The sequence below is a fragment of the Streptomyces capitiformicae genome (assembly GCF_002214185.1).
Taxonomy (GTDB): domain Bacteria; phylum Actinomycetota; class Actinomycetes; order Streptomycetales; family Streptomycetaceae; genus Streptomyces; species Streptomyces capitiformicae.
Genome location: NZ_CP022161.1, coordinates 805,272 through 914,523, shown reverse-complemented (window position 1 = coordinate 914,523; position 109,252 = coordinate 805,272). Strand labels below are relative to the sequence as shown.

The 109,252-nt window shown below is 69.2% G+C and carries 132 protein-coding genes and 5 pseudogenes (2 of these 137 only partly in view); 33 read left to right on the top strand and 104 right to left on the bottom strand.

Annotated elements, in window-relative coordinates; translation table 11 throughout:
* From CES90_RS04160 to CES90_RS04150, 3 genes are all read left to right on the top strand, one after another.
* On the top strand, positions 1-322 hold the 3' portion of the coding sequence (locus CES90_RS04160) for a peroxidase family protein (protein ID WP_189782972.1). 2,549 nt of this gene lie to the left of the window's left edge; 322 of the gene's 2,871 nt are visible here — the last part of the coding sequence; its start codon lies off the left edge, out of view; the stop codon is at positions 320-322.
* Positions 323-384: 62 nt separating this feature from the next.
* Positions 385-1,869, top strand: a complete 1,485-nt coding sequence (locus CES90_RS04155; protein ID WP_189782973.1) for a hypothetical protein — start codon at positions 385-387, stop codon at positions 1,867-1,869.
* A 49-nt stretch (positions 1,870-1,918) separates the two neighbouring features.
* The gene (locus CES90_RS04150; RefSeq protein ID WP_189782974.1) at positions 1,919-3,361 is read left to right on the top strand and encodes a pentapeptide repeat-containing protein; all 1,443 of its coding nucleotides are present in this window, start codon (positions 1,919-1,921) and stop codon (positions 3,359-3,361) included.
* Between the two features lie 6 nt (positions 3,362-3,367).
* On the opposite strand, the gene CES90_RS04145 is transcribed toward CES90_RS04150, so the two are convergent.
* Both CES90_RS04145 and CES90_RS04140 read right to left on the bottom strand, forming a co-directional pair.
* Positions 3,368-5,158 (bottom strand): bifunctional sugar phosphate isomerase/epimerase/4-hydroxyphenylpyruvate dioxygenase family protein, encoded by a 1,791-nt coding sequence (locus tag CES90_RS04145; RefSeq protein WP_189783186.1) that lies wholly within the window; start codon positions 5,156-5,158, stop codon positions 3,368-3,370.
* A 193-nt stretch (positions 5,159-5,351) separates the two neighbouring features.
* Positions 5,352-6,227 carry a shikimate dehydrogenase gene (locus CES90_RS04140; protein ID WP_189782975.1) on the bottom strand — a complete coding sequence of 292 codons (876 nt, stop codon included), beginning with the start codon at positions 6,225-6,227 and terminating at the stop codon, positions 5,352-5,354.
* A gap of 130 nt (positions 6,228-6,357) precedes the next feature.
* Here CES90_RS04140 and CES90_RS04135 point away from each other — a divergent pair, with 130 nt between their 5' ends.
* The 6 genes from CES90_RS04135 (at position 6,358) to CES90_RS04110 (ending at position 9,742) form a co-directional block, all read left to right on the top strand.
* Positions 6,358-7,023 carry a TetR/AcrR family transcriptional regulator gene (locus tag CES90_RS04135; RefSeq protein ID WP_189782976.1) on the top strand — a complete coding sequence of 222 codons (666 nt, stop codon included), beginning with the start codon at positions 6,358-6,360 and terminating at the stop codon, positions 7,021-7,023.
* 191 nt (positions 7,024-7,214) lie between these two features.
* Positions 7,215-7,352, top strand: a complete 138-nt coding sequence (locus tag CES90_RS04130) for a hypothetical protein (RefSeq protein WP_189783202.1) — start codon at positions 7,215-7,217, stop codon at positions 7,350-7,352.
* 483 nt (positions 7,353-7,835) lie between these two features.
* Positions 7,836-8,456 carry a GntR family transcriptional regulator gene (locus CES90_RS04125; protein ID WP_189782977.1) on the top strand — a complete coding sequence of 207 codons (621 nt, stop codon included), beginning with the start codon at positions 7,836-7,838 and terminating at the stop codon, positions 8,454-8,456.
* A 586-nt stretch (positions 8,457-9,042) separates the two neighbouring features.
* Positions 9,043-9,291, top strand: coding sequence for a winged helix-turn-helix domain-containing protein (locus CES90_RS04120; RefSeq protein WP_189782978.1), 249 nt, complete (start codon positions 9,043-9,045; stop codon positions 9,289-9,291).
* A 30-nt stretch (positions 9,292-9,321) separates the two neighbouring features.
* Positions 9,322-9,516, top strand: coding sequence for a hypothetical protein (locus CES90_RS04115; protein WP_189782979.1), 195 nt, complete (start codon positions 9,322-9,324; stop codon positions 9,514-9,516).
* 22 nt (positions 9,517-9,538) lie between these two features.
* Complete coding sequence (locus CES90_RS04110; RefSeq protein WP_189782980.1) at positions 9,539-9,742, top strand: hypothetical protein; 204 nt, start codon at positions 9,539-9,541, stop codon at positions 9,740-9,742.
* 673 nt (positions 9,743-10,415) lie between these two features.
* On the opposite strand, the gene CES90_RS04105 is transcribed toward CES90_RS04110, so the two are convergent.
* Entirely contained in the window at positions 10,416-11,240 is an 825-nt protein-coding gene (locus CES90_RS04105; protein ID WP_229913804.1) for a recombinase family protein, read from the bottom strand.
* 66 nt (positions 11,241-11,306) lie between these two features.
* Here CES90_RS04105 and CES90_RS04100 point away from each other — a divergent pair, with 66 nt between their 5' ends.
* Entirely contained in the window at positions 11,307-11,567 is a 261-nt protein-coding gene (locus CES90_RS04100) for a hypothetical protein (protein ID WP_189782981.1), read from the top strand.
* Between the two features lie 61 nt (positions 11,568-11,628).
* Here CES90_RS04100 and CES90_RS04095 read toward each other — a convergent pair whose 3' ends face one another.
* The 48 genes from CES90_RS04095 to CES90_RS03855 form a co-directional block, all read right to left on the bottom strand.
* A complete protein-coding gene (locus CES90_RS04095) occupies positions 11,629-11,790 on the bottom strand; it encodes a hypothetical protein (RefSeq protein WP_189782982.1) in 162 nt (53 codons plus the stop codon).
* 707 nt (positions 11,791-12,497) lie between these two features.
* Positions 12,498-12,785 carry a hypothetical protein gene (locus tag CES90_RS04085; RefSeq protein WP_189782984.1) on the bottom strand — a complete coding sequence of 96 codons (288 nt, stop codon included), beginning with the start codon at positions 12,783-12,785 and terminating at the stop codon, positions 12,498-12,500.
* A gap of 37 nt (positions 12,786-12,822) precedes the next feature.
* Positions 12,823-13,206, bottom strand: coding sequence for a hypothetical protein (locus CES90_RS04080; protein WP_189782985.1), 384 nt, complete (start codon positions 13,204-13,206; stop codon positions 12,823-12,825).
* Between the two features lie 26 nt (positions 13,207-13,232).
* Positions 13,233-14,144 carry an N-acetylmuramoyl-L-alanine amidase gene (locus CES90_RS04075; RefSeq protein WP_189782986.1) on the bottom strand — a complete coding sequence of 304 codons (912 nt, stop codon included), beginning with the start codon at positions 14,142-14,144 and terminating at the stop codon, positions 13,233-13,235.
* 52 nt (positions 14,145-14,196) lie between these two features.
* Positions 14,197-15,279 (bottom strand): sialidase family protein, encoded by a 1,083-nt coding sequence (locus CES90_RS04070; protein ID WP_189782987.1) that lies wholly within the window; start codon positions 15,277-15,279, stop codon positions 14,197-14,199.
* A gap of 17 nt (positions 15,280-15,296) precedes the next feature.
* On the bottom strand, positions 15,297-15,890 hold the full coding sequence (locus CES90_RS04065; RefSeq protein WP_189782988.1) for a hypothetical protein: 594 nt from the start codon (positions 15,888-15,890) through the stop codon (positions 15,297-15,299).
* Positions 15,890-16,339: a hypothetical protein gene (locus CES90_RS04060; RefSeq protein ID WP_189782989.1), complete on the bottom strand. Its 450-nt coding sequence runs from the start codon at positions 16,337-16,339 to the stop codon at positions 15,890-15,892. The genes CES90_RS04065 and CES90_RS04060 overlap by 1 nt, the downstream gene beginning before the upstream one ends.
* The gene (locus tag CES90_RS04055) at positions 16,340-18,652 is read right to left on the bottom strand and encodes a phage head spike fiber domain-containing protein (RefSeq protein ID WP_189782990.1); all 2,313 of its coding nucleotides are present in this window, start codon (positions 18,650-18,652) and stop codon (positions 16,340-16,342) included. It abuts the gene before it with no gap.
* A gap of 16 nt (positions 18,653-18,668) precedes the next feature.
* On the bottom strand, positions 18,669-21,815 hold the full coding sequence (locus CES90_RS04050) for a hypothetical protein (RefSeq protein WP_189782991.1): 3,147 nt from the start codon (positions 21,813-21,815) through the stop codon (positions 18,669-18,671).
* A 130-nt stretch (positions 21,816-21,945) separates the two neighbouring features.
* Positions 21,946-22,410, bottom strand: coding sequence for a hypothetical protein (locus CES90_RS04045; RefSeq protein ID WP_189782992.1), 465 nt, complete (start codon positions 22,408-22,410; stop codon positions 21,946-21,948).
* 8 nt (positions 22,411-22,418) lie between these two features.
* Positions 22,419-22,925: a hypothetical protein gene (locus tag CES90_RS04040; protein WP_189782993.1), complete on the bottom strand. Its 507-nt coding sequence runs from the start codon at positions 22,923-22,925 to the stop codon at positions 22,419-22,421.
* Positions 22,926-22,934: 9 nt separating this feature from the next.
* Positions 22,935-23,921 carry a phage tail tube protein gene (locus CES90_RS04035; RefSeq protein WP_189782994.1) on the bottom strand — a complete coding sequence of 329 codons (987 nt, stop codon included), beginning with the start codon at positions 23,919-23,921 and terminating at the stop codon, positions 22,935-22,937.
* Positions 23,921-24,145 (bottom strand): hypothetical protein, encoded by a 225-nt coding sequence (locus CES90_RS04030; protein ID WP_189782995.1) that lies wholly within the window; start codon positions 24,143-24,145, stop codon positions 23,921-23,923. Before CES90_RS04030 ends, CES90_RS04035 begins: the two co-directional genes overlap by 1 nt.
* A gap of 64 nt (positions 24,146-24,209) precedes the next feature.
* Entirely contained in the window at positions 24,210-24,674 is a 465-nt protein-coding gene (locus CES90_RS04025; RefSeq protein WP_189782996.1) for a hypothetical protein, read from the bottom strand.
* On the bottom strand, positions 24,675-25,514 hold the full coding sequence (locus tag CES90_RS04020) for a phage gp6-like head-tail connector protein (protein ID WP_189782997.1): 840 nt from the start codon (positions 25,512-25,514) through the stop codon (positions 24,675-24,677). It abuts the gene before it with no gap.
* Between the two features lie 11 nt (positions 25,515-25,525).
* A complete protein-coding gene (locus CES90_RS04015; protein WP_189782998.1) occupies positions 25,526-25,939 on the bottom strand; it encodes a hypothetical protein in 414 nt (137 codons plus the stop codon).
* Positions 25,936-26,256, bottom strand: coding sequence for a hypothetical protein (locus CES90_RS04010; protein WP_189782999.1), 321 nt, complete (start codon positions 26,254-26,256; stop codon positions 25,936-25,938). The genes CES90_RS04015 and CES90_RS04010 overlap by 4 nt, the downstream gene beginning before the upstream one ends.
* Before the next feature lie 74 nt (positions 26,257-26,330).
* The gene (locus CES90_RS04005; protein ID WP_189783000.1) at positions 26,331-27,803 is read right to left on the bottom strand and encodes a phage major capsid protein; all 1,473 of its coding nucleotides are present in this window, start codon (positions 27,801-27,803) and stop codon (positions 26,331-26,333) included.
* Entirely contained in the window at positions 27,803-28,804 is a 1,002-nt protein-coding gene (locus CES90_RS04000; protein WP_189783001.1) for an HK97 family phage prohead protease, read from the bottom strand. The genes CES90_RS04005 and CES90_RS04000 overlap by 1 nt, the downstream gene beginning before the upstream one ends.
* Positions 28,804-30,042: a phage portal protein gene (locus CES90_RS03995; protein ID WP_229913805.1), complete on the bottom strand. Its 1,239-nt coding sequence runs from the start codon at positions 30,040-30,042 to the stop codon at positions 28,804-28,806. Before CES90_RS03995 ends, CES90_RS04000 begins: the two co-directional genes overlap by 1 nt.
* Before the next feature lie 301 nt (positions 30,043-30,343).
* Positions 30,344-31,849, bottom strand: coding sequence for a terminase (locus CES90_RS03990; RefSeq protein WP_189783002.1), 1,506 nt, complete (start codon positions 31,847-31,849; stop codon positions 30,344-30,346).
* Positions 31,809-32,057, bottom strand: a complete 249-nt coding sequence (locus CES90_RS03985; protein WP_189783003.1) for a hypothetical protein — start codon at positions 32,055-32,057, stop codon at positions 31,809-31,811. Before CES90_RS03985 ends, CES90_RS03990 begins: the two co-directional genes overlap by 41 nt.
* Before the next feature lie 484 nt (positions 32,058-32,541).
* Positions 32,542-32,982 carry a hypothetical protein gene (locus tag CES90_RS03980; protein WP_189783004.1) on the bottom strand — a complete coding sequence of 147 codons (441 nt, stop codon included), beginning with the start codon at positions 32,980-32,982 and terminating at the stop codon, positions 32,542-32,544.
* Between the two features lie 214 nt (positions 32,983-33,196).
* Positions 33,197-33,448 (bottom strand): hypothetical protein, encoded by a 252-nt coding sequence (locus tag CES90_RS03975; RefSeq protein WP_189783005.1) that lies wholly within the window; start codon positions 33,446-33,448, stop codon positions 33,197-33,199.
* 2 nt (positions 33,449-33,450) lie between these two features.
* Positions 33,451-33,741 (bottom strand): HNH endonuclease family protein, encoded by a 291-nt coding sequence (locus CES90_RS03970; RefSeq protein ID WP_189783006.1) that lies wholly within the window; start codon positions 33,739-33,741, stop codon positions 33,451-33,453.
* 14 nt (positions 33,742-33,755) lie between these two features.
* Positions 33,756-34,268 carry a hypothetical protein gene (locus CES90_RS03965; protein ID WP_189783007.1) on the bottom strand — a complete coding sequence of 171 codons (513 nt, stop codon included), beginning with the start codon at positions 34,266-34,268 and terminating at the stop codon, positions 33,756-33,758.
* Positions 34,269-34,431: 163 nt separating this feature from the next.
* A complete protein-coding gene (locus CES90_RS03960; protein WP_189783008.1) occupies positions 34,432-34,689 on the bottom strand; it encodes a DUF7352 domain-containing protein in 258 nt (85 codons plus the stop codon).
* A 15-nt stretch (positions 34,690-34,704) separates the two neighbouring features.
* Positions 34,705-35,007, bottom strand: coding sequence for a hypothetical protein (locus CES90_RS03955; protein WP_189783009.1), 303 nt, complete (start codon positions 35,005-35,007; stop codon positions 34,705-34,707).
* A 140-nt stretch (positions 35,008-35,147) separates the two neighbouring features.
* On the bottom strand, positions 35,148-35,420 hold the full coding sequence (locus tag CES90_RS03950) for a hypothetical protein (RefSeq protein WP_189783010.1): 273 nt from the start codon (positions 35,418-35,420) through the stop codon (positions 35,148-35,150).
* Complete coding sequence (locus CES90_RS03945; RefSeq protein ID WP_189783011.1) at positions 35,420-35,632, bottom strand: hypothetical protein; 213 nt, start codon at positions 35,630-35,632, stop codon at positions 35,420-35,422. The genes CES90_RS03950 and CES90_RS03945 overlap by 1 nt, the downstream gene beginning before the upstream one ends.
* A 10-nt stretch (positions 35,633-35,642) precedes the next feature.
* Positions 35,643-35,870 carry a hypothetical protein gene (locus tag CES90_RS03940; RefSeq protein ID WP_189783012.1) on the bottom strand — a complete coding sequence of 76 codons (228 nt, stop codon included), beginning with the start codon at positions 35,868-35,870 and terminating at the stop codon, positions 35,643-35,645.
* Positions 35,871-35,872: 2 nt separating this feature from the next.
* Entirely contained in the window at positions 35,873-36,175 is a 303-nt protein-coding gene (locus CES90_RS03935; RefSeq protein ID WP_189783013.1) for a DUF7739 domain-containing protein, read from the bottom strand.
* Between the two features lie 2 nt (positions 36,176-36,177).
* Positions 36,178-36,387 (bottom strand): hypothetical protein, encoded by a 210-nt coding sequence (locus CES90_RS03930; protein ID WP_189783014.1) that lies wholly within the window; start codon positions 36,385-36,387, stop codon positions 36,178-36,180.
* 3 nt (positions 36,388-36,390) lie between these two features.
* Entirely contained in the window at positions 36,391-36,621 is a 231-nt protein-coding gene (locus CES90_RS03925; RefSeq protein WP_189783015.1) for a hypothetical protein, read from the bottom strand.
* An 8-nt stretch (positions 36,622-36,629) separates the two neighbouring features.
* The gene (locus CES90_RS03920) at positions 36,630-37,106 is read right to left on the bottom strand and encodes a DUF6197 family protein (RefSeq protein ID WP_189783016.1); all 477 of its coding nucleotides are present in this window, start codon (positions 37,104-37,106) and stop codon (positions 36,630-36,632) included.
* Entirely contained in the window at positions 37,103-37,288 is a 186-nt protein-coding gene (locus CES90_RS03915) for a hypothetical protein (RefSeq protein WP_189783017.1), read from the bottom strand. The genes CES90_RS03920 and CES90_RS03915 overlap by 4 nt, the downstream gene beginning before the upstream one ends.
* Positions 37,289-37,377: 89 nt before the next feature.
* Positions 37,378-37,551, bottom strand: a complete 174-nt coding sequence (locus CES90_RS03910; protein WP_189783018.1) for a hypothetical protein — start codon at positions 37,549-37,551, stop codon at positions 37,378-37,380.
* A gap of 35 nt (positions 37,552-37,586) precedes the next feature.
* Positions 37,587-37,763: a hypothetical protein gene (locus CES90_RS03905; protein ID WP_189783019.1), complete on the bottom strand. Its 177-nt coding sequence runs from the start codon at positions 37,761-37,763 to the stop codon at positions 37,587-37,589.
* 21 nt (positions 37,764-37,784) lie between these two features.
* Positions 37,785-38,186 (bottom strand): hypothetical protein, encoded by a 402-nt coding sequence (locus CES90_RS03900; RefSeq protein WP_189783020.1) that lies wholly within the window; start codon positions 38,184-38,186, stop codon positions 37,785-37,787.
* A gap of 200 nt (positions 38,187-38,386) precedes the next feature.
* On the bottom strand, positions 38,387-40,585 hold the full coding sequence (locus tag CES90_RS03895; protein ID WP_189783021.1) for a hypothetical protein: 2,199 nt from the start codon (positions 40,583-40,585) through the stop codon (positions 38,387-38,389).
* A 57-nt stretch (positions 40,586-40,642) separates the two neighbouring features.
* Positions 40,643-41,122, bottom strand: coding sequence for a hypothetical protein (locus CES90_RS03890; RefSeq protein WP_189783022.1), 480 nt, complete (start codon positions 41,120-41,122; stop codon positions 40,643-40,645).
* A gap of 23 nt (positions 41,123-41,145) precedes the next feature.
* Complete coding sequence (locus tag CES90_RS03885; RefSeq protein WP_189783023.1) at positions 41,146-42,528, bottom strand: hypothetical protein; 1,383 nt, start codon at positions 42,526-42,528, stop codon at positions 41,146-41,148.
* 96 nt (positions 42,529-42,624) lie between these two features.
* Positions 42,625-42,873 (bottom strand): hypothetical protein, encoded by a 249-nt coding sequence (locus CES90_RS03880; protein WP_189783024.1) that lies wholly within the window; start codon positions 42,871-42,873, stop codon positions 42,625-42,627.
* An 86-nt stretch (positions 42,874-42,959) separates the two neighbouring features.
* Positions 42,960-43,199, bottom strand: a complete 240-nt coding sequence (locus CES90_RS03875) for a hypothetical protein (RefSeq protein ID WP_189783025.1) — start codon at positions 43,197-43,199, stop codon at positions 42,960-42,962.
* Between the two features lie 223 nt (positions 43,200-43,422).
* On the bottom strand, positions 43,423-43,560 hold the full coding sequence (locus tag CES90_RS03870; RefSeq protein ID WP_189783026.1) for a hypothetical protein: 138 nt from the start codon (positions 43,558-43,560) through the stop codon (positions 43,423-43,425).
* 163 nt (positions 43,561-43,723) lie between these two features.
* Positions 43,724-44,074: a hypothetical protein gene (locus tag CES90_RS03865; RefSeq protein WP_189783027.1), complete on the bottom strand. Its 351-nt coding sequence runs from the start codon at positions 44,072-44,074 to the stop codon at positions 43,724-43,726.
* Entirely contained in the window at positions 44,071-44,484 is a 414-nt protein-coding gene (locus tag CES90_RS03860) for a hypothetical protein (protein ID WP_189783028.1), read from the bottom strand. The genes CES90_RS03865 and CES90_RS03860 overlap by 4 nt, the downstream gene beginning before the upstream one ends.
* Positions 44,481-44,957, bottom strand: a complete 477-nt coding sequence (locus CES90_RS03855) for a DUF6907 domain-containing protein (RefSeq protein ID WP_189783029.1) — start codon at positions 44,955-44,957, stop codon at positions 44,481-44,483. The genes CES90_RS03860 and CES90_RS03855 overlap by 4 nt, the downstream gene beginning before the upstream one ends.
* A 233-nt stretch (positions 44,958-45,190) precedes the next feature.
* Between CES90_RS03855 and CES90_RS03850 the strand changes: the two genes are divergently transcribed.
* Positions 45,191-45,436, top strand: coding sequence for a hypothetical protein (locus tag CES90_RS03850; protein ID WP_189783030.1), 246 nt, complete (start codon positions 45,191-45,193; stop codon positions 45,434-45,436).
* Between the two features lie 122 nt (positions 45,437-45,558).
* The gene (locus CES90_RS03845; RefSeq protein ID WP_189783031.1) at positions 45,559-46,320 is read left to right on the top strand and encodes a helix-turn-helix domain-containing protein; all 762 of its coding nucleotides are present in this window, start codon (positions 45,559-45,561) and stop codon (positions 46,318-46,320) included.
* 54 nt (positions 46,321-46,374) lie between these two features.
* On the opposite strand, the gene CES90_RS03840 is transcribed toward CES90_RS03845, so the two are convergent.
* The 31 genes from CES90_RS03840 to CES90_RS03690 form a co-directional block, all read right to left on the bottom strand.
* Positions 46,375-46,704, bottom strand: a complete 330-nt coding sequence (locus CES90_RS03840; protein WP_189783032.1) for a GIY-YIG nuclease family protein — start codon at positions 46,702-46,704, stop codon at positions 46,375-46,377.
* An 879-nt stretch (positions 46,705-47,583) separates the two neighbouring features.
* Entirely contained in the window at positions 47,584-48,237 is a 654-nt protein-coding gene (locus CES90_RS03835; RefSeq protein WP_189783033.1) for a hypothetical protein, read from the bottom strand.
* A 200-nt stretch (positions 48,238-48,437) separates the two neighbouring features.
* The gene (locus CES90_RS03830) at positions 48,438-50,003 is read right to left on the bottom strand and encodes a nucleotide exchange factor GrpE (RefSeq protein ID WP_189783034.1); all 1,566 of its coding nucleotides are present in this window, start codon (positions 50,001-50,003) and stop codon (positions 48,438-48,440) included.
* Between the two features lie 9 nt (positions 50,004-50,012).
* Positions 50,013-50,315 carry a hypothetical protein gene (locus CES90_RS03825; protein WP_189783035.1) on the bottom strand — a complete coding sequence of 101 codons (303 nt, stop codon included), beginning with the start codon at positions 50,313-50,315 and terminating at the stop codon, positions 50,013-50,015.
* Complete coding sequence (locus CES90_RS03820) at positions 50,312-50,980, bottom strand: hypothetical protein (protein ID WP_189783036.1); 669 nt, start codon at positions 50,978-50,980, stop codon at positions 50,312-50,314. Before CES90_RS03820 ends, CES90_RS03825 begins: the two co-directional genes overlap by 4 nt.
* Positions 50,981-51,069: 89 nt before the next feature.
* Positions 51,070-51,543: a hypothetical protein gene (locus CES90_RS03815; RefSeq protein WP_189783037.1), complete on the bottom strand. Its 474-nt coding sequence runs from the start codon at positions 51,541-51,543 to the stop codon at positions 51,070-51,072.
* Between the two features lie 76 nt (positions 51,544-51,619).
* Positions 51,620-51,982, bottom strand: coding sequence for a hypothetical protein (locus CES90_RS03810; RefSeq protein ID WP_189783038.1), 363 nt, complete (start codon positions 51,980-51,982; stop codon positions 51,620-51,622).
* Between the two features lie 62 nt (positions 51,983-52,044).
* Positions 52,045-52,866, bottom strand: coding sequence for a DNA adenine methylase (locus CES90_RS03805; RefSeq protein WP_189783039.1), 822 nt, complete (start codon positions 52,864-52,866; stop codon positions 52,045-52,047).
* 65 nt (positions 52,867-52,931) lie between these two features.
* On the bottom strand, positions 52,932-53,435 hold the full coding sequence (locus CES90_RS03800) for an HNH endonuclease signature motif containing protein (protein WP_189783040.1): 504 nt from the start codon (positions 53,433-53,435) through the stop codon (positions 52,932-52,934).
* Positions 53,436-53,506: 71 nt separating this feature from the next.
* Entirely contained in the window at positions 53,507-53,728 is a 222-nt protein-coding gene (locus CES90_RS03795; RefSeq protein ID WP_189783041.1) for a hypothetical protein, read from the bottom strand.
* A 61-nt stretch (positions 53,729-53,789) separates the two neighbouring features.
* Complete coding sequence (locus CES90_RS03790) at positions 53,790-54,458, bottom strand: PDDEXK family nuclease (protein WP_189783042.1); 669 nt, start codon at positions 54,456-54,458, stop codon at positions 53,790-53,792.
* Positions 54,455-55,810, bottom strand: a complete 1,356-nt coding sequence (locus CES90_RS03785; RefSeq protein ID WP_189783043.1) for a replicative DNA helicase — start codon at positions 55,808-55,810, stop codon at positions 54,455-54,457. Before CES90_RS03785 ends, CES90_RS03790 begins: the two co-directional genes overlap by 4 nt.
* Before the next feature lie 12 nt (positions 55,811-55,822).
* Positions 55,823-56,860: a hypothetical protein gene (locus CES90_RS03780; RefSeq protein WP_189783044.1), complete on the bottom strand. Its 1,038-nt coding sequence runs from the start codon at positions 56,858-56,860 to the stop codon at positions 55,823-55,825.
* An 89-nt stretch (positions 56,861-56,949) separates the two neighbouring features.
* Positions 56,950-58,743, bottom strand: a complete 1,794-nt coding sequence (locus CES90_RS03775; protein ID WP_189783045.1) for a DNA cytosine methyltransferase — start codon at positions 58,741-58,743, stop codon at positions 56,950-56,952.
* On the bottom strand, positions 58,743-58,997 hold the full coding sequence (locus tag CES90_RS03770; protein ID WP_208921401.1) for a WhiB family transcriptional regulator: 255 nt from the start codon (positions 58,995-58,997) through the stop codon (positions 58,743-58,745). Before CES90_RS03770 ends, CES90_RS03775 begins: the two co-directional genes overlap by 1 nt.
* Complete coding sequence (locus CES90_RS03765) at positions 58,994-59,839, bottom strand: hypothetical protein (RefSeq protein ID WP_189783046.1); 846 nt, start codon at positions 59,837-59,839, stop codon at positions 58,994-58,996. The genes CES90_RS03770 and CES90_RS03765 overlap by 4 nt, the downstream gene beginning before the upstream one ends.
* The gene (locus tag CES90_RS03760; protein WP_189783047.1) at positions 59,836-60,018 is read right to left on the bottom strand and encodes a hypothetical protein; all 183 of its coding nucleotides are present in this window, start codon (positions 60,016-60,018) and stop codon (positions 59,836-59,838) included. The genes CES90_RS03765 and CES90_RS03760 overlap by 4 nt, the downstream gene beginning before the upstream one ends.
* Positions 60,015-60,362: a hypothetical protein gene (locus tag CES90_RS03755; protein WP_189783048.1), complete on the bottom strand. Its 348-nt coding sequence runs from the start codon at positions 60,360-60,362 to the stop codon at positions 60,015-60,017. The genes CES90_RS03760 and CES90_RS03755 overlap by 4 nt, the downstream gene beginning before the upstream one ends.
* Complete coding sequence (locus CES90_RS03750) at positions 60,359-60,697, bottom strand: hypothetical protein (RefSeq protein ID WP_189783049.1); 339 nt, start codon at positions 60,695-60,697, stop codon at positions 60,359-60,361. The genes CES90_RS03755 and CES90_RS03750 overlap by 4 nt, the downstream gene beginning before the upstream one ends.
* A 70-nt stretch (positions 60,698-60,767) precedes the next feature.
* Positions 60,768-61,571, bottom strand: a complete 804-nt coding sequence (locus CES90_RS03745; protein WP_189783050.1) for a recombinase RecT — start codon at positions 61,569-61,571, stop codon at positions 60,768-60,770.
* Positions 61,568-62,545, bottom strand: a complete 978-nt coding sequence (locus tag CES90_RS03740; RefSeq protein ID WP_189783051.1) for a YqaJ viral recombinase family nuclease — start codon at positions 62,543-62,545, stop codon at positions 61,568-61,570. Before CES90_RS03740 ends, CES90_RS03745 begins: the two co-directional genes overlap by 4 nt.
* Entirely contained in the window at positions 62,542-62,796 is a 255-nt protein-coding gene (locus CES90_RS03735) for a hypothetical protein (RefSeq protein ID WP_189783052.1), read from the bottom strand. The genes CES90_RS03740 and CES90_RS03735 overlap by 4 nt, the downstream gene beginning before the upstream one ends.
* 138 nt (positions 62,797-62,934) lie before the next feature.
* The gene (locus CES90_RS03730; protein WP_189783053.1) at positions 62,935-63,357 is read right to left on the bottom strand and encodes a hypothetical protein; all 423 of its coding nucleotides are present in this window, start codon (positions 63,355-63,357) and stop codon (positions 62,935-62,937) included.
* Positions 63,354-63,512 (bottom strand): hypothetical protein, encoded by a 159-nt coding sequence (locus tag CES90_RS03725; RefSeq protein WP_189783054.1) that lies wholly within the window; start codon positions 63,510-63,512, stop codon positions 63,354-63,356. The genes CES90_RS03730 and CES90_RS03725 overlap by 4 nt, the downstream gene beginning before the upstream one ends.
* A complete protein-coding gene (locus CES90_RS03720) occupies positions 63,509-64,549 on the bottom strand; it encodes a DUF5131 family protein (RefSeq protein WP_189783055.1) in 1,041 nt (346 codons plus the stop codon). The genes CES90_RS03725 and CES90_RS03720 overlap by 4 nt, the downstream gene beginning before the upstream one ends.
* The gene (locus CES90_RS03715) at positions 64,546-64,902 is read right to left on the bottom strand and encodes a hypothetical protein (protein WP_189783056.1); all 357 of its coding nucleotides are present in this window, start codon (positions 64,900-64,902) and stop codon (positions 64,546-64,548) included. The genes CES90_RS03720 and CES90_RS03715 overlap by 4 nt, the downstream gene beginning before the upstream one ends.
* Positions 64,899-65,126, bottom strand: a complete 228-nt coding sequence (locus tag CES90_RS03710) for a hypothetical protein (RefSeq protein WP_189783057.1) — start codon at positions 65,124-65,126, stop codon at positions 64,899-64,901. Before CES90_RS03710 ends, CES90_RS03715 begins: the two co-directional genes overlap by 4 nt.
* Complete coding sequence (locus tag CES90_RS03705) at positions 65,123-65,716, bottom strand: hypothetical protein (protein WP_189783058.1); 594 nt, start codon at positions 65,714-65,716, stop codon at positions 65,123-65,125. The genes CES90_RS03710 and CES90_RS03705 overlap by 4 nt, the downstream gene beginning before the upstream one ends.
* On the bottom strand, positions 65,713-66,063 hold the full coding sequence (locus CES90_RS03700) for a hypothetical protein (RefSeq protein ID WP_189783059.1): 351 nt from the start codon (positions 66,061-66,063) through the stop codon (positions 65,713-65,715). Before CES90_RS03700 ends, CES90_RS03705 begins: the two co-directional genes overlap by 4 nt.
* Before the next feature lie 103 nt (positions 66,064-66,166).
* Positions 66,167-66,436, bottom strand: coding sequence for a helix-turn-helix domain-containing protein (locus tag CES90_RS03695; RefSeq protein ID WP_189783060.1), 270 nt, complete (start codon positions 66,434-66,436; stop codon positions 66,167-66,169).
* Position 66,437: 1 nt separating this feature from the next.
* Positions 66,438-66,683: a helix-turn-helix domain-containing protein gene (locus tag CES90_RS03690; RefSeq protein ID WP_189783061.1), complete on the bottom strand. Its 246-nt coding sequence runs from the start codon at positions 66,681-66,683 to the stop codon at positions 66,438-66,440.
* 176 nt (positions 66,684-66,859) lie between these two features.
* On the opposite strand from CES90_RS03690, the gene CES90_RS03685 reads away from it, so the two are divergent.
* From CES90_RS03685 to CES90_RS03670, 4 genes are all read left to right on the top strand, one after another.
* Complete coding sequence (locus CES90_RS03685; RefSeq protein ID WP_189783062.1) at positions 66,860-67,294, top strand: hypothetical protein; 435 nt, start codon at positions 66,860-66,862, stop codon at positions 67,292-67,294.
* Positions 67,295-67,454: 160 nt separating this feature from the next.
* Positions 67,455-67,658, top strand: coding sequence for a hypothetical protein (locus tag CES90_RS03680; RefSeq protein WP_189783063.1), 204 nt, complete (start codon positions 67,455-67,457; stop codon positions 67,656-67,658).
* An 80-nt stretch (positions 67,659-67,738) separates the two neighbouring features.
* Positions 67,739-69,025, top strand: coding sequence for a tyrosine-type recombinase/integrase (locus CES90_RS03675; RefSeq protein ID WP_189783064.1), 1,287 nt, complete (start codon positions 67,739-67,741; stop codon positions 69,023-69,025).
* Positions 69,026-69,088: 63 nt separating this feature from the next.
* Positions 69,089-70,375 carry an MFS transporter gene (locus CES90_RS03670; protein ID WP_229913806.1) on the top strand — a complete coding sequence of 429 codons (1,287 nt, stop codon included), beginning with the start codon at positions 69,089-69,091 and terminating at the stop codon, positions 70,373-70,375.
* 366 nt (positions 70,376-70,741) lie between these two features.
* Here CES90_RS03670 and CES90_RS03665 read toward each other — a convergent pair whose 3' ends face one another.
* The 4 genes and pseudogenes from CES90_RS03665 to CES90_RS03650 all read right to left on the bottom strand — a co-directional run.
* The gene (locus CES90_RS03665; protein ID WP_189783065.1) at positions 70,742-71,581 is read right to left on the bottom strand and encodes a transposase family protein; all 840 of its coding nucleotides are present in this window, start codon (positions 71,579-71,581) and stop codon (positions 70,742-70,744) included.
* A gap of 52 nt (positions 71,582-71,633) precedes the next feature.
* Positions 71,634-71,801, bottom strand: a complete 168-nt coding sequence (locus CES90_RS03660; RefSeq protein ID WP_229913807.1) for a hypothetical protein — start codon at positions 71,799-71,801, stop codon at positions 71,634-71,636.
* A 474-nt stretch (positions 71,802-72,275) separates the two neighbouring features.
* Positions 72,276-73,385, bottom strand: a pseudogene (locus CES90_RS03655) (IS1380 family transposase); the annotation flags it as partial.
* 125 nt (positions 73,386-73,510) lie between these two features.
* A pseudogene (locus CES90_RS03650) lies at positions 73,511-73,672 on the bottom strand (DNA-binding response regulator); the annotation flags it as partial.
* Positions 73,673-73,896: 224 nt separating this feature from the next.
* Here CES90_RS03650 and CES90_RS49275 point away from each other — a divergent pair.
* A pseudogene (locus tag CES90_RS49275) lies at positions 73,897-74,022 on the top strand (IS30 family transposase); the annotation flags it as partial.
* Between the two features lie 85 nt (positions 74,023-74,107).
* Here CES90_RS49275 and CES90_RS03645 read toward each other — a convergent pair.
* The 3 genes and pseudogenes from CES90_RS03645 to CES90_RS03635 all read right to left on the bottom strand — a co-directional run.
* Complete coding sequence (locus CES90_RS03645) at positions 74,108-75,160, bottom strand: S1 family peptidase (protein WP_189783066.1); 1,053 nt, start codon at positions 75,158-75,160, stop codon at positions 74,108-74,110.
* A 62-nt stretch (positions 75,161-75,222) separates the two neighbouring features.
* Complete coding sequence (locus CES90_RS03640; RefSeq protein ID WP_229913808.1) at positions 75,223-76,125, bottom strand: SGNH/GDSL hydrolase family protein; 903 nt, start codon at positions 76,123-76,125, stop codon at positions 75,223-75,225.
* A gap of 267 nt (positions 76,126-76,392) precedes the next feature.
* A pseudogene (locus CES90_RS03635) lies at positions 76,393-77,314 on the bottom strand (IS1380 family transposase); the annotation flags it as partial.
* Between the two features lie 369 nt (positions 77,315-77,683).
* Here CES90_RS03635 and CES90_RS03630 point away from each other — a divergent pair.
* From CES90_RS03630 to CES90_RS03595, 10 genes are all read left to right on the top strand, one after another.
* Positions 77,684-78,139 carry a hypothetical protein gene (locus tag CES90_RS03630; protein ID WP_189783067.1) on the top strand — a complete coding sequence of 152 codons (456 nt, stop codon included), beginning with the start codon at positions 77,684-77,686 and terminating at the stop codon, positions 78,137-78,139.
* A 123-nt stretch (positions 78,140-78,262) separates the two neighbouring features.
* Complete coding sequence (locus CES90_RS03625; RefSeq protein WP_189783068.1) at positions 78,263-79,294, top strand: hypothetical protein; 1,032 nt, start codon at positions 78,263-78,265, stop codon at positions 79,292-79,294.
* Positions 79,295-79,359: 65 nt separating this feature from the next.
* A complete protein-coding gene (locus CES90_RS49270) occupies positions 79,360-79,668 on the top strand; it encodes a hypothetical protein (protein ID WP_229913809.1) in 309 nt (102 codons plus the stop codon).
* A gap of 26 nt (positions 79,669-79,694) precedes the next feature.
* Positions 79,695-79,832, top strand: coding sequence for a transposase family protein (locus CES90_RS49265; RefSeq protein ID WP_229913810.1), 138 nt, complete (start codon positions 79,695-79,697; stop codon positions 79,830-79,832).
* Positions 79,833-80,192, top strand: coding sequence for a transposase family protein (locus tag CES90_RS49260; RefSeq protein ID WP_332836425.1), 360 nt, complete (start codon positions 79,833-79,835; stop codon positions 80,190-80,192).
* Positions 80,193-80,230: 38 nt separating this feature from the next.
* Positions 80,231-81,568, top strand: a complete 1,338-nt coding sequence (locus tag CES90_RS03615) for a hypothetical protein (protein ID WP_208921400.1) — start codon at positions 80,231-80,233, stop codon at positions 81,566-81,568.
* On the top strand, positions 81,526-81,825 hold the full coding sequence (locus CES90_RS03610) for a hypothetical protein (protein ID WP_189783070.1): 300 nt from the start codon (positions 81,526-81,528) through the stop codon (positions 81,823-81,825). Before CES90_RS03615 ends, CES90_RS03610 begins: the two co-directional genes overlap by 43 nt.
* Before the next feature lie 80 nt (positions 81,826-81,905).
* Positions 81,906-82,484, top strand: a complete 579-nt coding sequence (locus CES90_RS03605) for a TetR/AcrR family transcriptional regulator (RefSeq protein WP_189783071.1) — start codon at positions 81,906-81,908, stop codon at positions 82,482-82,484.
* Positions 82,481-83,905: an MFS transporter gene (locus tag CES90_RS03600; RefSeq protein WP_189783072.1), complete on the top strand. Its 1,425-nt coding sequence runs from the start codon at positions 82,481-82,483 to the stop codon at positions 83,903-83,905. Before CES90_RS03605 ends, CES90_RS03600 begins: the two co-directional genes overlap by 4 nt.
* 35 nt (positions 83,906-83,940) lie before the next feature.
* A complete protein-coding gene (locus tag CES90_RS03595) occupies positions 83,941-85,167 on the top strand; it encodes a serine hydrolase domain-containing protein (RefSeq protein WP_189783073.1) in 1,227 nt (408 codons plus the stop codon).
* Between the two features lie 273 nt (positions 85,168-85,440).
* Here CES90_RS03595 and CES90_RS03590 read toward each other — a convergent pair whose 3' ends face one another.
* The 4 genes from CES90_RS03590 to ribA form a co-directional block, all read right to left on the bottom strand.
* Positions 85,441-86,592, bottom strand: a complete 1,152-nt coding sequence (locus CES90_RS03590) for a saccharopine dehydrogenase family protein (RefSeq protein ID WP_189783074.1) — start codon at positions 86,590-86,592, stop codon at positions 85,441-85,443.
* Positions 86,585-87,640: a saccharopine dehydrogenase gene (locus tag CES90_RS03585; RefSeq protein ID WP_189783075.1), complete on the bottom strand. Its 1,056-nt coding sequence runs from the start codon at positions 87,638-87,640 to the stop codon at positions 86,585-86,587. Before CES90_RS03585 ends, CES90_RS03590 begins: the two co-directional genes overlap by 8 nt.
* A complete protein-coding gene (locus CES90_RS03580; protein WP_189783076.1) occupies positions 87,637-88,782 on the bottom strand; it encodes an NAD(P)/FAD-dependent oxidoreductase in 1,146 nt (381 codons plus the stop codon). The genes CES90_RS03585 and CES90_RS03580 overlap by 4 nt, the downstream gene beginning before the upstream one ends.
* 195 nt (positions 88,783-88,977) lie before the next feature.
* Positions 88,978-89,637, bottom strand: coding sequence for a GTP cyclohydrolase II (ribA, locus tag CES90_RS03575; protein WP_189783077.1), 660 nt, complete (start codon positions 89,635-89,637; stop codon positions 88,978-88,980).
* 78 nt (positions 89,638-89,715) lie between these two features.
* Here ribA and CES90_RS03570 point away from each other — a divergent pair, with 78 nt between their 5' ends.
* A complete protein-coding gene (locus tag CES90_RS03570) occupies positions 89,716-90,450 on the top strand; it encodes a creatininase family protein (RefSeq protein ID WP_189783078.1) in 735 nt (244 codons plus the stop codon).
* Between the two features lie 107 nt (positions 90,451-90,557).
* On the opposite strand, the pseudogene CES90_RS49255 reads toward CES90_RS03570, so the two are convergent.
* From CES90_RS49255 to CES90_RS03550, 5 genes and pseudogenes are all read right to left on the bottom strand, one after another.
* Positions 90,558-91,718: pseudogene (locus CES90_RS49255) on the bottom strand (lysylphosphatidylglycerol synthase transmembrane domain-containing protein); the annotation flags it as partial.
* Positions 91,715-92,626 carry a methyltransferase domain-containing protein gene (locus CES90_RS03565; RefSeq protein WP_373313331.1) on the bottom strand — a complete coding sequence of 304 codons (912 nt, stop codon included), beginning with the start codon at positions 92,624-92,626 and terminating at the stop codon, positions 91,715-91,717. The pseudogene CES90_RS49255 and the gene CES90_RS03565, both read right to left, overlap by 4 nt.
* On the bottom strand, positions 92,623-93,885 hold the full coding sequence (locus CES90_RS03560; RefSeq protein WP_189783079.1) for a glycosyltransferase family 4 protein: 1,263 nt from the start codon (positions 93,883-93,885) through the stop codon (positions 92,623-92,625). Before CES90_RS03560 ends, CES90_RS03565 begins: the two co-directional genes overlap by 4 nt.
* Positions 93,882-94,280 carry a 6-pyruvoyl trahydropterin synthase family protein gene (locus CES90_RS03555; protein WP_009320081.1) on the bottom strand — a complete coding sequence of 133 codons (399 nt, stop codon included), beginning with the start codon at positions 94,278-94,280 and terminating at the stop codon, positions 93,882-93,884. Before CES90_RS03555 ends, CES90_RS03560 begins: the two co-directional genes overlap by 4 nt.
* Positions 94,281-94,447: 167 nt before the next feature.
* A complete protein-coding gene (locus CES90_RS03550) occupies positions 94,448-95,428 on the bottom strand; it encodes a zinc-dependent alcohol dehydrogenase (protein ID WP_189783080.1) in 981 nt (326 codons plus the stop codon).
* Between the two features lie 108 nt (positions 95,429-95,536).
* Here CES90_RS03550 and CES90_RS03545 point away from each other — a divergent pair, with 108 nt between their 5' ends.
* Entirely contained in the window at positions 95,537-96,355 is an 819-nt protein-coding gene (locus CES90_RS03545) for a CDP-alcohol phosphatidyltransferase family protein (protein WP_189783193.1), read from the top strand.
* A 16-nt stretch (positions 96,356-96,371) separates the two neighbouring features.
* Here the strand turns inward: CES90_RS03545 and CES90_RS03540 are convergent, their stop codons facing one another.
* Positions 96,372-97,424, bottom strand: coding sequence for a LacI family DNA-binding transcriptional regulator (locus tag CES90_RS03540; RefSeq protein ID WP_189783081.1), 1,053 nt, complete (start codon positions 97,422-97,424; stop codon positions 96,372-96,374).
* Positions 97,425-97,527: 103 nt separating this feature from the next.
* Here CES90_RS03540 and CES90_RS03535 point away from each other — a divergent pair, with 103 nt between their 5' ends.
* The 3 genes from CES90_RS03535 (at position 97,528) to CES90_RS03525 (ending at position 100,660) form a co-directional block, all read left to right on the top strand.
* Complete coding sequence (locus CES90_RS03535) at positions 97,528-98,700, top strand: phytanoyl-CoA dioxygenase family protein (protein ID WP_189783082.1); 1,173 nt, start codon at positions 97,528-97,530, stop codon at positions 98,698-98,700.
* A gap of 84 nt (positions 98,701-98,784) precedes the next feature.
* Positions 98,785-99,546: an SDR family oxidoreductase gene (locus CES90_RS03530; RefSeq protein ID WP_189783083.1), complete on the top strand. Its 762-nt coding sequence runs from the start codon at positions 98,785-98,787 to the stop codon at positions 99,544-99,546.
* 103 nt (positions 99,547-99,649) lie between these two features.
* Positions 99,650-100,660, top strand: coding sequence for a Gfo/Idh/MocA family protein (locus tag CES90_RS03525; protein ID WP_189783084.1), 1,011 nt, complete (start codon positions 99,650-99,652; stop codon positions 100,658-100,660).
* A 121-nt stretch (positions 100,661-100,781) separates the two neighbouring features.
* Here the strand turns inward: CES90_RS03525 and CES90_RS03520 are convergent, their stop codons facing one another.
* The 5 genes from CES90_RS03520 to CES90_RS03500 all read right to left on the bottom strand — a co-directional run bounded on the left by CES90_RS03520 (position 100,782) and on the right by CES90_RS03500 (position 107,885).
* Complete coding sequence (locus CES90_RS03520) at positions 100,782-101,645, bottom strand: NlpC/P60 family protein (protein ID WP_189783194.1); 864 nt, start codon at positions 101,643-101,645, stop codon at positions 100,782-100,784.
* A gap of 165 nt (positions 101,646-101,810) precedes the next feature.
* Positions 101,811-105,710, bottom strand: coding sequence for an nSTAND1 domain-containing NTPase (locus CES90_RS03515; RefSeq protein ID WP_189783085.1), 3,900 nt, complete (start codon positions 105,708-105,710; stop codon positions 101,811-101,813).
* Between the two features lie 166 nt (positions 105,711-105,876).
* Positions 105,877-106,323: a peptidase inhibitor family I36 protein gene (locus CES90_RS03510; RefSeq protein WP_189783086.1), complete on the bottom strand. Its 447-nt coding sequence runs from the start codon at positions 106,321-106,323 to the stop codon at positions 105,877-105,879.
* A gap of 97 nt (positions 106,324-106,420) precedes the next feature.
* Positions 106,421-106,876 (bottom strand): peptidase inhibitor family I36 protein, encoded by a 456-nt coding sequence (locus tag CES90_RS03505; RefSeq protein ID WP_189783087.1) that lies wholly within the window; start codon positions 106,874-106,876, stop codon positions 106,421-106,423.
* 73 nt (positions 106,877-106,949) lie between these two features.
* Positions 106,950-107,885 (bottom strand): hypothetical protein, encoded by a 936-nt coding sequence (locus tag CES90_RS03500; RefSeq protein WP_229913813.1) that lies wholly within the window; start codon positions 107,883-107,885, stop codon positions 106,950-106,952.
* A gap of 416 nt (positions 107,886-108,301) precedes the next feature.
* Here CES90_RS03500 and CES90_RS03495 point away from each other — a divergent pair, with 416 nt between their 5' ends.
* Positions 108,302-109,252, top strand: the 5' portion of a protein-coding gene (locus CES90_RS03495; protein ID WP_189783088.1) for a glycoside hydrolase family 43 protein. Its footprint extends 420 nt past the window's final position; the window shows 951 of its 1,371 coding nt (coding positions 1-951); its start codon is at positions 108,302-108,304; the stop codon falls past the right edge of the window.

The following is a 109,252-nucleotide window of genomic DNA, read 5'->3' as shown; positions in this document are numbered from 1 at the left end:
CTACCGCGATGTCGACGAGATCGACACAGTGGTCGGTCTGCTTGCGGAGAACCCGCCGACGGGCTTCGGTTTCAGCGACACCGCGTTCCGGATCTTCATCCTGATGGCCAGTCGGCGCCTGCAGAGCGACCGGTTCCTGACGGTCGACTACCGGCCGGAGGTCTACACACCGCTCGGCATCGACTGGGTCGAGAAGGGCGGCATGAACTCCGTCGTCCTGCGCCACTGCCCGGAGCTGGCGCCGCTGCTGCCCCGCGGGGCGAGCGCGTTCGCGCCGTGGCGGACGGTGCGGCCGACGAGCGACAACGGCGGTTCACCATGACGCCGTGACACACGGCCCGGGGCGTGTCAGACCCCGGGCCCGGAACACAACGGGGGAACGGAATGACATTCACCGACAACCAGTCCGGGATGCCCGCGGCCGAGGAGCCGCTCGGCGGGGCCGCGTTCAACGGGACCGCGTTCGACGGGGCCGCGTTCGACGGGGGGTCGGCCCTGGCCGGTACCGCCACCATGCACCCCGGGCTCGCCGACCTCTTCGGGCGCCCGCTGCTCCGCACGATGTGGCGGCGCCGTACGCACCGCGTCAGCCGGGGCGCCAAGGTGTCCGCCGGGACCATGACCTACAAGTCCGGCAACAAGGCGCAGCCCTTGTCGGAGCTGGAGGAGGCGGTGCTCATCGCGATCACGGGCTCCACCGGGCTGACCATGCCCGACCGGCCCTTCGAGGACCCGGACAACGGGACGCCGATCATGTCCAAGCCCAATCTGACGATGGCGGGCCGCACCGCCGGGAGCCCGGACAACGCGCAGGGCACCCACTTCTTCCTCGTCAACGACACCGGCACCTACTTCCTGCGCAGGCTGGAGCCCGCGCCGCACGAGCCGTTCGACGCCGAGACCCTGGTGGCGCGGGCACGCCAGGCGAAGGTGAAGGTCCTGGACAAGCGCCTGGACGTCGAGGTGGGCCGGCGGGACTTCCCGGCGTACCTCGACTCGAACCGTTTCCTGTCCAACCTGCCCGGAACGACCCTGCTGTTCCCGGTGGTCGACCTGTCCCACCAGTACGTCAACGCCCTGATGTATCTGCTCACGCAGCCGGACGGGGCCCGCCCCACGTTCGTGGACGACCGCAACTTCTACCGCGCGGCCGGGGTGAAGAAGTGGGTCAAGAACGGCTTCCTCAACAAGGACCTGAAGCTGCCGCTCGGCGCCCTCGGCCCCATGCGCACCCAGATCGAGGCGGACCTGCTGCTGCAGAACCTGATGCTCACCGCCGAGGCGATGGGCCTGGGCGCCTGGATCCACGCCTCCATCAACCCGCAGATCGCCCTCGGCGACCCGAAGTTCTCCCGCGAGTACGGCAGGATGCTCGGCTTCGACTTCGTCACCCCGCGCTGGAAACTCGCCGATCTGTGGCGCTGGCACATCCCGCTGCCGAAGTACGCCAACGTGCGCTCGCACCCGGTCGGCCTCCGCTCCCCCGACGGCGACACGCTCATCGCCGCCGCGTGCCCGCCCGAGTACCCGACCATGTCGGACGCCGTAGGGAGGATCATCGACAAGAAGTTCGGCCGCGACGGCATCTACACCGACCGGGACGTCTTCACCCGGATCTACCGCGAGGACTACGGACAGCGCTATCTCACCGAGGCCAGTGAGTACGAACAGCGGGTGATCGACTGCGCGCGGGACGTCTGCGAGTACATCATCCGCACGCACGGCCGTTTCCCGGCCCACACGGACGCCATCCATGTCCCCGGCGTCTGGCTCCAGGTCCATCATGTCGAGAACGAGTACTACGAGCGCTTCTTCGTGAACGGCCTGACGGACGCCCACCGTACGCATGGGGAGGCATGGGGCCACTAGACAAGGCGTGGTTGACAGTTACAACTGTGCCGGGTGAGAGTCCCGGGTGATGATGATCAACGATCTGAGCCCGGCCGAGCGACGCGTGTGGGAGGCCTTTCCCCGGGGTGCGTCGGTGGACTTCGGTACGGACACCGGCGACCGGGGACCGGAGCGGACCGTACGGGCGAGCGTGCTGCGGACTCTGCTGCTCACCGCTCCCCAGCGGGATGGTGAGGTCGCCGCCCTCAAGATCCAGGGCGCACGGATCACCGGCGTCCTGGATCTGAAGTACGCGACGGTCGACAACGTCATCCGCCTCAGCGACTGCGATTTCGAGGAGACCCCCGACTTCTCCGGCGCCCAGCTCAGCTACCTCAATCTCACCAAGTCCGCACTCCCGGGCCTGCGTTCGGCGCGGGTCCGGGTCGACGGAGGGGTGCGGCTGACGGACTGCCGGTTCCGGGGGCCGGTACGGCTCACCGGGGCGCAGATCTCCGGAACCCTCTTCATGGAACGCACCGAGGTGACCGCACCGGACGGTGAACCGGCGCTGCTGCTCAACCAGGCCGAGATCGGCGAGGAGTTGTGCGCGCCAGAGTTACGGGCACGCGGGGAGGTGCGGCTGGCCGGTGCCAAGGTCGCCGGGTCGCTCAACCTCAACCGGGCACGCTTCGAGCGACCCGGCGGCGGCATCGCCCTCGCCGCGGAGACGCTCACGGCGGAGGCCGACGTCGAGATACGGCACGCGTACGTGCAAGGCCGGCTGGAGATACGGGGCGCCCGGATAGCGGGCCGCCTGGACCTGTCGTACACGCGCATGGCGAACCCCGGCGGTACGGCGCTGCGGGCGAGCAGTTGCGTCATAGGAGAGCTCTGGCTGCGCAACGGCCCGCGCATGGAGGGTGTTCTCAATCTGCGGCGTTCCCAGGTCGAGGTGCTGCTCGTGGAACCCGACGTGGTCCCCGACCAGGTACGCCTCAACAACCTGACCTACACCTCGCTGCTCTCCCACCTGCCGGCCCCTGACCGGTTGCCCATGCTCGCGCGGGACACTGACGGATTCATCCCGCACTCCTATGAACAGTTGACCGCCGCGTACCGCAGGATCGGCGACGACGACGCGGCCCGGCTCGTCCAGTTGGCCAAGCAGCGCCGCCGCCGCGCCACGCTCCCCTGGTTCGGGCGGCTGTGGGGCTACGCCCAGGACGCCACCGTCGGCTACGGCTTCCGTCCGCTGCGCGCGGCCGTCTGGCTGCTGTCGCTGATGGCGGTGGGCTCGGTGGCGTACGCGCTGCACCCGCCGCACCCGCTCAAGGCGGACGAGGCCCCGAAGTTCAACGCCGTCTTCTACACCCTCGATCTGCTCCTGCCGATCATCGACTTCGGTCAGGAGCGGGCGTACGCGCCCGAGGGCTGGGCCCAGTGGCTGTCGTACGCCCTCGTCATCACGGGCTGGATCCTGGCGACCACGGTCGTCACCGGTGTGACGCGTACCGTCAGCCGCCAGTGACGTCCGTCAGCGTGGCGGCCGCCCGACGTGCTGGGCGGCGAGCCGCACGGGGGCGTTCTGCGCGCCGTACCCGCTGTAGCCGCCGTCCCGCTGGACGAGTTCGAAGAAGACCCGCCCGACGGTCTCGGTGTAGCAGTGGCGGAAGTCGCCGTCCGCGTCACGGTCGTAGAGGATGCCGAGTTCGCGGTACGTCTCCAGCTCGCCGTCCGCGAACTCGAACCGTGCGGCCAGGTCGTCGTAGTAGTTGGTGGGAACCGCGAGCAGGCGCCCGCCGGCCGCACGGAAGGCCCGCGCGGCGGCGACCACGTCGTCCGTGGTGAAGGCGATGTGCTGGGCGCGGACCGTGTCGTCGGTCGGGGCGGGCCCCACGCTGAGGGCGATACGGACGCTGCCGTCGGCGTTGGTCACCGGCCGGCTGCGGAACAGCCCGTAGGGGTCGGCGACGTCCACGCTGTCACACGTGGAAAGGCCCAGCACGGTGCGGTGGAAGAGGGCCGCCTCGTCGAACTGATGCCAGGGCTGGGTCAGCGCGAGATGGTCGACGCGGTGGACGTGCCGCGCGGGCTCGCGGTGGTCCAGTGGTTCGAAGTCATGTGTCCAGCTGGTGAGTTCGGGCCGGTCGGTGGCGCAGAAGAACAGCTCGGTGCCGTCGGGAGCGGCCACCGCCTCGAGGGCGACGTCCTCGGGGGCGCGACGACGCGGCAGCACCGGGGCGAGCAGGGACTCGGCGCGACGGGCGGCACCGGCCGGGTCCGGCGACTCCAGGCCGATCGCGGCGAGCTGGGTACCGTCACGCCGGGCGGCGGGACCGGTGTTGACCAGGACCCGGGCCTCCCCCTGCTGCCAGAGATCGACCGGCTTGCTGCGGTGACGGGCGGTACGGGCGAACCCGAGCGCCCTGAGCAGCGCACCCACCGGGTCGGCGTCGGGAGTGACGAGCTCGGCGAAGGCCACGCCCGTGGGCACGACCGGCTCCGGCAGCGCGGCGAGGCCCGCCGACTCCTGAAGCACCAGCAGCGAACGATGGGCGTCCACGGCGGTGGGGCCGGCCTCGGCCTGCCGGAAGACGTCGTTGAAGACCTCCAGGGAGAGCGGCCCGTCATAGCCGGCCGCGAACACATGCTTGACGAGCCCCGCGACATCGAACCCGCCCTGCCCCGGGAAACAGCGATAGTGCCGACTCCACTGCAGCACATCCATTGCCATCAGCGGCGCGTCGGCCAGCTGCAGAAAGAAGATCTTCTCGCCCGGGATGTCCTCGATGCCCTTGGGATCGGATCCCCGGGCGAGGATGTGGAAACTGTCGAGGCAGGTCCCGAGCGCGGGATGATCAGCGGCCTCGACGATCCGCCAGGCATGGTCGTACGTACTGACATGCCGCCCCCACGCCAACGCCTCGTACGCCACCCGAATCCCGAAATCCTGTGCGAGAGCGGCGAGTTGGCGCAGATGGTGGGCGGCGAGGGCGTCGTTGTCCTCGGCGAGCGGATGAACACTGGAGCACACGAGCACGGTGTCAGCGCCAAGCCGCCGCATCAACTCGAACTTGTGCCGCGCACGGCGCAGATTCCGCTTGAACTCGTCCTCCGGCACGGCCTCGATGTCGCGCATCGGCTGGTAGAGGTCGATGCTCAGCCCGAGGTCGGCGCAACGGGCGCGGATCTCCTCAGGGGTGAGAGGACTGGCCAGCAGATCATTCTCGAAGATCTCGACCCCGTCGAACCCCGCCCTCGAGGCGGCGGTGAGCTTCTCGGTGAGGGATCCGCTGAGGGAGACCGTGGCGATGGAGGTACGCATAGGGGTGGACGTACGCATAGGGAAGGTGCTCCTTCGAACTCACGGTGCGAGCAGCGCCCCGAAAGGGCGCGGGGCTGTGACATGTGCGGCTCCGCCGCGATGGGGGCCCCTCCCGCTCGAGCGAAGCCGAGAGTGGGGGAGCGACCAGCCACGACCAACCCGCAGCCGACAGACCGCACGACCCAAACGGCGCTCAGCTACGGACCCCCGAGACACCGGCCAACTCCGCGATGTCGGCCAACATCCGCGAAGCGTCCGGCTCCCGCCCGGTAAAAAGCCGAAACGCATCCACAGCCTGAAACACAGCCATCCCGCCCCCGTCCAACGTGGCACACCCCACCGCCCGAGCAGCCCGCAGCAGCTCAGTCTCCAGCGGCCGATACACCACCTCGGCCACCCACAACTCGGGCCGCAGCAACTCGGCGGCAAGGGGCAGCCCCGGATGTGCCGCCATCCCGGTGGGCGTCGCATGAACAACACCATCGGCCCGCCCCAGCAACCCCGGCAACGCATCCGGAGTCGCGGCAACCGCGCGGCCGGCGCCCACGTGCCGGTTGAGCCCCGCCGCAAGATCGGTCGCCCGATCCGGCATCGCATCCACGACAGTGATCCGCTCCGCACCGAGCGTGAGCATGGCATGGGCGACAGCCGCCCCCGCACCTCCGGCCCCCAGCTGCACCACGTTCTCCAGCGGAGCGTCCGGCAGGCCGCGGGCGAAGGACGCCGCGAAGCCGGTGACGTCCGTGTTGTGGCCGATGGCCCGGCCGTCCTCGAAGACGACGGTGTTGACCGCGCCGAGCGCGGCGGCCTGCGGGGCGAGCCCGTCGAGGTGCTCGATGACGAGCTGCTTGCACGGGTGGGTGATGTTCAGCCCGTCGAAGCCCAGGTCACGGGCGGCGCGCACGAGGTCGCCCACCGCCTCCGGGGCGACACCGAGGTCGTCGATGTCGATCAGTCGGTACAGATAGCGCAGGCCCTGCCGGTCGGCCTCCCGCTCGTGCAGGGCGGGGCTGAGCGAGGGCCCGATACCGGAGCCGATAAGGCCGACGAGATACGAGTCCTTGGCCACGGTCGGCCCTCCTCAGAGGTAATGTACGAACTAGTACGTTAGTCATAGCAGCCGGTCCCGGCCAAGGGAAGACCGAAGCGGCAAGCTCCTAGAATCAATGAGACCGGCCGCACCCGCCCGAAGGAACCCCATGACCAGCGTCGAAGAACCGGCACGGCCCAACGGGCGACTTCGCGACGCGGCCCGCACCAAGGCCGAGATCCTCGACGTCGCGACGAGGGAGTTCGCCCGCTCCGGGTTCGCCGGGGCCCGGGTCGACGAGATCGCCGACCGGACCCGCACCACGAAGCGGATGATCTACTACTACTTCGGCGGCAAGGAGCAGCTGTTCACCGCCGTACTGGAGCGGGCGTACGGCGTGATCCGCGAGGCGGAGCAGGCGCTGGACGTCGAGCATCTGGACCCGGTCGCGGCCATCCGGCGGCTGGCCGAGCTGACTTTCGACCACCACGAGGAACACCCGGACTTCATCCGGCTGGTCAGCATCGAGAACATCCACGAGGCCGAGCACATCGCCGCCTCCGAGAAGCTCGGCAAGATCGGCTCGCCGGCCCTGGACGTGATCCGCCGCATCCTGGAGTCGGGGCAGAAGTCCGGCCTGTTCACGGCCGACGTCGACGCCGTCGATCTGCACGTGATGATCAGTTCCTTCTGCTTCTTCCGGGTCTCCAACCGGCACACCTTCGGCGCCCTCTTCGGCCGCGACCTGGTCGATCCCGGTCGGCGCGCGCACTACCGCCAGATGCTCGGCGACATGGTCATCGCCTATCTGACGGCGGACCGCGCGGCGGACTGAGGCTCACGGCGCACGACCTCTTGACACCGGGGAAACGCGGGCGCAACATCCCTACCCAACCGCTACTAACTATCCAGTGGGTTAATTAACCGGGATCTCCCCCGGCATGGCCGCCCCATCACCCCCGGGATCCGGCACTTCTCCCCTCCGCTCACTCCATCTACGTTGGAGTCCCCTCGAAGGAGCACGCCGTGTCGTCCGTCCCCGCCGCACCTCCCGGCCAGCCCAAGAAGGCCGCTACGGCTGCCTGGATCGGCAGCGCCCTGGAGTACTACGACTTCTTCATCCGGCCCTTCTGCGCGATGCTGTCACCATGCGGTTTGAAGTAGGTGTGCTTCTCTAGCTGGCGCTTCTTGTCGATCCGGCATTCATCCGTACTGATGTGTTTGCGTGTGTAGGCATGATCATTTCCCACTCGTTTCCCAGTGGGAGACTGAACCCAGGCGGCGCACAAAAGACGCCGGGCCCGGTTCCCCTGGGACGCCCTCGGAGGCGAGTAGGAACCGGGCCCGGCTTATTCACTCAACGAGTACCCACGCACCAGAATCACGCGCTCCAGGTCACTCGTTCAGGTGGATGCCCGGCAAATGCTGCCGGACATCCGGGCCGCACCCTGGCACCGGCAAAGGGGGTACGGACCAGGGAAGCAGCCCATCAGCACCTCAGGGACGCGACCCTGCGGCGCTGACACCTCACCCTCTTCAGTTGCCAACAGCCCCTGACCGGCTCCCTGCCGACAGTTGGATATATCCAGTGCCGCGGCGCCTTCGTACCTTCAGGCCTCACGTCATGATCGACGCCAGGGGTCCTCGATGTCAGAAGCGCGCTTCCGCCGCATCGCAGCTGACATCCGCCGCCGCATCGACGCCGGCGAATGGACCCCCGGCGAAACGCTCCCCTCCCGCGCCCGTATGGCCGCCGCCTACCACGTACACCCGCAGACCATTCGGCTCGCCTACGAACTGCTGCGCCGCGGCGGCATCCTGGAGGGCGAGGAGCGCAGAAACGTCTACGTCGCGCATGCTCCTGCCATGCGCACCCTCACAGCCCCGGACGCCGACTGGCCCTTCTCCAGCGAGACCACTGACACCCGCCCCCAGCACGCCACCGCGGGACTCGCCGGCCGACTCAACGTCCGCGTGGGCGCGACGCTGCACCACGAGACCGTGGAATGCCTGGACCCCGGCGGCAGGTCCGCGATGCTGGTGTCTTCATGGTGGCGCGGCGAGCGTCGGCCGCACGCCTCGTTCGAAGCGGAACTGGGATGCACCGAACTGACGCAGGAGCAGGCGCACGCACTGGGTCTGCTCGTGGATGCCGTTGCGTTCCGCGTGGTACGCACTCGTTTCGACCATGACGGTCGCCCCCTTGAGACAGCGGACCTGATCCTTCCCATGGATCGCTGGCTGATCCGACTGACGCCCACCCCGTAGCGGTAAGCGGTTTCGGATCCGGCGTGTGGGGCGCCGTGTGTCACGAGTAAAGCCGACTTTCAGCCTGCCGTGAAGCTGTCCTATGCACTTTCTTTGACTTTCCGTTGACCGGCCGTCTGTCTCCGTAACCGCAGGTGGAGCATTGGCCAAACGTTCCTGCCGGTAACCCACCAATCCCCGCCATGCCCAAGCGTCAAGACGTCCCGCCGGCCAATCGTCGGTACGCGTCAGCGCACGCCTGATCCCAAGCACGCCACAACCCCTGGCCCTCGGCGCAGCGCTGGCGGTCAATATCGCGACACCTCTCGCATGCGCGAGTATGGGCGGCGTAGGCGCGGTGGGCATGCTGCACGGGACTCAGGCGACCAGTCCCCGCTATGGCCGCTCTGGTGCTTTCGGCAGGCGATGGGGGATCCGTAGGCTTGCTCATCGTCGACGCTCCGTTCGTCGGCTGCCTCCCGGATGCTGCGCCGCGTCCGGGAGGCGTTTGCGTTGTGGGTCACCATACCCTTGCGGGATGGGCGGTATAGGTCGTATAGGGCGGCTAGTCTCGCCTGCCGGACTCAGCCTGCCTAGCTTTTGGATCATGAGGTGGGAGCCGGAAAAGGCGAGGTGGCGACAGGTGTTCGACGTGATGCGGGAGCGGATCGTCGATGGCACCTACGCGCCCGGGGGCAGGCTGCCGTCCGCAATGGCGATCTGCGACGAGTTCGAGATCAGCCAGGTGACCGCGAAGCGCGTACTGAAGGAGCTGCGGGAGGCCGGGCTGGCGGCCATGTACCCCGGTGTGGGGACGTTCGTCACCGAGTTGCCACAGCCGCCAGGCGAGGGCTGATTGTCAGAGCCGGGCCGTAGGCTTTGCCGTATGCCTCCCTCCCCGCCACCGCAGGGTCTTGTGCGGCCTTCCGCGGTCGTGAATGCGGAGATTCGCGCCCTCGTCCGGGCGTGCGGGGGCTGGCTGTACGGGGAGGCGCGGGATCGGTATGCGCTGCTCGTCGCGGAGTGGACTGTGGCGACGGCTGCTGAGCGGCGGCGCGTGGAGGTCGTGAAGGCGGCGTGACCGGGCCGCGTACACTCCCGCCGTGGCTGACATCGACTTCCCCGACGATCTGATCGCGTTGGAGCGTGCCGCCTGGGCCGCGATCCAGGCCGGCACGCTCACCGTTGACCAGGCGTCCGCCGTACAGGACCGCATTACCGCCTGGACGGCCGAGACGGGGCTCGACCGGCACACGGTGGAGATGGGGCTCAAGCGAGCCGTCAGGCACGCCGAGATGGCGGAGTAGGGGACGAGTAGGACGGAATCTGCAACGCCCGGAAGATGCGCTGCCGGAGTTCCCGCTGCCGCTCTTCCTCGCTCAGGGCATTGATCCGACGCATCTCACGCAGCAGTCGATCGCGCTTCAGCGGGGGCAGATTCGGGCTGAACAGGTCCACGGTGGCTACGAGCTGAGCATCGTCCACGGCCCCTCCAAGGTTGCGGCCCGCCCCGGGGTTCCACGCTCGAGACGGGCGCCAGTAACTCACAGCAAACCCGGCTTGATCGAAAGACATCTATGCCGGACAAGTCCACTCTACGAGCAGCCACTGACAACGCGGGGCGCGTCGACATGCGGTAGGTGCCGGGCTCGTAGGTGGGCCGGGGCCGACGGCGGAGCAGCGCCTTGAGAGCGCGCTCGCGGCTGGGATACAGGCGGTACGTCATGGCCCGCAGCATGGCAGAGTCCCGTAGTCCCACCCGGGCGCCTGTGGACAACTTCGACGGCCGACGGCAGCCGCAAGCCTCCCGTGGGGAGCCGGGAGGTGCGGCGGGCCCCGCCGAGAACGCGTCCCGGCAGGGCCCGACAAGGGACCATCACCCGGGGGTTGGCTCCGATCCCGCACCAACACCATGCACCACAAACCAGCCACCGGCATAGGGGGCGGCTGAAACTAGCCGCAGGCGCGCAAGCTGGCCCGTCAGGTGAGCCGGGAGAGCAGCCGTTCGGCGCGCTGTCGCTTGATCTGCTCGCGCTCGGCCGCTCGTGCGTGTGCCGCCTGCTCGCGTGCGGCTGCTCGTGCGTCAGGGTTGAGGAGTCGGGCCACGGTGGTTGGGTGCCACTTCCCGCCGCGCTTGGAGGGGATCTCGGCGGCGTTGAGCCGGTCGCAGATACCCCGGATGGACACGCCCTCTGCCTGCCATGCGCGCATCTGTTCGAGCACGGTGGCTTCGTCGTCGTCGACGGTCAGCACTTTGTCGGAGGCACGCTGCCCGTAGGCAGGGGCTCCGTAGGCGTACCCGCCGGCGGCCGCTTTGGTCTTGCGCCCGTTGCGGAGTCGCTTGGTGATGAGTCCGCGCTCGAGCTGAGCGGCTGCTCCCATGACCTGACGGACGAAGGTGCGCATCGGGTCGTCGTCGTCGTCGGGGATGTGCTCGCCATGGTCGACGGTGAACACGCGGCCTCCGTGCGCCCACACCACGCTGAGCGTCGCCTCCTGCACGGTCAGCTCACGGGCCACCCGGTCGAGGTTCGGCGCCAGGATGCCGTCAGCGTCACCGGCCGCCACGAGCGAGAGCGCTTCGTGCAGCCCGGGGCGCTCGTCGTCGGATGCCTTGCCGGTGATCCCGCCATCGGTGCACACCTTGACGATTCGCACGCCGCCGAGCGCGGAGCCGGCAGTGCGCGCCCACTTCCGGCAGTCCTTCTCCTGTGCCTCGAGGCCGTAGCCGTCGAGCTGTCCGGCGGTGGAGACGCGGAGCAGCATCACGAGTCGGAGAGCGGGAGTTCGGGGAGTCGTCGTCATGCCGCTCACTGTACACAGTTTTTGGCATAGATGTAACAGAGCAGTTCACCGTGGTACGTTCGCTTCATGACTCACGACGTGGATGCTCTGCGCGATGCATCGGAGCGGGCGGGCATCCCCTTCGATTACCTCCAACGCCTCGCTGCAGCCGAGGACTACGACCCTCAAGACCCCGGGGGGAACAACACTCTGGCCAAGCAGCTCACGATCGTCTTCGACCACCACGTCGCTAAGTGCCTGGCCGACGCCGACCCCATCGCCGCCTTGCGCCGTTTCGGATTCGACGAGAGTGCCGAGGCGCTCGCCAAGACGCAGCGGCAGTCCTGACCGACTCCGGACACGACGAAGCGCCCCGCTCCCCTGCCGAAGCAGGAGGGCGGGGCGTCTGTCATTCGTCGCCGTCATCGTCGGGCGGCGGCAGGTCGGGTTCGAGGAACGGGCGGGGCGACAGCCAGAACGGCGGCGGATTGCTCAGCCCCACGCGTTCAAGGGAGCCGGCGTCGGCAGCCGCGCCGTTGGGACCCGGCCGCCGCGGGAAGACTTTGGGCATGGGGCCTCCTTACGGGTACTGACGGCGTTGCGGATCCAGGCCCGCAGAAAGCAGACCGTTACCGCTGCCGTTCCCATTGCCGGGCCCCGGGTCCGGGGCGCCTTCGCGGCGGCACACCAGGGCGTCGGGGTCGTAGCTGGGGGCTTGCAGCGAGTACCCATCTGGGCATGTCTGACCGTCCTGGCCATCCTGTCCGTCCTCCCCGGCGGGACCTTGTGCCCCGGGCGGGCCGGGTTCGCCTCGAGGGCCAGGATCGCCCTGGGGGCCGGGAGGTCCTGCGGGTCCGGCCGGGCCGGTGACGCCGTCCGATCCGGGCTCCCCTGCCGCTCCATCCGTCCCGTCCTCGCCGTCTCGGCCCGGCGATCCCGACGGGCCCGGCTCCCCACGTTCACCCTTCGCTCCAGCCGGCCCCGGGATCGGCACCGGAACCTCAGCCCGGTCCGGCAAGTCTTCGATGGCCTGCGTTGGGTCCGGTGCGACCGGTGTCTCCCCTTCGGCTTTCAACTGTTCCCGCAACGCGCGAACGTCCCCCGCCAGCGTCGACACTGCTGTGCCCCGAAGGTCCGCCTCGTGTGCGAGTTGCTGCCGAGCGTCCGCTTCCCGGCCGATGAGGATCAGCGACAAAGCGACTCCGCCGCCGAGCGTCAGCAGGACGGCAACGAGCAGAAGGAGACGCCGGTTTCGGTAGAGCACCACCTCGGTCCGCGTCATGGCGCCCCCCCGAGCCGAGTGACGAGTGCCTGCAACCGTGAGACCTCGGCCTCCAGCGCGTGGACCTTCGCCTCCGCCGCGCTCGCCCGTGCCTCCGCCGCCTTCTCGTCCATCTCCGCCTTGTCCCGCTCGGCCACCAGCCGCTGCGTCAAGCTGTCGTACATCGTCGCCGCGCTGGTCTGCTGCGCCGCCCTGTTCGCGCCGCGGCTGCCGTACATGACGCCCAACGCGGCCACGGGGCCGCCGATCAGAGCTGCGATCGCCGTCACCATGGCCGCGTCCACGCCACCACCGCCTCCCCGACGCGCTCATGGGTCAGCGTTAGACCCCGCGCGGCGCGGACGGGGCCACAGGGCTGTGCTGCTCCAGCCATGTCGACGGCACCGGCGCCGTCACCTGCGTCCGCTCCCACAGGGCGAGCAATGCGGCAATGGTGGCCATGACGGTGGCCTGCTTCTCGCTGCCCCAGTCGAGGCCGAAGCCGACGAACAGCGCGAGCCCCGCTTGGGCGAGCTGCATGAGTGCGGCGCCGAGCGCGCCGTCGCGGGCCACGATCGCCAGCCACACGCCGACACCGGCGGCGAGGACAGTGTTGATGAGGGTCTGCTGAGTGTCGTCGACGTCGAAGCCGAACGCCGTGAGCAACTTGAGAGCCGCCGCGGCGAAGCCCAGGAGAAGCGCGGGCTCCCTGCCGAAGATTTTCATGTCGTTCTCGTTTCTGCTGGTTGGGGTCAGGCGACGACGGTGAATCTGTACCGGGCGCCGAGGCGTTCGAGGCTGGCGCGGCCGGGGATGCCGTCGGCGGCAGCACCGGAGTAGCCGCATTTCCGCTGCCACTTGGCGTAGGCCTCGATGGTGATGCGCCCGAAGTGGCCGTCGCTGTACCGCTTCGCGAGGAGCCCAGCGTCAACGAGCGCCGCCTCGACGACCTTCACACCGCTGTATGTGATCGGCGTGCCTTCGGCGGGCGGATTCGATCGGGCCGCCGCCACGAGCTTGGACAGGTCCACTACCGGCAGGGTGGGCTTCGGCAGTGTCGGCACGGACGGCTTCTCGCCGAGCCGTTTCGCGATCCGCTCCCGCATCAGCGTCCAGTCGATCCCTCGTGGGTCGACCTTGCCCGGCTGCCAATCCAGATGCCGGATCACCCGAGCGGCCGACCAGCTGTGCACCCGGCAGATCGCAGCGCTCACCTTCTCGATCGCCGCCAACTGCTCGTCCGGCCACGGATCGCGCCCGTCGCCGAGGTTCTCGCACTCGAAGCCGTAGAAGTGCCGGTTGCCATCCGTGGTCGCCTCGTTGTCGGTCGGCAGCGCCGACTCGGCGCGCACTGCTGTGAGGACGTCGGGGTCGCCGAGGCCAGCGTGGTTCGCCCGCCCCCATCCGACGAGGTGCACCTTGCCGTCCTTGGTAATCACCCCGTGGCAGAGCGGGCCGGGCAGACCGCTGTAGCCCTTCCGGCAGATCTCTACCGTGCGCTCGCTGCCGGAGGTCACGGTGTGGTGGATCATTACCCCGTGCGTGGGCCCCCACGGACCCATGTGGTTGCGGTTGTGGGTTTCCCAGTCGCCGACCTCGACGACGTGGACGCCCTCGTCAAGGAGCGCCTGGGTGAACGCAGCAGCGGTCATGGGTGTAGCCATTCAGGGCTCCTCTACGGGGGAGATCGAGGCGAGATTGACGAGGTAGGGCTATTCAGAGCCCGAGGTCTGTGAGCGGGATGCGCACGAATTCGATGCGCTTGTACGGCGACCAGTCGCCGGTCTCGTACAGCAGGCCCACCGTGAGGGGGTCGATGAGCGTCAGCGCGCTGTATGCGGCAGGCAGCCCGGTGATGCGGCGGCGCAGCCCCCAGGTGACGCCTGCGTCGTGGCTCACCCGTAGCCCCATCGCGGCACGCTCGTTGGGATGCGTGGGCCCGGAGTACAGCAGTGCTCCGGTCGGCAGGGTGAGAGTGGCGCCGTGCACCACGGGGGTGGTGATGGTGGCCTGCGGCCGGTAGGCGAGTTGCAGGCTTTCGCCACCGTCGTGGCTGTAGGCGTCGGCCCGGTTGCCCGGCAGTGTGTCGCTGCTGTCGCAGCGGCAGTTGAAGTAGAGGCGCCCGTCGTGCAGTTCGACGGCCGTGGCCTCGTCTTCGTTCAGCGACCCGTTGGGGTTGGACGAGGTGAAGCCGAGCGTCCAGGTGTGGCCGCCGTCGTCGGAGTAGATGCCGTGGCCCCCGGCGTACCGGCCCTCAGTGCCGTCATCACCATCGGCGGCGGGAGGCCGGGAGTGGTTGCACGGCACGACCAGGCGGCCCGCGTGCGGGCCTGCCGAGAGGGCGACGCCGGCGCCGGGGCCGGTTGCGTACCAGCGCATCCAGTCCGGCCGCACCTGCGCGGTGATCTCCACTGGTGCCGACCATGTGGCGCCTTCGTCGGGCGACCGCTGAACGTAGACACGTCGGGCTGGTGCGGCGCCGGTTCGGATCTCCGCCCAGGTGTCGGAGCCGCCGTTGCGGCACGACAGCAACACGACATCCCCGGACGCCGGATCGACCACAACCGTGGGGTTGCCTGCGGTGTCGGTGCCGTGTGCGGTGACGACCTGCTGCGGGCTCCAGGTGTGGCCGCCGTCGTGGCTGCGGCGCAGGACGATGTCGATGTTGCCGGTGTCCGAGGCGCTGGCGACGCGGCCCTCGGCGAACGCCAGCAGCGTTCCGGCCCGGGTGAGGGCCAGGGCTGGTATGCGGTACGTGTGGTAGCCGCCCGTACCGGCGGTGAAGGGGACGGACGTCATACGGGAAACTCCGGTGGCTAGGTGTACCGCTCGACAAGGGAGCGGGCAGTGAGGGTGTTGGACGCTGACGCGGCAGCCCACTGAGCGGTGATGACCAGGTCGTTGGCGGCCGTGGTGTCGCGGGTGACGGTGCCGTCGGACGAGCCGAGTTGGAGTTCGCCGACGCTGCCGGTCTGGGTCCAGTTCCGGATCTCGTGGGCTTCAGCGAACCATGTGCCGGAGGCGCCGGTCGTGATACAGACGACGGCCGTCCGCACGAAGAACTCCTTGTTCGTCTGCCCGGTACCGGAGGCGGTGGTGGGGCCGAGGGTGGCAAGCAGGCTGCCCGACACCCCGCCGAGCCGGACCCGCCACGTCAGCTGGGCCGACGCCAGGAAGCTGATGTTGCCGAGGACGGCGACGCGGTAGATCGATCCGGCAGCGGCCTGGCTGGCGGGGATGGAGTAGACGCCGACGACGGTCTCGGTGGTGGTGTTCGCCACCGTGGTGGTCGCGCTGGCGGTGGTGGCGTTGCGCAGGGCCTGGAACTGGTCGCGGATCTCGGTGTTCATGGTGGAGGCGGGGACCATTTCGCCGGCGACCCAGGTACGCGGTGTGGCGAGCAGGGGCATCAGCGGCGACCCTTCTGCGGTGCGGGTCCGCGCCCGGCGTGCTCGGCCAGCCGTTGGAGCCGCTCGGTCTGCCACTGTTCGTCGGCGGGGTGGTACCAGAACTGGTGCCGCCGCGGCTCGTCGGCGATCTCGGCCTCGGCGGCGGCCGGGTCCTCGGGGAAGATCAGGGGGTGCCAGGCGTCCAGGCAGGTGGTGCACAGCAGCCAGGGGTCGGCCGGGGTGACGACGTGCGCGGTTCCGCAGGGGTGTTCCGCAATCCACCGGCCGGCATCGATTCGCGCGTACAGCGCGTCGGCTGTCTGCTCGCGGGCGATGTGCGGCAGGCGCCGCTGGGCGTGGATCTCGTGCCAGCGCAGGACCCGCTCCGCTGGCGGGACGTCATCCCAGACGTCGGCGGGCAGATGCGGCGGCGGCAGGTAGAACGTCTCGGCGCGCAGTACGGCAACCATTCAGAACCCCAGTCGTGTCGTGGTGCCGAGCACCGAGTAGGTGGCGTCGTCGAGGACCCAGCGGGTGTCCCGGTCGGTGCGCGAGGTGTGAAGCGACAGGCGGTGCTGGCGGTGGGTGATCGTCTCTGAGTAGCCCTCGATGGTGCAGGTCAGTGACGACGCCGGCGCCTGGTCCGGCAGGCTGGTGACGGTGAACGCGGACGAGACATCGGCGTTCAGGATCGACCGGTAGGTGGACAGGCCCAGCGTGGAGGCCTCCAGCGGGACCGTCCGCAGTTCCGGCAGCGGGTCGCCGAACCGGTTCACGATCCAGTTCCCGCGGTCGACCATGGCCGTGTCGGTGGTGGTGAACAGCTCCAGCGTGGACGGCTCATACGGCCCGTAGGTGTCCCTGGAGGCCGTGTTGACGATGCGGGTCTGGGAGCCGGTCGGGCGGGACAGGCTCAGCGTGTTGACCAGCTTCTGGTCGTCGTAGGCGAGCTTGACGTCCTTGGTCTCCAGGTCTGCATACGCGACGGAGAACGCGGGCGCCGGGTTGTAGCGCAGGCTGCGGGACTGGAAGAGTAGGGCGGCGCTGCTGCGTGAGGACAGCAGTTTGCCGTCCTCGGTTCTCTCTACCTCCCGCAGGTGCTGAAGCGCGCTCTGGCCCAGGCTGACCTGCCGCTCGACGGGCGAGAACGTGGTGCCCTGGGTGGTGACGTTGAGCCCGACGTAGGAGGCCAGCCGCGACATGCGGGCGCTGGAGGTTTCGCCGCTGTGCGCGGTGGTGCCGGTGGTGTAGTGGCCGGCCAGGTCGGCGGCCGTGAGGGTGCCGGACACGTACAGGGCGACGTGGGAGACCGTGCCCTGCCACAAGTTGCTGCCGTTCTGGCTCGCCCCGACGTGCAGAGTGTCCAGGTTGGCAGTGTTGTGGATGCCGCTGAACGGCCCGAGCTGCTCCACGCCGTCGACGTAGACGGCCCGGAAGTTCTCCTCGTACACGAAGTGGTGTACCTGGCCGTTACGCAGATCGGAGCCGCCGACGATGTCGGTGGAGACGCCGAACTGAGGGTGGCGGGACTCGCACATCAGGAACCCGGTGGAGGAGGAGACATACCAGATTTGGTAGTAGCCCTCGTCGGAGGAGAACACCGTGAGGATGTTGCGGCCGGTGCTGGTGGAGAACCATGCCTCGACGAGGATGAACTGGTTCGTCGACTGCGTCCGGAACTCCTGGCCCAGGTCTGCCCGCAGGTACTGGCCGTTGCCCGCATCGAGCGGGGTGAACGTCGGTGTGCCCAGGCTGTCCAGCGGCCCGGCGCCGGTGGCGAAGGTGAGCGTCCCACCGCTGCCCTCCTGCTGGGTCGTCAGGCTGCTCGGGCCGACGGTTCCGGACTCGTCCCCGCACGAGGTGGACTCCGCCCCCTCGCCCATCGGGTAGTACACCAGCGGCCCGTCGAGCAGGACCTCCTGAATCAGCATGGGCCGCAGCGCGTCCGCGCGGGAGAACCATTTGAAGATGTCCGTGCAGGTGATGCTGACCTTGCTGCCCAGGCCCTCCCATTCGGTGGGCCAGTCGTTGACCATGCCGAAGAAGCGGTTGTGGGTCTGTGCCCCGTTGCTGTCGAAGGTGGTGGCGCTGGTGCCTTCCTCGATCTGGCAGGCATCCACCCACACCACATCACCGGCGGCCGGTGTGCCGACCGCACGGACACGGACCTGGTGCGACGTGGACGTCGCCGTCCACGACACGGTCAGCCGCTGGAAGGCGTCGAAGACCGTGCTCTGGCTGCCGATGTTCGAGCCCGCGACGGACAGCTGCACCGGCGCGTCCCCGGTGGGCACCCATACGTAGGCGGAGAAGGTGTACGTCTGGCCGATGTCCAGGCCGTAGATGACCGGCGACGTCATCGTCTGCCCGCTGACGGCACCCCATGTGATCTTCATGGCGGTGGCGCCGTCCTGCAGGTGCGTGGCGTCAGTGACCCGGGTCGGGGTACCGGAGCTCGTCCACTCCGACACCCCCGACTCGAAACTGCAGTTGGGCATCAGGTTCTTGTCTGCGGAGATCACCGCAACCTGGATGGGGCAGTTGAGCACCACGTTCGGCGAGTAGGGGCTGCTCGCGCGGCCTGCGGTGAACCGGCCGTCGGAGTTGTCCAGCACCAGACTGCAGGTGGCGGGCTGGGTTTCCGACTGCTCGTTCTGCGCACCCCGGTTGTTGACCGTGACGCCCGCGTTGACGATGTCGACCCACTGCGTGATGTCGGTCCACGTGATGCTGCTGTCGGTGACGGTGTTCCCGAACCCGACCAAGGCCGCCAGCCGTGTCACCGGCCCCACCCCCCTTTTACTCCAGGCCGAGAGCGCCGCCGCCCTGGTTCCGCTTGAACGTCAGCAGGGCTTCCTGGATCTGCCGGCCGACCGCCATCGGATCCAGCACTGTGCCGTCGACATGGATGTGGAATTCGATGGGGCGGGTGCCGCCCGAACTGACGACGGCCGGCCGCCCGGCCGTCGTGGCAAGTCCCGGTGTGCGTCCGGTCATCCGCCCGGCCACCGTGTTCATGGCCCGGTCGATGAACGGCAGCCCCTTCAGGAGACCGACCCCGATACCGCGGGCGGTGTTGATGCCGTCGGGGACCAGCTTCTTCGCGGGCGAGCTGATCCCGAGGGCCGCACGCAGCGCCTTCTGCATTCCCTTGGCGATCCGCAGCATGAGCTTCTCGATCGCCTTCTGCTGGGACTCCAGCCCTGCCAGGAAGCCTTTGCCGGCGTTCTTGCCGGAGTCGTACAGCCTGTCCGCGCCGATCCGTCCCAGGGACCGGGTGGCGTCGTCCAGGCCGTGCTGCACCTTGCTGATCGAGGACAGGGTGGCCTTGTCCGCCTCGACCAGGGCGGCGGCGTAGGCGTAGCCCTCCTCCGGGCCCATGTCGAGGATCTGCCGCAGCAGCGTCTTATGCAGCCCACGGGAGGCCAGCGTCTTGATGTACGAGGTGAACTTCTTGATCCGGGCGAGCTTGCCGCTCATGGCCGTCTTGATGGTGCCGCCGGTCACCACGGACAAGCCCAGGCTGCCCAGTTGGGCGCCGCTGCGGGCACTGCCGGTGACCTGGCCGGCGTAGTCCTTCGCCTCCTTGATCCGCTCGGCGACCTTGTCCCGCTTCGCGGCGAGGCCGAGCAGCTGCTTGGTCTGCCGGTCGACCATCTTCAGCAGCGTGGTCTCCTTCTTGCCGGAGAACGCCGTCTTGATGTCCCTGGCGAGGTCGGCCGCCACCGCCTTGATCTGGTCCCGGGCGCCGGTCAGCCCCTCAAGGAACCCCCTGGCAAGGTCCTTCGCCAAGGCCTGTCCCTGCTTCGACCCCCGCGACCCGCTCGACTCCTTGCCGCGGCCACCGGCGGCGCCGCCCTTCGCGAACTTCCGGACCCTCAGCCTGTCCTTGTTGATTGCTTCCAGCAGCGGCAGGTACTTCCGGGTGGACGCGGCGTTCACCACGTACTCGGTGTTGGAGATACGGCCCGTCGCGCCGGACGCGAACAAGGCGAGGATGCTGTCCGAAGTGCCGCTCCCGGGACCGCTGATGAACCCGTTGGGCGCCATCTGCACGCCACCGCCGTCGGCATACCGGGGGACGAGCCCGCCGCGTGCGCTTTTGTTGGTGAAGTCGCGCTCTGCCTGCCGGTGGTCCCGGTATGCCTTGTTGTGGATGGTGTTGATGTAGGTGGTGGCGGTCTTGCCGTCCAACCCGTTCAGCTCGCGGTGTGCGGCTGCGACCTTCGCCTTCAGATCGTCGATCTTCGCCTGGAGGGCGGCACGTTTCGACGGCGGCACCGTCTTCAGCTTCGCCTTGGCCGTCTCGATCTGCTCGTTCCAGTTGTTGATGTTCATCTTCAACTGGTTGCGTGACAGCTTGGCGTTGGTCGATGCAGCGAAGTCGGTCGCCTTCTTCTCGGCGGTGTTGAGGGTGCTGATGTAGCCGTCTTTGAACTTGTTGAAGGAGTCGTTCGCGGCCCGGAGCTTGTCGCCGATGCCGGGCACCCAGCCCCAGAGTTTCGAGGCCGCGCCGACGGCGACACCGATCGCTTCCAGGACCCCGAGAGAGACGAGCTTCCAGGCCCTGATGATGGGCGGCGCGGCGTTCACTGCCCCGCGCACCATCTCGATCATGACGTTGGCGAAGACGCGGGCACCTTCGAGGATGGCGCCCTTATTGTCCCGGACGGTTTGGGACAGACGCTGCAGCGGGCCCTTGGCCTGGTCGACCTGTGAGAACGACGGCAGCAGGCTGCCGACGATCGCGCCCGCGGCGTCTTTCACGGTGGGTCCGATGATGCGGATCAGGTCTGTCGTGGTCTTCAGCCCGAACCCGAGGTCCTTGAAGACGGGGGTCAGCCCCTTGACCACCTGGCCCAGCCCGTCCAGCGCGCCGGCGCCGCGCACGCCCAGGGACGTGAACATCTCCCCCAGCAGCGGGCCCAGGGCACGGGCCACTTCGCCGGAGAACCGGCCGATCGCGGGCAGCACATTGTTGATCATGCTGAAGAAGCCGGTCAGGAACTTCGAGCTGCCCTCGATGCCGACCTTCAGCCCATCGAACATGCCCGGCAGCCCTCGGCCGAGCACGTCCCGGATCCCGCCCGACAACGCCGTCAGGGTCGGCTTCGACGCGGCACCGAAGGACAGGAAGGACCGGCCCAGTCCGCCGAGCCCGGACAGCATGTCGCCGACGAACTGGCGGCCCAGGGCCAGGTTCGTCTGCAGGTCCTTCTGGAACCCGGAATCCTTGAACAGCCGCCCCGCACCCTCGGCCGCCTTGCCGAAGGCGCCACCGAGTTCGGTCATCCCCCGCCCGACGATCTTGACGAGCGGGTCGGCGGCCTTCAGCGCCTTGGTGAAGCCGGGCAGCATCGCCTTCTGGACGTCCCGGCCGACGCTCGAGAACTCCTTCTTCATCCCCACGAGTTCCTTGGTGAAGGAACGCGCCTCGGGGGACAGCTTCTTGAGGGCCTTCTCGTACTCCTCCTTGCCCTTGCCCGCCGCCTCCATCGCGTCGCCGACCCCGGCGAAGCCGAGCTTGAGGGTGCCCGCGGCCAGTGCGCCCCCGGCCATCATCGGTACCAGAGCCCCGAGCGCGGGCAGCAGCGACAGCCCTGCCGCCGCCGCCACACCCAGCAGCACGCCGGACAATCCCCCACCGGAGCGGCCCAGCGCCGAGGCCGCGTCGCTGCCCGCCGCACTCACGCCGCCGAGCCCGCGGCTCACTTCCGGCATGCCGCCGGCCATGGCCCGGGCGGCGTCCGCCGCGTTGAGGAACCGGCCCCGCAAGTCCCTGAGTCGCCCGTTGGCGTCCCGGGTGAACGCCGTCACCGCACGGGAGTTGGCGTTCATGTCGTCGTTGAGGCGGCGGTGCAGCCGGGCGGAGCTGTCGCCGGCCCGGTTGAGGACGGGGGTCAGCCGGTCGTCGCCGGTAAGGATGAACCGCATCCGCTCGGACATCACTCACCTCCGCGCAGCCGTTCCTCGTGGGCGTCGATCCACGCAGTGAGCAGGTCGAACTCGTCCTCGGTTAGGTCGTCGACGTCGCGCGCGGTGTAGTGGAGGTAGAGGCCGAACAGCGGCAGGTAGGTCAGCCGTCGCTCGGTGAAGCTGGGCTCTCCTCCTGCTGCGGTTCCGGCTCGGGGGATGCCGGATCTTTTGGGGCCGTCACGTCGGCGATCGCCTGCTCACACGCCTCACGGTCGTAAGCGGAGTCCCGCAGTTCGTTGAACGCCTCGGCGAGGTCATCGGGGTTGTCGCGGTACTTGGCCAAGAGCTCCTCGGCGAAGGCGCGGACCTCGCGCACGTCCAGGCGCACGCGCAGCTCGTCCTCGAACGGGTCGAAGTCCCCGAACCGCAGGGACGGCTCGCCCCGCTTCCTGATGACCCAGGCCGCAACGCGCATGGCGCCGACGTCGCCCTCGAACATCGCCTCCTTGATGTCGCCCCAGCGGCGGTCAGCGGTGCGTTCTACGACCTGGATCTCGGAGGTGCGCAGCCGTCCCGCGTCGATGTGCTGCGGCTCTCCGCCGTCCGGCGTGTACTCGATGATCAAGGTTGCTCCTACTCAAGTCGGCGCCGCACGTCGTCCAGGACGCGGGCAACCTCGGACTCCATGCGCGGACGGTTACGGCGGGTCGTCTGGTCCCACCAAGCAGAGGCGTACTGGTTCACCCAGCGCCTCCGGTTGCCGAACACCGGATGCCGCAACCTGCCCTCATTGAGGCGGGCCGGGATGTTCCTCATGTCCGGCGGCAGACGGCTCTGATCGATCCACACCGTGGCGCCAGGGTTGCCGCCGGTGGTACGCACCGAGATACGGATCGCATCGGCGATCGTCGCCCGCAGCGGGCGCCCGTTCGGCGACGGCCCGCCCGGTCGGGTACTGCGGCCCTGGCTGCGGATCTCCAGCCCGCGCATCGTGGACTGCAGGTCGGCCTTCAGCGGCTCGGCAGCCCGCCGAATCCGCCGCTGCATGCTGCGGCGGATGTTCTCGTCACCGGCGGCCCGCAATCGGCGCTGGAGTTCGAGCAAGCTGCCGGTGTTGAGCATCCGCACATCACGCGCCACGACGTCACCTCACAGCGTTACGTCGGTCGACTTGTATTCGATCTTGTTGGCGTTGGTGCCGTCGTACAGGCCGGTGAAGTTGAACGTCGTGCGGATGACCTCGGGGCCGTCGATGGACGGCGGCTCGTCGTCGATGTGGATAGCCGGGAGCGTCACCCGGAACAGGTAGTTGTGGGCGCCCTCAATCAGGTCGCCGTTGAACTCCCACACCAAGCTGCGCGCGGCGTCGGACACGAACAGGTCCGCGAGTGTGGCGGCGACGAAGTCCGCCTCCAGCGAACCGGAGATCTTCACCAGGTCGTTCGAGATCGGCTCAGCCTTCAGTCCCGACGCGCCTGCGTAGAAGCGGTCTACCGCGAGCGGACGTTCAATCTTCACACTCACCTTGCGGATACCGTCCAAGCTGGTCTCCGCGCCGAACGTGCCGAGCTTGACGACCATCTGCCCGAAATGGAACGGGCTCATGAGCGGATACGACGCCGCCGCCAGGGTCTCCGCCTCCGACACGGTCTTGCCGTCGAACTCGAAGGTCGACGTCAACATGCCGCCGACCTCGCAACTGAACTCCGCCGAGGTGACCTTGCAGCCCGTCGCCGAGTAGTCGGCAACCGTCCCGCTAGTGAGCGGCACGCCCTTCTGGATACTGAGGCTCTTCCCGGCCGTGTCCGCCAGCGTGTGAGTCTGCAGGTAGGCGGTCGTCGCACCCTGCTGGACCGGCGTGACCGTCGTCCCCATCAGAGCCTGCAGCGGCAGCCCGAAGCTCTTGTTGGTGACCTCCAGGTCGATCGAGCCCTGCACTTCCTTCTGCGTCACCACGCGCCGCGACGACAACGCCACCAGGCGGCCGGCGGCCATGCCCTGGCTCTGGGCCGTCGTCTTCTTGAGCTGCAGGTTCTCTTTGGTGAACTCGTAGAACTTCGTCGGCGCGACAAAAGTTCCGTAAGCGCTCTCCGCGGCGATGCCGAGCTGGGAGCCGAGCCCGGATCCGATGGCCATCAGTCCTCAACTCCCATCGCGGTCTTGCCCGCGGACGTCTTCTTCGCAGCAGGTGCGGACTTCGCGCCGGGCTCCTCCACCGACTCCCACGTACCGGGCTGGCAGACGTAGCCGTCGAAACGGTCGTCCGACACCTCGACAACCTCGTCCGGCTGGACAACACGCTCCGCGCCGAGCTCGGGCACCGTCACCGGCTCCGGGCCGATAAGGCGGACTTTCGCCATGGGCTTCTCTCCTTCTGGGCATGGCGAACAGCCCGCATGCGCGCGGGCTCCTCAACGTTGGTGATCAGATACGGGCGCGGCAGGTGATCGTGAACTCGACGCCCGCCTGCGCCCCAGCCGACTGCCCTTGCAGCAGGTTTCCCGCCGTCAAGTGCGCCCACAGGACCGTGCCGTTCAGCGTCGGTGCCGTCGGCGCCGCATCCGTGGCCCGCAGCGACTCCTCCACCGCGGCCACCATGGCGAAGACACGGGCACGGCGGGCCTGCATATCCGTGTCGCCCGAACGGGACTCCGCGTAGCAGGGGATAGTGAAGTCCTCATCCCGGGTCCGAGCTCCGGCCGCATTGAAGTCCTGCACCAACTGCACCGCAGCCTCCGCGGACGGCTGGTAGCCGACGAAAACATGATCCATATCGGACAGGTTCGTTGTCGGCGGGCCGTCCACAACCGAAACCCCGGACAGTGCGGCCGAGGCGCGCAGGATCGCCAGCAATGCATCAACCGCCGCCGGCACACGAGACGTCGCCATCTACGCCACCCCCGGCGGCAGACGATGCGGCTCCAAGAGCTGCAACGCCCTGTTCGGGATCGCGTAGCCGAACCCCGCGATCGGCTCGGTGACGCTGAAGTCCTCGCCGCCGCCGATCGCCGAACCCGCCCGCGATGCCCCGTACTGGGTGCGCCACAGATGCTGAAGGATGATCTTCCCTGCGGAGGTGATGTTCGCCGGGATCACGGAACGGCCAGCCACGTAGGTGATGCGCAGCGGTCCGTACAGGTACCCGCCGTCCAGGCGCCGCACGATACCCATCCGGGTATCCGTGTCCAAGTCGGCGATCGTGTAGCTGGTGCCCCCGGTGAGGATCGCAGTCACCGACGTCAGTGAGATGACGGGGGTTCGGCGCAGTGTCAGTACGCGGGTACCGGACGGCTGGATATCGTGGTCCTCCACGACGGTGCCGCGTGCGCAGATGCCGGTGTACTGCTGCACCAGGTGAGTGATTGCCTCGATCCAGCCTCGCAGTTCGTCATCGTGCGTCGTGATCGTGGCAGCGATGTTCAGGTGCGCCTTGGCGTCGGCGAGCGACAGGATCGCCGGAGATATCGCCTCCCGCACATCAAAGCTGTCGGTATATGCACTGTTGGGCGTGGTGAACACCCACCGCACCGAATGGCGGCCAGCCTGCACGGAGGTGTAGTCGACGGTGTACTGGCCGGTGACGGACGGGGGGTTCGTCACGGCCGGGGTGGCGGTGGTGCCATCCGGCAGGGTGATGGTCAGACCCACCGTCGCGGCGTTGGCGAGCGTGCCGCCCGCGTCCTTCGAATCAGCGGCCAGACGCACCGTGTCGCCGAGGTCGAACGGCATCGCTCACCTCCTCAGACTCGAGCTGGGGGCATCTTGCGGGGCCAGCCCAGCAGAATCACCGCGCCGTAAATGCCGCCGGTCGCCGGGGTACCGGAGACGGTGATGACGACTCGCAGGTACCGCCTGTGGCCGGTGTAGCCGACCTCGAACACCGTGTCATCGTGGGAAGCACCGATCGCCGGTTCGCTGCCCTGCAGGAATTCGTCCGCAACAGCCGCCCAGCTCGACCCGTTGTCGGAGTCCTGAACCTCCACGGTATGTGTGCCGTCGGTGATGGTGCCGGTGCTGACGACGACCAGAGCAGAGCGGAAGCCGCCCTCGTCGGTCATCCGGTCCACGGTCGTGCCGGTCGTTGTGGTCGTCCGGGCGCCGGCGGGGACGATGGTCGGCTTCGCCAGGGCGACGCTGTACAGGGTCTGCCTCACGAGGTGCCTCCGTCGCTGCCCTTGGCGGGCGCCGCCTTGGGGCCGCTCTTGTCGTCGTTCGGCTTAGGTGCCGCCGTCTTCGCGGCTGCCGCCTTGGTGGTGCGCGGCCGTCCGAGGCCGCGCTTCTCGCCCGGCTCCGCAGTGGCCCGCTCCACGGTCGGGCTATGCCGGGCCACGTAGTCGTCGACCTTCTGGAACAGGTGCTCACGGCCTTTGAACACCGGGTCGCTGTCCTCGATGAGCTCACCCGCGGGCACGACACGCTTGGCGCCATTGACCGTCGTGCGGAACGGCTCCTTGCAGCGGTAGATCGCCACAGCCTTCTCCTTCCTTGCTGTGTAGGGGCGATGCCAGGGCCCCGGCTGCACGTCGGGGCCCTGGCCGCTGCCTGTCAGACGTCGAGCATCCGGAACGCGCCGTCGTTCACCGAGTCGGCACCGACGCGGTAGTAGGCGTACCAGCCGCGCTGACCGGACGGCCGGTTGTTGGAGGTGTGGAACAGATGCGGGATGAACTCGACCGTCATGCCGATCCGGTCAGCGATCACGTAGTTCGTGAAGTCGCCGTAGACGAGCACGAAGTTCGTGGCCGCCGCGGTGATCGATCCGTCCATGTCCTCAGCCTCGTAGGCCGGACGCCCCAGGAGCTGGTTGGGCACGTCCGCGCCGAGACGCTCCCACAGCGCGGCGCCACCGGAGGTGTCGAACTGACGGATGTCGTTGTAGATCGCCCGGTTCGCCAGCCACGAAGCGTTCGCCCGGTAGCGGGCCGGCAACGCGTCATCGAGGGCGTACACGTCCGCCAGCGCGAAGGTGCCGTCGGTCGCCGCGTTGATCTCACTGGACGTGCCGGTGAGCGCGGTGACAATGCCGGTGGGCTGGCCGGAGCCGGTGCCGGTGACGAACGCGGCGGCCTCCAGGTCGTCTCGGCCGAACGCCAGCAGCCGCGCCACTTCGCTGGTGACGTTGGCTTCGTCCTCCAGCGCCTCGATGGAGATGGGAACGAAGCCCGCAGCCTTGTGGATCGGCACGGTCGGCTGACCCCAGGTCGTCGAGTCGTCGGAGACCTCGGTGGCTTCCGCGTCCCACGACCAGTTGACCTGGCCCGAGGAGACGCCGTTCCACACGTCGCCGGTCGCGACGACCTTACGGGCAACCTGCCGGATCTGGTTGCGGGAGCCGTCAGAGGTGATGATCACGGTGGGATCGAGCTGGAACGGCACCAGGTAGCCGCCCTGGTTGTCCGTCAGACTCATGGCCCGCTCCAGGGCCCGCTGCTCGTCCGGCGTCACCATGTGCGCCCGGCCGGAGGCCACCTTCGACCAGGCCCGCAGGTACTCGGGGCTGGACGTGGCCAGGCACAGGCGGGCGATGCTGGCGTCCCGGTCGTCCCAGCGCTCCAGGATGTTGGTGGCCGCGGCGCGCACCGCGTCCCGGGTGCCGGGCATCTTCTCGATCGCCGACAGGGCGCGCGCCCGCAGCTCCCGCCCCACCTCGGCCTTGGGTCGGTCGAACGTGCGAACCTGGGACAGGTCCCACGGGTTACGGAACCGGGCGTCCTCCACCGAGTCGGGGTTGAGGATCGGGTCCAGGTCGTAGCCGTCGGACGGGTTGACCGGCGTGCCGCGCTGGATCTTCAGTGCGGCCGGACCGCGCACTGTGGCCGTGGTCGCCGTGCGAACCCGCTCCAGCGCGGCCTTGCGCTCCAGCTGACGGCGGTGGGTGTCAACCTCACCGAACTCCCGCGTCAGCTCGTCGAAGAGCTGCTCGTCATCGACGGTCAGCTCGTCCTTCTCGCCGAGCCGCTCGAGCTCGGTCTGGATGTCGTTGAGGCGGATCACCGCCTGCTGGTGGGAAAGCTCCATCAGTTCGTGTCCTCCACGATGGGCGCCAGGCGGGTCTTCATGAGCGCCGCGATCTCGCGGATATCGCTCCTGAGCCGCTCTGACATGGCGTTTTCGGGTGCCGACGGGTGCCCATCGGGGGGCGGCGCGTCAGGAGTTGCTGGCGGGTGCTCCCGTTCGAGCGGCGCGCCATCTGTGGTCGTCACGGCCGAAGCAGCGGCCTGGGCCGTCACTTCAGCGTCGATCAAGGTCCTCGCCGTCGGGGACGGGTGCCCTGCGGCGGGCGGCGCGTCCTCACGGTCGAACAGCAGAGCCGCCGCGACTTCGCGCCGCAGCTCCGGATCCTCGGGTACCTGCGGCAGCGCGGCATCCCGGGCAAGGGACTGACGAATCTGCCGGGTCATGTCGTCGCTGCGGCACAACTCGTGCGCCATGCCGCGGGCCCTCACGGACACCTCGGTTCCGGCGTAGGCCGGAAATACGACGGGACCCAGCTCGCGGCACTTCAGCTCGATCAGCTCTCGCCTGAGCGGCCCCCGGTCACCGGGCATCCACAGCAGGTCGAGAACCTCCTCCGGCTTCACCAGCTTGCCGTTGACGTCGCGCCACTCCTCGCGCACCACCTCAAACCGGAACGACATGCCGTTCACGGTCTTCTCTGCGATGGCGTCACGGACCGGCTGCATCAACCAGTTGTCCGTGATCCGGCCCTCCACAAAGAGGCCCTGGTCGTCCTCCCGCAGGTCGGCGATCGAGCCGATGGGCAGCGACCCGATGAGCGGGTGCCGACCGTGGTCGAACTGCATCACCGGCGTGGACTCGCGGATCGTCTTACGGAACGCGCCCTTACGGATCGACTCGGTGAAGTGCCCTTCCCACGAGTCGATCTCGGTTTCCTGGCCGAACACGGCCGCGTAGCCGGTCAGTGTCTGGCCGTCGCCCTTACCGTCCTCGTCGGCGCGGGCGAAGGTGAACGGCGCGGACCGCTCAAGGTCACGCGACGCGGGATGCAGGGTGCCCATCAGGTCCCCTCCTCGGTAGGTGTCTGCGGGGCCGGGGGCGCGGTTGTCCCAGGGGGCTGTAGCTGAACGGAGTAGAGGCCGGTGTGTTCGAGCAGCGACCAGTCCTCGGCGTCGACGGCCCGCTGCACAGAGTCGGGCGTGAATCCGGCGTCCACGAGAGCCCGGATTGTCTGCGCCTGCCGAGAGGCGATCTCCGCAGCGTCCTTGCGGTCCTCCCGAAGGAACGGCACGTCGCGGGAGTCGTACCAGAGCCGCACCGAACCCGAGCCGCCACCGGGCGGCATCACCAGCCGCGCGAAGCTGCCGGCGACGTTCTGCCACAGCGGGTGGATCGTGCCGTCTGCGAACCGGCGGCGGGCCTGCGAGTAGTTGGAGTACGTGGCGGCCTGCAAGCCCTCCGACAGCCCCACAATCACCGGAGGGACACCGGCGGCAGCCGCAATGCGGGTTTCGCCGGCCCCCTGCACCTTGGCGAAGTCGAGTTGCTGGAAGTCCTTGCCGACCACCGTCACGTCGGCGCCGCCGCCGAGATACATGGTCTTGTAGGCGTTGTCGACACCGCGGTGGCCGGCGTCCATCTTGGCCACGAACTTCTCGAAAGCCTCCGGCGCGACCTCGCGGGCGAGGGTGACGACCATGTTCGGTGTCGCGGCGTTCTCCATGAACCGCTTCTTGTGCGTATTCATCGCATTGTCGTTGCCGACCTCGCGCATGATCGGCGTCATCCATGACATGCCGCGAAAGGCCGCGAGCGGGTCAGGGGTGGGCGCGAAGTGCGCCACTTCCTCAGGGAAGAACGGCACCGGATCCGCGCCCGAGCCTCGGCCGCCTTCCTGGTAGACGTAGCCGAGTCGGCGCCACCCCAACTGTCCGCCCCGGAACTGGCGCGGCTCAAGCACGATGTCCACCCAGTCCGGGCGCATCCGCACCAGCTCGCCCTCCGGCGCCGCCCAGTACGAGTTACCGGCCAGATCCGCATCCCACAGCACCTTCGACAAAAGATCCTGCGTGGTGCCCCCCACCCAAGGCTCTTCCAGCAGGCGCAGATCCGCAGTGCCGAACATCTCCGACGGCCGGCCGTTGTTCAGGCGCTGCCACTGGAAGCGGGCCGCCGAGAACACCAACTGCCGCACAGACAGGCATGAGAACAGCACCCCGTTTGTCACAGCCCGAGTCGCGAACCCCGTGAAGTCGTTCGGGATCCGCTCCTCCGCCTGACCCGGCATCGTCTGCTGCACGCCCGTCGGGTAGTACGTCGCCCCACCGAAGGTGAAGCTGTTGACGTAGTCCTCAAGCGTCTGGATATGCCGCTGTTCTACGGGCGCCGGGCGCCCGCGACGAGCCGACCTCCATAGGCTCGTCACGGGCGCCGCCTCCCGCCGCCCTCAGCAGGGCCTACATCGGCCAGCAGCAGGCAGTACGCCACCAGGCCCATCCCAGCCGTCATCAGCCCAGCCGCCATGTCTACGGCCAGCCAGACTCCAGAAGTGAAGAGGCCGCCGCCGGCCAACACACCCACCCGCGCCAACCCGACACGGCTCACCGAAAGGCGACCCACGGCTCCACCTCCTCCTCCGGCTCCTCGATGTCCACGCCCAAGCCCCAGCGGGCGAGCGTGACGGCCACCAGCGGACTGATATCGACGTTCACCCCGCGCCGGGCCCACGCCCACGCCTCACCCAGATCCCGCTTCCTCGCCCCCGCCAGAGCCGTCGCCAGCGGCGCCTGATCCAGATGCACCAACTCGCGGGCCGCCACCGCGTCGTAGAACTGGCCGCAGGCCTGCGCGTACTGACGGGCCTTCGGCTGCACGACCTCAACGCCGAGTTCCCGCTCCAGCTCCGGGATCAGCGACCCCGCTGGCCCTGCCGCATCCACCACCCACACGCGCGGCTTCCAGCGCTCATGCAGGTCACGGGCCCGTTCAACTACCCAGCCCGTACCCTGACGGTGATCCACTACCTCGACATGGGTTGCATCACCCGAGGTGCCAGCGACTCCGATCGCCGCCCAGGATCGTTCCGGGGTCACGTCGATCGAGAACGCCACCGGATCCTCCGGCTTGCTCTCCCCGTCCGCCAGCGCCCGCCACGCGTCCTCGCCAATCACCGTCCACGTGCCGGCCGAATCCGACGGATAGTCACCCACACCCAGCCGCTCCCGCGCGAAGATCGCGTCACCCATGCTCAGCCGCTCGTTGCGGACGTGCTCCGTGCTGATACGGATCCCAAGCGCGGGATTCGACTTCGCCCACGCCCCGGGATCGCCCGCATCGTCGTGCTCGTTGCAGCCCGTCGTGCACTCCGTCACGTGCGGGTCGATCGACCACTCGAAGTAGGCGAGCGACGGATCCGGCTCCCCCGACTCCACGGCCTCCAACGCCCGGTTCCGCAGCCGCCCCAGCTGCACCGACGGGCCACCGATCCCCGCCGAGCCCAGGTACCAGATCTGCGGGTTCGGGACCGCGGCCATCGTCGGCATCAGCGCGCCCATCGCGTCATCGCCGAGGATCATCGCCTCGTCCAGGATGTTGCAGTCGCCCGTGAAACCACGGCCCGAGCCGCCCGACCGGGCCAGGAACCTGAGCACCTGACCCGTAACCAGCTCGATCGCTTCCTCACCCGTCGTCTTCCTCACCCGCAGCACACGCTTCCGCAGGTCAGGGCAACCCATGATGAGCTGCTCAATCCGGCGGAACGCAACGATCGAGGTCTTGAACTCGTGGGCGCTGTGCAGGATCAGCTTCTCGCCCAGCAGGAACAGACCCGCCAGCTCACGGGCTTCGATCACCCCGCCCTTGCCGTTCTGCCGCGGCACATTCACCGCGACCTCGAACGCCGCCCAACGGCCGTCGGCCCGCTCCCCCAGACCGCGATCCAGAATGAGCTGCTGCCACGGATCCAGCTCCAGCCCCGCGAGGGCCGACAGCTCCACAGCCTCCTGACCCGACGACGACAGGAACGGCGGCACCGTGCAGATCCGAGGCTCCTGCGAACCGACCGGGTCAGGCGCCGCGGCGGCGGGCGCGTCGAGCAGCGAGGTCATCGAGCTTGTCCCCCTCCGACTTCACCGGAGCGACTTTCCGCAACTCCAGGAGAGTCGCCCTCAGTTCGCGAGCGACCACCGCAGCCGACGTCGGCGCCTCAGTCTCTTCAAGCCTTCGCGCGAGCAGTTCAGCCACAGCCACCAGCCCCGGAGCGACCGCGGCGACACCGAGCCCGGCGATCTCCGCGCGTACCTGGTCAGGGGTCATGACGCCCCCTCACCTAGCAACCGGCGCAGACAGAAATGCCGTCCTGCACTAGACTTCCCGAGCCGGGAGACTCAGGTGTCCCTGGCCGCCGGGATTAGCGGCGGGTGATCTTGTTGGTGGTGTTGATCTACGCGATCGCGAGCCATCACAATGCGTCACCATTCGCAGTGTTTGCAATCACTAATCCACTGAAGCCCGGTTCGGCGTAGTTGATCTTCCATAGACTCCACGCAAAAAATCGGGCGACAAGGGCGGTTGGGTCGCCCGCCCTCTCACGCACCTCGATCGGATACCACCCCCCTGACCTGCGGGTATGTAGTCAGAGTGGATGCGCTCACGGGTGCCAGGCAGGACCTGATCCCTCGGCCGGCCCCCGAGCGGTGCCCGGTATGTCGGGGTGCAGTCGTCGGCACCTCCACCAGCCTCCGTTTGCACTGCAAAGCGGGGGCGGTGTGCGTGTTGCCTCAGCGTGATGACCGAGTGATCACCAAGAGCGTGATGCCTGTCGTGCGGTGGTCTGCGTGCTGCTCTTGGCCTGCTGGCTGTACCAGCGTGTCGCTACGGCCAGCAGTCCGTCGTGCCGCATGTCCCTGATGCGCTGCATCACCACGTCACGGCCTGGGTCCACTGCCACGACCTTGGCACCGAGCCGCTTGTACTTGGCCTGCCATCGGGCACTAGGCATGGTGTGGATGAGGTACACGTCGCGGACGTCGATGTGCTTGAGCGCCTCATCGATGGCCGCGTACCGGGCACGCAGCGCCACCTTCGACTGGATCTCGTCGTGGTTCCAACTTGGAGCTCCCGGGCCGCAGAGGGCGACGGTGATGCGGTCCAGGTCGATGACGATGTCCTCGGCCTTCGCACGCGCCTGGATCCATGACGACTTCCCCGCTGCGGGAGGGCCGCTCACGACGTAGAGCACGGTGCGTCACCGCAGTTGCAGCACTGCTCCCCGACACAGCCACAGCATCGGTCGGGGAGTTCGTCATGAGGCTGACGAACGTGCTCGCGTACCGGACCCGTGTCGATAGCTACGACCGCACGCCCGTGTTCATACCGCGAGGCGGTGGGCATCGCGATGATTTCGTGGCAGGCCGGGCACTCGAACGGGATGGTGAGGCGGTCGGTGGCCATGCTCACCACCTCCGGGGGTGAGGTGCGCCGCGTCCAACGCACGTGGGGCTGTGCCACTTGAAGAGGCGGCAGGCGAGGCGGCGCGGTACGACGTAGACGAACTCGCGGGGTTCGCCGATGAGGAAGCGCAGCCAGTACTCAAGGCCGGTGGCGGTGTAGCTGTACTGGTACCAGCGCGGGACGGTTGGTCGGCAGCGCTTCAGGGCTATGCGGACGTGGTCTTGGGGCTTCGCAAGGTCGTCGTCGTATGCCATGGTCACCACCTCCGTGAGGACCGTATCGGCTGTCGTCCAGCGTCGGTGCGGTTGCCGCGCTGACTGTTGCACCGTCGGTGCGCCGAGCGGGCGTTGGCCGGGTCGAGGAGATCGCCACCGCGGGACAGCGCCAGGGCGTGGTCGAGGGTGAACGCCCACCCACTGGTCTGCGCGTCACGCCCCGTGAGCTCGTAAGCGATGTCGTCACCGCACCACCAGCATGGCAAACCGAGGGCCCGCTGCTGCTCGCACAACCGCCGGTAGGGGCGCCCGTTGCGCGGGTTGCCGGCCACGGGCGCCTCCTGACTCAGGGTGTGGCGGTGGCGCCTTGCTCGATCAACTCGTTGGTGACTTCTTCGATGGCCTGGTCGAGTTCCTCTTCGGACAGGTCACCGCAGGCGCCGTAGCCAGTGGTGGCGTCAACGGCGTCCGAGGAGTCAATGAGTTCGTCCTCGATCCATTCCCGGCATTCGTCGGAAATCCCGGTGGTGCCAACCTCGGTCCCGGTGACGTCAGGCACGGGGACGCCGTCACCGAAGGCGTCTTCCAGCGCGTCGTTGACGACCTTGTCGGCGTCGTCGCTGCCCATCCACTCCTCGGTGACCTCACCGACCAGCTTCTCCAGGGTCTTGGTGTCGATGCCTGTGCAGGCTGCCGGCCGGCTGCCCTTCTTGCCGGTCTGTGAGGCCTCGTGGAGTTGCTTGGCGAGTGCTTCCTTGCAGGCGGCTGGGCTGGCTTCGGTGTCACTGGCGCCGCTGCAGGCTGTGACACCAGCGGCGAGTGCAAGCAGGACGGCAGGCAAGACTGTGCGGGTGCGCATGGTTTCCCCCCAAGTGCTTCTGGTGCAGGGAGGCATCATGCGCTGCCGTAGGACGTCGCGGGGTCGGTGTGGCCGTGCTGTGACCCTATTGGGGGTCCCGCCGCTCGTGGCGGGGGTGCTTCGGGCGGCGGGACGTCGGGGCTGCCGCCGGACTGCCCCGAGCTCAGGGGGTTTCGATGAGGTGCCAGACGAGTTGCCCGCCGGGCGTGAGCGTGGTGCCGCGGTAGTGGGTGCCGTCGGGGATTGGCTGGCCGGTTCCGTAGATGCGGAAGTGACGTGCCGGGAGGTCGTCGCGCCGCCATGCCCAGAACTCGACGATTTGGGGATCACGGCAGTCAACGTGGATTGGTGTGCCGCATCCGCTGATCTCGCGCCAGCGGTCATCGACGGGCACCTCGAAGCGATGGATCGTGGCGGCCACGGCCATCCCCTTCTGTCAGGCGGCCCGGCGGACAGCGGTGGCGTTGTCGCGGGCTTGACGCTTGCGGTCGAGGTCGCGCTTGCGTCCGCCGCGGAGTGGCCGGTCGGCGCCGTTCAGCCAGGTCTTGTATTCGGCGTCGGCGAGGGCTGGCCGGTAGTACAGCTTGGGCCCGTTGCCGACGACGTCGACGTCGGTGAGGTAGCCGCGGTGGACCCAGATGCGGATCGTCTCGGGGGTGATCTGGAAGAACTCGGCGGCCTGCTTCGCGGTCCACAGGTCTTCGGGGTCGATCTGGTCGAGCGGCGGGTTGTGGAACATTGACGCCTCCGCTCACGGCAAAGGCCCCCGCAATGCGGGGGCCTTGGGTGTTTTTGGGCAGCGTGTAGCTGGTGCGATCGACGTTACAGCCTGTGCCGGATCTTGTCTACGAGCATGGGGTGCGGTATGGCGCGTGTCGGTCAGCGCGGGAATGTGACGGTCATGGCGCAGCTGCTGATGGTTTTCCCGGCTTCTTCGTGGGCGGTCGTGTGGGCTTCGTCGTCTTCGGTGTTGCAGACGAGGCGGCCGTCCCAGGTGTGGGTCCAGCCGCATGTGGGGTCGCCCCATTTCTCGGTGACGATGTCGATGACGGCCTGCTCGGTCGCTCCGTGGGGTGTGTAGCCCTGGTTCGTCTCGCTGGTGCCGCACAGGTCGCAGACGGCGACGAAGCAGGCAACGGGTCGCGTGGCCATCAGGTGCGGGCCTTCTCGCGGATGTCCCAGACGAGGCCGAGGTCGTCGACTTCCACGATGGTGCTGCAGTCACCGCACTCGTACTCACGGTGGCCGTGGGCGTCGACGGGCTTGCCGTCCATCGGGCCGTAGCAGCAGTCAGGTACGCCGTCCTCGATCTCCATGGCGAGGTCGAGTGTCATGCCGTAGATCGTCGGTTCGGACTGGCACATGGCAATCCTCCTATCGGTAGGCGGGGCCGTCGTAGCGGACGAAGACGACCTTGGCGGCGGGGTGTTCGCGTTGCGTATCAGCGATGTCGCCAGCGACTGCGCCGAGACTGTTCGTGGAGTTGAAGCTGAGCAGCCGACCGGTGTTCTGGTCGTACAGCCGGTAGTGGATGTCCTCGGACAACGGCTCGTGCACAGAGTTGCGGCTCGGCAGTTCCTTGCCGTTCCAGATGTCGGGCATGGTCAGGTCCACTCCCAGTTCTGGCCGGCGCGGGCGGCCCGGTTGGCGGAGTCGCCGAGGAGGGTGGCGAGTTGGGCCCATTCGGGGTTCATGGCACGGTGGTTGGCGGCTTTGGCCAGGAGGTCGCCGATGCGGCCGGCCTCAGTGGGTGGGGTGTGGACGGGGACGCTGAGGTGGCCGTCGAAGAGGTGGGCGATCTCGCGCCACTCGGGCCCAGTGAGTGCGTGGGCGAGGTGCTGGCCGAGGTTGCTGATGGTGAGGGCGGATCGGGTGGAGGGGACGCCGTGGCTGATGCTGATTCCCACGGTTACCGCCCGATGGCGTTGCCGGGGGCCATGCGGATGCGGCCGTCGGGTTCGTCGGCGGCGAGCCAGTCGTGGTGTTCCTGGCAGAAGTAGAGGCCCTTGACCTTGCGTTCGGTGCAGAAGCGGTTGCCGTCGTTGTGCCAGCTGCCGATCTGTATCTGGTAGCCGCAGGTCTGGCTTGCGCGGTCGGGTTCGTGTCGGGTGAATTTCATGGCTCACTTCTCCTGTAGCGAGTAGCTCGTGATGGTGACGTTGGCGACGGGGATGCCATTGCTCTGCGCGTACCAATTGGTGAGCCCTGCGAGGAGGGATCCCACGGTGGCGCCGGGCTGCGTGTCGTAGCTGCCTTCGATGCGCTGGGTCGTGAGGGTCCCGTACCTGAACGTGGCGTCCCAGGCGTAGCGGCTGGCGGTGAGCGGCGTGTTCGGGTTGCTGTAGTCAGCCATGCTTTCTCCTAGAGCATTCGGGCGTGGGCGAGGGCGGCGGCGCGGTCGAGGTAGAGGAGTGGTTGGCGCGGGCCATTCCGTGAGTCGTTCCAGGAGGGGATGGTTTCCGCTCCTGGGAAGTCGCGCTGAATGGCGTCGAGGAGGACGCGGCAGGCGTCGTCTGCTACTCCCCCGGTGGGTGCTTCGGCTCGGATGGCTCCGATGAGGCAGTTGGCGCCTTGCTCGTCGCGTAGTGCCCCTGCGCACCAGCCGTCGGTTTCGAGTCGGACGCGCGCCTTGTGGAGGGTGACGGCGAGGGGTGTGCTGTAGGGGCACGCGGTGGGGGGCTGCGTGATTTCGGCGGGTACCTGGATGACGTCGTCGAGGTTGACCTTGTGGGTGTTGATGCGGGCGTCGACGGCGAGGGCGGCGAGGGCGAGGCGCTCGTCGAAGGAGAGCGCCTTCGTCGCGGCGGCTGGGGCGCGGTCGAGAGCCTTGGCGGTCATGATCGCGCCTTGCCGTTGTCGCACTTCTCGGGGCAGGCGACCGTGCGCTGAACGCCGCCGAAAGCGGTGTAGAGCACGCCGTTCCCGGTGCAGCACCAGCACAGGCCCCTCGCCTGCGCTTCGGCTGGGGAGAGGGGGCCGTTCTGCGCCTCCCACTGCTGGTCGGTCATTCGACCGGGCATGATGAGGGTCTCCTCGTTCGATCTGATTCGGGCGGGGTGGGAAGGGGCGCCCCTGTGTGCTGGCAGGCTGGAGGGGCGCCCCGGCTGAGTTAGTGCGAGGCCTGTCGGGCGGCGCTGATCTCTGCGTCGGTGATTCCGGCGGCGTGGGCGGCGGCGATGATGCGGTCGCGCTGTTCGAGCTGGTGCGCTGCGGGCTCGGGGGTTCGCGCGATCAGGTTTTCCGTGTTCGCTGCGAGCGCCAGCAGTTCCTGCCTCGTGACCATGTGCTAGATCCCTTCTCCGGTTGTGTGGTTTTGGGCTACTGGCCTTCGCCGCGCTGGCGGCGCATCTCGGCCTTGAGGTCTTCCTCGGTCGCGCCGAGGTCGTAGGCGCGGCCCACCGCGCGCATGACCTGTTTCGGGTCGGTGAGGCAGGCGGGTCCGCCGTGCGCGATCACCTCGCGGGCGGCTTCCTCTACGGCCTGCTGCTGGTTCATCTCGTGTCCTTTCAGTCGTTGTCAGACGCGCCAAGACCCGAGCGGGCGGCGCTTCTTCGGGTCGCTGCCGTCACGGACGCGCTTCTCGAGGCCACGGAGTTCGGCCTCGTCGAGGACGCCCTCGTAGCCGGCGGGCAGCGGCCCGGCGACCTGGGGGGCGGGTCCGGCGAGGTTCCGGAGGCCCTGGGGCGGGGTGTCGTAGACGGGGCCGTAGTTCTGGCAGAACTGAACGGCGTCCATGGAGCCGGCGCTGGGGGTGTTGGTGAACGGCCGCCGTTCGGTGAAGACGATCTGGCTGTAGGTGCGCTTGTCTTCGTAGGGGGCGAGGTTGGTGGCCATGTCGCGGACGACGTAGTAGGGGGTGTTGAGTTTGGCCTGCTTCGCGAACTTTTTGGCGTCGCCGGGCTGCCAGCACTTGGACATGGGTGATCTTCTCCGTTTCGGGTTTGTGGTGGTTTGTCGGGTGGACAGTGACAGGTTTGCCCCGGTCTGCACCCCGGACGCGGGTGGACGGAGGGTGGACGTGACCCGGGTCGCGTCCGGGTGCCGTCCGGGCGACAGACCGGGACGAAAGGGATCCTGTCCGGGCGACTGTCCGGGGCAAAGGGTGCAAAACGACGGGGTTAGTTACCTTCGAGCAAGGCGAGTGCGTCCGCGATATCGGCCCGCTTGTAGCCGTTCACGCGGTTCGGCCTGCCAGGGATCGTGACCTTCACCGTGCCCCCGGCACCAGCAGCCCGCAGGAGCTCGCCGAGCCGCTCCTCCGTCATACCGCCGCCGATGATCTCGGCCATCTCGTCGAGCTGCGCCACATCCCGGCCCAGCGTCGTCGTCATGGCGATCAGACACCCGCGCAGCGCGTCCATCTGCATCCGCTGCTCCGGCGTGTGGTTCAGCACGTTCCGGCCCGGCACACCGTCCCGCTTCGGTCCGCCAGCCGCCGAGGACAGACCGGTGGCGTTGAGGAGGTGCTTCTCGATCGGGTCGTCCCACTGCCCGGCCAGACGGCCCGCAACCTCGCGGATCTTCGCCGCCTTCTCCAGCAGCATGGTGATCTCGCCACGCTCGTCCTCGTCCAGGTCGAAGGACCGGGCCAAGTCGGTGACGCCGGCGAACGGGTTGACGAGCCAGCCGAAGCCGGGCCGGGGCGGATCGAACTTGGAAGCGTCCCGGCCCGCACTGGCCTGGCCGCCGCCGAGGATCGCGTTGGACTGGGTGGCGTTCTCCACCCGCATCGCCCACCTGGCGCCGCAGTTCATGGCGAGCGCCTGCGGGATGACGTCGGCCTCCGGATACTGGGTGATCAGCACCATGAGGATTCCTGCACCGGCAGCCACCGCAGACAGCTCGATCAGCGCCTCAAGGATCTCGTCGCGCAGCGGCTTGCCGGGCCGAGTGTAGGTGGCCAACTCGTCGATGACCAGCAGCTCGATGCCGCCGATCTGCTCGATGACGGGCCCGACCAGCTTCGACTTGCCGAGCTTGCCGAGGTCCCGTTCGCGGCGATCCTTGTCGGCGAGCAGGGCCTTGAGTAGGGCGAGCAGCCGCTCGGGGTTGGGCTTGAAGTACGTCGAGGCGACGCCCGCCTTGGCGTAGGGGTCCCACTCGCCGTTGTTCTTCCCTGCCACGATCCGCAGGTTGATACGCGGGTCGAACGAGGTACCGACGACCAGATTGGAAGCGCCGACGCCCTTCCCGGACCGAGTCATGCCAGCGATCACATACGACTGGTTGTTGATCGCAAGCCGGATGGTGATACCCCGCTTGTTCCAGGCGACCGGCACCCCCTCCTTCCAGGCGTCCAGTTGAGCCGGGGCCTTGAGCAACGGCGACGGCCTGGTCTCCTCGAACGGGTCGCGGTCCGTCATCCAGAAGGATGTGCGTACCTCTGTTCCGGCCTTCTCGATGTCGACCATGGACACGTCGCGGCCGAGCGCCCCAGCCAGCTTCGGCAACTTCTTCTTCAGCTCGGCGACGGTGGTGCGAGGCGGAAGATCGAAGACCACGGTCGTGCTTCCGTCCTTCTCCCGCTGCGGGACGGCGAGGATCTGGATCTGCTCGTTCGGCTTGACCTCGCCGATGTTTCGGAGGGCCTGATCAAGCTCGTCAACCGTGAGCGCCGGGGGCGGCGGGGCGTTGAACTCCCGCATCCCCGGCTGCGGTTCCGGCTTCACCAGATCCACGGTTGGGGCGGCCAGCTGCACGGTGGTCGGGGCAGGTGCAGGCTGGCCGGCGTCGAAAGGGCGCGATACCAGGTACCAGCCGTACCCGGCGGCCGTGCCGAGGACGGCCAGCAGTGTGGGCTGACCGTTCCCGGCCTGCTCGATGGCCGCGCCGAGCGCGGGGAAGGCTGCGAGGCCACCACCAGCGACGATGGCGGCACGCTTGGCCTTCGCACCGGCCCGGGCGGCGTTGATCTCCCGGTCGTTGGGCGGGAGCACGGGCGTGGCCTGGAGCTCGGCGAGCCGGGATTCCTCGGCCGCGACCCGCCCGCCCAGTGTGGCGAGTGTTCCGGCGTTGACCGTCTCACCGGCTTCGGCGCGGGCCTTGGCGTGGGCGAAACGGCCGTGCGCTTCGGCGGCTGCCCGCTGCTGGTTGGCGACCTTCTCGGCGTGCTTGCGCTGCTTGGCTTCGGTGGCGGCCTGGATGACGGCGACCTGGTCGAGGTCGCCTGTGGCCAGCCAGTCCTTCGTGCGGGCGGCGGCGTGCCCGTACTGCGTCTTGAGCGCCGCTTTGGCGCGGTCGCCACGGGTGGGCTCGGCGGCCTCCTGCGCCTCCTCCTCGACGGGCTGCTTCTCGACGGGCTGTGCTTCGGTGGCCACTGGCCTGATCCTTCCGGGTGTCGGGGCGGGGTCCGGGGTGGACCCCGCGGGGTTGGGTTAGAGGCCGCCGAGCATGTTGCCGAGGGAGGCGATCGCGGACTCGGTGAACTGGTCGCCCATGGCGCCGATGACCGTGCCCGACAGGGCGATCCCGAACAGGCCGACGAGCACGGCGTCACCGGGCTTGATGTCGCGGTGCTTGACCCGGACGACCACGATGAAGCCGAGCAGCAGGATGGCGACGACGCCAGCGCCGATCGCGCCGCCGGACGCCTGCGTGGTGATCTGCTCGCCGTTGACGCCCATGGGCTGCTGCCCGCTGACCGGGTTCTGCAGCTGGGCGCCGGAGCCGCCGCTGTCGGGGGTGAGCCCGTTGGTGATGCCGTCGGTGCCGCCCGGCGTGGTGTCGGTGCGGGCGATGGCGATGACGGTGGCCTCGTGCTCCGGGGAGGCGGCGGACGCGGTGGCGTTGGCGCCGGCGAGGAGGGCGATGGTGGCGCCGCCCGAGATGGCCAGCCGAAGAATCGTGGCGTTCATTACTGATCTCTCCTAGGGGTGGGTTAGTTGGCGTTCGGGCGGGAGTTCTTGGCGGTGATGGAGGCTTGCTTTCGGGCCGCCGCAACGTAGGGCGCGGTGTCGCCCTTGGTGCGTCGTCCAGGGCGCGCGGGCGGGTTGTAGACGCGCTGCTTCTTGGTGGTCTGCATTTGCGATGTACGCTGCGCGTTCGTGGTCTTGCTGACGGTGTTGACGGGCTTGTTCTGGCGGGCCGCGTCGACCCTTGCGGCGGCGGCGTTGCGCATGCGGAGAACGTCGGCGGACTCGCCCGGCTTCGCGCCCTCGACGTCGAGCTTGGCGCGCTCCCAGACGGCGTTCGGGTCCGTCTCGCCGAGGTCCGCCGCGAGCTTCACGGCGTGCTCCCACACCTTCGGGAAGTGCGTCGTGCGGAGCTCGGTCAGTTGCGCCGCCTTCGCGGCGGCGGCCTTGTCGGCGGCCTCCTTCTCAGCAGTGCGCTGCTTCTCCTCCGCAGCCTTCTCCACCGCGAGTCGCTTCGCTTCCTTCTCGGCTGCCTTGCGCTGCTTGCGGGTGAGGGCACCGTCTCGCTTGCGGATCTGGCCGTGCTCGTGGAGGTCGTACACGCCGGGGCCAGCGATGGATGCGAAGGCGGTTCCGATTGCGGTGGCCGGGTCGAACGCATGCAGCCCGTGCCAGAGGTTGATCGCCGCCGCGATGAAGGCGAGCACCCACGCGATGAGCCGGTAGTGCCAGTGCGGCCGGTGCCCGGAGGCCGCGGCCCGGGCGCCCTTGAGAACAACCCATGCCCCGCCTTCAAGCATGATCGGCGCGGCCATCAGCCACAGGGCGTTCGGGTTGTAGAACGCGGCGATCTGCACCGGCAAGGCGACGACCGAGCAGACGGCATAGAAGCGCAGCGCGTACTTCCGCCACTGCTCCTCGGCGGCAGCGATCTCGGCAGCCTTCGCCGCTTCGGCTTGCTCCTGCGCGGCGGCCTTCTCCTCGGTCTCGCGGGCGGCACGCTCCTGCTCTTCGCGCTCCCGGTTGAGCTTGGCGATGCGGGCCTCGCGGGCAGCCTGCTCTTCGCGGGCGCGGGCCTCAGCCTTGTCGTTGGCAAGACGCGTCTTGCGCGCTTCCTCCTCCGCCTTGAGGCGGATCGCCTCAGCCTCAGCCTCGGCCAGCTTCAGGTCGGCTTCCTTCTTCGCCTCGGCTGCGAGGCGGCGCTCCTCCGACTCGGCCCATGCTGCGGCGCGGATCGCCTCGGCCTGGGCCTGCGCGACGAGTTCGCTGTCGACCTGGGCGCCCTGCTGGGTTTCGGTGGGGGTGTCGGCCTGGGGGGCGGGGGTGGCCTCTATGGGCTGCCAGTCCCCCAGCACGGGCACGGCGGGCGGACGGGCGGTGCCGTTCACCTTCGACGGGCTGGCAGTCATGGCGGTCTGTGTCCTTTCTCGGGTTCGGTTGGTTGGAAGCGCTGGCGCGGTTCCCCTCGACCCCGCCCGTGCGAGACGGGCGGGGCGGGCAGCCGGTCAGCGGGAGTACGGGTGCAGGTAGATGTCCCGGTGGCGGTCCGCCTGGTCCTGGAAGCGCTGTGCCATTTCCGTGTCACCGCGTAGGGCGGCGTCGCGTGCGTCCGAGGCGGCGGCACCGGCGGCCTCGCGGTCGTAGTCGGGGTCCACTGGGCTGTCGTGGTGGCTGGAGGGTGTGCTGGCCCCGGCCTCGGCGTTGGCGCGGTCGAGGATGCTGGGCCGGGAGTTGTTGCGGGAGAGAATTCCCATGACGGGTTCCTTTCGTGGGTGGTGTGGAAGCGCTGGCGCGGTTCCCCTCACCGCCCAACACGAGTTCGGGCGGATCGGGCAACAGGTCAGGCGGCGGCCAGGTAGTCGAAGCCGCGCAGCTCGTCGACCAGCGCCGGGTCGATCGCCTTGGCGTGGTCGAGGATCAGCAGCATCTGCTCACGGTCACGGTCGGCACGGGCGGTCACGTAGTCGGCGAACAGACCGGCGACCACCGTGTCGACGACCTCGCCGATCGTGGCGTTCTTACGACGCCGGGCACCCAGCTCGGTGGCGGACAGATCGGCGTCGAACAGGATCATGGACATGGCTCGTAAGCCCTCTCGGGATAGATCGAGTGGAGTAGTGGGCCGCAGGCGGCGAGGCCGCGGGGGATTCGGTGTCATCCCGCCGCCTGCGGCGATCAGGGTGGTCAGCTACGAGGCTGACCGTCAGGGCAGTCACACACAGCCGGACCGTCCTCGTACCGGCCGGACGAACCACACGGGATGCAATGCCAGTCCGGCAGCCAGTCGTCGGCCTCGGTGTCCATCACGACACCGGTCGCGTCTGCTGAGCAGCGGCCAACTGCTCGGCGGCCATACGGGCGGCCTCAGCAGCCTGCGCGGCAGCCATCGCCTCTGCGATCCGCTGCTGGGCCAGAGCGTCAGCGGCCTCCTGCTCCGTCATCACGCCCTCCCCTCGGCCGGGACAACCAGGAACCGGTCGCCGGCGAGGTCCATCACCACGGTGGCGTCGGTGCCCTGGGTGCGGAGCTCGGCCGCCATCTCCTCCGCCGGCCACGAACCACGCGGGCCACCAGCCGGGAAACTGTCGAAGATCTCCCGGGCGCTCACAGGCCACCGCCCTCAGCGTCCATCGGCGGAACAACCTCGGCCCGGATCGCCCCGGCCGGCTCATCGCCCCACTCGAACTTGGCGTACAGGGTGGCGCTGCCGTCCCGGCGGATGCGCCCCGTCGGCTCGGCCTGAAGGTAGGCGACCCAGGCGTTGAAGTGCTGCCGCTGCTCGTCCGCCGTCACCCCCAGCCCGTTCACGGTGCCGGTGATGGCCCCGGTCGTCGCGATCGTCCAAGCGATCGCCGGAAGCCCCTGCTGGGTGGCGGCGTCCAGGAACTGGGCCAGGATGATGTGGGCCCGCATCTGCCAGCGCAGACGGTCCGCGTTCTCGATGCTGTAGCTCACGCCGCACCGCCGATCAGGTCCAGGCGGCCGGCCTTCGCGAGATGGCAGCGGCACATGGCCATCTCATCCTGCGCCTCGAGGCAGCCGTCGACGTCGCCCGAGGCGGACAGTCGGCGGCAGCACTCGGACGCGTACCGGTAGCGGGTGGCCGTCTCCAGTGGGGCCAGCAGATCGGTACGCCCGGCCTTGGCCAGCACACCGAACATGTCGGCCATCGTCTGCTGCGCCTGCCCGATCGAATCGAACTCAGCAGGCGACAGCGTCGACGCCGGCCGGGCAACCAGCTCGTCGTAGTGGAACGCCGCGACCTCGTAGCGCGTCACCGCACGGATCAGCGGCAGCGGCAGGAGCGCACGCTCCAGCTTGGCCAGCGCCTCGGCGGCCCTGGCGTTCAGGGTCTCGGTGCTCATGCCGCCACCTCCACCGCGTGCTCGTTGTGCAGACGGGCGGTGTCGGCGGCCTCACGGATCTTCGCGGCCAGCTTCTCCAGGTCGGCCGCCACCTCGTCCGCCATCTCCGGCGTCAGGTAGGCGTCGACGCTACCCTCGTCGCCCACGATGATGTGTGCCGCCCGCATCTGCAGGTCGCTCGACATCGGGTCGCAGCCGACCGCCGCCGTCATCGTGTAGGCGGGCTTGCTGGGGTTGAAGAACGAGTGCACGTGCACGGCGAGCGTGTCGCCCGTGTGGTCCACGTCCTCCAGGAAGTGCACCCACTCAGAGACGTGGTTCGTCGCACACCAATCCGGGCACGGCACGAACACCAGCTTCTGCTCGGGGCCGGGGGCTCCGATCGCCACCGGGGCGAGGTGATGGCCCGGCGCGATCGCCGGGAAGGGCGTGACGGTACCCAGGACAGCCTGGGTAGACTGCTGCTTATCCATGAGGCGACCTTTCAGAGCTTCCTCGTGGTGAGGGCCGGCCCGCGATGTGAGAGTTGCGGTGTCCGGCCCGTTTTCTGTTGTGTTGCTGCCCGCAGGCAAAGCCTGGTGAGAGTGGACAGCGGTGACGACTTCAAGGGGGGCCTTGGAGCCGCTGAAGTACAGCCTGCACTCGGGCACACCGCACTGTCAAGAGGAGTCTTGAAGTTGCGGCGAACGGCCCATACGCTACGCGCATGACAGAAGCGCTCACCTCCGCCATCGAGTCCGAGACGGGACGGCTCGCGCAGATCACTAATCCCGTAGAGCGCTTCCACGCAATCCGAGAGTTCCGCGAGGTCGTGGCTGCCGGCGAACGCACCGGCAGGGACCTCGAAAAGGATGCGGTCAACGAACTCAAGGAAGGCCGACCGTGGCGCGAGGTCGGCGAGATGCTCGGCATGTCCGGCTCCCGAGCGGAGCAGATCGCCAAGGGGCGATGACGGGGATTCATCCATGCCCACAAGGTGACATCTCGGCGTCACTCTCCGCGACGACACCCGAGGCGACATCCTGGCGTCATTAAGGGCGGCATTCCGGCGTCATAGCGGCTACCGTATAGAACATGACCGAACCAAACGCCACGCTCCGGGCAGTACGCATCTCCATGATGCTGAGCCAGGATGACTTCGCCAGGGCACTTCGGGAAGCCGGAGTGCGCGCTGGTGATCGGATCGACGCAAGCAAGCGGCTCGTGCAGCGATGGGAGTCTGGAGCCATCGCCGCACCAAGTGCCCGCTACGCCCGCGCTCTTGAGGTAGTCACCGGCATGCCGATCGACTCCCTCGGCTTCAACTCGCCAGTCATGGCGCGCGTGGCCGACGACGGAGCGGGCGGGCACGACGTCCACCCATCCCCCGAAGGTGTCGCCGCACCTGGCCCTGGCCCCACGCCACAGACCTCACCGCGCGCCAACTACTCGGGCGTCTGGCTCTCCAAGTACGAGTACTTCTCCAGCGGCCGGGACGCCACCTTCGCGGGGGTGCACTACGTGCTGCTGCTCCAGCACGGCAACCGGCTCACCGTCCGATCCCTGCCTGGCGCCTCATCGAACCCCGACTCTCCGCTCACCATGGACCTCACAGTGGACGGCAGCGTCGTCACCGGCACGTGGGTCGAGCAGACTGCGACCGACGGCTACTACCGAGGCGCCCGCTACCACGGCGCCATTCAGATGCTCGTCGAGCCGACGGGTACCCGCATGGCCGGCAAGTGGATCGGCTTCGGCAAGGACATGGACGTCAACACCGGGCCCTGGGAGCTCCGCCTCCAAGACCCGTCGACGAATCAGGCGACGATCGCCAAGTACAGTCGGCGACCCGAGTGAGGCAACACGCCAAAAGCGCCCCCAGCCGCATGGCTGGGGGCGCTTTCTGCTGCCCTATGCAGCGATGTTGAGGGAGAGTTGCACTGGCTTGCTGACTGGCGTCGGGGTCGTCTTCGTCCACCCGTCGACCAAGTCGGTAATCAGCGGGAGTACCCGCGCGGGAAAGTATTCGCGGCCACGAACGGGCGCCTCACGAGCATCCCTAAGCGCGGCAAGAATGGTCTTCTCCAGCCGCAGCGCCACGTCGCCGGGCAGGCCCTCGACCAGGCGTATGACACAGTCGAAGCCATCGCGTGAGTGGTCGCCGAGCCGGGGGCGCGGATCGCCAGACGTGATACCAAACTTCACGACACCGTTGATCTCGTCGGCGACGACGTAGAACACATTCGGCCGACGCCCCCTGCATGCCCAGCAGATGCCCTGCCCTTGCCCCACACCGTGAGGGCGAGGCGTGCAATCGTGCCCGTTTCGGCATCGCACACGGTGCGGCGTGTCGGATCCGAGCCACTCGCGTTCGAGCAAGGTCGCACCGAGTTCTTTGAGTCGCGCACGGAACGCCGCCTCGGCAACCTCCGGGACATTGCCCGCGCACGTGGCGCAGATGCCCCACCGCCGCGTGTTGTTCGGCCGCGGGCTACTCGCGTGTCCTGCCGAGCACCGCACCCGGTGCGGCACGTCTTTCCCGAGCCATTCCGGTTCAAGTACCTCGCCACCGAGCCCGGTGACGCGCGCACGGAACGCGTCCCAAGCAGCCTGCGGATCACAGCCCACACACCTGCGACAGATGCCCTGCCCTTGCATCACGCCTGCGGGACGAGGCGCGCACTCGTGACCGGCTGAACACCGCATCCGATGTGGTTTGTGGTTGCCGAGCCATTTCGGTTCAAGGAGAGTCGCACCCAGGTCCGCGAGCCGCGCCCGGAACTTCGCCTCAGCCGTCTGCGGGTCACGGCCCGAGCAGACACGACAAATATGCCCTCCCTGCTGCACCCATGATGGGCGGGGCGTGCATTCATGACCGGCGGCGCACCGCGCCCGGTGTGGCTTGTCGCTGCCAAGCCAACTCGGTTCCAATACCTCGCCACCTCGCTCTTTGACGCGCTGCCGGAACCTAGCGTCGGCCCGTGCCGAGCGAGCAAGGCTTTGTACAGTTGCCATGCGGGGACTCCTTCGCAGTCTCCGAAGTGGCCCCGGCCGGTGCACCACCACCACCGGGGCCGCGCCATGTTTGGTACCACCAACATAGCTGCGGTGACTGACAGTTCAGGCCGCATTCCGCGTCACGGCGTCGGCATTCAACTCGGCATCAGTCCAGGAGCTTCCGCATCCGCTACATCGCGTGTACATGTCGTGGTCTGTGCGGCTGAGCGCCATCAACTGACAGCGTGGACACGGCCTCGATATGGCGCGGGTGCGGATTTCAATTCGAGCAATCCCGCGAATCTGCCACATGAGGTCGTTCAACTCGCTGACCAGTTCCGCGCCCCACGGCTTCGTCGCCGCAAAACCCAATTGGTTGGAGAGCCAGGAGGCCAAGTCCTCGACGCGGTACCGGATGGGCCCGTTGATCCGGCGCTCTTCGCATACGAGCCTCACCCACGAGCCGAGCACGCCCGCGATGGGCTGCTGTCCGATCTGGTCTCCGTGCGGGTCGTGGACGGTTCCGCTGGCGGCCGGCCCGACGAGGTTGAGGACGTCGGCGCGGCACGGCAGCGGTGCCTCCCGCGTGCCGGCGCGTCCGGTGTCGCCGCTGCGTTCCCGCTGCAGCGAGCCGTGGAGGACGACGAGGGCGGCCGGGATGCTGGCGAGGATGGCGCGGGCGCGGTGGATGCACAGGTCACACAGCTGCTGGGCGGCAGCGGTCTCGTGCGCGCGGAGTTCGCGGCTGCAGTGCGGGGCGGTGCAGGCGGCGCTCATCGGGTCTCCATGTCGGTGTGGTTTGTGCGGGTTTGGGGTTCGGGTTGGGGTCGCGGGGCGGGGTGGCGGCTCTCAGCGCCTCTGTGCGGGCCGTAGCTCGCCAGGGACCCGAGAGCCGGTTTCGGCGCTCTCAGGGGCGCTCAGGCCGTTTCTCGGGCCCATTCCGCCCCACCGGGCCACTCACTCCGGGACCTCGACGGTCACGGGGTGGCCCGTGCGAAGTCGTGGTGCGCCTCGTCGGGATCGTCGACGTCGCACACCCCGCAGGTTCCGGGCGTGACCGGGTCGTCGCCCTCGCGGTGCGCGTCTTTCGGGTGGCTGCACTCGGCGCACGGCTGCGCCCCGTCCTGCCGCACCCCGGCGGCGAGGGCAGCACGAATCTGGCGGGCTGAGTCGCGCAGCGCGGGGCGGACGATCTCAACTACCCCGGGCGCATCGGCGTCGCTCTCCAAGCCTTCGGCAACCGCGCGCAACTTGGCGGCCGCCTGCGCGCGCCGCTGCTGTTCTTCCTTCCACGCCTTGCGGTAGCTGTCTCGCTCGCGCGCCACGGTCTGGATGTTGCGGACGAGTTGCTCGGCTGTGTCCTCGGCTTCGTCCAACTGCTCGCGCAGTCGCTCGATCTCGGCGCCCTGGTCGGTCTCGGGCTTGTTGGTGGTCGGCGTCTCGGCTTCCGGTGTCTCGTTCTGCTGCTCGCCAGCCACACCGGCAGGCGCGTCACGGTGCTTGGGCAGCCCCGACCACCAGCCCAGGTCGCGGCCCAGCTCGTCCAGGTCCTCGCCGGGGTGCTCCTCGACGAACCAGCCCCAGCAGGACCGGCACTTGCACCACTGGTGCGGCGGATAAGGCTGGGCCGCGTCCTGCCGCACCCCGGCGGCGGGCCCGGTGTTGCAGTCGGCCGGGGCCGCCGGCTGGTGCTCCTGGCAGGGCCAGGCGAGGTCTCCGTCCTCGTGATCACCGCCGTGGTTGGCCTTCAGGGCGCACTCCCTGAGTGTTCGCGGGTCCGACTCGTGGCACAGCGGGCCGGGACCACGCCGGGGTTCGCGGTCGCCGATCGCTTCACGGACCGCGATCTCGTACTGCATGCCGGTCGCTCCACGCTCCTTGCAGTCGCGGAGGGCGACACGAACACGGTTGACGCAGTCGATGAGACGGTCACGTTCCTGGGCTGTCTCGTCGACGGGGGCGGGGATGATGTCGCTCCAGTTGAATCGGGTGGCGGCCCCTTCGCCGTCCGTCTCGGGCTTGGCGGTGGGCTGCGCGTTGCGGACCGCCTTTCGGCCTGTGCGGCGGGCTAGATCTGCCGCCTCGTGCCACACCTGCGCCTGATCTTCGAGGTCTCGGCGCATCTCCTCCTCGGCCTCCACAGACAGCGCCTGCGCTTTGGCCTGGAGGGCGGCTACGACTTCGTCAACCACGCTGGGACTGGCGGCGGGCTTGGTGGTGGTCGGCGTCTCGGCTTCCGGTGTCTCGTTCTGCTGCTCGCCAGCCACCCGGTAAGTGGGCACGCTGCCAGGTCCGACGGACTGCCAGTACGGCTCCCACTCCTCGGCCGCCGCGTCGTACCGCCAGCCGAACGCCACCAACTCGTCACGAGCCCCCGGGGGGCCACCCACGAACGCGACCTGGAACACGTCCCGCTCGCCCGGCTCCTGGCCCGGCTGCGGCATGAACACGTAGCTGCCGGTCGTGATGCCGTCGCCGAAGACGGGTTCGCCCCACCGGTCGGTGCCGTGCGGCGGCGTGGGCTGGTCATGCAGTTCGGTCACGGGAAACTCCTAGAAGTCGTCGGGAAGCGGGGTGAGGGCCCGCGGTGAGGGATGAGAGCGAAACCAGCTGTGCGAGTGAGGTCGGTAGTCGTTGGAGGCCACGTCGCGACGAAGAATCCAGATGCGGCCGACGCGCGGCAGAACGGCTTCCTGGCCGCCTATGCGCAGGGTGACGGGGATGGGTGTTCCGGCTTCGGCGAGCTGGGCGTGGGCGCGGGCTCGGAGGTATGCGCCGGGTTCGGTGTCGGCGGCTTCGCTGAGGCTGTAGCCGGAGCCTTCGTAGCGGATGATCCAGAGCACGTGATGGGTCATGTGGGCTGCTCCTCGCCAGCCACACACGGGCCAGACACGTCGGCCACGCGGCGCTGCCACTCAGCCCCGCAGTCCGGCGCGCACAACTCGTGGTCGCCCTCGGCGTGGGCCATCAGCCGCTCGTGGACGGAGCACGGCTCACCGCCCGGTTCGCAAGCCACGAAGTCGCACGGCGTCGCCACGTACTCGGCCTCGCCCGCCTTGCGAAGGAAGGCGTCCATGAGCGCGAACGCCGCGCCCGCAGCATCGACGGCCCCGCGCTCGGCGTAGGCCCCGCCCGCCTTGTTGCACTCGGCAGCGGCGTCCAGCCACGCGTCCGCTCGTGGCGCGGGCGGCGGGACAGACACAGCAGCCTCCGGGTCGTGCAGCCGCGCCTCCTCCGCCAACCACTCGGGCCAGCCATCCGGGCCGCCGTAATAGTGCTGGCCCATCGGCTTCTCGGTCGGGTACCGCTCGCCGTTACGCATCCACCAGCCCTTCACGTAGGCGTGGACGCGGCCCAGCTGGCTGTCCGTCGTGGACCGGTACGTGAGGGTGATCTCGGTCGGGGCCAGGGTGAGGCCCTTCGTGTGCTCGGCGGGCACATCCGGCACGCCCTTCACGGCGTATGCGACGGAGCGGGCGAGCGGAATGCGGTCGACGGCGGCGGTCTCGTGGTTGGTCACAGCTTCTCCTCGGGAAGGTTCAGGGGGCCGGACGCCGGTAGGTCGAATACCGGCGGCCGGCGTTCTGGTGTGCGGGGTAGCCGGATGCGTCACACCGCGGCGGCGGCGCGGCAGGGCTCGCTGCTGTACTCGCCGTTGTCCTGTCGCTGGCAGGAGCAGACCTGCTCTTCGCGGATGTGGGAGCAGCGCTCGATGCCGGGGTCCTCGCGGCCGTCGTCGTCGAAGTACTCGTCGCACTCGCGGTCCAGGCACTCGAAGGTGCCGACGAGAACCGTGACGGGCTCGTGCGCGGTGTCGATGCCGGGGACGATGCCGCGCTTGGGCCGGGCGTGCTCGCGTACCCGGCACGCCTCCCACGGCACCATGTCGCCCTCCTCGGCGGAGCAGGCCAGACAGGCGGATCCGACGGGGGCGGACAGGCAGAGGATGCCGTCGTCGTAGGGCTGGTGGTTGCACATCCACTGGTCCCAGGCGTCGGCGCCGCGTTCGGGGATCGGCTTGTGGGGGCAGTGGTCGGTGTCGGCGGCCCAGTAGTAGGTGCCGGGCTCGTGCTGGTCGGTCATGGTGTGGGCCTTTCGTGATGTTGCCGGGTGGTGGTGTGGGTGGTCGTTGGGTGGGCGCGGGCTACACGACGAGGGCTCAGCAGATGTCGAGGACCGTCACGGGCTGAGCACCGGGCGTGGCCTCGGTGGCGACGTCGAAGTACCACTCGAAGTCCGGGTCGTCGCCGCGCTCTGGGTCGGGCTTGCGGAAGACCACCCACATCTCCTCGACGCGGTCGTACCAGCCGTCGAGGTCGGCGCGGCAGTCGTCGGCGAGGTTGGCGAGGTGGCAGAAGACGCGGGCGTGCCGGTTGAAGGCGGCGAAGGCGCGGCGGGTGCCGGGGTGGCCGAGGGCGAGCATGTTGCCGTCCTCGCCGATGTGGCAGACGGGGATGCCGTAGTGGGTGGCTTCGGTTGCGGGGTTGGTGAGCGGCTGGTGGGTGACGGTCTGGGTGGTCACGGTGTGCTCCTTGGCGAGACGGTGCGGTTCGTGTCGATGGCGGGAGGACGCTACGGGCGGGGTCAAGCGGCGGGGTCTGCGAACAGGTCAAGCCGGTCACCGAGCAACCGGTTCGCCCACAGCACTTCGGTGCGGGCCCGGTCGCTGGTCGCGTTGTCGGCGCGGGCGCTGGTCTCGTGGCGGTGCCAGCCGTCGTACAGCTCGTCGTACAGCGGGCTGTGGTAGCCGGAGAGGACGACCGTGGCGCGGCAGTCGGCGACTGCGGCCGCAAGTTCGCGGTGCTGGTCGTCGCTGCGCATCTCGTGCCGGTAGTTCGCGAACGAGCGGGTCGAGCCGAGGTACGGCGGGTCGACGTACAGCAGGACGCCCTCGTGTCGCCCGTACTTGGCGATCACGTCGAGGGCGGGCGCGGCTTCCAGGGAGACCGCGTGCAGGCGCTCCGCTGCGGCCGCGAGCCGGTCGACGTAGCCGTCAAGGCAGCCGGGCATCGACGTGGCCGTTCCCGCGGGGTCGATGTACTGCCGCCAACCGGTCTTGCGGAGGGTGCCGCCGCGCCCTTGGGTGAGGCGCACCCAGACGCGGCGGGCGGTCTCCAGGTCGTCGCCCGGCGCGTCCTCGTAGGCAGCATCGTGCTCGGCACGCGAGTGCGGGGTGAGGGCACAGGCGCGGATCAGGTCCGCGGGCCGGTCGCGGAGGATCCGCCAGAACATCATCAGCTCGCCGTCGAGATCGTTCACCGTCTCCAGCCGTGAGGGCTGCTTGGCCAGCAGCACCGACAGGCCGCCGCAGTACGGCTCGACGTAGTGGTCGTGGGCGGGCAGCAGCGAGACGATCCACGGGGCGATGCGCTGCTTGGACCCGAAGTACGGGACGGGGCTCTTCACGGTGTCGTCGTCTCCTGGTGGTGTGGGCGGGGCTCACGGGGTTCGGGCGCGGGTCGTAACCGGCGTCAGGTGATTGCCTGGCGGGCCTTCCAGCGGGCTTGGGTCTCGCGACGACACGCGCGGCAGCGGCGTGCGCCGTTCGGTTGGCTCTTGGACGGCTTGATGTGGTGCGTGTTCTCCGGGGTGAACTCGTGGCCTTTGTCGCAGTGGGTCTTGCGGGCGTTGAGCGCGGCCGAGGCGACCCCACGGAGGGAGTTCTCGCGCGGGGTGACGGCCTCCAGATGGGCCGGATTGACGCAACGGCGGTGAGGGCAGTTGTCGCCTCCGGGGCACGCCGGGTCCTCGTTGTGGCAGAGGTGGTCGAGGTAGAGGCCGGCGGGTATCGGGCCGACGAGGAGTTCGTAGGCATAGCGGTGGGCGCGGTGCGTGCGTCCCTTGCGTCCGCTGCTGTGGAAGGACCCGTAGTTGCCTCTGGCTTTCGCTGCGGTCCAGATCCAGCAGGAACCGGTTTTATCCACCTTGGCCCAGAAGCGGTCTGCTTCGTCGGGTTGTGCTGCGGGTGCGGGCATCGCGTGTTCTCCTCGCGCGGTGTTGATCACTTGTGGATGGCTGTGGGCGAGCGGTGGTGATCGACTGGCGGTCAGACAGCGGGACGAGGTACGAGGCCAAGGACGACCGCCGACGTGCAGGGCCAGGGGACCGGGAGGCGGACGGTCGACCGGCGCGGGACTTCGAAGGCGTCGAGGGAGCAGCGGACGCTGGTCGTGTAGCAGCGGGTGCAGATCGGGACGCCGTCGTACTCGAACGGTTCGTGGCCGAACGTCTCGGGCTTACTTACTGGCGGGTCAGGTGGGGTCGTCATGGGGTGCTCCTAGGCGGCGGGGGTGATGAGGCGGAGGCGGGTGGGTAGGCGGCGGTGCAGGTCAGGCGGCTTCGCCATGCTCGAACCGGGCGGTCCGGCCGAGGGTGTACGCGGCCTCGACGTGCGGGCCGACGGTGATCCCGGGGTGGAGCATGGGCTTCGTGAGATCGCCCTTGAGGGGCTTCGTCACCGGCCGGCCGACGGGAATCGGCATGGCGCCCCAGCGCTGCCAGACCTCCAGGTCGCCGGGCCGGATGGTGCTCAGGTCGGCACCGAGGTGCTCGAGGTCGGCAGCCGCCATGAGCAGGTGCAGGCCGTACATGGCCGGCGGGAAGTCGCATTCGTCGGAGCAGCGGTGGCACTGCCCGCAGTACGCGGCTCGGGTGACGCTGTGGTGCAGCGGGGTGGCGCCGTTCGTGTCGGGGATCTGCCCGAGGATCAGCAGGCTGGTGCTGCCGCCGTTGTGGCCCATCCCTTTGGTGGGGTGGACGGCATCGGCGAGCAGGGTCATGTCGAGCCGTTCCTGGCTGCCTTTGACCTCGATCCACCAGCCGATGTCGGGGAGCAGGAAGTCGGGCAGGTAGGGGCGGCGTTCGTCGCCGACGAGAAACCCTTGCGGCTCGTACTCCCAGCGGATGCCGAGGTCGTTGAAGACGTGAGCCCAGCGGGCTTCGAGGCGGCTGCGGAAGTGGTGACCGGAGTAGTACGTGTTGATCGCCTGGATGCTCATGCCGCCTCCATGTCGACAATTTCGGCGTAGTGGCCCTGCCAGCCGGCGGTGACGATCGAGTTGTGGCCCATGCGGTTCTTCGCGACGATGAAGTCGAACTCGCCGGCCCTCGGGGACTCGCGGTCGTAGTAGTCCTCGCGGTGCAGCAGGATCACGATGTTGGCGTTGTTCTCGATGCCGCCGGATTCGCGAAGGTCGGACAAGGTGGGTGTCTTGTCGGTGCGGTGTTCGCTGACTCGGTTGAGCTGGGCCGCGGCAATGACGACGATCTTGAATTCCTGGGCGAGTGCCTTCAGGCCCACGGCGATCGAGTCGACCTCGATGACCCGGTTCTGTGCCTTCGCCTCCGCTTTCGCGATCTGCAGGTAGTCGACGATCAGAGCTGCGGGCAGTTCGTCGTTCGCCTGCATCTGCCGCAGCCGCCGCCGCCACCTGGACACCGGCACCGCGGGGGTGTCGTCGATGCGGAGCGGGGCGCGCCGGATCCGCTCCCGGGCCTCGCGCACGGCGGCGTACTGCTGCCGGTCGAGGGTGCGGGCCCGAAGGCCGTGCAGCGGGACGTGCGCTTCGGCGGCGACCAGGCGCTGCCCCATCTGAACGTGGGACATCTCCATCGAGGCGATGAGGACACCGCGACGGTGCTTGACGGCCACGTGGCGGCCGATCCCCAGGAGAACAAGGCTCTTGCCCATGGCGGGTCGTCCTGCGACCACCACGAGGTCGCCGGGCTCCATGGGTGCCACGGACTGGAGGTGGGCCCAGGGCAGCGGGAGGACATCGTCGCGGGGGTTGTCGTACTCGTCGAGGACGGCGTCGACGACGCGGTCGAGGAGCCATTCGCGGGAGTCGGTGCCGCCCTTCGCCGCCGCGGTGAGTTCCTGCAGCTTCGATGCAGCGGAGTCGACGATGCCGGCAGCAGTGTCGTGGTCGGCCTGGGCTGCGTATCCCATCTGCACCAGCTCGGTGCCGGTCTCGATGACGGACCGCAGCAGGGCCTTGCCGCGCAGGACTTCGGCGTAGTGCGCGGCGTGGGCGGCCGTGGGGACGCAGCTGATGAGGTGGTGGATGTAGGCGTGGCCGCCGACCCGCTCGAGGTCGCCCTGCTGGGTCAGCTGGTTGGTGACGGTGATCGGGTCGAGGGGCTGTCCGTTGGCGAACAGGGCAAGCAGCGTGTCAAAGATCCGCTCGTGGGCGGGCTTGTAGAACGGGTACTTCACTCCGTCCACGACCTCGACTACATCGAGGACGGCGGTCCGGGAGAGCATCATGCTGCCCAGGACGGCCCGCTCTGCGTCGGTGTCATTCGGCGGGATGCGCTCGAAGCTGGTCTGGTCGTCGTAGTAGTCGGTCACTGGTGTCCTTGGTCAGGCCGCGTCGGCGGTCCGGTGGGCGGGGTGACATGCGGGGCACGGCTTCTTGGAGCTGGGCTCGGTGCGGAACTTGGCGTTGAATTCGGCGGCGGGGTTGCCGTCTCCGCAGTCGCCGCACCACAGGGGCAGGTTGGAGCCGGACTTGGTGGCGGTCCGCTGGGGAGCCTTGGGCAGGTCGCTGATCCGGATGCGGAGTACCGACATGGGGCGGTGTACGCCGGCTGCGTTCTCGGTGAGCTTGGCGATGAGGTCTGCGTCGAGCCGCCATCCCTGTTCGGTGATGGCTTCGATCAGCAGTGGCGCCATGGCTTTGGCGGAGACGCGGCCGAGGGGCCACGGCTCGGGCAGGTTCATGAGGAAGTCGACGGCGGCGGCGAGGGCCGGATCGTCCTTCTCGCTGCCCGCCTTCCCAGCCGAGTCGACGCCGCGGGGGGTCACGGACGGAGGGAAGGTAGGTGTGGTTAGGGGGATAGGGTCTCCCGCCTGGGTGACCAATGACTCCCTAGCGGGTGACCTTTCTCCCCTAAAGCCCTCCCGGCCGGGTGACCTATCCCCCTGAAAGCCCTCCCTAGCGGGTGACCTTTCACCTTCAAAGGTCTCCCAGCCGGGTGACCTTTCGTTGTTGTGCCAGGCGTGGGGGTCCAGGTCGGGCGACCGCTCGCCCTGGTCGTCCCAGTAGGGCGCCGGCCGCCCGGGGAACTCGGTCTCGAAGGGGATCCGGAACGTGCGCTGGTGGCCGCGGTGGGCGTAGACGAGCTGGCCGCGCTTGTTCTTCAGCGGCTCGCCGTCTTGCCCCTTGATCGGTACACGCAGCTCGATCCCGCGAGCCGCCAGCTTGCCCAGCACCTTGCCGACCTGAGCCTCGTTCTCGAAGCCGGTCTTCCACAGCAGCTTCTGCATGAACTTCCGGCCGTAGCCGATCCGGCTGTCGTCCCAGGCCAGGTCGGCAATGGCCAGGGCGACGACACGCTCGCCGGACGAGATCTCCAGCGGCAGCCGGTCCTCGAACCAGCGGCGGAGCTCGTAGCCCATGGGGTTCTCTCTTCTCGGTAGCGCTGGATGACGGCGGTGTACGGGTGGGGTGGCGGGTTAGGGTCCGGCGCGCGGCCGGCAGCAGCCGGTCACGCGGCGAGCGCCGTCTCGGTCTGGGGCTCGGCGTGCCGCTCGATGTCCTCGCCGGTGATCGCCTCGACGAGGGCGCAGACGATGACCTCGGCGCAGTTCGGGGTCACGGCGTTGCCGTATTGGCGGACGCGTTCGCGCTTGGAGCCGAGGACGATGTAGGCGTCGCCGAACGACATCGCGCGGCCGATCTCGTGGGGCTCCAACATCCGGAACAGGACGTCCTCGATGTCCACGTCGCCCTGGACGAGGGCGTACCGGTCGCGGGTGGAGAGCGTGCCGACAGGCTCGGCGACGGTCTTCGCGGTGCCGTTGCCGTAGTAGGGGACGAGGAGGTCTTCCCAGGTGACGAGCGACTGGTGGCCGGCGGTTGTCATGGTGCGGAAGTACTCGTCAGCGCTCGTGCACATCTGCCCGGCGCCGCCGCGCGGCGTGTTGTTCCGCATGACGAAGGCGGGCAGGTTGGGGGTGACGAGTCCGTGGTGGTTGCCGTTCGCGGATACGGTCCCGACGGGTTCGCCGATGGACCGGCCGCGGAGCTGGTCGCCGCCTCCGCGCATGGTGACCATGAACGGCAGCCAGGCCAGGCCGGTTTCGTTGCGGGCGGTCTGGGTGCGGAGCGGGTTGTTCGCCGAGCCGGGCTCCTTGCCGTCGCGGCCTTCGACAGGGATCAGCAGCGGGGGCACGGCGAGGCCGTGATGTCCGCCCGATGTCGCCACAGTGGCGAGCGGCGCGGTGACCGCCCGGACGCTGCTGCCGCCCCGGAGTTCGGTGATGAAGGGGGGCACGGCCAGGCCGTCGTTCTCCCGCGTGGTGCGGGTAGCCATCGGGTCGGTGACTGGGGTGGCGTCGTTGCGCCACGTGCCGCCAGCCGGGACCATCATCGGCCGGGCGAACTTGTCGAGGCCGGCCTGGATGCGGGCGAGGGTCTTGTCGGCGAGCGGCTTGGCCCGGTCACCGATGCGCTGTCCGGGGAGCGACCAGTCGATGGCGACGGCGGCCGGGAGGGTTTCCGGCTCGACGATCTGGTTGCGGCACGTCGTGTTCGGGCAGCGGTAGACGTATTGCTGGCGGTAGCGGCCCATGTCGCGGCCGGGCTGCTTGAACCGCTGTACGGCCTGCACCCACGTGTCGCAGCCGGTGCACCAGGCGCGCGGCCTCAGCCACTTGTCCCAGTCGGGCGTCCGGCCGAGCGACTTGTGCCAGTAGGCGACGTACAGGCGGTCGCGGGACTGCGGCGCCTTGTGGACGGTGCGCGGGTCGGCGTGCATCGAGTTCAGGGCGATGACCCGGGTCTCGTAGCCGAGCTTGCGGATCTCGCCGATCCACCGGTCCCACTGGTCCCAGGCGCGGACGTCGACGACGTTCTCGACGACGCCCGCCTTGACCAGTCCCCCGCGGGCGATGACGCCGCGCAGGTACATGGGGACTTCCTCCATGAGCGCGCGGGATCGCTCGACTTCCTCGGACGGGCCGAAGCCGTCGAAGAGATCGCCCTGGAGACTGGCGTCGAAGTCCCGCTTCTTGCCGCGGGCGTTGGACCACTGCGGGCATTCCGGGGAGGCCCAGAAGATGTCCGTGACGGGCCACGTCTCGACGGGCGCTTCGCGGATGTCGCCGCGGTAGTGGTCGACGGTGGGGAAGTTCGCGGCGTGCGACTCGATCGCCCGCTCCCAGTGGTTCGCCGCGCGGGCCATGCGGACGCCGGGGATGGAGTGCATGCCCTGGCTGGAGCCTCCGGCGCCGCAGAACCAGTCCATGACCGTGAGGTCGGTGTCGTCGTGGCGGTACATCAGGCGGCGGCCCTTTCCGTGTTGGGGTGGGTGACGGTGCGTTTCCGTGGGGGCGTTCCGGCCCACATGCCGTGGAGGCTGATGTCGGCTTGCCCGGCGAGCGTGTTGGCGTGGGCGTCGCACTCGCGCCGAACCGGGCAGCGTTCGCAGATGAGGCGGGCGTCGCGGTAGGTGTTGCCGGGCCGGTCGGCCGCCCACAGGTCGGGGTCGGTCTGTGCGCAGCGGGCGTCGGCCATCCAGTCGTAGCGGCTCACGCGGCCACCTCCAGCGCGTACTCCGGGTGGTCGCGGAAGGCGTGTTCGACGTAGGCCTTGGAGACGCCGAGTCGTGCGGCGGCGGTGGCCTTGCTGACGCCGGTGGTCCGCATGATCCAGTTGGCGTCTTGGGCGACGATCTCCCGGCGGGTGACGCCGTAGAGCGGCTCGAAGTCCGGGTCGTCGATCGCGCCCGGGTGCCGGTCCCAGTAGGTGGGGGTGGGCCAGCGGTTGGCGGCTGCCCGCTTGGTGGCCCGGGAGATGTTCCGCTTGTCGACGCCGTGCCGGGCCGGCTTCCGGTTGCGGAGGAGCTCGTAGGCGTCGGCGACGCTGGAGGCCGTGCTGGCGAGGACGGTCTTCCGCTGCAGCAGGGCGCTCATGTTGTTCACGCTGAGGACGGTGTGCGGGGCGATCCGTTCGAGGGGGAAGCCGATGGCGACGAGTGCCTGTACGCGGCGGATGGTGCCGGTCGCGTCGATGCGGCCGGTGGTGATGTTGTCGGGTGTGACGGCGAGGAGTTTGGCCTGTGTGGTGGTGGTGCAGCGTTGGCGGCGGGAGCGGCGGTTGCCGTACTCGTGGTGGGTGAAGCTGCGGACGGCGAGGTAGGAGAGTCCGGTGGCGGCGGCTACGGCGTGGATGGTGATGCCTGCGGCGTACAGCTTGAGGAGGTGCTGGCGGACGGGTTCGGCGTCGACGTAGCGTCCGGGTTCGCCGCTGGCTTTGGCGCGGTAGCGGGCGCGGTCCCACTGCCGGTAGCGGTCGACGCATTCGGGCAGCCGACACCGGTAGTCGGTGTAGCAGGTGAGGGTGTTGTGGTTCGGCGGCTGGCGGTGGGCGGTCACGGCTGCGGGTTCTCCTTCCGGTGTGCGGGGTGGTTGGCGTAGGACTGGATGCGGCGGATGTCTCGGCGGGTGAGGTGCCGGTCGCCGCGGACGGCGTGGACGACGGCCCACACGGCGGCGGTGAGTATGGCCCCAGCGAAGACGAGGGCGGGGAGAGCGGTGATGAGGCGCTCGGTCACGCGGCGGCCCTCCTCGCTGCGGCGGTGCCGCGCCAGGTGCGGACTCCGCTGTGGTGGGTGGTGGGGCGCTCGGAGCAGGCCCAACCCGCCTTCTTCACGTAGCCCTCGTCCTGCAGCAGGGTCATGAGCCGGCCCCAGTGGGCTTGCGGGTTGGGCGGGGCGGACAGTTGGTGGGCGTCGGCGATCTCGAAGCAGGTGAAGGTGCGGCCCGTTGCAGCGGCGGCTATGAACTTGGGCCAGACCTCGGCGAGCCAGGTGTCGTAGTCCTCCGCCTGCCGCTGCGTCTTCGTCTTGCGGGGCTCGGGGACGCTGCCGTCGAGGGCGGGCTGCACGCTGGCGGTCACCGGGCCGCCTCCTCGAAGACACTGTTGACCAGCGCGTTGTGAGCGTCGACGGCGACGTTGAAGCAGTCGATGCACAGGAACGTGACGGGCTTCTCGATGCCGGGCTCGTCCCACGGCTGGGCGGGCGCCTGCCAGCGGAACAGCCGCTTCTGCTGGGTGCAGTCGGGGCACTGGCCGTCGCGGCTGCTGCCGACGATCAGGGCCTCTTCCTGACGGAGCAGTTCGGCCTCGTGCTCGCTGTAGGTGATGCCGCAGCCGGTGCAGTCGCCGGGCCGGAAGATCGAGCCGTGGGGCGGCTGGCAGGGGAAGCTGTGCTTGCAGAGCGATACCTTCATGGCGGTGTGGTCTCCTGGTGTTGTCGGGCGCCCGCCTGTTTGCGGCGGGCGGGAGCCCGGAGGGGATGGGCTAGTCGGTGCTTCCGGGCTCGAGGGCGGGCCGGGTCGGCTCGCTGAGGTAGTCGGGCGGGACGTCGAGCGCGTCGGGCTGCCAGTCGGTGCGGACGGTGCCGTCGTGGGCCATGGCGCGGGCGAGTTCGGCGCTCTTCGGCAAGGCCTTGAAGTGGTTGCGCAGGACGGTCTTCTTGGCCATCTCGTCGTAGCTGTTTCGCCAGGCGGGGCTGTTCTTCGAGGGCAACTTCTCGCGCCGCTCTTCGATCTCCGCCGGGTACATGACCTTGAATGTCCGGCCGCCATTGATCAGGCGGGCCACGGAGTAGTAGGCGATCGCCTTGCCGCGGGGCCCCGTCTTGCAGGGACGGTGGACGAGCTTCTCCTCGAGGCCTTCCTCGTGCTCGAAGTAGTCGTTCTCGCGGACGGTCTCGACCTTCACCGACGACGCCATCGGGTGCTGGTAGAAGAGCGTCACCATGCCCTGGTAGCCGAGCTGGAACGTGGCCTCCCCCTTGTAGGGGACGATGAACGCCTCCTGCGTCGGCGAGCCCGGCTCGAAGCCCAGCTGCGAGCAGGTCATGAGCGCGCCCAGGAAGGACTCGGTGGTGCAGTTGGCGAGGTCGGGGTTCTTGCGGATCAGGGTGAGGGCGATGCGGGCGATGCGATCCGCGTCCATGTGCTTGGGGAGGGCGCGGGCGATCTCTGGCTTCATGCGTTCGATCTGCTGCGCCATGGTCGGCTTCGACTGCTGGCTGGCCTGCTCGACTTGGCCGACGTTTTCGGCGCGTCGGGCGACGGCGTTGCGGGCGTTGCTGGTCACTGGTTCTCCATGACGATGTTGAGGACTCGGGTGGGCTCGCCCCGGTACGGCTCGGGGTCGAGGTCGGGGTCGAGGTCGAGGGCGGCGGTCTTCCAGCTGATCTGGCCGAGCCGGGGCCGCCACGTGTAGGCGAGTTCGCCTCGGATGTAGACGTCGGTGCCGTCGCCGGCCAGTGCCTTGAGGTGGTTGTCGGCCTCGGTGAGGGCGATGTCGGCGGCGGCCATCTGCTCCTGGGCGGTGGCCCGGATGTTCAGCCACTTCTCGACTTCGGCGGCGTCGGCGACGACGTCCTTGCGGGTCGGCTTGGCGTGGAGCCGGTCGAGGAGCTGGCCGGTGGCGTGGCTGCCGTCGAGGGGCGGCCGGGTGCCGGTTTCGACCCAGCCCCAGAACTCGGCGGCGATGGCGAGGAGGTTGTCGATGAGCTGCTCGTCGCGCTCGAGCCGGTGGACGATGGTGCGCTGCCCGCCGATCAGGGCTGCGGTGTAGCCGAACGACCAGCCGGTGACCATCAGTTGCCACTGGACCTGTACTTGCACGCCGACCGGCGGCTCCTCGAGCCAGTCGTCCAAGGCGTAGCTCGAGCGGGTCTTCAGTTCGACGACCCCCGGCAGACCGTCTTCTTCGGTGGTGCGGTCGAGGTTGACGAGCGCCCAGGGGATGTCGGGCAGGCGCAGGGTGCCGGGGTTTTCGAAGACAGGCAGGCCGGTCTTCTTGGTGAAGCGGCTGGCGACGAACGGCTCCAGGTCGTGCCCGTTCTCGGCGGCCTCGTTGAGGACTTCGTCGATGCGCGGGGGCACGGTCTGGCCGGTCTTCTTCAGCCAGATCTCGAGCGGGGATGTCCACTTATTGAAGCCGCAGATCGCGGCGATGTCGGAGCCGCCGATGCCGGACTGGCGGACGGCGTGCCACTCCTCGCGGGAAGCGTCCGGCTCGAGCGCGACGACGGCGCCGGACGGGTAGGTGGCGGTGGTCATGCCGCCGCCTTGCCTGCGGCGATGGCCTGCAGGGTGGCGATGCCGTTCTCGTCGTACTTGGCGAGGGTGATGGCGGCCCCGTAGTCGGGGAACGCGTCGAGGAGCCGGGCCCGGTGGGTCATGTCGGCGCGGTCGATGAGGCTGATGAGGGATTCGGTCCAGTCGCCGGCCGGGTAGCCGCCGGGGTGGCCGAAGTGGGACAGCACGTGGGCGGCGATCTCGCGGCTGAAGGTGGGGCTGCTGGGGCTCATGTGGCTCTCCTGAGGGTGTTCAGGGTGTGCGGATGGGCGGGCCTCCGCCCCGCCGGGGGGTGGTCGGGGCGGAGGCCCTCGGGTGGCGCCCGGAGCTTGGGGGGAGGCTCGACAGGCGCCCGCTATGGGGGACGTGGGTCAGGCCGCGGGTTCGGGTTCGTCGCGATGCGCCCAGGCGGGCACGTGCGCGGGATCCCGGCGGGCCATTGGCGACAGGTGCAGCGGCACCGGCTTGATGCAGTGCTGCCGGATCTCGTCGACGCTCAACTCCTGCGTCTTCGTAACCGCGGTCTCGGCCTTGCAGGCGATGTCGAGGCGGCGCCGCAGGTCGTCGATCTGCCGCTGCATGCCGTCCACGACCTCGGCGTGCCGGGCGTCGATGCGGGCGATCACTTCGGCGTGAGCGAGGTCTTGGTCCTCGAGCTGAAGGCGGAGAGCCTGGATCAGGCGGTCGGCGCCAGCCCGCATGCCCTTCTGCCGTTCGACCTCGTCCACGGCGCGGTGCTTACGGGGCGGCCGGTCGAGCAAGCCGAGGCGGATGGGCAGCAGGCCGAGGTTCACCGGATGTCCTCCTTCAGGTGCTGGCTGGCGGCGGTTTCGATGGCGATCTGCGCTTCGAGCTCCAGGGCCCGGGCGGTGAGGCGGAGGTTGAGGAGTCGGATGAGCGCGTTGAACAGGCCCGCGGTCGGCGACAGGCGGGGTGGCGGGGCGGTCATGCCACAGCCGCGGGGAACTCGTCCCAGGTCCGCCCGTCCAGTTCTCGGCCGGCCTTGCCCTTGCCGACGCGTCGCATCTCCCAGCGGTGGCCGAGGTCGTCGATCGGGTCGCCGACGAGGACGTTGCGCCGGTCGGACGGGCGGCCGATGACCTTCCAATCCGTGGGCTGGTACTCGCCCCACTGCTTGAACAGGTAGGGCACGCCCGCCGCTTGGGCCTGATCCCGGATGCTGCGCGCCCAGTCAGGGCTCATCGGTCGGGCTCCGCGCCCGGACTCGCCGCCAGCGATGACCCAGCCGATCGGCTGGCCGTTCGGCCGTCCGTTGCCGGTGTGGCTGCCCGTCCAGTGGCCTTCGCGCCCGCAGTCCGGGCAGTGCTGCAGGAGAGGGCCGCTGTAGAAGCGTCGGCAGTCGGGACCCTGGCAGCGCCAGCTGGCGTGGCCTTCCGGCATCCATGCGGTGAGGTCGACCGGCCCGAGGAGTGGTTCGCACGACAGGAAGCGGACTGCAGCCGCCGTGTCGACGAGGGCAGGGATGCGCAGGTCGGCACGCTTCTGGTCCTCGACGCTCACGCCCAACCACACGTTCGGAAGCGGCCAGACGGTGTCGTACAGGGCCAGTGCGGTCTCCTCGTCAGGCGCGGCTTCAAGGAGACTCTGACCGCCGTCGATGAGGCTGCCGACCAGCGAGCGCATCCGGCCGTGCCGCTTCGTCAGCACCTGGTAGGTGTGCTGGGGTGTCCGGGCCATCACAGCGAACACCTGGGCGATGTACGAGTCGGGGATGTCCTTGTGGAACAGGTCGGACATCGAATTCACAAAGATCCGCTTGGGCTTGCGCCACTTCAGCGGCAGTGCCAGCCGCTCGGGGCGGAGGGTGACGTCGAAGCCGTTCTCGAAGTGGTGGCCGGGGATGCCGCGCCACCGTTCGGCGAACGTCTCGGCGTAGCAGTTGTCGCAGCCGGGCGACACCTTCTCGCAGCCGGTGACGACGTTCCACGTCGCGTCCGTCCACTCGATCTTGGAGGACTCGCTCATGCCGCCACCCGCCGTTCCTGCTGCTGCCAGGTGGTGAGCTGGTTCGTCTTGGCGTGCCACGTCTGGGCCTGGTTCCAGTCCGCGCCCGGGAACGCACCCTGCAGCAGGGATGCGATCTGGCGGGAGCCGCCCGGCGGGATACGCACGGGCTCACCGTTGGCGTCGAGGGCGCGGGCCACGAAGACGCGCTCCTGCGGGCCCTGCGTGTCCGTCCACACCGGGGCGAGGAGGATCGATGCGGCGGCCGGAGCGTGCTGGTGGAGCCGGTACGGGAGCCGGGAGTGGTGGCGTCGGCGCCGGGACGCGGAGGCCTTACGCGGCCGGGCGGGCAGGTGTTCGGCGACGAGCATCACGACGTCTTCTCCTTGGTCGTGGGGGTCCATCCGGGGTAGTCGGCTTCGCAGGAGCAGCCGTTGGGACAGGCGCAGGCGAGGGCGGCGAACGCGTGGTCGGCGGGGTCGAGCTGGTGCCGGAACTCGGCGGCGACACCGGCGGCCAGACGCTGGGCCGCGAGGGCCTGCAGGTCGGCCTCCAGACGCGCGAGCGGCACATCCAGGGCGGAGATCGGGCGGGTCACCGGGCCGCCTCCGCCGTCTCCCGGGCGGCGTCGTACACCGGCGTGAACTTGAACTCGCGGCGCCACCGGTAGCTGGGATCCGTCGACTGCGTCTCGCGCCACTCGATCGGGCCGTGGCACTTCCGCATCGGGTTGTGCATCCACTCGCGGCGGAATGCCTCCGCTCCGCACCCCGGGCAGATCACCAGCGGGCCGATCTTCGACTCGAAACGGTTCGCCTTGAAGGCGTCCTGCCGCTGGTACTTGTCCGGCCGCTCGAACTCCAGCGAGCCGTCCAGAACCTCGGCGCCGTCGAGCGACAGATCGGTGGGGTCGTTGCCCCAGTAGGCGAGGGCCTGGTCCTCGGTCTCGGCCTCAACCCAGATGACCCGGGTGACCGTCTCCGTGACGATGATCGGGAAGCTGCGCTCCATCACGCCCCAGGCGTCGCGGGGCGTCTGGTGGTCCAGCAGTTCCTGCACGTCCCAGTCGGGCTCGTTCGGCTGCAAGCGGGGCCAGTGCTGACCCAGGTAGCTGTGGTCGCCGCGGTGCTTCAGTTCCAGGTCGCAGTCCGCGTAGGTCTTGCCGGGGTTCGGCTCGCCGCACTTCATGCCGCACCGCCCTCGACTTGCTCGCGGATGCCTTCGGCGTCGCACGGCTTGCTGCCGCCGCGGCACCGGCACAGTCCGTCACGCGCGATGTAGTAGGCCTCCCCCCACGAGAGGGAGTCCTGCTTCTCGCCGACCGTCTTGAAGTCCTCGGCGACCTGCCAGCGGATGTCGCGCTCGATCTCGGCGCGGAGCTGGGCGATCAGTGCCTGCGCCTCGGCCGTCGTCCGCGTGGCGTGCAGCGTGTTCGTGATCTGCTCGCTGGCGGGGAGGGCTCGCTCGGCCTCAAGCTTGGCTCGGACGCGGGCCTTCGCGGCCTCACGATCAGGAGTAGTGGATGATGTAGGCATTGATCTGCCTCTTCTCTTCGGAGTGGTGAGGGGTGGATCGGCGGCTCTGTGGCCGCGGGGCCCCGGCTGCCGGTGACGGCCGACGGTTGGGGCTCAAAGCCGCTCAGGCGGCGAGGGAGGTGGGGCGCCGTCGGGCCGACCGGATCGGAGGGCCGATGCGGGTGCTGGCGTAGTAGGCGTCGAGGTCCTCGCGGCTGATGCGGATGGCGCCGCCCTTGCCTTCCTGGCTGGCGCCGAGTCGCTCGCTCCTGATGGCGCGCAGCACGGTGTCGTAGCTGCACTTCAGGAGCCATGCCGCCTCCGGGACACTGAAGAAGGGGGCGTTCAGGTCCTCCGGCTTGATGGGGGTGCGGGGGGACTGCTTGGTGGGCACGTCACTTCCTTTCTGGTGGGCTGTGGGGGGTGCGGAGGAGGTCGGTGTCGTTCGCGTCCAGGGCGGCTCTGAGGGCCTGGTAGTGGCCAGGTCTCATGCGGGTGCGGACGCCGCGTTCGAGCTTTCGCAGGTAGTTGGCGGTTATGCCGACTTGGTCTGCGAGTTGCTGGACTTCCATCCCCGCGTTCATGCGCTTGGTGCAGATAGCCGTCCCGTCCACCTCGAAGGTGGTTGGGGTCTGTGCCATGCGAAGAAGTTACCTACAGATGCCCACGCTGTCTAGGCATCTGGGTGCATCTGTTGAACATTTACACCGAAGGATGCCGACAGATGCCCACTGACCTGCGTAAAGAGGGGGTCTAGATTGGGCCTAAGTGCCTTACAGTCCTGGCTGGTCCCCGCCAGTCCTGCCAAGATGAGCCCATGCCCACCGCCGGAGAACGTGACTACGAGAGGCTGGCGACACTCGCCAGACGCCGCCGAGCCGAGCTCGGCCTTGCCCTGAACGACGTGAACGCCAAAGCCGGCGGCCTCTCCAACCGAACCTGGCAGCGCGTCGAGAAGGGCCTGGAGATCCGCGAAACCAACTACGTGAAGATCGACGGACTCCTTCAGTGGGCACCCGGCAGCTGCCTCCTCGTCCTCGACGGAGGCGATCCGGTACCCGTGGCCGACGCAGCGGACGCCCCCGGATTCCAGAAGTCACCCATCCCGCTGAGCCCCGACGAGCGCGCCGAGCAAGCACGGGAGGCCGTACAGCTCGCGCTGGTTGGTACGGCGAAGGGTGCAACAGCGGAAGAGATCCGCGCGTGGAGCGATCAGGCCGTGCAGGAGCTACGCAAGCGCGGACTGATCTAACCGAAGTTCACCCTAAAGAAGTACAACCATTTGCCTTTACTGGTTTGTTACACGTTTTCCACAGACCTCTTCGGTCCCAATCAGTCCCAACAAGCCCACGACATGGCAGAGTCGATCTAACGTCCTCGGAGGCTTCCCACAGGCGACATAAGGGGGAGCCATGCAACAACAAGGCGCACTCATAGTCGACTACGGGCCAGCGTTCGGCGGAACCGCCGCCCGCACCGACAAGGGGATCGTCTGCGTAGTACCGGTCCAGGCCCGCACCAGACCCGAACTGAAGGCACTGATGCGGGAGATGGTCACGGAGCTCGGCGGTGAATGCGGTCACTGCCCGAACTGCCCGCTCGGGCAGCAGGGCTGAGATCATGGATGGTGCGGAGAGCCCGGACGGTAGGGGTACCTGCCGGGCCCTCGCGCACCACAGCATCACGAGGGGCGGCCATGGCCAGACGCGCACAGGACATCTACGTCGAATGGCGCGGCGGCACCTGCCGCGTGAAGTGGTGGTCCGGCGAGTACCACGACGACGGCCGAAAGCGCTTCGAGTCCAAGGGTGGATTCACCGACGAGGACGAAGCCTTCCAGCACGGCCAGGACAAGCTGTACGAGATCCGCCACGGCACCCACGTCAAGAACCGTGACGGTGCCACCCTCATGTCCGAATGGCTCGACAGCTGGCTCGACGGCCTCGACCACGCGCATCTGACAGAGCAGAATTACCGGTCCATCGTCGAGACGCACATCCGCCCGTACTTCAAGAAGCGCAACGCCGCGGTCGCCGACATCGACGTCATGGCCTACCGGGCCTTCCGCAAGCACATCAATAGCGTGCTGAAGCCGAGCACCGCGAAGAAGGTCATGACGATCCTCGGCATGATCCTCGACGATGCGGTGCCCCGGCTCATCAAGGTCTCCCCCGTCGAACGCACACGGCGCCGCGGCAAGTACACGCGTAAGCCGAAAGAGCGTAAGCGCGACATGACAGCCGAGGCCGTAGAGGCGCTGGCCCGCAACGCGCGCACGCTGCTGGGTGCGTCCGGCTATGCGTTCATCTGGACGATGGCGATGACCGGGATGCGGCCGGCCGAGCTGTACGGGCTCACCCGCGAGTACTGCTATCCCAACTGGCCGGCCTCGGACCTCCGGTTGAACCCGGACGAGGAGGACCGCTACGAGGACGACGTGGAGCGGTATGGCAAGGGCGACGGTCTGATGCCCGCCATCCGCGTCGAACGCCAGGTGCAGTACCAGGACAGCGCGCTGACGTTCATGCCGCCCAAGTACGAGAGCTACCGCAGCCTGGTCATCCCGCCGTTCCTCGCCAGCCTGCTGGAGGAGACGCTCGCCGGCCACGACAGCAAGTGGGTGTTCCCGGCCCTCAACGGCAGCAGCCTGGGCGCCATGAACTTCTCCTACATCTGGTGGCGGCCGATCGCCGACGGGGCCGAGGAGCGTGTGGGGAGGCAGGCGCGTTGGAACCGGCCGGCGCTTCCGGCGGTGCCGTCGTTCGAGGGGAAGCGTCTGTACCTGGTCCGGCACGGGCACAAGGCGTGGCTGGACGAGGACGGGCACAGCCGGTATGCGGTGGAGGCCCGCATGGGTCACGAGCTGCCGGGCGTTGAGGGGACGTACTCATCCGTGACGGTGGCGATGGAGCGTGCCATCATGAAGACGTTGCAGGAGCGTTGGGAGCGTCTGCAGGAGCAGCTGCGGCGTGCGGAGAGGTAGCCGGTTTCCCACTTCTTTCCCAGTCGGGGGACTGGGATCAAGTGCCCCGCAGGTCAGCGCGATTTGGGGGCTCATTCCCTCAAGTACTACGACTTCTTCATCTACGGCAGCGCCGCCGCCCTGATCTTCCCGACGGTCTTCTTCGACGAGTCCGACCCGGCGACGGCGACCCTGCTGTCGCTGGCCACGTTCGGTGTCGCGTATGCGGCGCGACCGATCGGCGCGCTGTTCCTCGGGCACTTCGGCGACCGGCTGGGCCGTAAGAAGATCATGGTCTTCACGCTGATGCTGATGGGTCTGTCGACGTTCCTGATCGGCTGTCTGCCCACCCGTGACCAGGTCGGCACCCTCGCCCCGGTCCTCCTGGTGACCTGCCGGGTCCTGCAGGGCATCTCGGCGGCCGGTGAGCAGGCCAGCGCCAACTCCATGACGCTGGAACACGCGCCGGCCGACCGGCGCGGCTTCTTCACCAGCTTCACCCTGAGCGGTACGCAGGGCGGGCAGCTGCTCGCCACCCTGGTCTTCATCCCGATCGCCGCGCTCCCCGAGGACCAGCTGCTGTCGTGGGGCTGGCGGGTCCCGTTCTGGATGAGCATCGCGGTCGCCGTCGTCGGCTACGTCATCCGCCGCACGCTGGAGGAGACGCCGGCCTTCACCCAGCAGAGCGCGTCCGAGGGCGTCGCCAAGCTGCCGCTGGCCGTGCTGATGCGCGAGCACTGGGCGGACGTGCTCCGGGTGATCGCGGGCGCGCTGGTCGCCTCGGTGTCCACGATCTTCACCGTGTGGGCGCTGGCGTACGGCACGAGCGAGTCGGTCGGGCTGTCCCGTTCCTCCATGCTGTGGGTGGGCGCGCTCGCCAACCTGGTCGCCCTCGGCGCGATCCCGCTGTGGGCCACGCTCTCCGACCGCATCGGCCGCCGCCCGGTGTTCCTGACCGGCGCGGCCGGCAGCGCGGTGATGATGTTCGTCTACCTGTGGGCGATCTCCACCGGCGCCTACCCGCTGGTCCTGATCCTCGGCATCATCACCTTCGGTGTCGTCTACAGCGCGGCGAACGGCATCTGGCCCTCCTTCTACGGCGAGATGTTCTCCACCCGGGTCCGGCTGTCCGGCATGGCCATCGGCACCCAGATCGGCTTCGCCATCGCCGGTTTCGCGGTCACCTTCGCCGCACAGATCGCCGGCCCGGACGGCGACGACTGGTTCGCCGTGGCCCTGTTCACCGCGGCGCTGTGCGTCCCGCCGGTGCTGGCCGCCCTCACCGCCCGTGAGACGCACAAGATCCCGACCGAACTCCTCGGCGAGCGCGCACCGCGCGAGAAGGCCGACCGGGAGCGGATCGCGGCCTGAGTCCCGCCCCCGCCCGGCACGCGAGTCCCCGAGCACCCGTCGGTGCTCGGGGACTCGCGCGTCTCGCCTATCCGCGTGTTCATGCCCATTCCGCCCTGCAAGGCTTCGTCAAGGGTCGGTCAAGCGTTCGCACCGGACCCGCGGGCATCCCTCCTCCCACAAGGCCGAGAGGCCGACACAAGCAACGCGGGGAGAGATTCGGGGAAGATGATGTCTGTCGCAAGCGGGCCTCAGGGGATTGTGTCCGTCGAGTCCGGTCAATGAGCACGGTGCATCGTGAAAACTGCACGTCAGATGCCCTGGTGTGCGTAGGTGTCGGGAGGCTCGGGCCGGTCCGGAGCGGTAGTCCACCGACAAGATCATCCGTCAGCGGGTGACTTCCCGGTTCGTCAGCACCAGCAGGGCCCGCACCAGCGCAGTCGCCCACCTCGGATCCGTGCGGACCTTGCCGAGGACACGCCAGTTCTTGAGATGGGCGAAGCCGTGCTCGACCGGGGCCCGCACCGCGGCCAGCGCCTTGATGGACAGCTTCTGGCCACGGGTCAGGGGACGGTTGCGGGCAGCCTTGTAGCCTGTGATCACCGCCGGGTCGGCGTCCGGATCGGCATCGTGGAGTCCGGCGAACCCCAAGTCGGCGATGGCGCCGAGACCGGCCGCCCGCAGGTGAGCGGTGAGTTTGTCGTGACGGCAGGCGGTGATCTCCGAGGACCGTCCGGGCCGCACTGCGAAGACCCATTCCAGTCGGCCGCGGTCGTCGGTGAGAGCGATCACGAGCAGGCCGTGGCATTTGTGCTTGCCCGAATAGTTCTTCCCGTTCTCGGTCCCGGTGCGCCGCCGGGTGCGTATCAGAGAGCCGTCCAGCAGCACCACCCCGCCACCCTTCCGGGCGATCTTCCTCAGCGCGCGGTCCAGACGCGGGGCGCGGGCAGCCAGCAGACCGACGGCTTCCCGCACCCAGCGGGTGACGGTGGTGCGGTGCACCCCGTTGCCGCCGGCCAGATCGCTGGACCGCTGGTCACAGCGCAGGACCGCCAGCACGATCCCCGCGATCTTGCCCGCCGGCAGAGCCCGCCACCGCGAGCCGATCTTCTTCAGGTGGCCGCGTATCAGGTCGGCGAGATAGTTCAGGGTGGCGCTCGACAGCGGCAGGCGGGCGGTATAGACAAGGCCGTCAGGGCCCTCGGCGAGACTGTTGTCTCTCTTCACACCAAACTCAACTGCCCCCGGGGGCCCGCCGGTTACGCCCCCGCCCGCGCGGCTACGAACGTGCGATGAACCGCCCGTCAGGGCGCTTGTGCAGCCAGCCGCGGTCGGCGAGCTTGGTCATCTTCGCCCGCAGCGGCTCCAGCTTGCCGCGCACCGATGGGTCCAGGCCCAGTCGCTCGCCGACCGCCCTGACCTGCACCGGGCCGTCCGCCTCCCGCACGATCGCCAGGATCTTGCGGTAGTCGTCCGGCAGCGCACCCTCGTCGGCCGCGTCGCTGCGGGATCAGCAGTACCGCTCGCCCGGCCACGTTCGCCGACACCGGAGCTACCGCCTCGACATCGGCCTGGGCCAGCTCGGCCAAACGATTCAACACCCGCTCCGCGATCGCCAGTTCCTTCCGCTCGACCTGCACCTCCTGCAACTGCTTGGTCAATTGCTCGGCGAGGGCGTCCAGTTCGCTTCGGCGAGCGGTGATCCACTACCGCTCCTGCATCCCCACAGCCTCCCGCGATCTCATGGCGTGCCGACCTGCTGACGGATCGTAGGCGGGGGTCGGTCACGGGCGCAGCCGAACCCGGCAGACCGTCGGAACCGGACCCGCCCGATGATCTACGGCATAGTCATCAGCTGCCGACCGGCACGAGTACCCGAATAGTCACTCACACAAGACCCGTGACCTGCGTATTCACGACGCACGTTGCGCAGGCCGGTTGCCCGGGCGGTCCGGATCCGGTCCTCGGCCCGGGCCCGCAGCCGGTGACGGAGCTCGAGGGCGGCGATCTGCCGGTGGGGGGTGTTGGTCGCGAAGCATGTGATCCGCACGCCGTCCGCGTCCGTGATTCTCAACTGGGCGCCAGGGTGGGGCCGTTCCTTTCGGACGATCAGTCGCATGCCCTTGGGCCAACCGTCCAGGAGCTTGCCGGTGAGCTCGGCGACCCAGGCCCCGTCACGGGCCTGACCGTCGGTCTCGACGGCCGGTGTCCAGGCTGAGGCGGGGACCTTCAGCACGAGTTCGTGGATCGCTTCGGTGATCACCATGCCGACCGAGTAGGACAGCCATCGCCCCCGCTGGGCGAGCCAGGAAACGAAGTCGTGGGTGCCGCCCGCGGAGTCGGTGCGGATCAGGGTCTGCCGCCCTCGCCGGTAGTGCTTCGGCAGTTGAGCCAGGGCGAGTTGGGCGGTGGCGATGTGGTCGGCTGCCGTGTTCGAGCCCGCGTTTCCCGGCCTGAGGAGGGCGGCAACGGGCTCACCGGTTCCGCCCGGACCATGGTCGACGAAGGCCGTCAGGGGGTGATGGCCGTAGGTCTTCTTCCAGGTCGCGGCCGCGTCCTCCTTGTCGGAGTGGGCGATCACGAGGACGCCGTCGAGATCGATGACGACCTGGCCGTCGGCGTCCGGGGCGTTCGTGCCAGCCAATGACCAGGCACGATGGCGGACTTTGGACTGTGCGGACCGGATGGCCTGCAGGGCTTTCTCGCCGGAAGCGGCGAGGGTGTCGATCAGGCGGGAAATGGTCAGGTCGGAGGCGACCGGGCCGAAGACGGCCGGCTCGCACCGCAGCATCGCGACGTCCGCGAGGCAGTCCCCGCCCAGCGCGACCGCCAGGGCGACGTCCAGGAGGGCCTTGCCGGGATCGTGGACGGCCCGCGGTTTGCGCCACGGAGCCAGAGCCTGGGAAATGGCCTGGTCAAGACCGGTCTTGCGAACCGTTTCGACGAGCAGGACCGACCCAGCCTCGGAGACAACCTGGCGGCCGTCGTCCTGGCCACGGACGCGGGGGTAGGACCCGATAGAGTGCTTCACCTGGGAAGTGCCTCCGGCGGTGGCAGGAACAAGGACCTCGACAATCCTCATTCTTGCTGGTCAGAGGCACTTTCTGCTTTCCTGACCGCCTGCCGGACAGCCCGCTTCATGAAAGCGCGAGGCTAGAGCTCGCGCGGGGTCAGTCCGGACAGGTCTCGGTGGCTCCCGGCCGGGCGGGCTTCCTCGCGGTGGGCGAAGCGCTCGATCAGGCGGCGGGTGATCGTGGGCGCGAGCAGGGCGTCGCCGGACTGCACCAGGCGTACGGCGGCCACCAGGTGCCCGGGGGTGCGAGGCGTGGCCACCGGTCCCGGTCTGCCGGCGCCGGGAGACGAGTTGTCCGGTCAGGCACCGAAGGGTGCGACCGGCAGGTCGATCGGCGACGGGTAGACAAGCACGCGAAGCTCCTGGTGACTGCGGGTGATCTTGGTCGTGAGCCCGTCCACCAGGAGCTTCGTCGTTGAGTACGGCAGGGCATCAACCAGCTGACCGATCAGCAGGTGGGAAAGAGGTCACTGACCTTTCCCGCCATACCCGCGAGGAGCTGGACACTGTCGCCGCCGAACTCATCGGCCGCCCACGCAAGACGCTCGGCCGGGAAACCCCGGCCGAGCGTCTGTCCAAACCGCTCGCGGCCTGATCAACCGAACCTGTTTTGCAACGATCCTCGAGTCCCCGGATCTGACGGACCGTTGGGCCTCGGGAAGCCGCCGTCACATTGGAGGTCAGGGAGCGACCTTGATGAAGACGTCATCGAACGGGTTGGTGCTCTTGGCGGGGGTGGCGGACAGCGGGACGTGGTAGGCGACGTTGTTAAATCCCGCCTTCTCGCCGCACACTTGCTTGGTACCTTGCTTGAAGGTGCTTCCTCCACTGTGGACTGCGACGGCGTTGACAGCGGTGTTGTTGCCTGCCGCCGGTCGGGTATAGACCGCACTGCCACTGTCGCCGGGCTCCGAGCACAGATCGCTCTGGATCACACCGTTTATCTGCGTACTCGGCCGGGTATTCGACGCTGCATAGGTGACCCGGGTGTTCACGAGAGTCACCTTCCCGCAGGTCGTTCCGGTGGTGATGCCGTGCTTGCAGATCTCCGTGCCGACTGTCGGTTCGGTGATTCCCCGGACCGGGTGGGTCCCGTTGTCGTCAGTGACCTGGGGCAACGCGTCGTTGGTGTTGGGGCTGTCGTTCAGGGCGTATATTCCGTGATCGGACGGGCCGTAATTGAATGAGTGCCCGGTTGCCCCCACCGAGCCGATCAGGACGGTCTGCTGGTTGGCGGCGGTCTGGGGGCTGAAACAGTGTCCAGCGGTGAGGAATCCCGACTGCCCGTTGGCGAGCCCGACAGCGAAAGCCGCCGTGCATGTCCCAAAACCGACGTTACCGATCGACGCACCGCCGCTCACGTTGATATGCGGGACCGGCGCCGAAGCTTCCTGGACGGTTACCGTGACATCGTCACCGAATTTGAGTGCTGCCTCCGCAGCGACCGGCAGGCCCTCTGGGACAAATAGGTGCACACCGATCTTTTCTGCAATCGGATCGATGCCGACTGAGAAGGCGTCCAGCCCAGGGATGTTGGCGGCATTAACAAGATCGAAGACCTCGTCGCGCCGACTGGCATCAGCAGCCTTCACAGTGTTGGCGGTACTGGCTCTGCCGCTGTCCTCGTTGGCGATACCGATGCCGGCGACGCTGAGGACGGTGAGCAGCCCGAGGCCGAAGGCGGCGGCCTTGAGAGGCCGAGGACGTCGAGCGCGAGAGCCTTTGGGGGGCATGAGTGGGTGCACTCCTTACAGGAATTGGCGCGGACCGGAATGATCGGTCCTGAGGTGGATGGCTAGCTGGCCTGGGGCCCGATGGCGCCGCCCAGGGCGGCCTGGAAGACCGCGTCGGCCATGGCCGCGTGGCCGTTCGCGTTGGGGTGGTAGGCCGCCCCGGTATCCAGCTGCGCGATTGCGTCGCTCACCTGATTGATCCACAGATCGCCGGTGTCACACACCCGGTGGCCGTTGAAGAGGCCATCCGGATCGGCGTACTGAACCCGATCGCTGGCCGCCGCCACTTCCCGGATCAGGTCATTCATCAATTCTTGAAGGCCCCTCATGCGGTCCCGGTTGTCTTCCGAGATGGACAAGGCGCCGCAATCTCCGGTGGCGAAAATTTTCGGATACCCGGAAATGACGATGTTGGCGATCGGCGCCCGGCTGCGTATCTGAGCGAGGAGATCGGTGAGCGGCTGCCGCAGCGTCGGAATTTTCGGACTGGCTTCGTTCAACGCCTGTGCGCAGACCGCCGAACCGTTCAGGACACAGGTTCTGGCGACGTCGGCGAAGTGCACATCATTCCCACCAATAGTGATGGTCACCATTTCGACAGAGCCTGTTACACTGCCGAGCTGGTCGTCAATGACATCCTGTATCTTCGCCCCGGTGCACGCCCCGTTGAACATGCTGGACGACTTGGACGGCTGTTCGGAGGCCACGTATTTCGCGAAGAAGACATTCGGATAGGCCAAGTCGTTCCTCTTGCAGGTGGTGTTGGCGGCCCCCGTGTACGTACTGCTCGCGCCGTGGCCAGAGGAGTACGAATCTCCGAGTGCGACGTAGTCGAGGGTGCCGTCGATGGTATTGTCGGCGGCATTCGCCGTGAACACGGCGATGCCAGACAGTCCGACTGCTGCCAATCCGGCGATCAGCCGGATCTTGAATCGCCGCTTGTTACGTGACCTGCCGCCTGCCATCGTTGATCCCCTTACTCTCTCAACGGGACCGTCGACTCGCGACGACGGTTTCCCAACCGGTGTCCGTGAATGACATTGGTGAACCTAGGATCGATTCGGCTCGACAACCAGGGTCAAATATCCTTACTCGCCGGTAAATTTTCGGATTCGAGGGTGACGCCGGACACATGACGAAGTGAATGCTGGTGTATGAGGATTTGAGGGGCCACGCACGCGGTCTGTGGCAGGCAGCCGGCGTGTCCCGGCTTCTCTCGTTCCAAGAGGGGGCAGCCGCATGTCCTTGGGCCAGGTGGTCAGGTCGGGTATGTCGGTGATCTCTTCGACCCAGGCGCCGGGCCGTTCGGTGCCGTCGGTGTCATAGGCGGGTGTCCACGCCTTCTTCGGGATCTTCAGCACGGCCTGGTGGATGGCGTCGGTGATGGTCAATCCGACGGAATAGGACAGCCACCGGCCAGGCTTGGAGAGCCAGTCGAGGAAGGCGTGGGTGCCGCCGGCGGAGTCGGTGCGGATCAGTGTCTGCCGTCCCCGCCGCAGGTGTTTGGGGAGTTGCGCCAGGGCGAGTTGGGCGGTCGCGATGTGGTCGGAGGCGGTGTTGGAGCCGGCGTTGCCGGGCCGCAGCAGGGTGGCTACCGGCTCTCCGGAACCGGCTGGGCCGTGGTCGACGAACGCGACGAGCGGGTGATGGCCGAAGGTCTTCTTCCAGGTCGCGGTGGTGTCCTGCTGCTCGGAGTGCGCAAGGACCAGCCCCCGTCGATGTCCACGATCACCTGCCCGCCAGCGGCCGGACCGTTCGCCCCGGCCAGTTCCCAGACACGGGCCCGCCCTTCGGCCCGCGCCGACCGGATCGCTGCGAGCGCCTTCGGTCCGGCTGCGGCCAGGGCGCCGATGAGCCGGGAGCCGTGGGGTCGGACGCCACCGGGCCGAACACGTCCGCCTCGGCCCGCAGCAGGGCGACGTCGGCGAGGCAGTCCCCGCCCCGAGCGACTCCGAGCGCGACATCCAGCAGGACCTTGCCCGGGTCGTGCACTGCCCGCGGCTTGCGCCACGGCGCCAGTGCCGCCCATATCGTGGGGTCCAGGCCCACCTTGCGGACCGTCTCGACCAGCAGCACGGCACCGGCCTGCGAGACCGCTCCGCTGCCACCGCCCTCGACGCGGACACGCGGATACAGCCCGATACGCTTGCTCACCTGGAGAGTGCTTCTTTCCGTGCAGCTGGCAGGGCCCTCGACAAGTCCCATCGTTGCAAGTCAGGAGCACTCTCTGCTTATTTGACCAAGGCATGGACAGGCATGCTCGTGAAAGCGCGAGGCTAGAGGGCCTCTGGCGGATCGGAATCGCGGGTGATCTTAGGCGTCCATGGGCAGCGATCCCTGATGCGGAGGTCCTGCCCTGAGCCTCCGCCAACTTGAAGTCGCTGGTCAAAGGGCTGGTGTGCCGGTCTGTCGGGGTGCTCATGCTGGTCGTGGGCGTCAGTCTGCGGAGAAGATCGTCTGGCGGGGCGGTTGGTTCGCCAGTTCTTGCCCGCTGCGGCCGGACGGCCTTCTACGATCCTGTGCATGCTGGATCCCGAGCTGCTGGAACGGATCACCGCACGACGTGTGGAACTGGTTGAACTCGAAGAGCAGCTGGTCAAGCAGCTGGCGGAGGTGCGAACAGAGCGGGACGAACTCGCCGTCGCCGAACGTGTCTTTGAGCGGGTGAGTGAGCAGCTCGCCGACGAACGCGCTTCGATCGTGCCGGCTCCCGTGCAGGTGGGCGGCCGAGCGGTGATGCTGATCCCGCACCGCGAGCCGGGCGTGGAGGCGACCATGCTCCCGCCGGACTACCAGCGCATCCTCGCCGCCGTGCGACAGGCCGGCGGACCGGTCATGACTCGGCAGGTCGGCGAGATGCTGGGAGTGGACGTCAGCGTGCGGTCCAAGCTGGAACCGCTGCGAGGGAGGCTGGTCAGACTGACTGACCGCGGCTGGCTGCGGAAAATGCCCGACGGCCAGTTCACCACCCGCCTATGAGCGGTGACGCAGCCGCCTGATTGGCTCTGTTACACGAAAACGGGCTCTGACAGCGCCGGTGCTGGGGTAAAGCTGCCGGGGGTGCTCGGTGACCGGAGCTTTCAGGCGTCTAAGGTCGCGTCCATGACGAGGACCACGCCCGCGCGCCCTCTCGATGTCGAGGCGCTCTTCCCGGAACTGGCCGTCTTTCGGGGGACGACAACTCGGCTCCATCCACGGCCGGGCATACCAGACCTTTCAGCCAGTTCCGTGGGCGGTCCTATGCTGTGGCCGGCGGACGAGCCGTGGCCGGTATGCGGCGAGGCACACGGCCGTGGGCGTGGTCGACGCCCGGCTGACATCCGTCGCTATCGGCAGGTTCTGGCTTCCGCATGGGCCCGCGAGCAGGCTCCCGGCCCGACGGATGAGGAACGGAAGCTCCTGGGCGAGCTGTACCGGGAGCACCGGATCCCCGGGGCATCCGAGACCGACCCGCTGCCGATGATCGGCCTCGCGCAGCTGTACCGGCGGAATGTGCCAGACCTGCCGGCAGGGCCGGGCGACTGCGATCTACTTCAAGTGTTCTGGTGTCCCTTCAACGCGCACGGCCCGAGCCGGTACGACCTGGAGCTACACCTGCGCTGGCGGCGGTCGTGGGAGGTCGGCGAGGTGCTGACCACGCCGCCACAGCCGCTGGTCGTCGGGTCCGACGCCTTCGTGCCCGAGCCCTGTGTGCTGCACCCGGAGCAGGTGTTCACCTACCCGTTCACCGGCCTTCTGCCCGAGGAACTGTGCGCCCGGATCGACGCCTGGGAGGAAGCCCTGGAAGGGGAGGCCGAGCAGACGGCGGACGAAAGCGCGACAGAGCCGCTCGGCTACCAGTACGACTTGTCCATCCCGCCCGGCTGGCGCGTGGGCGGCTTCGCCTCCTGGCATGCGACCGACCCGTACCCCATGGACTGTTTGACCTGTACGACACCGATGCACCTGCTGCTGACCATCGACAGCTCGGAATGGGACGGCGGCACCGGCAGCTGGAAACCGCTGGAGGACCAAAACCAGCCCACTCACCGTTACGCCACTCCCACGGAGGTCACTGTGGGCCGCTGGGGTGAGCTCAACGTATTCGCCTGTCCCAACGATCCCGAGCATCCCCACCGCTGGAGCATCCAGTAACTTGTTGTGCCCCTGAGGAAGCGCGGCGAGCGTAACCGCGTGCCCCCGGCGTCTGTTGGAATTATGTGACGAATACCAAAGAGCGCGCCAAGGACACCTGCCCGCATGTCTACCAATGCCGTCTGCCGCTGTCCACGCACACCGCCAACCACCTCGCGGATCTGCTCAGGCGCCATCTCAAAGCGATTCGGTCCAGGTGGCGGATCCTGCCGCCGGGGAAGATCGCGGTGATCGTCCTGGCCGTACTGCGCCACGACCAGCGCCTGGCAGACATGGCCGGTGGCAACGACGTGTCCGAGTCCACCGTCCGCCGCCGGCGCGACGAGCTGATCGGACTGCTCGCCCCCAGGCACCGCGCCTGGGCCGCGCTCTGAAGAAGGTCGCCAAGCAGGGCGGGGAGGTGGTCCTGATCGACGGCACCCTCATCCGCACCAGGCGGCGCACCGGCAAGGCCGAGCGGCGAAACCATTCCGGCAAGCACCACAGCCACGGCCTGTACTTTCTCGCCCTGACTGACGAGAAGGGCCGCCTGATCTGAATATCCGCCGCCCGGCCCGGCCGCACCCACGACAACACCGCCGCCCGCCACGACCACATCCTGGCCCACCTGCGCGCCGCCGGCCTCGGGGCGCTGGCCGACCTCGGCGTCCGTGGCCTGGACAACGACATCCTCGACCCCGTGATCGTCACCGGCTACGCAGCCACCCGCACCCACAAGCTCACCCCAGGCCAGAAGGAAGCCAACCGCGTCCTCTCCGTCGGACGTGCGCCGGTCGAGCACGGCTTTGCCCACCTCAAGAACTGGCGGATCCTCACCAAGCTCCGCACCGACCCCGCCCGCGCCACCCAACTCCTGCGCGCCCTGCTCGTCCTGACGAACCTCGAAGTCAACCGCTGACGGATGATCTTCTCCGTAGACTCCCGCCCACGATCAGCGTGAGCACCCCGAGCAGCGGTCACACCAGCCCTTTGACCTGCGAATTCAAGTTGGCGAAGGCTCAATGGCTGACGCTGACCGGCTGCAAGAGAGTCCTCGTCGTCGTCCACACCGAGGTGTACGGGCAGCGGCTGAGGGATCTGCTGTCACTGCTGGAGTCCGATCTGCGGATCCAGGTGGCGTTCACGATGGCACCGCACGCGTTCAACCGGGGAGCCGAGCGCTCGCTCCCCGACCGCCTCGGCTCCGTGATCCCATGGGAGGAAGCGGTACGCACCGACTTCGACCTGGCCCTCGCCGCGGGGGCGCAGGGCACCGAACGGCTGCGCGCCCCACTGATCCGACTGCCGCACGGCGCGGGACACATGAAGCTGTCGCGGCTCGACGACGACCGCGACCCCGGGGCGCCGCGCACCGTCGGTGGCCTGGGCCGGCACTATCTGATGCGGAACGGGACGGTCGTACCCCGGGTACTGGCCCTGGCACACCGGGAGGACCTGGATGTCCTGGCCGACACCTGTCCCGAAGCCCTGCCCGCGGCCGAGGTGGTCGGGGACGCGGCCCATGACCGGATCATGGCGAGTCTGCCGCTGCGGTCCCGCTACCGCAGGGCGCTCGGACTACGCCCCGGACAGAAGCTGGTCCTCGTCTCCTCGACGTGGGGACGCGGCTCCTCCTTCAACCGGCTGGACGCGCTCCTGCCGAGGCTGCTGGCCGAGCTGCCCCGCAGGGAGTACCGGATCGCGGTGACCGTGCACCCCAATGTGTGGTCCGGGCACGGCGACTGGCAGGTGGCCGCCCTCGTCGGCCTCCCGCCGGGCGAGAGCGAACAGATCCTCGAAGAACTCCTCGACGCCAATTTGATCCAGGAGCGGCGGCCTGAGGTGTACAGATTTCATGATCTCGTCAAGGAGTACGCGCATAAGCTGACGCTCTCCGAAGACCCGCCCGGCGCGCGTGACGGTGCCGTACGAGAACTGATCGCGTTCTATCTCCGAGCGGCTGAGCAGGCGGCCGCACTCACCCATCCGCGTCGGCCGCGCACGCGTACCGCCGAGCCTCTCCCGGAAGCCACGCAATCGCTCTCGGCCGACCTGTCCGACGCCCGGGCCGCCCGGCAGTGGCTGCTGCGGGAGCATGTCGCCCTCGTCTCCGCCGAGCGTCGCAGCCGTGCCGCCGGGCACCCTCGCGAAGCGGCGCTCCTCGCCCACGCAACGACGACGGCCCCCTCGGTCTGCCGCCCAAGAGCGTGGAGGTCCTCGCGCGCACGGTCGTCGACGCCGAGGTCCCGCCGGTGGAGTGGGTCGCCCGCACCGCCGAGCGGTTCCCCGACCTGAACGTGGTCGTCGCGCCCCTCGACGACGACCGCTGTCTGCTGTGGCTGCGCGGGGGCCACCTTCTGGAGGCCCACGCCGTCCGCCCGTGGGGCACCCCCCGTCCGCACCTGGACGCCCTGCTCCTCGGCTCCGCCGTGAACCTGTGGTGGCTCGCCGACCCGACCCGCGATGCGGTCCGGGAGTTGGCCGCCTCGGGCCTAGGCGTCCGCACCGGTGAGCGTGTTCTCCGGGTCGAGTTCACCGAACGGCGTCTCTGACACAGTCGTCGCCGAGTTCTCCCGAGCAGGGACACACCCATCGGTAGACAGTGTCTACTCACCTTTGGTAGACAGTGTCTATGAGCGAGCGGCACACCGGGCTCCGGACCCGGCTGATAGACGTCGGTGTGGAGTTGGTGACCGCGGAGGGCGTGCAGGCGCTGTCCCTGCGGGAGATCGCGCGGCGGGCGGGGGTGTCGCACGGGGCGCCGCGCCGGTACTTCCCGACCCATCTGGAACTGCTGTCGGCCATCGCGCGGCGGGGCTTCGAGGAGCTGGCGGGCAGGGGCGTCGCGGCGATCGGGGAGAGTACGGCGAGCCCGCGGGAGCAGATCGCGACGCTGGGGCGCGTGTATCTCGACTTCGCGCTCACCAACCGGGGCATGCACGAGCTGATGTTCCGTCACGATCTGCTGGAGAGCAACAGGTTGGGGCTGCGCGAGGCCAGCATGCCGATCTTCGGCATGCTGGTGGAACTGGTCGGCCGCGCCCGTCCCGGCGTCGACGCCCGGCTCGTCGCGGGCGCGCTGCTCGCGAACCTGTACGGCATCGCCCAGCTGTGGGCCTGGGGCAGTCTTCAACTGATCACCGGCGCCGATGACTTCACACCCTTGCTGAACACCGCGCTGGACGCGCACCTGGGGAGCGAGGAGCGATGAGGGCGGCGAGGGCCGGGGCCCCTGTCGACCCGGGCCTGACCGTGTCCACGTCGTACCGCCGTCTCACCCTCGCGAACAGCGTGCTCGGGGCTGTGATCGTCGCCCTCGACGGAACCGTGCTGACCATCGCCCAGCCGGCTCTGCGGCGTGACCTCGACGCCTCGTTCGTCGAGGTGCAGTGGACCAGCACCGGCTATCTGATCGCGGTGGCGGGTCTGCTGGTGTTCGCGGGGCGGCTCGGTGACCGATACGGGCATCAACGGGTGTTCGCCTGGGGGACGTTGGGCTTCGGCGCGGCCTCGGCGGGCATCGGGTTCGCGCCGGGGGTGGACTGGGTGATCGGGCTGCGGGTCGTCCAGGGGGTCTTCGGGGCGCTGTTGCAGCCCGCGACGCTGGGGATGCTGCGGGCCGCGTTCCCGCCCGACCGGCTGGGGATGCCCGTCGCGCTGCGGACCAGCGCCATCGGGGTGGCGGCCACGGCCGGTCCGCTGATCGGGGGTGTGCTGGTCACGTACTGGGGCTGGCGGGCGGTGTTCTTCCTGAACGTCGTACCGGCGTTGGTCATGGGCGTGTTGGCCCTGGTGGTACGTGCGCCTGAGGCTCCACGGAGGTCTGCCACGCGTCTCGACCTGCCCGGCGCCGCGCTGCTCGCCGTGGCCCTGGCGGCGCTCGTGCACAGCCTCGTCGGGATACCGGAGCACGGCTGGACGACGGCCGGCGTACTCCGCCTGCTCCTGACCGCCGCCGTGGCCTGTGTCCTCGTACGCCGGGGACGGCGTGTCCCCGACCCGCTGTTGCCGCCCGCCGTGCTGGGCTCGGCGACGGTCGGTGCGGCACTCGGGGTGCTGGTGACCGCGTCGGCGGCGATGCTGGGCGCGATGTTCGTCGGCAGTCACCTCCTCCAGGAGGCCCTCGGCATGGATCCGCTGCGCACAAGCCTCGTCGCGCTGCCCGGCGGCGTGATGATGGTGCTGGGCGCGCCGGTGGCGGCCGTACTTCTGCGCCGGTGGGGCGCCCGCCCCACGGCCCTCACCGGAACGCTGCTGCTCACCGCCGGTGTGCTGACGCTGTCCCGGCTGGGACCGGGGTCGTCGACGTTCGCGATCGGCGCCGGCTTTCTGCTGGTGGGCGGCGGCTTCGGAGCGGTCATGGTCACCGCCACCGCCGTCGTCGTACGGCATGCGCCGCCCGGGGCGGCGGGGGTGGTGGGCGGGCTTCAGCAGACCGCGATGAACGTCGGCCCGGCGCTGGGTGTGGCGGCCGCGGCCATGCTCATGCCGCTCGGCGCGGGGCCCGCATTGTCCCTGCTGGCGGGCGTGGCCGCGCTGGGTGCGCCTCTTGCCGGGCGAATGCCCCGACCCGCCCGTCCCGTGAGGGATGGAACACGATCCGTACGGAACGATGAAGGCAAGCACCTATGAGAGCCGTGACCCGGGCAGACCGGAGGAGAACCACCATGGAACGACTGCGCCGAGAGATCGAGCCGCGCGAGGCCGGACTCGACCCGAAGACTCTGGGCCGACTGGACGAGTACCTCGCCCACCAGGTCGACGACGGCCGGCTGCCCGGCTACCTGTTGTCCCTCGCCCGCCACGGCCGTGCCGCCCACCTCACGACGTACGGCATGCGCGACCGGAAGGCCCAACTGCCGGTCGAGACCGACACGTTGTGGCGGATCTACTCGATGACGAAGCCGGTCACGTCGGTGGCCGCGCTGATACTGGTCGAGGAGGGGCGCCTCTCCCTCACGGACCCCGTCTCCCGTTACCTCCCGGAGTTCGCCGAGCCACGCTTGTACGAGTCCGGCGAGGGCGCCGACACCCGGACCCGCCCGGCCGGGCAGCCGATCCTCGTCCGGCACCTCATGACCCACACCTCGGGCCTGACCTTCGGCTTCTACTACAACCACCCGGTGGACGCGCTCTATCGCGACGCGGGCCTGGAGAACTCCGTCCGGCCCGGCGCCGATCTGCCGCGGACGTGCCGGGAATACGCGAGCCTGCCGCTGCAGTTCGAGCCCGGCTCGCAGTGGAACTACTCCGTCTCCACCAATGTCCTCGGCCGGATCATCGAGGTGGTGTCGGGGCAGGCCCTCGACGAGTTCTTCGCCGAGCGGATCTTCGGCCCGCTGGGAATGACGGACGCCGGTTTCCAGGTCAGCGCCGAACAGGCGGGCCGACTGGCCGAATTGTACGGCGAGCAGGAGGACGGCTCCATCGCGCCGGTGCCCGGCCTGCCCCTGCACGGACGGCCGCGCTTCCTGTCCGGCAGCGGCGGCATGGTCGCCACCGCCCGGGACTTCCACCGGTTCACCGAGTTCCTGCGCCGCCGCGGCGAACTCGACGGCGTCCGGCTGCTGACCCCCGAGACCGTCGACACGATGACCACCAACCAACTGCCGGGAGGCGCCGACATCTACTCCTACGGCAGCCCCTTCCACCGGCAGCCCGGCAATGTCGGCGTCGGCTTCGGTCTCGGCGTCTCCGTGGTGATCGACCCGGACGTGACCGAGAGCCCGTCCTCGCTCGGCACCTTCGGCTGGAGCGGCGCCGCCACCACGACCTTCTGGGTCGACCCGCGCCGTGACCTGACGGTCCAGTTCATGACGCAGGTACGACGCCGGACACCCAACACCATCTACCCGGAGCTGAAGCGGCTGGTCCACGAGGCCGTCGTGGCCTGAGGCCTTCCGGCACGTCCCGCTAGGGCCTGTCGTCACATTCCCCCCGCCTGCCTCGCGACACCATGCACGCTCCCCACTCTCGGCTTCGCTCGAGCGGGAGGGGCCCCATGAGCGGGAGGGGCCCCACGGCCGCACCGGGCGCAGACCCAAGTACATCCAGTGCGAGGGTCTACGCCCGGCACGCCGAGAGCACACACCTACGCGGACATCAGCCGCTGCCGCGGCGGGCGCGAGGCCGCCCTTCGGGCGACGACGGGAATGTGACGACAGGCCCTAGTCGATCCGCAGCGTGAACCCGACCCCGTCCTCGCGCAGTTCGTCGAGCCACTCCTCCGACCGCTCCCCCGTCTCCGCCGCCCGGCTCAGCCCGGCGGGAAGGGAACCGTCGAGGATGTGTCCGATCCCGAGGGCGAGGGGTCGGGACACGCAGCGGGCCATGGCGCTCTCCTCCTCCGTGCCGATGAGGTCGAGGAGGTAGCGGCCGGACCACCGCGCGCCCGAACCGGCGCGCACGTCGAAGGAGACGGCGAGGACGACACGGTCGCGGTCGGCCTCGGTGGTGGGGTGGCGCGCCGCCAACTCCCGAGCCAGCTCGGCGATGCGCCGGTCGTCGCCGCGGTCGAGTTCCTCGAAGACCGGCGCCCAGGCGGTCAGCCAGCCGTCGAGGCGGAGGGTGCCGCGCACGAAGGTCCGCGGCTTCCAGGCCGCCGGGAGGCCGTACTGCTGGACGAAGGGAACGCTGTCGCGGTTGGGGTAGGCCTCGAAGGTCTCACCGTCGATGACGTGGGGGCGGGTGGCCGTCCAGGGGCGGTCGGCCGTCGTCTCGGCGCCGTCCTCGATGTATCGGGCCGGTGAGCGCAACGCGTTGAGCACCCCGGCGGGGGCCCAGCTGAAGCGGTACCGGAAGTCGTTGGGTACGGCCGGGACGCCGCCACAGTACGAGGTCAGGGTGTATGAGGCGGCGGTGTCCGGGCCGATCACCTCGCTTGCCCGGGCGATCAGGCTGTGCGCGAAGAGGTGGTCGATGCCCGGGTCGAGGCCCGCCTCGGTGAGGACGGTGACACCGGCCGCCTCGGCCGCGGGCACCTGCTCCAGGACCGCGTCCGAGACGTAGCTTGAGCAGGCGAAGTGGGCCCGCGCCTCGACGCACATCCCGAGCAGTGGCCCGTGCTCCGGCGCCGGGAGCATGGAGACCACCACGTCTCCCGGTGCCAGCTCGGCCGCCAGCGCCGGCGGCGTGTACGCGCGGGGCTCGGCGCGGCCCGTCAGGCCCTGCGCGGCCAGGGCCTGTGCGGCGCGTTCCTCGGTGCGGTGCCACAGCCGTACCCGGGCGGCGGTGTCGCACAAGGACGCCAGACCGCTGCCCGTGGACAGACCCGCTCCGACCCAGTGGACGGTGCCGCTCGCCGGTACCGGCTCAGTCATCGGGCAACTCCCTTACGGTGATGCCGAGTTCACGGCAGGCCTGATGGAACCGGTCCAGGCAGCGGCCCCACGGCCCGCTGGTCTCGAAGGCCGACAGCTGCGGCAGCAGCGCGGCAGAGAAGTCGGTGCTCGCCTCCCGGGGCAGCAGGGAGGGCAGGTTGTCGATGGCGATGAGGTCGAGCGGGGGGTGCTCGCGCAGCCGCCGTACGGGGTGGTCCCACTCCGTGGTCGTGTCGTAGATCGGCAGCACGTTCATGGGTGAGCCGACGTCGACGGTGACGTCGGAGATCGTCCTCAGGCGACGGTCCGGCTCGTCGAGGTCCTTGTCCGTCAGGAAGGGCGGGACCGGGCTGGTCGTCAGAACGGTGTTGACCATCAGCTCATGGGCGAGCAGGGCCGGTCGGTCCAGGGCACGGGTCTCGGCGAGGTCCCAGCAGGTCGGCTCGACACCGGCCTCGCCGAGCGCGACCCGCGCACCTCGGCCGCTGCGGCCGAGGGCGCCGATCACGAGGGCGCTCAAGTCACCCTGAGAGGCGCGGAGTTCAGCCTCCATCGCCTCCTTGGTCGTGGGGACGAGCGGGGTGGTGAGAGCGCCCCGGTGGTGGAGCACCGCGAGGGCCGCGCCCAGGTAGCCCGCCCAGAAACCGAAGGCCGCGAGCCTGCGGCCCTGGTCGTCCACCAGGTACTCCAGGTCGAGCAGCGCCCCTCCCCCGGCCGCGAACCTCCGCAGCAGCTCCTCGGCGCCGGGCTGCCCCTTGTAGGCATGCCCGAAGAAGATATGACGGTGAGTCAGCTCAGCCGGTTCGTCCGGTAGTTCCTTCAGCCCTACGATCACGGCGTGCTGCGGCGCCGACACCCACGAGCCCGCCTCGGCGACACGGCAGCCGGCCTCCTCGTACTCCTCCAGCGAGAAGATCCGCTGGGGGGAGTCCTCGACGGTGATGCTCACTCCGCTCTCGATGAGCCGCCGGGCGTCGGACGGCACGATCGGAGTGCGGCGTTCGGTGGTGCGGGTCTCGTGGCGGAGCCACAAGTGAAGCTCGGTCATACGAGGTTGGCCTCCGGACGCAGGGCGTCGACCGTGAAACGGTCGACGCTCAAGGGGCTGATGTCGACGAAGGGTACGCGGCCGAGGTACAGGTCGCGGACCACCTCGCCGACCGCCGGTCCCTGGAGGAACCCATGGCCGGAGAAACCGGTCGCGTAGAGGAAGCGGGAGCAGGAACCCACCTCGCCGATGAGGGCGTTGTGGTCCGGAGTGATCTCGTACAGGCCCGCCCAGCCGCCGGTCCTGCGCAGGTCGAGCAGGGCGGGCGCACGGTGCTCCATCGCCTCGCACAGGCGGGGGATCCAGCGGTCGTGCGTGTCGGTGGCGAAGCCGGGCCGCTCGTCGGGGTCGGACATGCCGAGAAGCAGTCCGGGGCCCTCGGTGTGGAAGTACAGGCTGCTGGTGAAGTCGATCGTCATGGGGAGGTTCGGCGGGAGGCCGGGGACCGGTTCCGTCACCGCGATCTGGCGGCGCAGCGGCTCCACCGGGAGGTCCACACCCACCATGGCTCCGACGGACCGCGACCAGGCGCCGGCCGCGCAGACGACCGTGTCGGTGACGATACGGCCCTTGTTGGTGACGACCGCCGTGATCGTGTCCCGCCAGGTCTCGATGCCGAGGACCTCGCAGTGCCGCAGCACGGTCGCCCCGTGGCGGCGGGCCCCGGCCGCGTAGCCGTGGACCACGGACTCGGGGGTGCAGTGCCCGTCGTCGGGCGAGAACGCGGCGGCGAGCAGTCCGTCGGTGCTGATCAACGGGGAGAGTTGCTGGGCCTCGGCGGGGTCGAGGATGCGGCTGGGTACGCCCAGGTCGTTCTGCAGCTCTACGCTCGCCTCGAACTGGGCGACCTGATCGGGGGTCGACAGCAGGAAGAGGTAGCCGACGCGGTGGAGTCCGATGTCGTGGCCGAGTTCCTGCCCGAAGCGGTCGAACGCCTCCAGGCTGCGGGCGCCGAGCTGGATGTTGAGCTCGTCGGAGAACTGGGCGCGGACCCCGCCGGCGGCCCGCGCGGTGGAGCCGGAGGCGAGTTCGTCGCGTTCGACGAGGACGACGTCCTCCACGCCCGCGGAAGCCAAGTGGTAGGCGATGCTCGTGCCCATGACACCGCCGCCGATGACGACGACCCGTGCGCTGCGGATCAAGAACGTGACTCCTTTCGCCGGGGCATGGCGGCCCCGCGGAGCGGGCCACCCGACGGAGTCAGGTCTTCCACCACCGGCGAACGTTCATGCGGAACACACGGAGACGAACGCCCGGCGGGCGCGGCGGCCGGTGTCGGGTCGGACCCGTCGACGGCCGCCGCGCGAACCCCGGTGGCGTTCAGGAGGAGCGGGGGGTCACGAGGAGTGGACCACCGCGTCCAGATGCGGCAGGTAGTGGTCCAGCCGCTCGCGCTTGGTGCGCAGGTAGGTGATGTTGTCCTCGCACGGCGTGATCAGCAGGGGCACCTGCTCGGAGACCTTGATGCCGTGGCGCAGCAGCGCCTCCCGCTTGCGCGGGTTGTTCGACATCAGCCGCACCGACCGTACGCCGAGGTCGTGCAGCATCTCGGCGGCCACCCGGTAGTCGCGGGCGTCCACCGGCAGACCGAGGGCGAGGTTCGCCTCGACCGTGTCCAGGCCCTCCGCCTGGAGCTTCATCGCCTGGAGCTTGGCCAACAGGCCTATGCCCCGGCCCTCGTGACCCCGGAGGTAGACGAGGATGCCGCGCCCCTCGGCGACGATGGCCCGGAGCGCGCTGTCGAGTTGCTCCCCGCATTCGCAGTGCTGGGAGCCGAACGCGTCACCGGTCAGGCACTCGGAGTGCAGCCGGATCAGAATTCCCTCGCCTCCGCTGATGTCGCCGTACACCAGCGCCACTTGTTCCTCGCCGCGGTCCTGGTCGAGATAGCCTACGGCCTCGAAGTCGCCGTAGGTCGTGGGCAGCGGGGCATTCACCACGCGTACGGCACCGGAGGACTGGGCATTCGCGCCGAGTACGCCAACATTTTCTGTCATGATCTGGTTCCTATCTGGTGAGTCCTGACGTCATGCGAAAATGACGGAGCATCAGCAGAGACGAAAGGCCGTGAAAAGATGAGCAGTTCGAGTCTTGTACCGACGGACACCACCGCGGACGTCCGCGCGAGGGGGGCGGAGGCCGGCCGACAGGTCGCGGTGCTTCCGGTCGGCAGTTTCGAGCAGCACGGCCCGTATCTGCCGCTGGCCACCGACACGCTCGTCGCCTGCGCCATAGCCCGGGAGATTGCCGACGCGTATCCGGTGCACCTCCTGCCGCCCGTGACCATCGCCTGCTCGCACGAGCACGCGGCCTGGCCGGGCACGGTGAGCATCTCCGCGACGACCCTGCACGCGGTGGTCCGCGACATCGCCGCTTCGCTGCGTCGCTCGGGCGTCGAGGCGCTCGTGGTGGTGAACGGGCACGGTGGGAATTACGTCCTGGGCAATGTCGTCCAGGAATCCACCGCGGAGGGACATCGAATGGCGCTTTTCCCTGCCATGGAGGACTGGGACGCCGCGCGCGAACAAGCGGGTGTGGAGACCTCGTTGCTCAGTGATATGCATGCGGGAGAAATAGAGACCTCCATACTTCTGCATTGCCATCCCGAATTGGTCCGGCCCGGTCACGAGACCACCGATTTCCTTGCCGACGACCGCCGTCATCTCCTCTCCCTCGGTATGTCGGCCTACACCGATTCCGGTGTCATCGGCCGTCCGTCGCTGGCTTCCGCTGCGAAAGGGAAGGAGCTGCTGGCAGGGTTGGTCGATTCCTTCGGGGCGTACTTCTCCGTGGTCACCTCGGACGACTGACGGCGCGCCCGCAGGGAGCCGTACCAGCGGCCGACGAGCACGAGAACCCCGGGCAGGCTGGCCACGAAGCTGAGCACGCCGTACACGACGGCCACGGTCAGCCCCTGGGAGGCGCCGAGGCCCGCGGCGCCGAAAGACCAGGCGGTGACGCCTTCCCGGGGGCCCCAGCCGCCGACGTTCAGCGGCAGGCTCATGGCGATCAGGGCCAGCAGCGCGAGCGGCAGCACCTCCAGCCAGGTCGCGGCGGAACCGGCGACGCGTGCGGAGAGCAGGAACATCGCCACGTACCCGGCCAGCACGACCACCGAGGAGATCACTACGGCGGGTCCGCTGCGGCGGGTCAGCAGCGCGTCACGCGACTCGGCGAGGAGCACCCGGAGGCGGCGGCCCCGGCCGCCGCGCCTGGGCGCCCGGCCCATCCGCACCGCCGCCCAGATCGCCACCGCGCCCAGCACGGCGAGCGCCAGCACGCCGGCCGCCTGGCGGGTCTGGTCCAGGACCGGGGAGGGCAGCGTCAGCAGGACCGTTACGCCCACGACGGCCAGCACCAGCTGGCCCGCGGTCCGCTCGATCACCACGGCCCGCACCCCGCGCCCCATGTCCCCGGAGCTCTGCCCGTGCCGCACCGCCCGGTGCACATCCCCGAGAACTCCGCCGGGCAGCGCCGCGTTGAGGAACAGTGCCCGGTAGTAGTCCGCGACGGCCAGCCCGAGCGGCAGGCTCAGCCCCAGTGCCCGCGTGACCGCACACCAGCGCCAGGCACTGAAGACGGTGGTCAGCACGCCGATCGCGACGGCCGCCACCAGCGTCCCACCGTCGATCCGCCGCAGCCCGTCGAGGAACACCCCGGTACCGAGCCGCCACACGACGACGGCGAGGATGACGGTCCCGGCGATGGACCCGAAGTGGGCGCGCAGGGCACGGGTGAACTTGGCGGTGTGGCGGGGCGGGGCAGCGGCTTCGAGGGCGTCGGTGTCCAGGACAGTGTCGGATTCGGATTCGGATTCGGATTCGGCGAGACCGGTCGGCGACTTGGTGGCCGCCTCCGTACGACAGTCCACCAGGGACGAGGACGGCTTCACGTCCTCCTCGCGAGCGGATATCTCGTGCCGCTCTTCGACGAGCGCCACGGCGCCGTGGCTCACTCGGGCCCTCGCCGAAGGCGCGCTCGCCTTCACCCGGGCGTGGACTCCCCGGGGTCGTACGCGGATGCGGTCGGCCGTCGTCGGCGTGGGGGCCGCGACCGCCTCCTCCACCGGTGCCGTCATGAGGTGCCGCCCGTCGGTCGGGGCAGGGCCAGCAGGTCGCTGTGGTGGACGACCGCGTGGAGTTCACCGGCGGCGCAGGAGCGGAGGCGTTCGCGGAGGTAGGCGTCGGCGCGCTCGGTGAGATCGGGGCGCTGTTCGCAGGCCGCGCCGACCCAGCCGCGCAGCCACTCCTCGGTGAGCGCGACGTGCCGCCCGTCGAGCTGCCAGGGGCTCGGATGGACCCGTACCGTCGCGCCCTGCTGGGCGAACGCCTCGCAGGCCACGGTGATCGCATCGGGGCCGAGCAGATCGCTGGCGCGCTGGTGGGCGTTGAAGGCTTCGGCGATCTCGGCGTCCATGGGGTGGGCCGGGACAAGGTCGACGCGGCCCACGACCGAGAGGGTCAGCAGGGCGGGAACGCCGGCGCCCACGCAGGCCGCGGCGAGCGCCCCGATCTCCTCACGGGTGAGGACGTCCAGCAGCGCGGAGGCGGTGACCAGCGAGGCGCCGGCCAGGTCCTCCGCCGTCAGCCGTCCGATGTCGCCGCGCCGTGTGGTGACCGTGACGGAGCTGCCGTCGGCGGCCGCGCGGGGCGCCCGCGCGGTGGCCAGACGCAGCAGGTCGGGGTCCTGGTCGTGCAGGACCCACTGCTGGGCGCCGTCGAGCCGGGGCGCGAGCCAGCGGCCCATCGAGCCGGTGCCGCAGCCGAGGTCGTGCACGACGAGGCCGGTGGCGCGGCGCGGCAGGTTCGCGAGGCGGATCCGCAGCGGGTCGAGCAGGTCCACCGCGCGGGCGTCGGCGTCGGCGCTCTCACGCAACTCCAGCCACTGCGGCGCGTACTGGTGTCCTTCGGGCATCGGCGTGTCACCGCCGCGCCCCGCCATGCTCAGCGCCACACCGGGATCGGTCTTCTCGGCAGAAGTGGTCATGCCGCCCTCCGAGGTTCGTGCCGCAGCCGGCCCAGTACATGGGCGAGGCTGCGGGCCGTGGTGGCCCACCCGTCCAGCGCGGCACGGCGCCCGCGCGCCGCGGCCTTCAGCCGACGCCGTACGTCGGCCTCCCCGAACCAGCCGCGCAGCTCTGCCGCAATGGCCGCGGGGTTCTCCGGCGGGACGAGGATGCCGGGCACCCCGCCGTCGGGGGCGCGTCCGACGGCCTCCGGGAGACCGCCGACGTCCGTGGCCAGTACGGGGATTCCGCGCGCGAGGGCCTCGGTGACCGCCATGCCGTACGTCTCGGCGTACGAGGTGAGGACCATGAGGTCGGCGGCGGCGTAGCTGGCGTCGAGTTCCGCGCCGGCCTGCGGTCCGGCGATGTGCAGCCGGTCCTCCAGGCCGAACTTGGCGATCAGGGCGCGGATGTGGTCGACGTACTCGGGTTCCTGGTCGATGCCGCCGACGAGCACGCAGCTCCACGGCAGGTCGGTGACGGCCGCGAGTGCCTCGACCAGTCGATGCTGGCCCTTGCGGGGGGTGACCGCGGCGACGCACAGCAGCCGCGAGACACCGTCGGTGCCGGAGGCGAGGGGGGCGATGTCGGCGCCGGGGGCGGCGACATGGACCCGCTCGGGAGCGAGCCCGTGGTGGGACACGAGTCGCCGTACCGCCCAATCGCTGGTGGCGATCACGGCGGGCACGCCCCGCAGCGTCGTCCGCTCCTTGGCGTCGAGTTCGGCGGCCAGCTCGGGCTCCAGGCCGGTCTCGTCGCCGAGCGGCAGGTGCACCAGCACGGCCAGGCACAGCCGTTCGGCCTCGGGGAGGACGATCTCGGGGACTCCGCAGGCGACCAGGCCGTCGAGCAGGACGACCGTGCCGTCGGGGAGTTCCCGTAGTGTACGGGCGAGTTCGGCGCGCGCCGTCTCGTCCGGGCGCGGCCAGCTGCCGTCGATCGCGTGCTTGTGCACCTGCCAGCCGAAGCCGGGCAGGTCGAGGCAGATCCGGCGGTCGTAGGCGTTGCCGCCGCTCGGGCGGGCCAGGTCGTCGACGCCGCCCGGCAGCACGAAGTGCACGGAGCGCAGGGACATGGGGACGATGGTGGCGTGCTTGAGGGCCGCGTTCTGCACGGGCACATAGCCGAGCCTCACTTGCTCTCCCCCGTTGCCCTGGGCGACGCCGCCGTTGGTCTGGACAGCACTGCCGTATGCCTGGGCGGTGCCGACGGCCGCCCGGTCGATGGTCACGTCGGTCACAGGGCACGCTCGTAACTCGCCCAGGCGATGTGCGACTCGTGCAGGGTGACCGTGATTCCCGCGATGCCCTTGGCGTTCTCGCCGAGGGCCCCCTTGTGGATCCGCTCGGCGAGCCGGTCCGCGATGACCTTCGCCAGGAACTCCGTCGAGGTGTTCGTGTTCGCGAAGTCCGGCTCGTTGTCGAGGTTTCTGTAGTTCAACTCGCTCACCACGGCACCGAGTTCCTGCGTGGCCAGCCCGATGTCTACGACGATGTTGTCGTCGTCCAGCTCGGCGCGCCGGAAGGTGGCATCCACGAGGAATGTGGCGCCGTGCAGGCGCTGCGCGGGTCCGAAGACCTCCCCGCGGAAGCTGTGGGCGATCATGATGTGATCGCGGACGGTGATGCTGAACAACGGACGACCCTCCAGTGCGGTACGTCTGCCCCCGGGCCGGGGCATGCCGTGTAGTACGGCTGCTCCCTACCCGTTGTTCAGCCGAATTCTGCGGTTTCTTCTGCGGTCAGCGTTCCGTTCGAGCAGTTCAGGGGCGGGTGGGGCGGCCGCGCTGACTCAACGGTAGGTCACTCGACGGTGTACCGGACCCGGTAACAGAGGCCCGGCAGCTCTCCGTTGGTCAGCTTGGGCATGACCTCGGGCAGTTCCTCAAAGGCGCACTCCCCGGTCACCAGCGCGTCGAAGCGGTCGTCCGCGAGGAGTTCGAGGGCGAGGGCCAGCCGGTCGGCGTACGTACGTCCGGGGCGTCCGGCCGGGGAGACGGTGCCGACCTGGCTGCTGCGGATGGTGAGGCGGCGCGAATGGAAGGCCTCGCCGAGCGGCAGGGCGACGCGGCGGTCGCCGTACCAGCTCAGCTCGATCACCGTGCCCTCGTTCGCGAGGAGTTCGAGCGACCGTACGAGCCCCTGTTCGTTGGCACTGGCGTGCACGACGAGGTCGCACTCCCCCAGTGCGTCTGCGGGTAGCGCGAAGTCCACGCCGAGGGCGCGGGCGATGTCGGCGCGCGCCGGGTCGGCGTCGACGAGTTGGACCCGCACCCCCGGGTAGCGGGCCAGCAGCGCGGCCACCGAGCAGCCGACCATGCCGCCGCCCACGACGGCGATCCGGTCACCGACGAGGGGCGCCGCGTCCCACAGGGCGTTGACGGCGGTCTCGACCGTCCCGGCCAGTACGGCGCGCGCGGCGGGCACGGACTCCGGCACGACGGTGACCGCGCTCGCCGGGACGACGTACCGGCTCTGGTGCGGATACAGGCAGAAGACGTTCCTGCCGACGAGTTCGTCCGGCCCCTCCTCGACCCGGCCGACGCTGAGATAGCCGTACTTCACGGGTGCGGGGAAATCGCCCTCCTGGAACGGGGCGCGCATCGCCGCGTACTGGTTCCCGGGCACCGACCCCCGGAACACGAGGCTCTCCGTACCCCGGCTGACACCGGAGTACAGCGCGCGGACCAGGACCTCACCCTCGGCGGGTCCGGAGAGGATCTCCTCACGTATCTCGCCCTGCCCTGGGGAGCGGAGCCAGAAGGAACCAGCTGTTGGTTTCATTTGCGTCTCCGTGAACGGTTTAGCGGTTCGCCACGTACGCAGCGGTGGGAGCCGCGGATACCGTACGCGGCAATGATCGTTTCTGTACACACGTTCGGAAGGTTTGCGGTGGCCCTGATCAACACTTACGACGGCCGGCTGTTGCTCTCGGAGACGACCGTGGGCGCCGGTGCCCAGGTGCTGCTTCTCGCCTTCCTGGGCACCGCGATCGGACTGGGCCCGGCGGGCTGGCTGACCGGGCTGGCCTTCGGGCTCGCCACCTGGGCCGTCCTCAACCGCGCCCTGCTGCGCACCCGGACCCGCACCTTCGGCCCCGCCAACCGCGTCACCCTCGGCCGGGCGATACTCGTCGGCGCCGTGACGGCCCTGGTCGCCGACTCCTTCCAGAGCTCGCCGCCGGTCTCGCTGTTCGTGAGCCTGACCGCCGTGGCCCTGATCCTCGACGGCGTCGACGGCAAGGTGGCCCGCAAGACGGGCACCTCGACCGCGCTGGGCGCCCGCTTCGACATGGAGGTCGACGCCTTCCTGATCCTCGTGCTGAGCGTGTACGTCTCCATGTCGCTCGGCCCGTGGGTGCTGCTGATCGGCCTGATGCGATACGTCTTCGTCGCCGCCGCCAAGCTCCTGCCGTGGCTGAACGGTTCCCTCCCGCACAGCATGGCCCGCAAGACGGTCGCGGCCGTCCAGGGCGTCTTCCTGCTGGTCGCCGCGTCCGGACTGCTGCCCCGCACGGCGAGCTTCGCCGTGGTCGCGCTGGCCCTGGGCTCCCTGCTCTGGTCCTTCGGCCGGGACATCGCCTGGCTGTTCCGGACCCGGGACGGCCGGGCGGAGCCGACGGCCACCACGGCGTCCGTGGACGAGCCGGTGGCCGTGGCCGCGGTCATGGAGGGCGGCGAGCGGCGCGAGGCCGCGCTGGTGGCGAGCTGACCCGGGGGCCGGAGGGCTACCCCACCCCGGGTACGGTTCCGGCTCCCGCCCCCGGTGGCATGTTGAACGGCGTCACCACCTGGATCGCCGACGGCAGGAACGGGCCCTCGTCCGGCAGGGCCTGGTGGGTCCGCATGATGGTCTGGCAGGCGCGGCGCATGTCCTGGCGGAGATCGTGGTGGAGCACGGCGGAGAGCCGGTGCTCCCGCAGCAGCCGGGTGTTGTCGTGGTCGAGGTCGTGTGCGACGAAGACGTACGGCGCCCGGCCGAGCGCGGCGAAGGCGTCGAGGGTCGCGGTGTTGCCGCCGCCGATCGAGTAGACGGCGCCGATGCCTGGCTCCCGCTTCAGCGCGTCGAGGACGAGTTCCCGCTGCGTGGCGTCGAGGCCGTCGCTGTCGGTGACCTCGACGAGCGTCCGCCCCGGCTCGGCGGCCCGCATCGCGGCTCGGAACCCCATCTCGCGCTCCTCCTCGTTGCGGTAGAAACTCCGGCTGATCGTCACCAGCACCGCACCGGGCCGGTCGCCCAGCCACTGCCGGAGCAGATACGCGGCGGTCGCCCCCGCGGCCCGGTTGTCGATGCCCACATACGCGCTGCGCGGGCTGCTCGGCAGGTCCGTCACGAAGGTGACCACCGATATGCCGGCCGCGACCAGGCGTTCGACGGCGGCGGTGACCTCCGGCGTGTCGGGAGCCTTGAGGATCACGCCCTGCGAGCCACGCCGGCCTATCCGGTCGAGCACCTTCACCATCTCCGAGACGGAACCGGTCTCCCGGAAGTGGAACCGGGACCGCACGACCGCCGGGTGCAGGGACGGCAGTTCGGCCTCCAGCGCCTCCCGTACCGCCGTCGAGAACCGGTCCGGCGACTGCATCACGATGTCGACCATGAACGTACGGCCGCCGATGCGCACCTGCGTGCGCTGCCGGTCCAGATCCTTGACCGCCTGGTGCACCTCACGGGCGGTGCTCTCCCGCACGCCGCCCCGGCCGTTGAGGACCCGGTCGACCGTGGCCTGGCTCAGCCCGGCCTGACGGGCGATCTCACGGATCGTGTAGGGGTGTCCCATGGCTGCGCTTCCTTGAGGGGTTTTTGAGGGGCCTCTGCGGGTTGTATGAGGGGGTCCGCGCCCCAAGACTGGCAGAGACGAAAGCGCTGCGAAAGGACTCCGCATGGCCCTCACCGCCGCGGGCTCGAGGACCTGGCTGGCCGAGAAGGACTGCGACCTCGCCGAGTTCCGCGCCCTGGTCGGGCGCACCACCGACCCCGGCGACCACCCGTACGCGGAAGGCGTCGAACAGAACGTCCTCGTCTACGACAGCGAGCGGCTGCGCGCCGCGGCCGACCGCCGCGAGGTGCAGGCGGACCTCGTGCGCGCCCTGCTCGACGGCCCCGGCGTGGTCGTCCTCAAGCGGGCCTACGCCGATCCGGGTGTCGTGGACGCTGCCACCACCGCCTTCGAGGCGCTCATCGAGGAGGAGCGCGCGTCCGGCACAGCCCGCGGCGACCACTTCGCGAAGCCCGGCGCCAACGACCGCGTGTGGAACGCGCTGGAGAAGGTGGCCCTGCGGGCCCCGGAGGCGTTCGCCGACTACTACGCGGGAGACATGCTGGCGCTGGTCTCCGAGGCCTGGCTCGGCCCCGGCTACCAGGTGACCTCCCAGATCAACGTGGTCAACCCCGGCGGCGCGGCGCAGAGCGCGCACCGCGACTACCACCTCGGTTTCCTCGGCCAGCAGCAGGCGGCCGCGTACCCGGCGCACGTCCACCGGCTCTCCCCGGTGCTGACCCTGCAGGGCGCGGTGGCCCACTGCGACATGCCCGTCGAGTCCGGCCCGACCCTGTACCTGCCGCACTCCCAGAAGTACGAGCCCGGCTATCTGGCCTGGCGCCTGCCGGAGTTCATCGCGTACTTCGACGAGCACCACGTCCAGCTCCCCTTGGAGAAGGGCGACGCGGTCTTCTTCAACTCCGCGCTCTTCCACGCCGCCGGACACAACCGCTCGGCGGACATCAGGCGCATGGCGAACCTGCTCCAGGTCTCCTCCGCCTTCGGCCGCGCGATGGAGACGGTGGACCGCGAAGCGATGGCGAACGCCCTGTTCCCCGTCCTGCTGACGCGCCGGGACGAAGGTGCGGGCGAGGACTGGCTGCGGCACGTGGTGGCCGCCACCGCCGAGGGCTACCCCTTCCCGACCGACCTCGACCGGGACCCGCCGGTCGACGGACTGGCCCCGCCGTCGCAGGCGGACACGTTGTGGCGGGCCGTGACCGAGGGCTGGAGCCCGGAGCGGCTGAGCGAGGAACTACGGGCGGGCTCGGAGCGGCGCCGAGCTGACAGGTAACAGATGACAGATGACAGATAACGGATAACGAGCTTCAGACTTCAGCGGGCAAACAGCAGCTGATGGAAAGGAAATCTCCCCCACATGGCACTCCTGGAGGACAAGGTCGTCCTCGTCAACGGCGGCAGCCAGGGCATCGGCGAGGGCATCGTGCGGGCGGCCCTGCGCGAGGGCGCGACCGTCGCCTTCACGGGCCGTCGCGCCGAGGCCGGCGAGAAGGTGGCGGCGGACTCCGGCGCCACGTTCGTCCGGGCGGACCTCACGGACCCGGCGCAGGTGCGCGGCAGCGTGGAGCGGGTGATCGAGGCCCACGGCCGTATCGACAGCCTGGTCAACTCGGCCGGCCTGACCTCCCGTGGCTCACTCCTCGACACCTCGCCGGAGCTGTTCGACGCCCACATCGCGATCAATTTGCGCGCGCCCTTCTTCGCGATGCAGGCGGTCGTGGCGCATCTGACGGCCCGGAAGGCCCCCGGCACGATCGTCAACATCGGCTCCAACTGCGCGCACGGCGGCCCCCCGCACCTGGCGCCGTACTCCGCCGCGAAGGCGGGCCTGGCGGGCCTGACGCGCAACGCCGCCCACGCCCACCGCTGGGACAGGATCCGGATCAACGACCTCAACATCGGCTGGACGGAGACCGAAGGCGAGGACGCCATCCAGCGGGAGTTCCACGGGGCGGGCGACGACTGGCGGGAGCGGGCCGCCGAGCGCCTGCCGATGGGCAAGCTGGGCCAGGTCGACGAGATCGCCGACTTCGTCGTCTTCCTGCTGTCGGACCGCAGTGGTGTGGTGACCGGTTCGGTCATCGACTGGGACCAGAACGTCATGGGCGCGTCCGACTGATCCGCATACACCCCTGACCTGCTTGTATCTACCTGTATCTCCCTCTGTCCACCTATCCCTGTCTCTCCTCCACCTCATCGCACATCCGAAAGGGACACTGGTCATGCGCATTGGCATCCTGGGGCTGGGCCGTATCGGCGCCTTCCACGCCGGCACTCTCGCCGGGCTCGACGTCGTGGAGGAGCTGGTGGTCTCCGACCCGGTGGCCGCGGCCGCCACCTCGGCCGCCGAGAAGTTCGGCGCCACGGTCGCCGACTCCCCCGAGGCGGTGTTCGCCTCCGGCATCGACGGTGTCGTGATCACCGCGGCGACGGACGCGCACCCGGCGCTGATCCTCGCCGCGGTCGAGGCCGGCATCCCGGTGTTCTGCGAGAAGCCGGTGGCGAAGACGGTCGAGGAGAGCCTCACCGTGCTGCGCGCCGTGCGGGACAGCGGCGTCGAGGTGCAGATCGGCTACAACCGCCGGTTCGACGCGGGCTGTGTGACGGCCAGGGAGGCCGTTCTCAGCGGCGAGTTGGGCACACTGCACACCGTACGGTCGACAACGTTGGACCCCGCCCCGCCGCCGGCGGCCTACGTCGCGGTGTCGGGCGGCATCTTCCGGGACTGCGCGGTGCACGACTTCGACATCGTGCGCTGGGTGACGGGCCGCGAGGTCGTCGAGGTGTACGCGACGGGCGGCAACAAGGGCGCGGACTACATCAGGGAGGCCGGTGACGTCGACACGGCGTCCGCCCTGCTCACCTTCGACGACGGCACCATCGGCGTCATCTCCAACACCCGTCACAACGCCCGCGGTTACGACGTCCGCCTGGAGGTGCACGGCATGAAGGACAGCATCGCCGCCGGCCTCGACAACCAGCTCCCCCTCCGCTCCGCCGAACCGGGCGTCACTTTCCCCCCGGGCCCCCCGCACAACTTCTTCATGGACCGCTTCGCCCCCGCCTACCGCACCGAACTCACCGCCTTCACCGAGGTGGTGGCCGGCACCCGCACCTCTCCCTGCACGGTGGCCGACGCCATCGAGGCCAGCTGGATCGCGGAGGCCTGCACCCTGTCGGTGGCGGAGCGCCGGGCGGTACGGCTGGACGAGGTGCGCAAGGAAGCCGCCTAGGAGGAGCGGGCAGACGCAGGGTCACCCTTGCCGGAGTCCCAGTTGTCCTGTGTGAACGGAACTCGCGCCGGCGACCGTCCCCCTGGCGGTCACCGGCGCGAGTGGCTTCATGGGCTGGAGGTCAGGACTTGCACTCGGGGACGTTTTCCAGCCAGGCCGGGCCCTTGATGTAGATGTTGGTGACCCAGGCCTTGTAGTCGGGGAGGTACGACCAGACGTCGTTCTTGTAGCCGTCGGACTCGACCATCTCGGAGCGCTTCTGGCACTGGACGCGGATCGTGGTGGAGTGGGGGAAGGCGTAGACGCGGGCGGCCTTGAGGAACGGCTCGGCCTTGGTCCAGACGCCGGTGCCCCAGGTCTGGTGGATGTGGCCGGTGACCTGGCCGGTGTTGACGCGGACGGCTCCGAAGTAGCTGCCGTTCAGTCGCACGTCGCTGACCATGAGCTTGGTGCCGGACTCCTTGGCCTCGACCATCTTGCCGGCGCCGAGGTAGATGGCGATGTGGTGCAGGTCCTTCGAGGTGCCCCAGGCCAGCAGGTCGCCGGGGAGCAGCGGGGCGAGGCCCTGGGCGGCGGTGAAGCGTTCGGCGGCGCGGTGTGTGTAGTACTGCTGGCTGGCGACGCCGTTGAGGAGGTCCGAGCCGGTGGCCTTGGCGTAGGCGTGGCGGACCAGACCGGAGCAGTCGAACCCCCGCCGCTCGGGGTCGTGCTTGCTGTCCTCCGGGTCGCTGGGGTCCACCTGCCCGTAGGTGGGGCCGGGTTGGGCGCCGTGGCCGCCGCCCCAGGTGTACCAGGTGCCGGCGTCGACCTCGGCGCAGGCGGCGGCGATCGCTCTCTCGGCGGCCGCCGAGGCGCCCGGCGCGAGGACGCCGCACCCGCCCGCGGCGGCGGCCCCCGGTGCCGCGGCGGCCGTGGACACCGGCGCCCAGAAGAGGAGGACCGACAAGGCGATCAGTGTGCGGATGAGTCCGGTCCGGCGCTCCATGCCGGGACCCCCGTTCGTTTCGTGGTCGGTGTAACGGGTGGATGTTCTGGTCACTGAGCATCCTGCTGGCCGTGCAGCCCGCTCGTCGAGGTCCAGGCGTCGCCCTGTCCGATCGGGCAACCGGGAAACACCTGGGAAACCCCCTCCGAGCAGGGCAGTTGGCGCTCAGCCACGAGGGCAGGCCGTCCCCGCCGAGACGGGCACCCCGGGCAGCAGCGCCTCGCGTTCGTCGGGGCCGAGGCCGGCGCGCAGTCGGCAGATCTCCGCCAGCCGGGTTCCGGGGTCGAGGTCCCACAGTCGTACGGTGCCGTCGGTGCTGCTGCTCGCCACCGTCCGCCCGTCGGGGGCGAAGTCCACACCCCAGACGGCGTTCGTGTGGCCCGTGAGCGTGGCCCAGGGCCGCCGTCCGGGGACGTCCCACAGGCGCACCGTACGGTCGTTGCCGCTGCTGGCGAGGGTGCGGCCGTCGGGGCTGAAGGCGATGCCCCGGGCGGAGCCGCTGTGGCCGGTGAGGGCGGCCTCGAAGCGGCGTTCGCGCACGTCCCACAGGCGTACGGTGCCGTCGTTGCCGCTGGTGGCGAGGGCGCGGCCGTCGGGGCTGAACGCGACGCCCCGTACCGCGCCGGTGTGGCCGGTGAGGACGGTCAGCGGGCGGTGCGAGGAGACGTCCCAGAGCCGTACGGTCAGGTCGTCGCCGACGCTGGCCAGGGTACGGCTGTCGGGGCTGAACGCGACATCGTTGGCGTAGTCCTCGTGGCCTTCGAGGGTGGCGAGCTCGCGGCGTGAGGAGACGTCCCAGAGGCGGACCGTGCGGTCCGCGCCGGCCGAGGCCAGGATCCTGCCGTCCGGGGAGAAGGCCACCGAGAAGACCTCCCCCTCATGGCCCGTCAGCTTCGCCAGGGGTGTGCGTCTCGCGACGTCCCACAGCCGGACCGTGCCGTCGGAGCTCGCCGAGGCCAGGATCCTGCCGTCCGGGGAGAAGGCGACGGAGAAGACCGTCTCGGTGTGTCCCTCGAACGGCTTCACGAGGGTGTGTTTCGCCGTGTCCCACAGCCGTACGGTGTGATCGGCGTCGGCGCTGGCCAGCAGTTTCCCGTCGGGGCTGTACGCGACCTGCCAGACCTCGGTGAACGGACGTGCCGTCAGCACCTGGCCGCCGAGGTCCCAGAGGACCACGGACTGGTCGAAGCCGGCCGTGGCCAGCAGAGTCCCGTCGGAGTTCACGGCCGCCCCGAGGACGTAGTCGGTGTGCCCGGCGAGGACGACGGTCTGTCTGCCGCTGCGCACGTCCCACAGTCGGGTCGTGCCGTCGCCGACCGCGCCGAGGACCGTCGCGCCGTCGGGTGTGTAGGCGACGGCGTTGATGTCGTCGCTGCTCCCGGCGAAGGTCGCGGTCGGACGGCCCTCGCGCACGTTCCACAGCCGTACGGTCCGGTCGACGCCTCCGGAGGCCACGCTCCGCCCGTCGGGGGAGAACGCGGCGCCGAGCACCTCGTCGGTGTGCCCCTTGAGCACGGCGAGCGGGCGGGCCCGGTCGGTGTGCCAGAGCCGTACGGTCCGGTCGGCGCCGGCGGAGACCAGGGTGCGGCCGTCGGGCGAGTGGCTCAGCGCGTTGAGCGTTCCCTCGTGGCCGGGGAGCGAGGCGGTCAGCCGGGGTGTGCGCCCGGTGTCCCACAGTTGGACCGTTCCGTCGGCGGCCGCGACGGCGAGCGCGCCGCCTCGGGGATCGAAGGACACCACCCGGGCGCCCGTCGTGCTCGCCGCGAGGACCGCCTTCCTCTTGTGGTCGGCCACGCCCCACAGGCTCACCGGCCCGGTCGTCGAGGTCGCCGCGACCGTACGGCTGTCGGAGCTGAAGGCGACCGAGCGCACGCGTCCGGGGACGGTGAACTCGGCGAGCGTCCGGTGACCTTCGGCGACGCTCCGCAGGGTGACCGTGCCGTCGGAACTGGCCGTCGCCAGCAACCGGTCGTCCGGCGAGAAGGCCACCGAGTTGACGGGCCCCCGGTGTCCGCCGAGCCGGGCGGAGAAGGGCTGGGACTGGGTGCTGAGCAGGGCGCCGCGTGCCTCGGCGGTGGTGTCGGCCCGGTAGGCCTCCTCCGCGAGCAGCATCGACGCCTCCGGCTGGCCCCCGGCGAGGGACGCGGACCGCTCGGCGAGTGCCTGGGACCGGGCGACGCGTTCCTGGTCGAGGGCGCCCTCACGCTGCTGGTAGGCGAGACCCCCGGCGGTGACGGCGAGACCCAGCAGGACGGCGAGCGTGGCGAGCAGGGACTGCCGCAGCCGGACCTGTCGTACGGTCTGCTTCCGGCGGGCGTCCTCCTCGGCCTGACTGGCCCTCAGGAAAGCCTCCTCGCCGGGTGCGAGCCTGCTCCAGCCGTCCGACTCGTCGGCCCAGGTCCGTACGGTGTCCAGCCGGGTGCCCCGGTAGAGGGCGGACGGGTCACGGTTCTCGCGCTCCCATTCGCCTGCCGCGTGGGCCAGTTGCTGGTGGAGCAGCAGTCCGGCCCGGTCGGCGTGGATCCAGTCGCGCAGCCGTGGCCAGGCGTGCAGCAGGGCCTCGTGGGTGATCTCGACGGTGTCGCTGTGCATGGTGATGAGCCGGGCCCGGACGAAGGCGTCGAGTGCGGCGGCGGCCCCCTCGGCGTCGGCGAGTTGGGCCATGAGGGCGGCCCGGCTCATCCGGCGCCGGGTCGCCCCGGCGCCGTCCGCGACGAACACCAGCCGGGACAGGATGCGGCGGATGGTCCGCTGCTCAGCCGGGTACAGGCGCGCGAACACATTCTCGGCGGTGCGCGCGACCGCCCCCTGGATGCCGCCCGCCCGCTCGTACCCGTCGACGGTCAGCGCGGCCCCCTCGCGCCGCTGCCAGGTGGCGAGCAGCGCGTGGGAGACGAGGGGAAGCGCGCCGGAGGGTGTCTCGTCGGCGCCGGTCCCGAGATCCTGCCGGCTCGGTTCGTCGCGCAGCCCGGCGTCGCGCAGGAGCAGCGGGACGAGGCCGGGCTCGAGGGTGATCCCCGTGAGTTCCGCGGGGCGTGTGATCGATTCCCGCAGCTCGGCCATGGACATCGGGGACAGGACGAACAACCCGTCGGTGAAGACCGGGGCCAGTTCGGGGAGTTCCAGACAGCTGCCGGTGAAGTCGGCGCGTACGCCGAGTACCACGACGGCCGGATCGTGTGCGCTCTCCTCCTGCCGGGAGGTCGCGAGGGCGCTCAGCACCCGGACGAAGGAGCGCCGTTCGTCCTCGTCGGAGCAGAGGGTGAACAACTCCTCGAACTGGTCGACGATCAGCACCGGTCGAGGGGGCGGAGGCAGCCGCCCCTCGGGGCCCGGCGGCGGCTCGTCCGATCTGACGCGTACGGCGTCGAGCAGCGCGTCGGGGTTCTCCCGCACCTCGTCCACGGTGATGCCGAGGTCGCTGCCGAGCGCCTTCGCGGTGCGCTCCAGCAGTTCGTCCAGCGGCCGTGAGGTGGGTGTGAGCGTCACCACCGGCCATCGGTCGGCCCCGGCCATCGGGAGGTCGCCGCGTCGGAGGGCCGGTACGAGACCGGCGTTGAGCAGGGACGACTTGCCCGCGCCCGATGGGGCGACCAGCATCAGCGGTCCATTGCCGACCCTTGCGAAGATCCGCTCCACCAGTGCGGCCGTCGCTCGCTCTCGGCCGAAGAACCATTCCGCGTCCTGCGGGGTGAACGCCGACAGGCCGCGGTAGGGACACGTCTCGCCGGACTGCCGTTCGGGGGCCTCGACTTCGGCTCCGGCCTCCCTGCTGCCGCCGCCGTCGGAGGGCGGCGCCTGCTCCACGAGTCGCAGCAACTCACCATCGGCGCGCAGGACTTGGTCGCAGAGGCGGGCGACGTCGACGGTCGCCCGCTTCGTGCCGGTCTCGATCTTGCTGAGGTAGCCTTTGCTGTAGTGGGTCTGCCGGGCGAGGTCGGTGAGGGAGAGGCCGCGTTCCTGCCGCAGTCGTCTCAGTTGTGCGGGGAAGGACGACGTGGTCGGCGCGCCCCGGTCCCGTTCGTTGCGATGGTCTGTTGCATGTCCGAGCTGCGGGTCCCCCAAGGTGTTCCCCCAAGGCAGGTGCGTCCCATGAGACGGCGGTTGCCAAAGGTTACTGTCGGGGCGGTGAGGGCAGCCAAGCCTTTCACCCGGAGTGGCGAAAAAACACGAACGTCCGGAACCGAGGGCCGATGCGGTTCCGGACGTTCGCGGTCCTGGGGCGGTGGGGTCAGGTCAGGAAGAACGCGCAGGATCCCCTGTCCACCCACCGGTGTGCGCTGATGTTGTTGTCCACCGGGGCGCCGTTGCTGAACCGGCTGTACGCCAGGTTGTCGGCATACATCTCGCCCGGCGCGAGACAGACCTGACCGCCGCTGTAGTTGCCGTTCTCGTAGAACGCGACGTGGTCCAGGCTGCCTGCGTAGCCGCGGTTCATGACGGACGAGGCCCTGTCATTGGCGTCGGGCCCCCAGGTGCCGCTGATCGGGACGGGCAGCAGGGTGCCCGAACAGTCCGGGAGGTCCCAGGCGTAGACCTTGCCGTTGCGCGGACCCCACTTACTGTCACAGACGGGACCGGCGACGGCACTTTCGGCCGCCTGCTCGGCTGTGGCGGGCACGGTCAGGCCCAGCGTGGCAAGACCGAGGAGCGCCGCCGTGGTGATGAGCTTGCGCATCGGGTGTTCCCCCTTGCGGTGGAGTGTGCCGTGCCGTTGAACCGGGGCCGGCAGCCCGGGGTGGTCAGTCCCGGGCCGCCCGCACCGATCGGACGGATCAGGTCAGGAAGGCCCCACCACAGTCGCCCCGGTTGACCCACCGGTGCGAGGTGATGTTGTCGTTCACGATGACGCCGTTGTTGAACCGGTTGTCGGTCAGGTTGTCGGCATACAGCTCGCCCGGCGCGAGACAGGCGACACCGCCGCGGTGGAGGTCGTTCTGGTAGAACGCGACGTGGTCGAGGCTGCCGACGAAGCCGCGGTTCATGACGGACGTGGCCTTGTCGTTGGCGGCGGCACCCCAGTTGGCGCTGTTCCCCGGAGTGGCGATCAGCTGGGTGCCCGTGCAGTCCAGGTCCTGCCAGGCGTACATGTTGCCGTTACGGGGACCCCACTTGCTGTTACAGCCGGGGCCGGTGACGGTGCTCTCGGCCGCCTGTGCGGTGGCGGCGGGTACGACGGCACCCAGGGCGGTGAGCCCGAGGAGCGCTGCCGTGACGGTGAACTTGCGCATGGTGTTTCCCCTCGTTTTCCATTGGTGTGCGTGGGTGGTGCAGGGCGGTGAACCCGCCCGGAGCGTGAGGTACTCAGTCGCGCTCCGGAACGATGCGCACCGCCCGGTCGTAGGCCTGCTGACCGAGGCGTCGGTACGTGTCGACGTCCTTGCCGTACCGGTCGTGCAGGCGGTCCTCGTAGTACGTCTCCCGGGCCGAGGCCACGGTCCGCAGAGACGTCTCGCGGGCGCAGGTGGCGTCCGCGACAGCGGTCTTCCGCTCGGCGGCGAACGCCTCGTCGGCGCGGGCCTCGCCCAGCCGGCTGGTGTTGACCCGGAGGGCGTCGCGTGCCGCTTGGGGGTCCTTGTAGGAGTGTCCCGCCTTCTTCATGCAGCGGGACCATGACGCGATGGCGGCAGTGAGCTGACGGTCCTTCATCAGCTCTTCGCCGTAGAGGCCGTTGAGGCTCATGGCGACCTTGCCCGTGCGGAACCATTCGGCCGGGTCGCCGTAGAGCTCGCGCTCGGCCTCCTCCGTGCAGCCGCCGCTGCGCTTGCGGATCTCGCCGCTGCCCCCCGGCAGCGGCGCGGTGAGGATACGGGCGTCGTCGCCCCCGTCGAGCGCGATGTCGAAGGCGGCGCGCCGGGAGGTGGGGAGGCTCGCGCGGTAGGTACCGATGGGGTTGCTCTCGCGGACCTTCTGGCTCTTCGCGTCGATCCGGCCGCCGTACCCGTACGTACGGGCCCACTCCACGTCGTCCTGGACGTAGCGCACCGGGCGGCTCTCGCGCAGGGTCAGGGTGCGGTCCTCCCAGTAGTCGAAGCCCTGGCGGTTCATGCACTGCTTCGTCAGACGCTGCTGGGCGTCGTTGACGCGCAACTCCTGCTGCCAGGTCAGCGGCTGGGGGCGGGTCTGGCGTGCGGCCGTGGTGGCCGAACCGGGCTTGCCCGCGTCGGTGTCCCCGGTGCATCCGGTGGCGGCCGTCACGACCGTCACGACTGCCCACAGAGACATGAGCGTGCGTCTCATGGGTCCCCCCTTGGCCTCGCTGGTCCGTCTCGCTGCTTGCTGACGAAGCCAGAGTTGCCCCCGCCGCACACCGGGGTCGACCGGTTTCCTGTTGCCCTCCTGTGCGGTGGCCGGGAAACCGGTGGCGACCAGGGGATACACGGGGCGGGAGGCAACGCCGGAGTCGTGCAGAGGGGCGGATCGCGAGCACGACGGAGTCCAGGCAGAGCCAAGGCGAACTCACGGCAGACTCATGGCGGGCTCATGGCGGACTCAAAGCGGAATCTCTGCTCGCAGAAAGCCTGGCTCAATCCATTGACGCGAGCATGCCCCCCTCTTATCTTCTGACCGAAGTTCCGCACAAGAGCCGAAATTTCGAATAACACTCCACCAACACCCCACGCCTCGGGGCAGTTCACGCAGAAATGGGACAAGCGTTGAACAGAACCCTCAGGGCGGTCCTCGCCCTCCTCACCTCGGTGGCCGCCCTGCTGGGCCTCACCACCGCCTTCGCCGGGCCGGCCGGAGCCGCACACCCGCCGGCCGGGCAGGCGACGCGGTACACGATGACCGCGTTCACCAACAGCAGCGAGTCGAACATGTACGTCTACGACTCGCCGGACGCGACCGGGTTCACGCTCCGGAAGGGCCCGGCGTACACCCCGCCGTCCGGCCTGATCCGTGACCCCAGCATCTTCAAGCACACGGACGGCTACTACTACCTGACCTACACCACCCGCACCTGGTCGGCGCTGTCCACCACCATCGGCTTCGCCCGCTCCACCGACCGCCTCAACTGGACCTTCCTGTACGACTACACGGTCCCGATCAGCGGTCTCCAGCGCGCCTGGGCTCCGGAGTGGTTCGTCGACAGCAACGGCAGCGTCAACATCATCCTGTCGGCGTCCATCGCGGCCGACGGCGAGTGGATCTTCAAGCCGTACAAGCTGACGGCGACGAACTCCTCTCTCACCGCCTGGTCCGCGCCGACCGTGCTGTCCGGTATCAGCCCGAACTACATCGACACCTTCATCGTCAAGATCGGCTCCACGTACCACGCGTTCACCAAGAACGAGACGACGAAGTACATCGAGTACGCCACCGCCTCCAGCCTCACCGGCCCGTACACCATGCGGAAGACCGGCAACTGGGCGGGCTTCGGCTCCGGTATGGAGGGCCCTGCCCTCGTCCAGCTCGACAACGGCGGCTGGCGGATCTACTACGACGCCTATGGCGCGGGCAAGTACTGGTACAGCGACAGCTACGACAACTTCGCGACGTGGTCGACGCCGACGGAACTCCCGGGCCTGACCGGCTTCGTACGCCACCTGACGGTGCTCAAGGAGACGGTGTCGGGCGGCGTCACGCTCCCGACCAACACCACCCGG

Bases quoted from the DNA above. Each gene is read 5' to 3' on its own strand.
- CES90_RS04155 (WP_189782973.1), top strand. From the start codon at position 385: ATGACATTCACCGACAACCAGTCCGGGATGCCCGCGGCCGAGGAGCCG.
- CES90_RS04150 (WP_189782974.1), top strand. From the start codon at position 1,919: ATGATGATCAACGATCTGAGCCCGGCCGAGCGACGCGTGTGGGAGGCC.
- CES90_RS04145 (WP_189783186.1), bottom strand. From the start codon at position 5,158: ATGCGTACCTCCATCGCCACGGTCTCCCTCAGCGGATCCCTCACCGAG.
- CES90_RS04135 (WP_189782976.1), top strand. From the start codon at position 6,358: ATGACCAGCGTCGAAGAACCGGCACGGCCCAACGGGCGACTTCGCGAC.
- CES90_RS04125 (WP_189782977.1), top strand. From the start codon at position 7,836: ATGTCAGAAGCGCGCTTCCGCCGCATCGCAGCTGACATCCGCCGCCGC.
- CES90_RS04120 (WP_189782978.1), top strand. From the start codon at position 9,043: ATGAGGTGGGAGCCGGAAAAGGCGAGGTGGCGACAGGTGTTCGACGTG.
- CES90_RS04115 (WP_189782979.1), top strand. From the start codon at position 9,322: ATGCCTCCCTCCCCGCCACCGCAGGGTCTTGTGCGGCCTTCCGCGGTC.
- CES90_RS04105 (WP_229913804.1), bottom strand. From the start codon at position 11,240: ATGACGACGACTCCCCGAACTCCCGCTCTCCGACTCGTGATGCTGCTC.
- CES90_RS04100 (WP_189782981.1), top strand. From the start codon at position 11,307: ATGACTCACGACGTGGATGCTCTGCGCGATGCATCGGAGCGGGCGGGC.
- CES90_RS04095 (WP_189782982.1), bottom strand. From the start codon at position 11,790: ATGCCCAAAGTCTTCCCGCGGCGGCCGGGTCCCAACGGCGCGGCTGCC.
- CES90_RS04080 (WP_189782985.1), bottom strand. From the start codon at position 13,206: ATGAAAATCTTCGGCAGGGAGCCCGCGCTTCTCCTGGGCTTCGCCGCG.
- CES90_RS04075 (WP_189782986.1), bottom strand. From the start codon at position 14,144: ATGGCTACACCCATGACCGCTGCTGCGTTCACCCAGGCGCTCCTTGAC.
- CES90_RS04070 (WP_189782987.1), bottom strand. From the start codon at position 15,279: ATGACGTCCGTCCCCTTCACCGCCGGTACGGGCGGCTACCACACGTAC.
- CES90_RS04065 (WP_189782988.1), bottom strand. From the start codon at position 15,890: ATGCCCCTGCTCGCCACACCGCGTACCTGGGTCGCCGGCGAAATGGTC.
- CES90_RS04060 (WP_189782989.1), bottom strand. From the start codon at position 16,339: ATGGTTGCCGTACTGCGCGCCGAGACGTTCTACCTGCCGCCGCCGCAT.
- CES90_RS04050 (WP_189782991.1), bottom strand. From the start codon at position 21,815: ATGTCCGAGCGGATGCGGTTCATCCTTACCGGCGACGACCGGCTGACC.
- CES90_RS04035 (WP_189782994.1), bottom strand. From the start codon at position 23,921: ATGGCCATCGGATCCGGGCTCGGCTCCCAGCTCGGCATCGCCGCGGAG.
- CES90_RS04030 (WP_189782995.1), bottom strand. From the start codon at position 24,145: ATGGCGAAAGTCCGCCTTATCGGCCCGGAGCCGGTGACGGTGCCCGAG.
- CES90_RS04025 (WP_189782996.1), bottom strand. From the start codon at position 24,674: ATGGCGACGTCTCGTGTGCCGGCGGCGGTTGATGCATTGCTGGCGATC.
- CES90_RS04020 (WP_189782997.1), bottom strand. From the start codon at position 25,514: ATGCCGTTCGACCTCGGCGACACGGTGCGTCTGGCCGCTGATTCGAAG.
- CES90_RS04005 (WP_189783000.1), bottom strand. From the start codon at position 27,803: ATGGAGCTTTCCCACCAGCAGGCGGTGATCCGCCTCAACGACATCCAG.
- CES90_RS04000 (WP_189783001.1), bottom strand. From the start codon at position 28,804: ATGGGCACCCTGCATCCCGCGTCGCGTGACCTTGAGCGGTCCGCGCCG.
- CES90_RS03990 (WP_189783002.1), bottom strand. From the start codon at position 31,849: ATGACCTCGCTGCTCGACGCGCCCGCCGCCGCGGCGCCTGACCCGGTC.
- CES90_RS03985 (WP_189783003.1), bottom strand. From the start codon at position 32,057: ATGACCCCTGACCAGGTACGCGCGGAGATCGCCGGGCTCGGTGTCGCC.
- CES90_RS03975 (WP_189783005.1), bottom strand. From the start codon at position 33,448: ATGGCATACGACGACGACCTTGCGAAGCCCCAAGACCACGTCCGCATA.
- CES90_RS03965 (WP_189783007.1), bottom strand. From the start codon at position 34,268: ATGCGCACCCGCACAGTCTTGCCTGCCGTCCTGCTTGCACTCGCCGCT.
- CES90_RS03955 (WP_189783009.1), bottom strand. From the start codon at position 35,007: ATGTTCCACAACCCGCCGCTCGACCAGATCGACCCCGAAGACCTGTGG.
- CES90_RS03950 (WP_189783010.1), bottom strand. From the start codon at position 35,420: ATGGCCACGCGACCCGTTGCCTGCTTCGTCGCCGTCTGCGACCTGTGC.
- CES90_RS03945 (WP_189783011.1), bottom strand. From the start codon at position 35,632: ATGTGCCAGTCCGAACCGACGATCTACGGCATGACACTCGACCTCGCC.
- CES90_RS03940 (WP_189783012.1), bottom strand. From the start codon at position 35,870: ATGCCCGACATCTGGAACGGCAAGGAACTGCCGAGCCGCAACTCTGTG.
- CES90_RS03930 (WP_189783014.1), bottom strand. From the start codon at position 36,387: ATGAAATTCACCCGACACGAACCCGACCGCGCAAGCCAGACCTGCGGC.
- CES90_RS03925 (WP_189783015.1), bottom strand. From the start codon at position 36,621: ATGGCTGACTACAGCAACCCGAACACGCCGCTCACCGCCAGCCGCTAC.
- CES90_RS03920 (WP_189783016.1), bottom strand. From the start codon at position 37,106: ATGACCGCCAAGGCTCTCGACCGCGCCCCAGCCGCCGCGACGAAGGCG.
- CES90_RS03915 (WP_189783017.1), bottom strand. From the start codon at position 37,288: ATGCCCGGTCGAATGACCGACCAGCAGTGGGAGGCGCAGAACGGCCCC.
- CES90_RS03910 (WP_189783018.1), bottom strand. From the start codon at position 37,551: ATGGTCACGAGGCAGGAACTGCTGGCGCTCGCAGCGAACACGGAAAAC.
- CES90_RS03905 (WP_189783019.1), bottom strand. From the start codon at position 37,763: ATGAACCAGCAGCAGGCCGTAGAGGAAGCCGCCCGCGAGGTGATCGCG.
- CES90_RS03900 (WP_189783020.1), bottom strand. From the start codon at position 38,186: ATGTCCAAGTGCTGGCAGCCCGGCGACGCCAAAAAGTTCGCGAAGCAG.
- CES90_RS03890 (WP_189783022.1), bottom strand. From the start codon at position 41,122: ATGAACGCCACGATTCTTCGGCTGGCCATCTCGGGCGGCGCCACCATC.
- CES90_RS03885 (WP_189783023.1), bottom strand. From the start codon at position 42,528: ATGACTGCCAGCCCGTCGAAGGTGAACGGCACCGCCCGTCCGCCCGCC.
- CES90_RS03880 (WP_189783024.1), bottom strand. From the start codon at position 42,873: ATGGGAATTCTCTCCCGCAACAACTCCCGGCCCAGCATCCTCGACCGC.
- CES90_RS03875 (WP_189783025.1), bottom strand. From the start codon at position 43,199: ATGTCCATGATCCTGTTCGACGCCGATCTGTCCGCCACCGAGCTGGGT.
- CES90_RS03870 (WP_189783026.1), bottom strand. From the start codon at position 43,560: ATGACGGAGCAGGAGGCCGCTGACGCTCTGGCCCAGCAGCGGATCGCA.
- CES90_RS03860 (WP_189783028.1), bottom strand. From the start codon at position 44,484: ATGAGCACCGAGACCCTGAACGCCAGGGCCGCCGAGGCGCTGGCCAAG.
- CES90_RS03855 (WP_189783029.1), bottom strand. From the start codon at position 44,957: ATGGATAAGCAGCAGTCTACCCAGGCTGTCCTGGGTACCGTCACGCCC.
- CES90_RS03850 (WP_189783030.1), top strand. From the start codon at position 45,191: ATGACAGAAGCGCTCACCTCCGCCATCGAGTCCGAGACGGGACGGCTC.
- CES90_RS03845 (WP_189783031.1), top strand. From the start codon at position 45,559: ATGACCGAACCAAACGCCACGCTCCGGGCAGTACGCATCTCCATGATG.
- CES90_RS03835 (WP_189783033.1), bottom strand. From the start codon at position 48,237: ATGAGCGCCGCCTGCACCGCCCCGCACTGCAGCCGCGAACTCCGCGCG.
- CES90_RS03825 (WP_189783035.1), bottom strand. From the start codon at position 50,315: ATGACCCATCACGTGCTCTGGATCATCCGCTACGAAGGCTCCGGCTAC.
- CES90_RS03815 (WP_189783037.1), bottom strand. From the start codon at position 51,543: ATGACCGACCAGCACGAGCCCGGCACCTACTACTGGGCCGCCGACACC.
- CES90_RS03800 (WP_189783040.1), bottom strand. From the start codon at position 53,435: ATGCCCGCACCCGCAGCACAACCCGACGAAGCAGACCGCTTCTGGGCC.
- CES90_RS03795 (WP_189783041.1), bottom strand. From the start codon at position 53,728: ATGACGACCCCACCTGACCCGCCAGTAAGTAAGCCCGAGACGTTCGGC.
- CES90_RS03790 (WP_189783042.1), bottom strand. From the start codon at position 54,458: ATGAGCATCCAGGCGATCAACACGTACTACTCCGGTCACCACTTCCGC.
- CES90_RS03780 (WP_189783044.1), bottom strand. From the start codon at position 56,860: ATGGGCTACGAGCTCCGCCGCTGGTTCGAGGACCGGCTGCCGCTGGAG.
- CES90_RS03775 (WP_189783045.1), bottom strand. From the start codon at position 58,743: ATGTACCGCCACGACGACACCGACCTCACGGTCATGGACTGGTTCTGC.
- CES90_RS03750 (WP_189783049.1), bottom strand. From the start codon at position 60,697: ATGAAGGTATCGCTCTGCAAGCACAGCTTCCCCTGCCAGCCGCCCCAC.
- CES90_RS03740 (WP_189783051.1), bottom strand. From the start codon at position 62,545: ATGACCACCGCCACCTACCCGTCCGGCGCCGTCGTCGCGCTCGAGCCG.
- CES90_RS03735 (WP_189783052.1), bottom strand. From the start codon at position 62,796: ATGAGCCCCAGCAGCCCCACCTTCAGCCGCGAGATCGCCGCCCACGTG.
- CES90_RS03725 (WP_189783054.1), bottom strand. From the start codon at position 63,512: ATGACCGCCCCGCCACCCCGCCTGTCGCCGACCGCGGGCCTGTTCAAC.
- CES90_RS03720 (WP_189783055.1), bottom strand. From the start codon at position 64,549: ATGAGCGAGTCCTCCAAGATCGAGTGGACGGACGCGACGTGGAACGTC.
- CES90_RS03705 (WP_189783058.1), bottom strand. From the start codon at position 65,716: ATGAAGTGCGGCGAGCCGAACCCCGGCAAGACCTACGCGGACTGCGAC.
- CES90_RS03700 (WP_189783059.1), bottom strand. From the start codon at position 66,063: ATGCCTACATCATCCACTACTCCTGATCGTGAGGCCGCGAAGGCCCGC.
- CES90_RS03690 (WP_189783061.1), bottom strand. From the start codon at position 66,683: ATGGCACAGACCCCAACCACCTTCGAGGTGGACGGGACGGCTATCTGC.
- CES90_RS03685 (WP_189783062.1), top strand. From the start codon at position 66,860: ATGCCCACCGCCGGAGAACGTGACTACGAGAGGCTGGCGACACTCGCC.
- CES90_RS03680 (WP_189783063.1), top strand. From the start codon at position 67,455: ATGCAACAACAAGGCGCACTCATAGTCGACTACGGGCCAGCGTTCGGC.
- CES90_RS03675 (WP_189783064.1), top strand. From the start codon at position 67,739: ATGGCCAGACGCGCACAGGACATCTACGTCGAATGGCGCGGCGGCACC.
- CES90_RS03645 (WP_189783066.1), bottom strand. From the start codon at position 75,160: ATGCCCCCCAAAGGCTCTCGCGCTCGACGTCCTCGGCCTCTCAAGGCC.
- CES90_RS03640 (WP_229913808.1), bottom strand. From the start codon at position 76,125: ATGGCAGGCGGCAGGTCACGTAACAAGCGGCGATTCAAGATCCGGCTG.
- CES90_RS03630 (WP_189783067.1), top strand. From the start codon at position 77,684: ATGCTGGATCCCGAGCTGCTGGAACGGATCACCGCACGACGTGTGGAA.
- CES90_RS03625 (WP_189783068.1), top strand. From the start codon at position 78,263: ATGACGAGGACCACGCCCGCGCGCCCTCTCGATGTCGAGGCGCTCTTC.
- CES90_RS03605 (WP_189783071.1), top strand. From the start codon at position 81,906: ATGAGCGAGCGGCACACCGGGCTCCGGACCCGGCTGATAGACGTCGGT.
- CES90_RS03600 (WP_189783072.1), top strand. From the start codon at position 82,481: ATGAGGGCGGCGAGGGCCGGGGCCCCTGTCGACCCGGGCCTGACCGTG.
- CES90_RS03595 (WP_189783073.1), top strand. From the start codon at position 83,941: ATGGAACGACTGCGCCGAGAGATCGAGCCGCGCGAGGCCGGACTCGAC.
- CES90_RS03590 (WP_189783074.1), bottom strand. From the start codon at position 86,592: ATGACTGAGCCGGTACCGGCGAGCGGCACCGTCCACTGGGTCGGAGCG.
- CES90_RS03585 (WP_189783075.1), bottom strand. From the start codon at position 87,640: ATGACCGAGCTTCACTTGTGGCTCCGCCACGAGACCCGCACCACCGAA.
- ribA (WP_189783077.1), bottom strand. From the start codon at position 89,637: ATGACAGAAAATGTTGGCGTACTCGGCGCGAATGCCCAGTCCTCCGGT.
- CES90_RS03570 (WP_189783078.1), top strand. From the start codon at position 89,716: ATGAGCAGTTCGAGTCTTGTACCGACGGACACCACCGCGGACGTCCGC.
- CES90_RS03565 (WP_373313331.1), bottom strand. From the start codon at position 92,626: ATGACCACTTCTGCCGAGAAGACCGATCCCGGTGTGGCGCTGAGCATG.
- CES90_RS03550 (WP_189783080.1), bottom strand. From the start codon at position 95,428: ATGAAACCAACAGCTGGTTCCTTCTGGCTCCGCTCCCCAGGGCAGGGC.
- CES90_RS03540 (WP_189783081.1), bottom strand. From the start codon at position 97,424: ATGGGACACCCCTACACGATCCGTGAGATCGCCCGTCAGGCCGGGCTG.
- CES90_RS03535 (WP_189783082.1), top strand. From the start codon at position 97,528: ATGGCCCTCACCGCCGCGGGCTCGAGGACCTGGCTGGCCGAGAAGGAC.
- CES90_RS03530 (WP_189783083.1), top strand. From the start codon at position 98,785: ATGGCACTCCTGGAGGACAAGGTCGTCCTCGTCAACGGCGGCAGCCAG.
- CES90_RS03525 (WP_189783084.1), top strand. From the start codon at position 99,650: ATGCGCATTGGCATCCTGGGGCTGGGCCGTATCGGCGCCTTCCACGCC.
- CES90_RS03520 (WP_189783194.1), bottom strand. From the start codon at position 101,645: ATGGAGCGCCGGACCGGACTCATCCGCACACTGATCGCCTTGTCGGTC.
- CES90_RS03510 (WP_189783086.1), bottom strand. From the start codon at position 106,323: ATGCGCAAGCTCATCACCACGGCGGCGCTCCTCGGTCTTGCCACGCTG.
- CES90_RS03505 (WP_189783087.1), bottom strand. From the start codon at position 106,876: ATGCGCAAGTTCACCGTCACGGCAGCGCTCCTCGGGCTCACCGCCCTG.
- CES90_RS03500 (WP_229913813.1), bottom strand. From the start codon at position 107,885: ATGAGACGCACGCTCATGTCTCTGTGGGCAGTCGTGACGGTCGTGACG.